This is a genomic window from Pantoea sp. B566, from assembly GCF_024793925.1.
Lineage (GTDB): Bacteria > Pseudomonadota > Gammaproteobacteria > Enterobacterales > Enterobacteriaceae > Pantoea > Pantoea ananatis.
Genome location: NZ_JANUQL010000003.1, coordinates 2,639,670 through 2,755,012 on the forward strand (window position 1 = coordinate 2,639,670; position 115,343 = coordinate 2,755,012).

Annotated in this window: 104 protein-coding genes, 1 tRNA gene and 3 rRNA genes (2 of these 108 cut by a window edge); 58 read left to right on the forward strand and 50 right to left on the reverse strand. The window is 51.8% G+C overall.

Features of this window, described 5'->3' with window-relative positions; translation table 11 throughout:
• From argE to NYE92_RS14090, 3 genes are all read left to right on the forward strand, one after another.
• Nucleotides 1-156, forward strand: partial view of an acetylornithine deacetylase gene (gene argE, locus NYE92_RS14080; RefSeq protein WP_013027681.1) — the 3' end only. The gene continues 993 nt to the left of window position 1, outside the view; the window shows 156 of its 1,149 coding nt (coding positions 994-1,149); its start codon lies off the left edge, out of view; the stop codon is at nt 154-156.
• Between the two features lie 350 nt (nt 157-506).
• Nucleotides 507-3,155: a phosphoenolpyruvate carboxylase gene (ppc, locus tag NYE92_RS14085; RefSeq protein ID WP_013027682.1), complete on the forward strand. Its 2,649-nt coding sequence runs from the start codon at nt 507-509 to the stop codon at nt 3,153-3,155.
• A 362-nt stretch (nt 3,156-3,517) separates the two neighbouring features.
• Complete coding sequence (locus NYE92_RS14090; protein WP_013027683.1) at nt 3,518-5,152, forward strand: methyl-accepting chemotaxis protein; 1,635 nt, start codon at nt 3,518-3,520, stop codon at nt 5,150-5,152.
• 93 nt (nt 5,153-5,245) lie between these two features.
• Here the strand turns inward: NYE92_RS14090 and metF are convergent, their stop codons facing one another.
• The 3 genes from metF to metB form a co-directional block, all read right to left on the reverse strand.
• Nucleotides 5,246-6,142: a methylenetetrahydrofolate reductase gene (gene metF / locus NYE92_RS14095; RefSeq protein WP_041457857.1), complete on the reverse strand. Its 897-nt coding sequence runs from the start codon at nt 6,140-6,142 to the stop codon at nt 5,246-5,248.
• A 207-nt stretch (nt 6,143-6,349) separates the two neighbouring features.
• Nucleotides 6,350-8,785, reverse strand: a complete 2,436-nt coding sequence (locus NYE92_RS14100) for a bifunctional aspartate kinase/homoserine dehydrogenase II (protein ID WP_041457859.1) — start codon at nt 8,783-8,785, stop codon at nt 6,350-6,352.
• Nucleotides 8,786-8,787: 2 nt separating this feature from the next.
• Entirely contained in the window at nt 8,788-9,948 is a 1,161-nt protein-coding gene (gene metB / locus NYE92_RS14105; RefSeq protein WP_013027686.1) for a cystathionine gamma-synthase, read from the reverse strand.
• 271 nt (nt 9,949-10,219) lie between these two features.
• Here metB and metJ point away from each other — a divergent pair, with 271 nt between their 5' ends.
• Nucleotides 10,220-10,537: a met regulon transcriptional regulator MetJ gene (gene metJ, locus NYE92_RS14110; protein ID WP_013027687.1), complete on the forward strand. Its 318-nt coding sequence runs from the start codon at nt 10,220-10,222 to the stop codon at nt 10,535-10,537.
• A 72-nt stretch (nt 10,538-10,609) separates the two neighbouring features.
• Here metJ and rpmE read toward each other — a convergent pair whose 3' ends face one another.
• A complete protein-coding gene (rpmE, locus tag NYE92_RS14115) occupies nt 10,610-10,825 on the reverse strand; it encodes a 50S ribosomal protein L31 (protein WP_006121308.1) in 216 nt (71 codons plus the stop codon).
• A 225-nt stretch (nt 10,826-11,050) separates the two neighbouring features.
• Here rpmE and priA point away from each other — a divergent pair, with 225 nt between their 5' ends.
• From priA to rraA, 6 genes are all read left to right on the forward strand, one after another.
• Entirely contained in the window at nt 11,051-13,246 is a 2,196-nt protein-coding gene (priA, locus tag NYE92_RS14120) for a primosomal protein N' (protein ID WP_041457860.1), read from the forward strand.
• Between the two features lie 164 nt (nt 13,247-13,410).
• Complete coding sequence (gene cytR / locus NYE92_RS14125) at nt 13,411-14,448, forward strand: DNA-binding transcriptional regulator CytR (protein WP_014604768.1); 1,038 nt, start codon at nt 13,411-13,413, stop codon at nt 14,446-14,448.
• A 153-nt stretch (nt 14,449-14,601) separates the two neighbouring features.
• Nucleotides 14,602-15,552 (forward strand): cell division protein FtsN, encoded by a 951-nt coding sequence (ftsN, locus tag NYE92_RS14130; protein ID WP_105077799.1) that lies wholly within the window; start codon nt 14,602-14,604, stop codon nt 15,550-15,552.
• An 88-nt stretch (nt 15,553-15,640) separates the two neighbouring features.
• Nucleotides 15,641-16,171: an ATP-dependent protease subunit HslV gene (gene hslV / locus NYE92_RS14135; RefSeq protein WP_024471414.1), complete on the forward strand. Its 531-nt coding sequence runs from the start codon at nt 15,641-15,643 to the stop codon at nt 16,169-16,171.
• A 10-nt stretch (nt 16,172-16,181) separates the two neighbouring features.
• Nucleotides 16,182-17,519, forward strand: a complete 1,338-nt coding sequence (gene hslU, locus NYE92_RS14140; RefSeq protein WP_013027692.1) for an HslU--HslV peptidase ATPase subunit — start codon at nt 16,182-16,184, stop codon at nt 17,517-17,519.
• Nucleotides 17,520-17,680: 161 nt separating this feature from the next.
• A complete protein-coding gene (rraA, locus tag NYE92_RS14145) occupies nt 17,681-18,166 on the forward strand; it encodes a ribonuclease E activity regulator RraA (RefSeq protein ID WP_013027693.1) in 486 nt (161 codons plus the stop codon).
• Between the two features lie 53 nt (nt 18,167-18,219).
• Here rraA and zapB read toward each other — a convergent pair whose 3' ends face one another.
• Nucleotides 18,220-18,459 carry a cell division protein ZapB gene (zapB, locus tag NYE92_RS14150; protein WP_014594885.1) on the reverse strand — a complete coding sequence of 80 codons (240 nt, stop codon included), beginning with the start codon at nt 18,457-18,459 and terminating at the stop codon, nt 18,220-18,222.
• A gap of 417 nt (nt 18,460-18,876) precedes the next feature.
• Between zapB and NYE92_RS14155 the strand changes: the two genes are divergently transcribed.
• From NYE92_RS14155 to glpX, 3 genes are all read left to right on the forward strand, one after another.
• A complete protein-coding gene (locus tag NYE92_RS14155) occupies nt 18,877-19,725 on the forward strand; it encodes an MIP/aquaporin family protein (protein ID WP_013027695.1) in 849 nt (282 codons plus the stop codon).
• Nucleotides 19,726-19,755: 30 nt separating this feature from the next.
• Nucleotides 19,756-21,267: a glycerol kinase GlpK gene (gene glpK, locus NYE92_RS14160; RefSeq protein ID WP_014594886.1), complete on the forward strand. Its 1,512-nt coding sequence runs from the start codon at nt 19,756-19,758 to the stop codon at nt 21,265-21,267.
• A gap of 94 nt (nt 21,268-21,361) precedes the next feature.
• Nucleotides 21,362-22,372, forward strand: a complete 1,011-nt coding sequence (glpX, locus tag NYE92_RS14165; RefSeq protein WP_022622374.1) for a class II fructose-bisphosphatase — start codon at nt 21,362-21,364, stop codon at nt 22,370-22,372.
• Here the strand turns inward: glpX and emrD are convergent.
• On the reverse strand, nt 22,362-23,555 hold the full coding sequence (emrD, locus tag NYE92_RS14170; protein WP_019105403.1) for a multidrug efflux MFS transporter EmrD: 1,194 nt from the start codon (nt 23,553-23,555) through the stop codon (nt 22,362-22,364). The genes glpX and emrD overlap by 11 nt on opposite strands.
• A 271-nt stretch (nt 23,556-23,826) precedes the next feature.
• Here emrD and fpr point away from each other — a divergent pair, with 271 nt between their 5' ends.
• Complete coding sequence (gene fpr / locus NYE92_RS14175; protein WP_013027699.1) at nt 23,827-24,573, forward strand: ferredoxin--NADP(+) reductase; 747 nt, start codon at nt 23,827-23,829, stop codon at nt 24,571-24,573.
• On the opposite strand, the gene NYE92_RS14180 is transcribed toward fpr, so the two are convergent.
• Nucleotides 24,564-24,998: a DUF805 domain-containing protein gene (locus tag NYE92_RS14180; protein WP_013027700.1), complete on the reverse strand. Its 435-nt coding sequence runs from the start codon at nt 24,996-24,998 to the stop codon at nt 24,564-24,566. The two genes, fpr and NYE92_RS14180, sit on opposite strands and share 10 nt — an antisense overlap.
• Nucleotides 24,999-25,095: 97 nt before the next feature.
• On the opposite strand from NYE92_RS14180, the gene NYE92_RS14185 reads away from it, so the two are divergent.
• Both NYE92_RS14185 and tpiA read left to right on the forward strand, forming a co-directional pair.
• Nucleotides 25,096-25,686, forward strand: a complete 591-nt coding sequence (locus tag NYE92_RS14185) for a DUF1454 family protein (protein ID WP_014604764.1) — start codon at nt 25,096-25,098, stop codon at nt 25,684-25,686.
• Between the two features lie 120 nt (nt 25,687-25,806).
• Entirely contained in the window at nt 25,807-26,574 is a 768-nt protein-coding gene (tpiA, locus tag NYE92_RS14190) for a triose-phosphate isomerase (protein ID WP_029570786.1), read from the forward strand.
• A 31-nt stretch (nt 26,575-26,605) separates the two neighbouring features.
• Here tpiA and NYE92_RS14195 read toward each other — a convergent pair whose 3' ends face one another.
• The 5 genes from NYE92_RS14195 to NYE92_RS14215 form a co-directional block, all read right to left on the reverse strand.
• Nucleotides 26,606-27,379 carry a CDP-diacylglycerol diphosphatase gene (locus tag NYE92_RS14195; protein ID WP_041458036.1) on the reverse strand — a complete coding sequence of 258 codons (774 nt, stop codon included), beginning with the start codon at nt 27,377-27,379 and terminating at the stop codon, nt 26,606-26,608.
• Nucleotides 27,380-27,487: 108 nt separating this feature from the next.
• Entirely contained in the window at nt 27,488-28,477 is a 990-nt protein-coding gene (locus tag NYE92_RS14200) for a sulfate ABC transporter substrate-binding protein (protein ID WP_015699313.1), read from the reverse strand.
• 146 nt (nt 28,478-28,623) lie between these two features.
• Nucleotides 28,624-29,586, reverse strand: coding sequence for a 6-phosphofructokinase (gene pfkA, locus NYE92_RS14205; RefSeq protein ID WP_006121288.1), 963 nt, complete (start codon nt 29,584-29,586; stop codon nt 28,624-28,626).
• A gap of 206 nt (nt 29,587-29,792) precedes the next feature.
• A complete protein-coding gene (gene fieF / locus NYE92_RS14210) occupies nt 29,793-30,695 on the reverse strand; it encodes a CDF family cation-efflux transporter FieF (protein WP_014604761.1) in 903 nt (300 codons plus the stop codon).
• A 234-nt stretch (nt 30,696-30,929) separates the two neighbouring features.
• The gene (locus NYE92_RS14215) at nt 30,930-31,094 is read right to left on the reverse strand and encodes a KGG domain-containing protein (RefSeq protein ID WP_013027707.1); all 165 of its coding nucleotides are present in this window, start codon (nt 31,092-31,094) and stop codon (nt 30,930-30,932) included.
• A 384-nt stretch (nt 31,095-31,478) separates the two neighbouring features.
• On the opposite strand from NYE92_RS14215, the gene NYE92_RS14220 reads away from it, so the two are divergent.
• Nucleotides 31,479-31,736, forward strand: a complete 258-nt coding sequence (locus NYE92_RS14220; RefSeq protein ID WP_028715915.1) for a hypothetical protein — start codon at nt 31,479-31,481, stop codon at nt 31,734-31,736.
• 184 nt (nt 31,737-31,920) lie between these two features.
• Here NYE92_RS14220 and cpxP read toward each other — a convergent pair whose 3' ends face one another.
• Nucleotides 31,921-32,430: a cell-envelope stress modulator CpxP gene (gene cpxP / locus NYE92_RS14225; protein WP_028715916.1), complete on the reverse strand. Its 510-nt coding sequence runs from the start codon at nt 32,428-32,430 to the stop codon at nt 31,921-31,923.
• A gap of 148 nt (nt 32,431-32,578) precedes the next feature.
• Between cpxP and cpxR the strand changes: the two genes are divergently transcribed.
• The 3 genes from cpxR to trmL are packed head-to-tail and all read left to right on the forward strand — an operon-like array spanning nt 32,579 to nt 35,162.
• Complete coding sequence (gene cpxR / locus NYE92_RS14230; RefSeq protein WP_014604760.1) at nt 32,579-33,277, forward strand: envelope stress response regulator transcription factor CpxR; 699 nt, start codon at nt 32,579-32,581, stop codon at nt 33,275-33,277.
• The gene (cpxA, locus tag NYE92_RS14235) at nt 33,274-34,653 is read left to right on the forward strand and encodes an envelope stress sensor histidine kinase CpxA (RefSeq protein WP_013027711.1); all 1,380 of its coding nucleotides are present in this window, start codon (nt 33,274-33,276) and stop codon (nt 34,651-34,653) included. Before cpxR ends, cpxA begins: the two co-directional genes overlap by 4 nt.
• A gap of 35 nt (nt 34,654-34,688) precedes the next feature.
• Nucleotides 34,689-35,162 carry a tRNA (uridine(34)/cytosine(34)/5-carboxymethylaminomethyluridine(34)-2'-O)-methyltransferase TrmL gene (trmL, locus tag NYE92_RS14240; RefSeq protein WP_013027712.1) on the forward strand — a complete coding sequence of 158 codons (474 nt, stop codon included), beginning with the start codon at nt 34,689-34,691 and terminating at the stop codon, nt 35,160-35,162.
• On the opposite strand, the gene cysE is transcribed toward trmL, so the two are convergent.
• The 5 genes from cysE to NYE92_RS14265 all read right to left on the reverse strand — a co-directional run bounded on the left by cysE (nt 35,159) and on the right by NYE92_RS14265 (nt 38,272).
• Nucleotides 35,159-35,980, reverse strand: a complete 822-nt coding sequence (gene cysE / locus NYE92_RS14245) for a serine O-acetyltransferase (RefSeq protein WP_013027713.1) — start codon at nt 35,978-35,980, stop codon at nt 35,159-35,161. The two genes, trmL and cysE, sit on opposite strands and share 4 nt — an antisense overlap.
• A 66-nt stretch (nt 35,981-36,046) precedes the next feature.
• Nucleotides 36,047-37,063 (reverse strand): NAD(P)H-dependent glycerol-3-phosphate dehydrogenase, encoded by a 1,017-nt coding sequence (gene gpsA / locus NYE92_RS14250; protein WP_013027714.1) that lies wholly within the window; start codon nt 37,061-37,063, stop codon nt 36,047-36,049.
• On the reverse strand, nt 37,063-37,533 hold the full coding sequence (gene secB / locus NYE92_RS14255; RefSeq protein ID WP_013027715.1) for a protein-export chaperone SecB: 471 nt from the start codon (nt 37,531-37,533) through the stop codon (nt 37,063-37,065). Before secB ends, gpsA begins: the two co-directional genes overlap by 1 nt.
• Before the next feature lie 36 nt (nt 37,534-37,569).
• Nucleotides 37,570-37,824 carry a glutaredoxin 3 gene (grxC, locus tag NYE92_RS14260; RefSeq protein WP_013027716.1) on the reverse strand — a complete coding sequence of 85 codons (255 nt, stop codon included), beginning with the start codon at nt 37,822-37,824 and terminating at the stop codon, nt 37,570-37,572.
• Nucleotides 37,825-37,840: 16 nt separating this feature from the next.
• Nucleotides 37,841-38,272: a rhodanese-like domain-containing protein gene (locus NYE92_RS14265; protein ID WP_013027717.1), complete on the reverse strand. Its 432-nt coding sequence runs from the start codon at nt 38,270-38,272 to the stop codon at nt 37,841-37,843.
• 252 nt (nt 38,273-38,524) lie between these two features.
• On the opposite strand from NYE92_RS14265, the gene envC reads away from it, so the two are divergent.
• Together envC and NYE92_RS14275 are read left to right on the forward strand one after the other, a co-directional pair.
• Nucleotides 38,525-39,826: a murein hydrolase activator EnvC gene (gene envC / locus NYE92_RS14270; RefSeq protein ID WP_259019092.1), complete on the forward strand. Its 1,302-nt coding sequence runs from the start codon at nt 38,525-38,527 to the stop codon at nt 39,824-39,826.
• On the forward strand, nt 39,827-40,738 hold the full coding sequence (locus tag NYE92_RS14275) for a divergent polysaccharide deacetylase family protein (protein ID WP_238493875.1): 912 nt from the start codon (nt 39,827-39,829) through the stop codon (nt 40,736-40,738).
• Nucleotides 40,739-40,824: 86 nt separating this feature from the next.
• Here NYE92_RS14275 and tdh read toward each other — a convergent pair whose 3' ends face one another.
• The gene (tdh, locus tag NYE92_RS14280) at nt 40,825-41,859 is read right to left on the reverse strand and encodes an L-threonine 3-dehydrogenase (protein ID WP_013027720.1); all 1,035 of its coding nucleotides are present in this window, start codon (nt 41,857-41,859) and stop codon (nt 40,825-40,827) included.
• A 9-nt stretch (nt 41,860-41,868) separates the two neighbouring features.
• Entirely contained in the window at nt 41,869-43,065 is a 1,197-nt protein-coding gene (gene kbl, locus NYE92_RS14285) for a glycine C-acetyltransferase (RefSeq protein WP_014594894.1), read from the reverse strand.
• Nucleotides 43,066-43,293: 228 nt separating this feature from the next.
• Here kbl and rfaD point away from each other — a divergent pair, with 228 nt between their 5' ends.
• The 3 genes from rfaD to rfaC are packed head-to-tail and all read left to right on the forward strand — an operon-like array spanning nt 43,294 to nt 46,258.
• Nucleotides 43,294-44,226, forward strand: a complete 933-nt coding sequence (gene rfaD, locus NYE92_RS14290) for an ADP-glyceromanno-heptose 6-epimerase (protein ID WP_014594895.1) — start codon at nt 43,294-43,296, stop codon at nt 44,224-44,226.
• Nucleotides 44,227-44,243: 17 nt separating this feature from the next.
• Complete coding sequence (rfaF, locus tag NYE92_RS14295) at nt 44,244-45,302, forward strand: ADP-heptose--LPS heptosyltransferase RfaF (RefSeq protein ID WP_014594896.1); 1,059 nt, start codon at nt 44,244-44,246, stop codon at nt 45,300-45,302.
• Nucleotides 45,290-46,258, forward strand: coding sequence for a lipopolysaccharide heptosyltransferase RfaC (gene rfaC / locus NYE92_RS14300; RefSeq protein WP_078829335.1), 969 nt, complete (start codon nt 45,290-45,292; stop codon nt 46,256-46,258). Before rfaF ends, rfaC begins: the two co-directional genes overlap by 13 nt.
• A gap of 34 nt (nt 46,259-46,292) precedes the next feature.
• Here the strand turns inward: rfaC and NYE92_RS14305 are convergent, their stop codons facing one another.
• The 4 genes from NYE92_RS14305 to NYE92_RS14320 are packed head-to-tail and all read right to left on the reverse strand — an operon-like array spanning nt 46,293 to nt 50,775.
• Entirely contained in the window at nt 46,293-47,501 is a 1,209-nt protein-coding gene (locus tag NYE92_RS14305) for an O-antigen ligase (RefSeq protein ID WP_029569276.1), read from the reverse strand.
• The gene (locus tag NYE92_RS14310; RefSeq protein ID WP_029569277.1) at nt 47,498-48,667 is read right to left on the reverse strand and encodes a glycosyltransferase; all 1,170 of its coding nucleotides are present in this window, start codon (nt 48,665-48,667) and stop codon (nt 47,498-47,500) included. The genes NYE92_RS14305 and NYE92_RS14310 overlap by 4 nt, the downstream gene beginning before the upstream one ends.
• Nucleotides 48,668-48,703: 36 nt before the next feature.
• Nucleotides 48,704-49,816, reverse strand: coding sequence for a glycosyltransferase family 9 protein (locus NYE92_RS14315; RefSeq protein ID WP_014604751.1), 1,113 nt, complete (start codon nt 49,814-49,816; stop codon nt 48,704-48,706).
• Entirely contained in the window at nt 49,816-50,775 is a 960-nt protein-coding gene (locus tag NYE92_RS14320; RefSeq protein ID WP_029569278.1) for a polysaccharide deacetylase family protein, read from the reverse strand. Before NYE92_RS14320 ends, NYE92_RS14315 begins: the two co-directional genes overlap by 1 nt.
• A 163-nt stretch (nt 50,776-50,938) precedes the next feature.
• On the opposite strand from NYE92_RS14320, the gene NYE92_RS14325 reads away from it, so the two are divergent.
• Both NYE92_RS14325 and galE read left to right on the forward strand, forming a co-directional pair.
• Nucleotides 50,939-52,060 (forward strand): glycosyltransferase, encoded by a 1,122-nt coding sequence (locus NYE92_RS14325; RefSeq protein ID WP_014604749.1) that lies wholly within the window; start codon nt 50,939-50,941, stop codon nt 52,058-52,060.
• 11 nt (nt 52,061-52,071) lie between these two features.
• Nucleotides 52,072-53,088, forward strand: a complete 1,017-nt coding sequence (galE, locus tag NYE92_RS14330; protein ID WP_014604748.1) for a UDP-glucose 4-epimerase GalE — start codon at nt 52,072-52,074, stop codon at nt 53,086-53,088.
• A gap of 33 nt (nt 53,089-53,121) precedes the next feature.
• Here galE and NYE92_RS14335 read toward each other — a convergent pair whose 3' ends face one another.
• Nucleotides 53,122-54,141, reverse strand: coding sequence for a glycosyltransferase family 9 protein (locus NYE92_RS14335; RefSeq protein WP_029569279.1), 1,020 nt, complete (start codon nt 54,139-54,141; stop codon nt 53,122-53,124).
• A 175-nt stretch (nt 54,142-54,316) separates the two neighbouring features.
• On the opposite strand from NYE92_RS14335, the gene NYE92_RS14340 reads away from it, so the two are divergent.
• The 6 genes from NYE92_RS14340 (at nt 54,317) to coaD (ending at nt 60,205) form a co-directional block, all read left to right on the forward strand.
• Nucleotides 54,317-55,306: a glycosyltransferase gene (locus tag NYE92_RS14340; RefSeq protein WP_110015649.1), complete on the forward strand. Its 990-nt coding sequence runs from the start codon at nt 54,317-54,319 to the stop codon at nt 55,304-55,306.
• Between the two features lie 73 nt (nt 55,307-55,379).
• Nucleotides 55,380-56,456: a putative lipopolysaccharide heptosyltransferase III gene (gene rfaQ, locus NYE92_RS14345; protein WP_259019096.1), complete on the forward strand. Its 1,077-nt coding sequence runs from the start codon at nt 55,380-55,382 to the stop codon at nt 56,454-56,456.
• A complete protein-coding gene (locus tag NYE92_RS14350; RefSeq protein ID WP_029569282.1) occupies nt 56,449-57,585 on the forward strand; it encodes a glycosyltransferase family 4 protein in 1,137 nt (378 codons plus the stop codon). Before rfaQ ends, NYE92_RS14350 begins: the two co-directional genes overlap by 8 nt.
• 90 nt (nt 57,586-57,675) lie before the next feature.
• A complete protein-coding gene (gene waaA / locus NYE92_RS14355) occupies nt 57,676-58,950 on the forward strand; it encodes a lipid IV(A) 3-deoxy-D-manno-octulosonic acid transferase (RefSeq protein ID WP_029569283.1) in 1,275 nt (424 codons plus the stop codon).
• Entirely contained in the window at nt 58,950-59,729 is a 780-nt protein-coding gene (locus tag NYE92_RS14360; protein ID WP_105088035.1) for a glycosyltransferase family 2 protein, read from the forward strand. The genes waaA and NYE92_RS14360 overlap by 1 nt, the downstream gene beginning before the upstream one ends.
• Nucleotides 59,726-60,205, forward strand: coding sequence for a pantetheine-phosphate adenylyltransferase (gene coaD, locus NYE92_RS14365; protein WP_014604743.1), 480 nt, complete (start codon nt 59,726-59,728; stop codon nt 60,203-60,205). The genes NYE92_RS14360 and coaD overlap by 4 nt, the downstream gene beginning before the upstream one ends.
• Here the strand turns inward: coaD and mutM are convergent.
• The 4 genes from mutM to radC all read right to left on the reverse strand — a co-directional run bounded on the left by mutM (nt 60,202) and on the right by radC (nt 62,400).
• Nucleotides 60,202-61,011 (reverse strand): bifunctional DNA-formamidopyrimidine glycosylase/DNA-(apurinic or apyrimidinic site) lyase, encoded by an 810-nt coding sequence (gene mutM, locus NYE92_RS14370; RefSeq protein ID WP_089517728.1) that lies wholly within the window; start codon nt 61,009-61,011, stop codon nt 60,202-60,204. The two genes, coaD and mutM, sit on opposite strands and share 4 nt — an antisense overlap.
• 69 nt (nt 61,012-61,080) lie before the next feature.
• Complete coding sequence (rpmG, locus tag NYE92_RS14375; RefSeq protein WP_001051798.1) at nt 61,081-61,248, reverse strand: 50S ribosomal protein L33; 168 nt, start codon at nt 61,246-61,248, stop codon at nt 61,081-61,083.
• 20 nt (nt 61,249-61,268) lie between these two features.
• The gene (gene rpmB / locus NYE92_RS14380) at nt 61,269-61,505 is read right to left on the reverse strand and encodes a 50S ribosomal protein L28 (protein WP_006121249.1); all 237 of its coding nucleotides are present in this window, start codon (nt 61,503-61,505) and stop codon (nt 61,269-61,271) included.
• Between the two features lie 238 nt (nt 61,506-61,743).
• Entirely contained in the window at nt 61,744-62,400 is a 657-nt protein-coding gene (radC, locus tag NYE92_RS14385; protein ID WP_033774669.1) for a RadC family protein, read from the reverse strand.
• Between the two features lie 180 nt (nt 62,401-62,580).
• Here radC and coaBC point away from each other — a divergent pair, with 180 nt between their 5' ends.
• The 3 genes from coaBC to slmA all read left to right on the forward strand — a co-directional run bounded on the left by coaBC (nt 62,581) and on the right by slmA (nt 64,954).
• Nucleotides 62,581-63,801 (forward strand): bifunctional phosphopantothenoylcysteine decarboxylase/phosphopantothenate--cysteine ligase CoaBC, encoded by a 1,221-nt coding sequence (coaBC, locus tag NYE92_RS14390; RefSeq protein WP_014333009.1) that lies wholly within the window; start codon nt 62,581-62,583, stop codon nt 63,799-63,801.
• Nucleotides 63,779-64,237, forward strand: a complete 459-nt coding sequence (dut, locus tag NYE92_RS14395) for a dUTP diphosphatase (protein ID WP_014333008.1) — start codon at nt 63,779-63,781, stop codon at nt 64,235-64,237. Before coaBC ends, dut begins: the two co-directional genes overlap by 23 nt.
• A gap of 120 nt (nt 64,238-64,357) precedes the next feature.
• Complete coding sequence (slmA, locus tag NYE92_RS14400; protein WP_013027741.1) at nt 64,358-64,954, forward strand: nucleoid occlusion factor SlmA; 597 nt, start codon at nt 64,358-64,360, stop codon at nt 64,952-64,954.
• Between the two features lie 28 nt (nt 64,955-64,982).
• Here the strand turns inward: slmA and pyrE are convergent, their stop codons facing one another.
• Nucleotides 64,983-65,624 carry an orotate phosphoribosyltransferase gene (pyrE, locus tag NYE92_RS14405; RefSeq protein ID WP_013027742.1) on the reverse strand — a complete coding sequence of 214 codons (642 nt, stop codon included), beginning with the start codon at nt 65,622-65,624 and terminating at the stop codon, nt 64,983-64,985.
• Between the two features lie 48 nt (nt 65,625-65,672).
• Complete coding sequence (rph, locus tag NYE92_RS14410) at nt 65,673-66,389, reverse strand: ribonuclease PH (protein WP_013027743.1); 717 nt, start codon at nt 66,387-66,389, stop codon at nt 65,673-65,675.
• A 153-nt stretch (nt 66,390-66,542) separates the two neighbouring features.
• Here rph and NYE92_RS14415 point away from each other — a divergent pair, with 153 nt between their 5' ends.
• The gene (locus NYE92_RS14415; RefSeq protein WP_105088034.1) at nt 66,543-67,727 is read left to right on the forward strand and encodes a NupC/NupG family nucleoside CNT transporter; all 1,185 of its coding nucleotides are present in this window, start codon (nt 66,543-66,545) and stop codon (nt 67,725-67,727) included.
• Between the two features lie 35 nt (nt 67,728-67,762).
• Here NYE92_RS14415 and NYE92_RS14420 read toward each other — a convergent pair whose 3' ends face one another.
• Complete coding sequence (locus NYE92_RS14420; RefSeq protein WP_014333006.1) at nt 67,763-68,197, reverse strand: DUF3574 domain-containing protein; 435 nt, start codon at nt 68,195-68,197, stop codon at nt 67,763-67,765.
• A gap of 157 nt (nt 68,198-68,354) precedes the next feature.
• Between NYE92_RS14420 and NYE92_RS14425 the strand changes: the two genes are divergently transcribed.
• The 7 genes from NYE92_RS14425 (at nt 68,355) to NYE92_RS14455 (ending at nt 75,975) form a co-directional block, all read left to right on the forward strand.
• Nucleotides 68,355-69,218: a YicC/YloC family endoribonuclease gene (locus tag NYE92_RS14425; RefSeq protein ID WP_013027746.1), complete on the forward strand. Its 864-nt coding sequence runs from the start codon at nt 68,355-68,357 to the stop codon at nt 69,216-69,218.
• Between the two features lie 352 nt (nt 69,219-69,570).
• Complete coding sequence (locus NYE92_RS14430) at nt 69,571-70,386, forward strand: DUF3289 family protein (RefSeq protein ID WP_259019098.1); 816 nt, start codon at nt 69,571-69,573, stop codon at nt 70,384-70,386.
• Complete coding sequence (locus NYE92_RS14435; protein ID WP_013027764.1) at nt 70,383-70,862, forward strand: DUF943 family protein; 480 nt, start codon at nt 70,383-70,385, stop codon at nt 70,860-70,862. The genes NYE92_RS14430 and NYE92_RS14435 overlap by 4 nt, the downstream gene beginning before the upstream one ends.
• A gap of 923 nt (nt 70,863-71,785) precedes the next feature.
• Nucleotides 71,786-72,061, forward strand: coding sequence for a hypothetical protein (locus tag NYE92_RS14440; RefSeq protein WP_019105388.1), 276 nt, complete (start codon nt 71,786-71,788; stop codon nt 72,059-72,061).
• 517 nt (nt 72,062-72,578) lie between these two features.
• A complete protein-coding gene (gene lpxP / locus NYE92_RS14445) occupies nt 72,579-73,502 on the forward strand; it encodes a kdo(2)-lipid IV(A) palmitoleoyltransferase (RefSeq protein ID WP_014333004.1) in 924 nt (307 codons plus the stop codon).
• 736 nt (nt 73,503-74,238) lie between these two features.
• Complete coding sequence (locus NYE92_RS14450; RefSeq protein ID WP_112900676.1) at nt 74,239-74,901, forward strand: oligosaccharide flippase family protein; 663 nt, start codon at nt 74,239-74,241, stop codon at nt 74,899-74,901.
• Nucleotides 74,902-75,357: 456 nt separating this feature from the next.
• On the forward strand, nt 75,358-75,975 hold the full coding sequence (locus tag NYE92_RS14455) for a trimeric intracellular cation channel family protein (protein ID WP_013027768.1): 618 nt from the start codon (nt 75,358-75,360) through the stop codon (nt 75,973-75,975).
• Here the strand turns inward: NYE92_RS14455 and ligB are convergent.
• Nucleotides 75,889-77,658 (reverse strand): NAD-dependent DNA ligase LigB, encoded by a 1,770-nt coding sequence (gene ligB / locus NYE92_RS14460; protein WP_259019100.1) that lies wholly within the window; start codon nt 77,656-77,658, stop codon nt 75,889-75,891. The two genes, NYE92_RS14455 and ligB, sit on opposite strands and share 87 nt — an antisense overlap.
• Nucleotides 77,659-77,898: 240 nt before the next feature.
• Between ligB and gmk the strand changes: the two genes are divergently transcribed.
• The 7 genes from gmk to NYE92_RS14495 all read left to right on the forward strand — a co-directional run bounded on the left by gmk (nt 77,899) and on the right by NYE92_RS14495 (nt 87,016).
• On the forward strand, nt 77,899-78,522 hold the full coding sequence (gmk, locus tag NYE92_RS14465) for a guanylate kinase (protein WP_014332998.1): 624 nt from the start codon (nt 77,899-77,901) through the stop codon (nt 78,520-78,522).
• A 54-nt stretch (nt 78,523-78,576) separates the two neighbouring features.
• Nucleotides 78,577-78,852: a DNA-directed RNA polymerase subunit omega gene (gene rpoZ, locus NYE92_RS14470; protein ID WP_003851346.1), complete on the forward strand. Its 276-nt coding sequence runs from the start codon at nt 78,577-78,579 to the stop codon at nt 78,850-78,852.
• 20 nt (nt 78,853-78,872) lie between these two features.
• Nucleotides 78,873-80,981, forward strand: coding sequence for a bifunctional GTP diphosphokinase/guanosine-3',5'-bis pyrophosphate 3'-pyrophosphohydrolase (gene spoT / locus NYE92_RS14475; RefSeq protein WP_013027771.1), 2,109 nt, complete (start codon nt 78,873-78,875; stop codon nt 80,979-80,981).
• 3 nt (nt 80,982-80,984) lie between these two features.
• Nucleotides 80,985-81,686, forward strand: a complete 702-nt coding sequence (gene trmH / locus NYE92_RS14480) for a tRNA (guanosine(18)-2'-O)-methyltransferase TrmH (protein ID WP_014332997.1) — start codon at nt 80,985-80,987, stop codon at nt 81,684-81,686.
• Entirely contained in the window at nt 81,683-83,761 is a 2,079-nt protein-coding gene (gene recG, locus NYE92_RS14485; protein WP_072137337.1) for an ATP-dependent DNA helicase RecG, read from the forward strand. The genes trmH and recG overlap by 4 nt, the downstream gene beginning before the upstream one ends.
• 84 nt (nt 83,762-83,845) lie before the next feature.
• The gene (locus NYE92_RS14490) at nt 83,846-85,225 is read left to right on the forward strand and encodes an NCS2 family protein (RefSeq protein WP_072137338.1); all 1,380 of its coding nucleotides are present in this window, start codon (nt 83,846-83,848) and stop codon (nt 85,223-85,225) included.
• A 111-nt stretch (nt 85,226-85,336) separates the two neighbouring features.
• Nucleotides 85,337-87,016: an AsmA family protein gene (locus tag NYE92_RS14495; RefSeq protein ID WP_259019103.1), complete on the forward strand. Its 1,680-nt coding sequence runs from the start codon at nt 85,337-85,339 to the stop codon at nt 87,014-87,016.
• Between the two features lie 33 nt (nt 87,017-87,049).
• Here NYE92_RS14495 and fabY read toward each other — a convergent pair whose 3' ends face one another.
• From fabY to typA, 5 genes are all read right to left on the reverse strand, one after another.
• Nucleotides 87,050-87,997 carry a fatty acid biosynthesis protein FabY gene (gene fabY, locus NYE92_RS14500; protein WP_026020958.1) on the reverse strand — a complete coding sequence of 316 codons (948 nt, stop codon included), beginning with the start codon at nt 87,995-87,997 and terminating at the stop codon, nt 87,050-87,052.
• Nucleotides 87,998-88,056: 59 nt separating this feature from the next.
• Nucleotides 88,057-88,494, reverse strand: a complete 438-nt coding sequence (dtd, locus tag NYE92_RS14505) for a D-aminoacyl-tRNA deacylase (RefSeq protein ID WP_013027777.1) — start codon at nt 88,492-88,494, stop codon at nt 88,057-88,059.
• Nucleotides 88,491-89,360, reverse strand: coding sequence for a virulence factor BrkB family protein (locus NYE92_RS14510; RefSeq protein ID WP_013027778.1), 870 nt, complete (start codon nt 89,358-89,360; stop codon nt 88,491-88,493). The genes dtd and NYE92_RS14510 overlap by 4 nt, the downstream gene beginning before the upstream one ends.
• Nucleotides 89,361-89,363: 3 nt before the next feature.
• The gene (yihX, locus tag NYE92_RS14515; RefSeq protein ID WP_014332993.1) at nt 89,364-89,960 is read right to left on the reverse strand and encodes a glucose-1-phosphatase; all 597 of its coding nucleotides are present in this window, start codon (nt 89,958-89,960) and stop codon (nt 89,364-89,366) included.
• Between the two features lie 224 nt (nt 89,961-90,184).
• Nucleotides 90,185-92,008: a ribosome-dependent GTPase TypA gene (gene typA, locus NYE92_RS14520; RefSeq protein ID WP_014332992.1), complete on the reverse strand. Its 1,824-nt coding sequence runs from the start codon at nt 92,006-92,008 to the stop codon at nt 90,185-90,187.
• 432 nt (nt 92,009-92,440) lie between these two features.
• Here typA and glnA point away from each other — a divergent pair, with 432 nt between their 5' ends.
• From glnA to glnG, 3 genes are all read left to right on the forward strand, one after another.
• Nucleotides 92,441-93,850, forward strand: a complete 1,410-nt coding sequence (gene glnA, locus NYE92_RS14525; protein WP_014332991.1) for a glutamate--ammonia ligase — start codon at nt 92,441-92,443, stop codon at nt 93,848-93,850.
• A 193-nt stretch (nt 93,851-94,043) separates the two neighbouring features.
• On the forward strand, nt 94,044-95,093 hold the full coding sequence (gene glnL, locus NYE92_RS14530) for a nitrogen regulation protein NR(II) (protein ID WP_014332990.1): 1,050 nt from the start codon (nt 94,044-94,046) through the stop codon (nt 95,091-95,093).
• Nucleotides 95,094-95,100: 7 nt separating this feature from the next.
• The gene (gene glnG, locus NYE92_RS14535) at nt 95,101-96,510 is read left to right on the forward strand and encodes a nitrogen regulation protein NR(I) (protein ID WP_014332989.1); all 1,410 of its coding nucleotides are present in this window, start codon (nt 95,101-95,103) and stop codon (nt 96,508-96,510) included.
• A gap of 40 nt (nt 96,511-96,550) precedes the next feature.
• On the opposite strand, the gene hemN is transcribed toward glnG, so the two are convergent.
• Nucleotides 96,551-97,924 (reverse strand): oxygen-independent coproporphyrinogen III oxidase, encoded by a 1,374-nt coding sequence (gene hemN / locus NYE92_RS14540; protein ID WP_089517724.1) that lies wholly within the window; start codon nt 97,922-97,924, stop codon nt 96,551-96,553.
• A gap of 234 nt (nt 97,925-98,158) precedes the next feature.
• Nucleotides 98,159-98,680: a Der GTPase-activating protein YihI gene (gene yihI / locus NYE92_RS14545; RefSeq protein ID WP_014604730.1), complete on the reverse strand. Its 522-nt coding sequence runs from the start codon at nt 98,678-98,680 to the stop codon at nt 98,159-98,161.
• Nucleotides 98,681-99,229: 549 nt separating this feature from the next.
• Between yihI and yihA the strand changes: the two genes are divergently transcribed.
• Complete coding sequence (gene yihA, locus NYE92_RS14550) at nt 99,230-99,865, forward strand: ribosome biogenesis GTP-binding protein YihA/YsxC (RefSeq protein WP_259019505.1); 636 nt, start codon at nt 99,230-99,232, stop codon at nt 99,863-99,865.
• A 395-nt stretch (nt 99,866-100,260) separates the two neighbouring features.
• On the opposite strand, the gene polA is transcribed toward yihA, so the two are convergent.
• The 4 genes from polA to NYE92_RS14570 all read right to left on the reverse strand — a co-directional run bounded on the left by polA (nt 100,261) and on the right by NYE92_RS14570 (nt 105,390).
• Nucleotides 100,261-103,047 (reverse strand): DNA polymerase I, encoded by a 2,787-nt coding sequence (polA, locus tag NYE92_RS14555; protein WP_029570805.1) that lies wholly within the window; start codon nt 103,045-103,047, stop codon nt 100,261-100,263.
• A 380-nt stretch (nt 103,048-103,427) separates the two neighbouring features.
• Nucleotides 103,428-104,057, reverse strand: coding sequence for a thiol:disulfide interchange protein DsbA (dsbA, locus tag NYE92_RS14560; protein ID WP_259019105.1), 630 nt, complete (start codon nt 104,055-104,057; stop codon nt 103,428-103,430).
• Between the two features lie 25 nt (nt 104,058-104,082).
• Complete coding sequence (locus NYE92_RS14565; protein ID WP_013027790.1) at nt 104,083-105,069, reverse strand: serine/threonine protein kinase; 987 nt, start codon at nt 105,067-105,069, stop codon at nt 104,083-104,085.
• Between the two features lie 45 nt (nt 105,070-105,114).
• Nucleotides 105,115-105,390, reverse strand: a complete 276-nt coding sequence (locus NYE92_RS14570; protein ID WP_013027791.1) for a YihD family protein — start codon at nt 105,388-105,390, stop codon at nt 105,115-105,117.
• 52 nt (nt 105,391-105,442) lie between these two features.
• On the opposite strand from NYE92_RS14570, the gene mobA reads away from it, so the two are divergent.
• Nucleotides 105,443-106,015 carry a molybdenum cofactor guanylyltransferase MobA gene (gene mobA, locus NYE92_RS14575; RefSeq protein WP_022622398.1) on the forward strand — a complete coding sequence of 191 codons (573 nt, stop codon included), beginning with the start codon at nt 105,443-105,445 and terminating at the stop codon, nt 106,013-106,015.
• Nucleotides 106,015-106,530, forward strand: a complete 516-nt coding sequence (gene mobB, locus NYE92_RS14580; protein WP_022622399.1) for a molybdopterin-guanine dinucleotide biosynthesis protein MobB — start codon at nt 106,015-106,017, stop codon at nt 106,528-106,530. The genes mobA and mobB overlap by 1 nt, the downstream gene beginning before the upstream one ends.
• 312 nt (nt 106,531-106,842) lie before the next feature.
• Here mobB and rrf read toward each other — a convergent pair.
• The 4 genes from rrf to NYE92_RS14600 form a co-directional block, all read right to left on the reverse strand.
• Nucleotides 106,843-106,958, reverse strand: a 5S ribosomal RNA gene (gene rrf, locus NYE92_RS14585).
• Between the two features lie 229 nt (nt 106,959-107,187).
• Nucleotides 107,188-110,095 (reverse strand): 23S ribosomal RNA (locus tag NYE92_RS14590).
• A 241-nt stretch (nt 110,096-110,336) separates the two neighbouring features.
• Nucleotides 110,337-110,411 (reverse strand) — tRNA-Glu (locus NYE92_RS14595).
• 90 nt (nt 110,412-110,501) lie between these two features.
• Nucleotides 110,502-112,043, reverse strand: a 16S ribosomal RNA gene (locus NYE92_RS14600).
• Together the 16S, 23S and 5S rRNA genes with 1 tRNA gene alongside form the textbook arrangement of a ribosomal RNA operon.
• Nucleotides 112,044-112,581: 538 nt before the next feature.
• On the opposite strand from NYE92_RS14600, the gene mdtD reads away from it, so the two are divergent.
• Entirely contained in the window at nt 112,582-113,982 is a 1,401-nt protein-coding gene (mdtD, locus tag NYE92_RS14605) for a multidrug transporter subunit MdtD (protein WP_013023912.1), read from the forward strand.
• On the opposite strand, the gene rbsR is transcribed toward mdtD, so the two are convergent.
• Entirely contained in the window at nt 113,979-114,962 is a 984-nt protein-coding gene (gene rbsR, locus NYE92_RS14610; protein ID WP_014604728.1) for a ribose operon transcriptional repressor RbsR, read from the reverse strand. The two genes, mdtD and rbsR, sit on opposite strands and share 4 nt — an antisense overlap.
• Nucleotides 114,963-114,975: 13 nt before the next feature.
• Nucleotides 114,976-115,343, reverse strand: the final stretch of a protein-coding gene (gene rbsK, locus NYE92_RS14615; RefSeq protein ID WP_259019106.1) for a ribokinase. 562 nt of this gene lie beyond the right edge of the window; only the last 368 of its 930 coding nucleotides appear in the window; the start codon falls outside the window, past its right edge — the gene reads right to left on this strand; it ends in the stop codon at nt 114,976-114,978.

A 115,343-nucleotide genomic window follows, 5' to 3' on the forward strand; every position in this document is an offset into this window, starting at 1 on the left:
ACTGAAGCGCCTTTTATTCAGCAACTCTGCCCAACCCTGGTACTGGGCCCAGGATCGATCAATCAGGCGCACCAGCCAGACGAGTTTATCGATACCGCATTTATTAAGCCTACCCGTGCACTGATAAGCCAGGTTGTGCAGCATTTCTGTCACTAATTATCATTAATCGGGGCATTTCACTGAATTAACAGCAAAATGCCCTGCCATTCTGCGGGATTTGATAATAAGAATAACTTATCCCGCTTCTCCCCTATCAAATTCCATGAATTTCCAGCAGTTAGCTGCATGTTTCCTTCACTTTAAGTCAATTGACGAACGGATGATTACGTGGCTAGATAAAAGACGATGTTATACCTACGGGGCAATCATCCCACTTTATTCAGCTTGCGACAGGCAGCAACTGAAGAACCTCGGGCAGTACCGAGAGGACAACGTTGCTGGCTTTTGTGCTGCCTGAAAAGACCGGGTATAGAGGTTTATCAAGACGATAAGGGTGTCAGGGTCACATGAACGAACAATATTCCGCAATGCGAAGTAATGTCAGTATGCTCGGCAAACTGCTCGGGGATACGATTAAGGATGCGCTGGGAGAGAACATCCTGGACCAGGTGGAAACCATCCGTAAGCTGTCTAAATCATCCCGTGCTGGCAATGACACGCATCGTAAGGCGTTGCTGAATACGCTGCAGAACCTGTCAAATGACGAGTTGTTGCCCGTCGCACGTGCTTTCAGTCAGTTCCTGAACCTCACTAACGTGGCTGAACAGTATCAAACCATTTCCCGCAGCGGCGATGGCGCGAATCATCCCGAGTTGTTAAAAAAGACCTTCGAAACGCTCAAACAAAACAATCTTAGTGAAAGTGCTATTCACGCGGCGATTGAATCCCTGTCGCTGGAACTGGTGTTGACCGCCCATCCCACAGAAATTACGCGTCGTACGCTGATTCATAAACTGGGCGAAGTTAACAGCTGTCTTGAACAGCTCGATCACAGCGATATTTCTGACTACGAGCGTAACCAGATTATGCGCCGCCTGCGCCAACTGGTCGCTCAGGCCTGGCATACGGATGAGATCCGTAAATACCGTCCTACGCCCGTGGATGAAGCCAAATGGGGCTTTGCCGTCGTTGAAAACAGCCTGTGGGAAGGCGTACCTGCGTTTCTGCGTGAGCTGAATGAACAGGTAGAAGAGACGTTTGGCATTAAGCTGCCGGTCGATTTCGTTCCGGTGCAGTTTACCTCCTGGATGGGCGGTGACCGTGACGGCAACCCCAATGTCACGGCCTCCATCACCCGCCACGTCATGCAGCTCAGCCGCTGGAAAGCCACCGACCTGTTCCTGCGTGACATTGGCGTACTGATTTCAGAACTGTCGATGTCTGAATGCAGCCAGGAAGTGGCCGATCTCAGTGGCGATCCTGAAGCGCTCGAACCTTATCGCGTGATTTTGAAGCGTCTGCGCAGCCAGCTAATGAGCACGCAGGCTTATCTGGAACGTCGCCTCAAAGGCGAACGTTTACCACGTCCGGCTGACCTACTGGTCTCTAACGCTCAGCTTTGGGACCCGCTGTATGCGATCTATCAATCCCTGCAGCAGTGTGGCATGAGCATCATTGCCAACGGCCAACTGCTGGATACGCTGCGCCGCGTGAAATGCTTCGGCGTGCCGCTGGTCCGCATTGATGTTCGTCAGGAAAGCACCCGTCACACCGAAGCCATTGCAGAGATTACCCGCTACCTTGGGCTGGGCGATTATGAGAGCTGGTCAGAAGCCGACAAGCAAGCGTTCCTGATCCGCGAGCTGAACTCTAAGCGCCCTTTACTGCCGCGCAGTTGGGAACCGAGTGATGAAACCCGCGAAGTCCTGGAAACCTGCAAAGTGGTAGCGGAAGCGCCTCAGGGCTCTATCGCCGCCTATGTTATTTCGATGGCAAAAACGCCGTCGGATGTGCTGGCCGTCCACCTGTTACTGAAAGAAGCCGGTATACCTTTTGCGATGCCGGTTGCACCGCTGTTTGAAACGCTTGATGACCTCAACAATGCCAACGATGTGATGAGCAAGTTGCTCAACATTGACTGGTATCGCGGCTTTATTCAGGGCAAACAGATGGTCATGATTGGCTATTCCGACTCGGCGAAAGATGCCGGCGTCATGGCGGCCAGTTGGGCGCAGTATCAGGCGCAGGATGCGCTGATTAAAACCTGCGAAAAAGCCGGAGTGTCACTGACCTTGTTCCACGGACGTGGCGGTACTATCGGTCGCGGCGGCGCGCCGGCACATGCTGCGCTGCTGTCTCAGCCGCCAGGCAGCCTGAAGGGCGGCCTGCGCGTTACCGAGCAGGGCGAAATGATCCGCTTTAAATACGGTTTACCGGAAGTGACTATCGCCAGCCTGTCGCTCTATACCGGTGCGATACTGGAAGCTAACCTGATGCCACCGCCGGAACCTAAACCGGAATGGCGCAGTATTATGAATCAGCTTTCTGCGGATTCCTGTGCCATGTACCGGGGCTACGTGCGCGAAAACGCCGACTTTGTGCCCTACTTCCGTTCAGCCACCCCAGAGCAGGAACTGGGCAAGCTGCCACTGGGTTCACGCCCGGCCAAACGCCGTCCTACCGGCGGTGTGGAATCCCTGCGCGCCATTCCCTGGATCTTCGCCTGGACCCAAAACCGTCTGATGCTCCCGGCATGGCTGGGTGCAGGTGCGGCGCTGCAGCAGGCGATGCTGGCAGGCCATCAGGATCAGCTCGAAGCGATGTGTCGCGACTGGCCGTTTTTCTCAACCCGCCTCGGTATGCTGGAGATGGTGTTCTCTAAAGCAGACCTGTGGCTGGCGGAATATTACGACCAACGGCTAGTGGATAAATCCTTGTGGCCATTAGGTCAACAGCTGCGTGACCAGCTGGATGCCGATATCAAAGCCGTGCTGACCATCGCCAACGATTCACACCTGATGGCGGATCAGCCGTGGATTGCCGAATCCATTGCCCTGCGCAACGTGTATACCGATCCCCTGAACGTACTGCAGGCTGAACTGCTTCACCGTTCACGTGCTCAAGAAGCTCGCGGTGACGAACCGGATGCGCGCGTCGAACAGGCGCTGATGGTGACGATTGCCGGTGTCGCTGCTGGCATGCGTAACACGGGTTAAGTCCATTCTCGTCAGGACGGTCCGCTCAGCCTGTGCGGCCGTCCTTAACCCACCCTCGCTCGGGTGAGTTTGCCCGTCTCAAATACGCACCCTCTGATGATTGCCTGCTGTTTTATCTAATGTTTTACCCCTTCACCTACAGCGTCCTTGAGACCATTTCATCTGGTCAAGTGCATTACCTTAGAAATTATTACAGTTTGATTACAGTTAGCCTATAAACCTTATGCCTTTGTGGTCGTTACTCTTTATACGGGTCAAAAAACACCCGGATTGTTCGATAAAAAGCCACACACTGATTCACAAACCACACTGACAGAAGGCAGTGAGGCCTTCGTGCTTATCATTAACATCAGGGTAACAGTATGAATAACATCAGAATAGGAATACGGCTCGTGGCGGCTTTTGGCTTCATGGGCATGCTTGTCATTTTCATGGTCCTGATCGGTATTACCAAAACACGTTCTCTGGCCGACGCTAACAGTGAGATCGCCGGGGGCCTTTACGCCAAGGCATCCGAATCGGCCATGCTGTCATTTTATGCGCAAGATATGAGTCGTCTGGCGCGCATTGCCGTACTCCAGCCGGATCCGGCAAAAACAGAAAAAGCGCTTAACAGCTATCAGCAGGTCAGAAGCCAGGCCGACAGCCTGATGCAGGTGCTGGATAAAGAGGTTGCCTCCGTCACTGGCAGACAACTTTTTTCCAACATCCAGTCTCACGCGGCGCTTTTTCTGCCGCTAATGGATAAGGTCGTTGCACTTGCTCAGCAAGGTAAAAAAGAGGAGGCCGACCAGCTGTTACAGGCCTCGGGAGACAACATTCAAACGGGCTATATAGCCTCCCTTCAGGCATTAAAAGATCACCAGGAAGCGCGGATGCAGGTTGCAGAGCAAACTTCCCATAGCGATCGAACCAATGCGTTGCGTTTACTGGCGGGCGCCGGTGCCGTTGCGCTATTTCTGGCGGGATTGTCTGCCTGGCTTATTACGCGCAGCATCACCCGGCCCCTTAATCAGGCCCTGATTGCCGCACAGCGCGTGGCAAAAGGTGACCTCAGCGAGCCTGTGCAGGTCACTCACACCGATGAAACCGGCAAACTGCTGGCGGCAATCCGGGAGATGCAGGAGGCACTGGTTCAAACGGTCAGCCTGGTGAGATCCAATGCGGAAAGCGTCGCCTCTGCCAGTAGTCAGATAGCGCAGGGAAATGCCGACCTGTCACAGAGAACCGAAGAGCAGGCCAGCGCGCTGGAGCAGACGGCAGCCACCATGACGCAGCTTGGCATGACGGTGAAAAATAACGCCAGCAATGCGCAGCAGGCCAGTCAGCTTGCGGTCAACGTGCGTAATGTCGCCAACGAAGGCAATGATGCCACGGCAGCGATTACCAGCACGATGCGCACCATTAAAGACAGCTCAGGGAAAATCGCCGACATCACCGCCGTCATTGACAGTATTGCCTTCCAGACCAATATTCTCGCGCTGAACGCAGCAGTAGAAGCCGCGCGCGCGGGCGAACACGGTAAAGGTTTTGCGGTGGTTGCCAGCGAGGTCAGAACCCTGGCGCAACGTAGCAGCACGGCCGCAGGTGAAATTCGCCAGTTAATTGACGCCAACGCCCGCAGCGTGGGGCAAGGTGACGAACTCGTTGCACATGCCACCGCGACGATGCAGAGCATCGTCACGGCTGTGGGTCACCTGAGTGATACCGTTGAGGAAATTACCTCAGCCAGCGCCGAGCAGGCCAGAGGCGTAGAACAGGTGGGCATCGCGGTAACCGAGATGGACAGCGCCACACAGCAAAACGCCGCATTAGTGGAAGAATCCGCCTCGGCCGCGAACAGCCTCCGGGAACAGGCACGACAGCTGCTGCAGGCGGTCTCAGTCTTTCGCTTTAATAACACGACACAGCAGGTGCATAGCGTACCGACGCTCAAAAACCCCTCGCGAGTGAAACCGGCTCAACCCTTGACCCATGAAGGCTGGACACATTTTTAATGCGTGGCACATCAGGCTGCTGTCAGCCCTGTATATGCAATGGATGAGACATTCAGAACCGACGCGGACACGTCGGTTTTTTTATGGCCATCTTCAGGCGGCAATTCCCGGACGCACACCTAAGGTATGACAAATGGCATAGCTCATTTCTGCCCGGTTCAGAGTATAGAAATGAAAATCTTTTACGCCCTCACGCGACAGGATTTTCACCATGTCCATGGCGATGTTCGCCCCCACCATTTTACGCGTTTCAGGATCCTCATCCAGCCCTGCAAACATGGCATTCATCCAGCCCGGAACGCGTACATTGGTCAGGGCGGCAAAACGCTTCAGCTGTTTGAAATTCGATACCGGCAAAATGCCCGGCACGATCTCAACATCAATGCCGGTGGAAACGCAGCGATCACGAAAACGCAGATAGCTCTCAACATCAAAGAAGAACTGGGTAATGGCACGGTTAGCGCCAGCATCAATTTTACGTTTCAGGTTAATCAGGTCAGCCTGGGCACTTTTTGCTTCGGGGTGGACTTCCGGATAGGCCGCGACGGAGATATCGAAGTCACCGACCTCTTTAAGCAGCGAAACGAGATCGCTGCCGTACATTTCCGGCTTACCGCTATTGGGTGGCAGATCGCCACGCAGCGCCACTATATGGCGAATACCGTTATTCCAGTAATCCTGTGCAATGGCTTGCAGCTCATCCCGGGTAGCGTCAATACAGGTCAGATGCGGCGCAGCTTCGAGCCCCGTACGTTCTTTAATGCCTTTAATGATGCTGTGTGTGCGGTCACGCTCACCCGAGTTCGCCCCGTAGGTTACAGAGACAAAACTGGGCTTCAGGCTGCTCAGACGATGGATGGAGTTCCACAGCGTTTCTTCCATTTCACTGGTGCGCGGCGGGAAAAACTCAAAAGAGACACTAATTCGCCCGTTTAGCTCTGCCAGGCTCTGATTGAGCGCCTCGCGCTGATTGGCATGAAAGAAACTCATCCTGCTACCTCCGCCACATCGGTTATCTGTTAACCTGCAAACATCTATACGTTTAGACGTCCAGACACTCAAAGTGAACCATTTTCCCGCAAGCGTCAACTGATAAATCATCCCAGGAAGTGACAAATATTCAGTCGATGTGAAAGGGCTTTTTATATGAGGATGTTAGGGCAGGACAGGCGCCGAAGCGCCTGGAGAAAAGCAACGTCAGAGGAGTCGGGCAAGGCGATTAATATCAGACTGGATAGCGCCGGCGGTAACGTCCCGGCCTGCACCAGGTCCGCGGATCACCAGCGGATTATCGCGATACCAACGGCTGTCGATGGCAAACACGTTGTCACAAGGCAGTAAGGCGGCCAGAGGATGCTCCGGACGTACCGCTTCGACGCCAACACGTGCTTTGCCGTTAGCATCGAAGCGCGCAACATAGCGCAGCACCAGCCCCATCTCCTGCGCGGCTTCAAGCCGTTGCAGCATCTGCTCATTAAGCTCGTCGCCATTCTCGAAAAAGTGATCTATTGATTCATCTTCGCAGCTCTGCGGCACCAGCGACTCGACGCGCACCTGATCCGGCTCGATGTTATAGCCTGCTTCACGTGCCAGAATCACCAGTTTGCGCATCACGTCCTGACCCGACAGATCGACGCGAGGATCCGGTTCCGTCAATCCCTGCTGCCACGCCTGATCCACCAGGTCGGTAAAGGGCACCGTGCCATCAAATTGCAGAAACAGCCAGGACAGCGTTCCGGAGAAAATACCGCTGATCGACAAAATCGTGTCACCGCTTTCCCGTAAATCGCGCACCGTATGGTTTATCGGCAGACCTGCGCCCACGGTGGCGTTATACAACCAGTGGCGGCCGGTTTTTTCAAAGGCATCCCGAATCTCGCGCCAGGTTTGCGTATCCGATGCTCCCGCCACTTTATTGGCGCTGATGACATGAAACCCATGGCTGGCAAAATCAAGATATTGCTGTGCCAGCGGCTTACTGGCCGTCACATCCAGCACAACCAGATCATCGTAAGGGTGCGCACGCATCCACAGAAACAGCGACTCTTCATCGCGCGCTTCCGCTTCATCGTCAAAGAATGCCAGTGCGCGACTGGCGTCCAGACCTTCATAGCTCAGCAGGCTGCGTTGGCTGTCCACCACGCCCGCTAGCACAAACTCGAAACCGGTGCGCGCCGACAACGTTTCCTGCTCGCGGGCAAACAACTCCAGCCAGCGAGAACCGATGTTGCCCTTGCCAAACAACATCAGGCCAATGCGCTTTTCTGCCCGAAACAGGGAACTGTGCAACCCCTGAATGAGATGCTGAGTAGGGCCAACGCGCAGCACCGCAACCACGCTAATGTGCTCTGGCGACTGGCTGATAAATTCGACCGGCTGATCTTTTAGCTGCTGCCAGAAACGGTGCGTGTGCAACGGGTTGCGCGTGACGCCAGCGCCAACCAGCGCGACCAGCGCTAAACCTTCACGTAACTGCAAATGTCCAGGTAAGCCGGCGTCCTGCAATAAAGTAAAGGCACTGTTCACCACTTCAGAGGTGTAGCACAGTTGCAGCAGCTGACGATCGGGATGAATGCCCATCGCCAGCGGACGCATCTGCGCGCGCGTCAGCAGCTGGTCGATCTCTTTTTGAAACAGCGTAAAATCGTGCTGCTCAGGAAGTTGGATCTCTACCAGGCACACGTCGTCGTGGCTGGTGACGATGCGGGCGCCCGTACCGGACGCGAGGACGCGCTCGATACGGGTAGAGCCCTGTTCCGGCTGATAGCTGCAGCGTAACTGCAAATCAATATCGCTGCCCGAGACCGGCTGTAAGGTGCGGGTATGTAGTACCGGGGCTGCCAGACGCGCCAGCTCACTGGCCTCATCCAGGCGCAGCAAGGGCAGCAGACAGGCATCAGAGACTTTGCGGGGATCGGCACTGTAAACGCCCGCCACATCGCTCCAGATCGTCACACGTCCCACACCTGCCAGCGCACCAATCTGCGTGGCAGAGTAGTCAGAACCGTTACGCCCCAGCAGTACCGTTTCGCCCGCGTCATTGCCGCAGATAAAGCCAGTTACCACGATGCGTTTATGCGGATGCTGGGCCAGCAGCGTTTGTAACAACGGCCAGGATTTGCCTTCATCTACCTGCGGCTGGGCGGCCCGTTCCGCGCGCAGAAAATCGCGTGCATCCAGCCAGCAGGCATGAAGATCCTGCTGGTTCAGCACCGCTGACATTAAACGTGCAGACCAGATCTCACCATGGCCCACCACTTCCGCATAGACCGCTTCTGTGACGTCACCATCCAGTAACGCCGCCAGTTTTTCGAGGTCGCGAATAAAGGCAGTAATTAAGGGTTCGGCTATTTCGGCAGGTAACAGTGCACTGATGAGCTCACTCTGATAGCGACGTAATGTCTGCTGCACCTGATGTGCGGACAGTCGGTCGCTCTGGCTCAGCTTTAGCCAGCTAATCAGCTGATTGGTCGTCGAGCCCGCGGCCGATACGACCATCATGTCACCTGGCTGGCTGTAATCCGCCATAATGCTGGCGACACGCTGGTAGCAGCGTGCATCTGCAAGGCTGCTGCCACCAAACTTGTGGAGCTGTCTGTTGTTTGGCGTTCCTGCGCCAGCTGAACTCGTCATCATCAATCCTCGGCTGCGATCCGGAATGCATTATCCAAATCGGCAATTAAATCTTCGTGGTCTTCAATACCTACTGAAATACGTAGCAATGTTTCAGAGATGCCTGCTGCGGCCCGGGCCTCTGCAGACATACCTGCATGGGTCATGGTCGCCGTGTGTGAAATCAAGCTTTCAACGCCGCCCAACGATTCCGCCAACGTGAACAACTCAAGCGCTTTGAGGAAACGGCGCAACCGGGCTTCATCGCCGTCCAGCTCAAAACTGAGCATGGCACCGAATCCACGCTGCTGGCGTGCAGCGAATTCATGTCCCGCGTTTTCCGGCAGTGAAGGATGATACAACGTTTTCACCAGCGGCTGTTGCTTGAGATAATCAACAATGGCTAACGCATTACGTTGCGCAGCGGCCATACGTGGGCCCAGCGTGCGCATTCCGCGCAGCAGCAGATAGCTGTCAAAAGCAGAGCCGGTGACCCCAATATTATTGGCCCACCAGGCTAAATCGGTCGCCGCCTGCGGATCTTTAGCAATCACGGCACCGGCTACCACGTCAGAGTGGCCATTCAGGTATTTGGTACAGGAGTGAATGACCAGATCCGCACCCAGTGCCAGAGGATTTTGCAGTGCCGGACTCATAAAGGTGTTGTCCACGACGCTGACGGCGCCCGCCGCACGCGCCGCTGCGCAAATGGCGGCGATATCCACCACGCGCAATAGCGGGTTACTGGGGCTTTCAACCAGCACCAGTTTAGGCTTCTCATCCAGTGCCGCCTGCAGCGCAGCTTTATCACCCTGATCGACAAACTTCACCCGGTAAGCGCCCCGCTTACTCAGACTGTCGAACAGCCGATAGCTGCCGCCATAACAGTCGTGCGGCGCAACCAGCAGATCGCCAGGCTTCAGGAACACGGTTGTCACCAGATGAATCGCGGACATGCCGGTATTGGTCAGCACCGCTCCCGCTCCGCCTTCCAGCTCTGCCAGGGCACGCTGCACCACATCACGCGTGGGGTTACCACGACGGGAATAGTCATGCGCACGGGGCTCATTGAAATCATGGAAGTTATAGGTGCTGGAAAGGTGGATGGGCGGGACAACGCAGCCGTATTGCTCGTCGTCATTCAAACCGCTGCGCACTGCGATGGTTGCCTGTTTACGCGTCATAGGGCTAACTGTTCCTGAAGTATGAAATAATTTGCCAACAGGATATCATCTTGCTTTTAGACGTCAATACATCTGGACATCCAAATGTCTTTGCGTATAGATTGAGCATCGTCGCAATAACCGCTAAAATTATGCGCCCATACCTGGCGTTCAACTCCATTAGCACTGTGCGTTGAACGAAGAAACCCGCCAGAGAAGGGGTCAGGTAGAAGAAAATCAGGCATAATCGGCTGATTTCGTAACTTTTAACTTTTATTGATTAAGGTATCCCATGGCTGAATGGAACGGCGAATATATCAGCCCGTACGCTGAGCACGGCAAAAAGAGCGAACAGGTTAAAAAAATCACGGTATCAATTCCGTTAAGCGTGCTGAAAATTCTGACAGACGAACGGACACGTCGTCAGGTTAACAACCTGCGCCACGCGACAAACAGTGAACTCCTGTGCGAAGCCTTCTTGCATGCTTTTACCGGACAACCGTTACCTAATGATGTCGACCTGCGTAAAGAACGTAACGACGAAATACCGGAAGCCGCGAAAAAAATTATGCGTGACATGGGCATCGACCCGGATACCTGGGAATACTGATTTTCAGACATAAAAAAACCCAGCCTGAGCTGGGTTTTTCTTGCCGCCGAACAGATGTTCGAATGCCGTTTCTTATTTTTTGGTGCCTGGCACGCTGAAACGCTTGTTGAAGCGGTCAACGCGGCCACCAGTTGCAACTTCACGCTGCTTACCGGTGTAGAACGGGTGGCACTTACCACAAACGTCCAGGTTCAGTTCGTGAGTCAGCGTAGAGCGAGTGTGAATCACGTTACCGCAAGTACAGTTGATGGTAACTGCTTCGTATTTTGGGTGAATACCTTGTTTCATGGGAAACCTCATATAAGGCCGTGTCGCTCTCCGCGCCAGGACGTGAACCTGCGCAGCACCACACGCGATTGAACATTAATGGTGAACTCCGGCAAGGTCTTTCTTACCGAAGGCGGCATATTATACAGGCTAATGTTTAATGCTGCAAATGTCGCCTGAGATACACGCCGTGTGCGTGTGCGTGTACACTAACCGCCCTGCTAGATGAACCGGAAAGAGACTGTTATGCCCGTTGTTCAGGTTGCCCTGCCCGTTCCCCTTCCTCGCCTGTTTGACTACCTGCCTCCTGTCGGCGTGCAGCCGGTCATTGGCGGTCGGGTGATCGTGCCTTTTGGTAACCGAAAAATGACCGGTATCGTGGTGGCATTACCTGACACCAGCGACCTGCCCGCGACCCAGCTCAAACAGGTGATATCGGTACTGGACAGCGAGTCGCTCTTTCCCCCGTCTCTGTGGCGCATTCTCCACTGGGCGGCGAACTACTATCATTCACCTCTCGGCGAGGTACTGAGCCATGCGCTACCGGTGCTGCTCAGACAAGGTAAACCTGCCCAGGATAATCCCTTATGGCGTTGGGAAATTACCGAGCAGGGCCGGGCTACTGCCCCCGAGAGCCTGAAGCGGGCCCCCAAACAGCAGCAAGGGCTTGCAACGCTGCGACAGCGGCCGCTTTATCGTCATGAAGTCACTGAGCACGATCTCACCGATGCCACCATGCAGGCGCTGCGTGCCAAAGGGTTATGCGAATTACATGAGCATCAGCCACACAGGCATGACTGGCGCAGCAGCTTCGCGGTCAAAGGTGAACGCCTGCGCCTCAATACCGATCAGGCGACGGCAGTCGGGGCGATGCGCAGTGAAGATGAGCATTATGCGGCCTGGCTACTGGCGGGAATTACCGGATCAGGCAAGACTGAAGTTTATCTCAGCGTGCTGGAAAACGTCCTGGCCAGAGGAAAACAGGCCCTGGTGCTGGTGCCCGAAATCGGCCTGACGCCACAAACCATTGCCCGTTTCCGCGAACGTTTTGATGCGCCGGTTGATGTGCTGCACTCAGCGCTGAATGACAGCGAACGCCTTTCTGTCTGGCTACGTGCGCGCAGAGGAGAGAATGCCATCATCATCGGCACTCGCTCGGCCCTGTTTACCCCTATGGCGCGTCCGGGCGTCATTATTATCGACGAAGAGCACGACAGTTCTTATAAGCAGCAGGAAGGCTGGCGCTATCAGGCTCGCGATCTGGCCGTGTTTCGCGCCCATGAAGAGAATATTCCTGTCATCATGGGTTCCGCGACCCCGGCGCTGGAAAGCCTGCACAACGTGCGTAACGGCAAATACCGTCAGCTCGACCTGATGAAACGAGCGGGTAACGCTAAACCCGCTCTGCAGCAGCTAATCGATTTGAAAGGCGTACAGCTGACAGGCGGCCTGGCGCCTGCCCTGATCTTCAAAATGCGCCAGCATCTGAAAGCAGATAACCAGGTGTTGCTGTTCCTGAACCGCCGTGGTTTTTCACCTGCGCTGCTCTGCCACGACTGCGGCTGGATTGCCGAATGCCAGCGCTGCGATCGCTATTACACTCTGCATCAACATCATCGTCAGTTGCGCTGCCACCATTGTGACAGCCAGCGGCCGCTGCCCAACCAGTGTCCACAATGTGGTTCAACTCACCTGTTACCGGTGGGCGTAGGGACGGAACAGCTTGAGCAGCAGCTAGGCACGTTATTTCCCGGTGTGCCGGTCTCGCGCATCGACCGGGATACCACCAGCCGCAAAGGCGCGCTGGAGCAGCATCTGGCGGATGTCCATCGCGGCGGCGCGCGTATTCTTGTGGGAACCCAGATGCTGGCAAAAGGGCATCATTTTCCTGATGTGACGCTGGTGTCACTGCTGGACGTCGACGGTGCCTTGTTTTCCGCTGACTTCCGTGCCGCAGAACGCTTCGCTCAGCTTTATACTCAGGTTGCGGGCCGTGCCGGTCGGGCCGGTAAGCAAGGCGAAGTCTTGCTGCAAACACACCATCCTGAGCATCCGCTTCTGCAAACTCTGCTCCACCAGGGCTACTTCGCTTTTGCCCAGCAAACGCTGTTGGAGCGCCAGTCGGTTTTTCTCCCTCCGTGGACACATCATGCGCTGTTTCGTGCGGAGGACATGGACAACCATCAGGCTGCAGAATTTCTGCAACAGCTGCGTAATATGCTGGAAGCCAGCCCGCTTAACGACACGGCAATGTGGTTCATGGGGCCACTGCCTGCTCTGCAGCCAAAGCGGAGCGGTCGCTGGCGCTGGCAGTTGCTGGTGCAGCATCCGTCACGCAAACGTCTGCAACAGCTGCTGAGTAGTTCGTTACCGCTGACTGGCACTTTACCGGCCTCGCGCAAGGTAAAGTGGACGCTGGACGTGGATCCTACCGAAAGCTAGGCCCTGGCAGGTTGTGAGAGGGATCGAAAAACGTCGCATAAGTCACAATTTTTATGCAAATTAAGTAACGGCCCGGCATCGCAATCGATAACAATGGTGCCTGGCCTGTTTTTACCTCAGACAATACGAACGTTGAATGCGCGATTACGCATCAGGAGCATGTGTTGGATCAGAATCAACCGTCGGCTGCCGCCACGATGAAAGACGTCGCAGAAAAAGCCGGCGTCTCGACCGCTACCGTGTCGCGTGCACTCATGAATCCGGAAAAAGTCTCTTCGGCCACGCGTCAGAAAGTCGAACAGGCCGTGGCTGACGTCGGCTATGCCGCCCAGAGCATGTCCCGCCATGCCAGGCGCAATGACACGCAGACGCTGCTGCTGATCGTCCCCAATATCTGCGATCCCTTCTTCAGTGAAATTATCCGTGGCGTTGAAGTCGCCGCCTCAAAGGCTGGTTATCTGGTGCTTATCGGCGACTGCGCACACCAAAAACCGCAGGAGTGGACGTTTTTAAACCTGATGCTGACCCGGCAGATCGATGGCATCGTGCTGCTGGGCGCCCAGTTACCCTTTGATGTGAGTCCTGAAGAGCAGCGCAATCTTCCGCCGATGGTGATGGCGATTGAGTTCTCGCCAGAAATGTCGTTGCCCACCGTCAATATCGATAACCTGACGGCCTCGTTTGTCGCGGTCAATCACCTGCTGCAGTTGGGTCATAAACGCATTGCCTGCCTGACCGGACCGGAAGACGTTGCACTGTGCCAGTACCGCCTTCAGGGTTATGTGCAGGCCTTACGTCGCAGCGGCATCAGCGTGGATCCCACTTATATCGTTCGGGGTGACTTCACCTTTGAATCCGGCGTTGATGCCATAAATCAGCTATTGGCTTTACCACAGCCGCCACGAGCCCTGTTTTGTCATAGCGATATCATGGCCATCGGCGCTATTAGCCAGGCAAAACGATTGGGCCTGCGCATACCGGAAGACCTGTCGGTTGTGGGGTTCGACGATATCGAACTCTCGCGTTACTGCGAGCCGCCGCTCACCACGGTGAAACAGCCCTGTTTTGAGATAGGTTGCGAAGCCGTGCGGCTGTTACTGAATGAATTACAGGGTAATAGCATTCATAACGGTTCAACGCTGCTGGATGCCGAACTGGTGGTGCGTGGTAGCACAACTTTGGCAAAAAAGGATGAGAGATAAGCGAAAAGTTCCGCTATTTTCAGGGGATTCTTAGGGCTATCATTGCTGGTCAAAGTTCCGGCCCTTAAGTAACATGGCGGGCTCCTTGCCGGGCGTGTGGTAACAACGGATTCGCCTACGTGGCATCATATTTTCAAGGGTATCAGGACGAGAGTGGCACAAAAAGATTATGTAGGCCGCGGGCGTTCAACAGGGACGCGTCGCAAGAAAAGCCCAAGCCGTGGCAAAAAAACAAAAAGCGGTTCAGGCACCTCTAAATTAATGATTGTACTGGCGGTTGCTGTATTGGTGACCTTTGCCGGTGGTTTATGGTTCCTGGCGCACCACAAGAAAGAAGACGTGCCGGTTATTACGGATCATAAAGCCAACGGGAATGGCTTACCGCCAAAGCCTGAAGAACGCTGGAAATACATCAAAGAGCTGGAAAACCGTCAGGTCACTGTGCCGACCCCAAGCGAGCCTACCTCCGGTGGCGAAGTGCAGTCACATACGCAACTGACCGATGAGCAACGCCAGCTGCTTGAGCAAATGCAGGCGGATATGCGTCAGCAACCCACCCAATTAAATGAAGTGCCGTGGAACGAGCAGACGCCAGCTCAACGCCAGCAAACGCTGCAGCATCAGCAGCAGGTACAGCAACTTCAGCGACAGCAACAGCTCCAGCAACAGCAACAGCAATTGCAGTCGCAGCAACGTCAGCAGCAGGCACAACAGCAGCAGCAACGTCAGCAACAAATACAGCAGCAGCGTCAGGAGCAGCATACTCAGCAACAGCAGAGTGTGCAGCAGACACAACCCGCGCCTGTTACGCGTGAACCTACTGCTCAGCCTAAAACACAGGACACCGCCAAAGCGAAACCGGCTGAAAAAGCAGCCTCGCAACGCTGGATGGTTCAGTGTGGTTCGTTTAAGGGAACAGAGCAGGCTGAATCAGTGCGCGCCGCGCTGGCGTTTGAAGGGTTTGAAAGCCGTCTGACCTCCGGCGGCGGATGGAATCGTGTCGTGGTAGGGCCCTTCAAAGACCGCGCCAGCGCAGACAGCACGCTGAAACGTCTGCGCGCTTCAGGACATTCCGGCTGCATCCCGCTCGCCGTTGGGGGTTGAAACCCGTCAAATCTGCCCCATATCTGTCTGCATGATCCTCCGCGCCCTGGGCGCGGAGCTTTTTTCCGACAGTAAAAGGGGTCTGCCCGTGACAACAATAGTAAGTGTTCGACGCAACGGCCAGGTAGTGATTGGCGGCGATGGCCAGGCTACGCTCGGTAATACCGTAATGAAAGGCAACGTCAAAAAAGTGCGTCGTCTTTACAACGATAAAGTGATTGCTGGCTTTGCTGGCGGCACTGCAGATGCCTTTACCCTGTTTGAACTCTTCGAACGCAAACTTGAAATGCATCAGGGCCATTTGGTGAAAGCGGCCGTTGAGCTGGCGAAAGACTGGCGCACCGACAGAATGTTACGCCGCCTGGAAGCGCTACTGGCGGTGGCGGACGAATCGGCATCGCTGATCATCAGCGGTAATGGTGACGTCATCCAGCCTGAAAACGACCTTATTGCTATCGGTTCTGGCGGTCCCTATGCCCAGGCCGCTGCCCGTGCCCTGTTAGAAAATTCTGAATTAGGTGCGCGCGACATCGTTGAGAAATCGCTGAATATCGCTGGCGATATTTGCATCTACACCAACCACAACGTTAATTTCGAAGAATTAACGTCCAAGTCGTAAGGATCTAAACATGTCTGAGATGACTCCACGCGAAATCGTCAGCGAGCTGAACCGCTTTATTATTGGCCAGGACAGCGCTAAGCGCGCCGTGGCTATTGCCCTGCGTAACCGCTGGCGCCGTATGCAGCTTGACGAAGAGCTGCGTCACGAAGTGACCCCTAAAAATATTCTCATGATCGGCCCAACCGGTGTGGGTAAAACAGAAATTGCTCGCCGTCTGGCAAAACTGGCCAACGCGCCGTTCATCAAAGTTGAAGCCACCAAGTTTACCGAAGTGGGCTATGTCGGCAAAGAAGTCGACTCCATTATTCGTGACCTGACGGACTCCGCGATCAAAATGGTGCGCAGCCAGGCCATTGAGAAGAACAAATATCGCGCAGAAGAAATGGCGGAAGAGCGCATTCTTGATGTGCTTATCCCACCGGCGAAAAATAACTGGGGACAGGCTGAACAAACCAGCGAGCCTTCATCTGCACGTCAGTCTTTCCGCAAGAAGCTGCGTGAAGGCCAGCTCGACGATAAAGAAATTGAGATCGATTTAGCCGCAACAGGCCCTGGCGTTGAAATCATGGCACCGCCGGGCATGGAAGAGATGACCAGCCAGCTGCAGTCCATGTTCCAGAACCTGGGCGGGCAGAAACAGAAACCGCGCAAGCTGAAAATCAAAGAAGCCTTTAAGCTGTTGATTGAAGAAGAAGCCGCTAAGCTGGTGAATCCGGAAGAGCTGAAGCAGGATGCCATTGATGCGGTAGAACAGCACGGCATCGTGTTCATCGATGAGATAGACAAAATCTGTAAGCGCGGCGGACAAAACGCGGGCGGCCCGGACGTCTCACGCGAAGGCGTTCAGCGCGACCTGCTGCCACTGGTAGAAGGCTGCACCGTGTCGACCAAGCACGGCATGGTCAAGACTGACCATATTCTGTTTATCGCCTCAGGTGCGTTCCAGGTTGCCAGCCCGTCCGATTTGATTCCTGAGCTACAGGGTCGTTTACCGATCCGTGTTGAACTCCAGGCCCTGACGGTGAATGATTTCGAGCGCATCCTGACCGAACCTAATGCTTCAGTCACAGTGCAGTACAAAGCGCTGATGAATACCGAAGGCGTGAACATTCACTTTACTGACGATGGTATTCGTCGCATCGCGGAAGCCGCATGGCAGGTCAACGAAACCACAGAAAACATCGGTGCGCGTCGCTTGCATACCGTGCTGGAACGTCTGATGGAAGATATTTCCTATGATGCCAGCGATCGGAGCGGTGAATCCGTCACCATTGATGCCGAATATGTGGGTAAACATCTGGATGAGCTGGTTGCAGACGAAGACCTGAGCCGCTTCATCCTGTAACGTTCACCTGTCTATGTGCTGTATCAAAGCCCGGCCAGTTTGGCTGGGCTTTTTTCTGCATGCGCTTGATGCGGTACCGGTTTTTTACCGCTGATGATTTTGCCAACAATTGGCATAAAGCGATATACTTAGCGCTCCTGTGGCAAACAGACGAAACCCTTATGAAATACGATACTTCTGAACTCTGCGACATCTACCACGAAGAAGTGAACGTTGTTGAACCGCTTTTCTCAAATTTCGGTGGGCGGACCTCATTCGGCGGTCAGATAACCACAGTGAAATGTTTTGAAGACAACGGGCTGCTTTACGATCTGCTGGAAGAGAACGGTCGTGGCCGCGTGTTGCTGATTGATGGCGGTGGCTCAGTACGCCGCGCTTTAGTTGATGCGCAGCTTGCCCGACTGGCAGCGCAGAATGAGTGGGAAGGCATCGTGGTTTACGGTTCGGTACGTCAGGTAGACGAACTGGAAGAACTGGAAATCGGCATTCAGGCTATCGCCGCTATTCCGGCAGGCGCGGCCGGTGAAGGCATTGGCGAAAGCGATGTGCGCGTGAATTTCGGCGGCGTCACCTTCTTCTCTGGCGACCATCTCTATGCGGATAACACCGGGATGATTTTATCGGAAGATCCGCTCGACATTGAATAATGTCAGCGAACGAAAACGGGTGCCAGGCACCCGTTTTTCGCATTAGTTGAGGCTTATACCTCTTCCATTTTTCCCAACAGCGCACGCAGGCGTTCTTGCCAGACATGCTGCTCCTCTTTCAGATGCTGATTTTCGCGCATCAGTGCTTCATGGTTGCCAGCAGCATTCTGCGCGTCGTGACGCAGGTTGTTGTTCTGCTCTTTCAGCTCTTCAATTTCCATTTGCAGCAGGGTGATAGTATCAATCGCCTGCTGTACTTTTGCTTCCAGTTTCTCAAACACTTCAAATGACATCTTTCTGACCTCTCCTAAAATCTTGCAAGGCGTTGATGATGCCAGCTTTCGCACACAAGGCGTTTACCAGCAACGTTGTCCCGATTGTATGTAGCCTCATCACGCAAGTCCAGCAACGCGGGCCTGCAGACCGCCGTCAGTAACATTTTTCAGCCTATCCCTAAAATGTTCCTTTCCCACCTTTTTGCCTGGCGAAGCCGGTATCACGCGGAGGAAAACGGCCCGAATGGCGCTTAAGGAAAATCAAAACACGCGAAAACGCGCATTTTTTTGACACACTACACAAAAATCGATTTCGCTATTTCTCGTTTATGCTCGTTAACGATAAATTAACAACAGCCCTACATCAAAGATGGGTGACTCACGGAATGAGAACAAAAACTGATAAAATTTAACCTCGCTTCAGGAACAACTATCATGAGTCAGACTACAACCACACTCAAAGGTCAGTGTATTGCCGAATTTCTGGGTACCGGTTTGATCCTGTTTTTTGGCGCGGGTTGCGTTGCCGCGCTTAAGCTGGCTGGTGCCACTTTTGGCCAATGGGAAATCTGTATCGTCTGGGGGCTGGCCGTTTCTATGGCGGTCTACCTCAGCGCAGGTGTGTCAGGTGCCCATCTCAACCCGGCAGTGACTGTCGCACTCTGCCTGTTCGCCAATTTCGAAGGCCGTAAAGTCCTTCCTTATATTCTGTCTCAGGTGGCCGGTGCTTTCTGTGGCGCGGCGCTGGTCTACGGACTTTACTACAGCTTGTTTATCAATTTCGAACAAAGTCATAACATGGTACGGGGTTCAGTTGAAAGCCTGAGCCTGGCGGGCATTTTTTCTACCTACCCGAATCCGCAAATTAGCGTAGGTCAGGCCTTCCTGGTTGAAATGGTGATCACTGCAGTTCTGATGTCCGTAATTATGGCACTGACCGACGATGGCAATGGCGTCCCGCGTGGCCCGATGGCACCGCTGCTGATTGGCCTGCTGGTTGCCGTTATTGGTGGCTCTATGGGCCCATTGACCGGCTTTGCCCTGAACCCGGCACGTGACTTCGGACCGAAAGTCTTCGAGTGGCTGGCTGGCTGGGGCACCGTTGCCTTCACTGGCGGTCATCAGATTCCGTATTTCCTTGTGCCAATTTTTGGCCCACTGGTCGGTGCTTGCCTGGGAGCCTTTGGTTATCGCGCCCTGATTGGCCGCCATTTACCCGGTGCGGTGATTTCCCCACCGACCAGTGACAAACCGATTGCGTCCGCGCATGAACGTAAAGCGTAAGTTCCACTTTTTATCATCAGGAATGAATTTATGACTACCACCGATAAAAAATACATCGTCGCTCTCGATCAGGGCACAACCAGTTCACGTGCTGTGGTGCTGGATCACGACGCTAACATTGTGGCGGTATCGCAACGCGAATTTACCCAAATCTATCCGAAAGCGGGCTGGGTAGAGCATGACCCAATGGATATCTGGGCATCACAGAGTTCTACGCTGGTTGAAGTGCTGGCACATGCCGATATTCGCTCCGATGAAATCGCGGCGATTGGGATTACTAACCAGCGTGAAACCGCGATCGTCTGGGATAAAGAAACCGGTAAGCCAGTCTATAACGCCATCGTCTGGCAGGATCCCCGTACTGCTGACTACTGTAATAAGCTGAAGAAAGAGGGACTGGAAGAGTATATCCAGCACACCACTGGTCTGGTGATTAACCCTTACTTTTCTGGTACCAAAGTTAAGTGGATCCTGGATAACGTAGAAGGCGCGCGCGAGCGTGCAAAACGTGGCGAACTGCTGTTTGGTACAGTCGACACCTGGCTGGTGTGGAAAATGACCCAGGGGCGCGTGCACATCACCGATTACACCAACGCCTCACGTACCATGCTGTTCAACATCCACAAGCTTGAGTGGGATGAGCGCATGCTGGAAATCCTGGATATCCCGCGTGCGATGCTGCCAGAAGTGAAATCTTCGTCTGAAGTGTATGGTCAGACAAACATTGGTGGTAAAGGCGGTACGCGTATTCCTATCGCGGGTATCGCAGGCGACCAGCAGGCTGCGCTGTATGGTCAGCTGTGCGTTCAGCCGGGTATGGCGAAAAACACCTATGGCACCGGCTGCTTTATGCTGATGAACACCGGTACCGAAGCCGTTACCTCAACGCACGGCCTGCTGACCACTATCGCCTGCGGGCCACGTGGTGAAGTCAACTATGCACTGGAAGGGGCGGTCTTTATCGGCGGCGCGGCCATTCAGTGGTTACGCGATGAGATGAAGCTGATCAGCGATTCGGCTGACTCAGAATACTTCGCGATGAAAGTGAAAGATTCAAACGGTGTATATATGGTTCCTGCCTTTACTGGCCTGGGTGCACCTTACTGGGATCCCTATGCACGTGGCGCGCTGTTCGGCCTGACACGTGGTGCGAATGCGAACCACATCATCCGTGCAACGCTGGAGTCCATCGCTTATCAAACACGTGATGTCCTGGAAGCCATGCAGAATGATGCCAACACGCGCCTGCAGGCTCTGCGTGTGGACGGAGGAGCAGTGGCTAACAACTTCCTGATGCAGTTCCAGTCAGACATTCTTGGTACACGCGTTGAGCGACCTGAAGTACGTGAAGTCACTGCGCTGGGTGCCGCGTACCTGGCAGGTCTGGCGGTAGGTTTCTGGCAGGATCTGGAAGAAGTCCGTGCCAAAGCCGTGATTGAGCGCGAATTCCGTCCAACACTTGAAACCACCGAGCGTAACGTCCGTTATGCCGGCTGGAAGAAAGCTGTCGCGCGCGCGCAAGCGTGGGAAGAACAAGAGTAATCCGCACTGCGCCCGTGACGGAGGACGTCACGGGCCTTTTCCCCGCCTTCTCCCTCCGCTACACTGCCAGCCTGTTTTTTGTCAGGTACATGCAATGAAACGAGAACTTGCCATTGAATTTTCCCGCGTAACTGAGGCTGCCGCACTGGCTGGTTATAAGTGGTTAGGGCGCGGCGATAAAAACGCGGCGGACGGTGCCGCCGTTCATGCCATGCGTCATGTCTTAAATACCATTCAGATCGATGGACAGATAGTGATCGGCGAAGGGGAAATTGACGAAGCCCCTATGCTCTACATCGGCGAAAAAGTGGGCACGGGTCAGGGCGACGCGGTGGATATTGCCGTCGATCCTATTGAAGGTACCCGCATGACGGCCATGGGACAGGCCAATGCGCTTGCCGTGATGGCCGTCGGTGACAAAGGCAGTTTTCTTCATGCGCCTGACATGTATATGGAGAAGCTTATCGTCGGTCCGGCGGCGCGGGGCCATATCAATCTGGATCTCCCGCTTGAGATTAACCTGCGTAATATCGCCATCGCCATGAATAAGCCGTTGTCACAAATCACCGTGTCCATTCTGTCAAAGCCGCGCCATGACGCCGTTATCGAGCAGCTTAAACAGCTGGGCGTAAGACTATTCGCGTTCCCTGATGGCGATGTGGCGGCCTCCATTCTGACCTGTATGCCCGACAGCGAAGTTGACGTGATGTACGGTATCGGCGGCGCGCCTGAAGGCGTGGTATCGGCCGCTGTGATTCGTGCGCTGGACGGTGATATGCAGGGCAGATTACTGGCACGACATCACGTAAAAGGTGACAGCGAAGAGAACCGCAGGATTGGGGAATATGAGCTGAAACGCTGCGCTGGCATGGGGATTGAGGCAGGAAAAGTCCTGCCCCTGCAGGCGATGGCGCGAAACGATAACGTGATCTTTGCCGCCACCGGTATCACCAGTGGTGATCTGCTGAAAGGCATCACCCGTCAGGGCAATATGGCCACCAGTGAAACCCTGTTAATTCGCGGCAAATCACGCACGATTCGCCGCATCCAGTCTGTGCATTACCTGGACCGCAAAGATCCGGTTTTGCATCCCTTTATCCTGTAACAGCCTGATTCTCGCCTGCTGGCTGTCGTGAAAGCGGCAGCCAGCACAGCAACATCACCAGAGCCGTGATAACCATCAGCAGGCCAAGGCTGAACTGATCGCGCTGAGGCATTAACGCCGACAGGGACGCCACCAGCCCGGAACCCAAATTCTGTAACCCCCCAATCAGTGCGCCCGCACTTCCTGCGAGCCAGGCATAGGGCTCCATCGCACCGGATGTGGCCAGGGGAAACAGCATTCCCGCGCCAAAGAAAAACAGCGACGCCGGTATCAATAACGTCCAGATTGTCATGATGCCAAACCAGGCAGGTATCCACATCAACACCGCCGCCAGCAGGCAACTGTTGACGCCAAACCACATCAGGCTATGCCAGGAGCGCTGTTCACGTCCGGCGAACCAGGCACCAAAGAAGGCCGCAGGAATAGGTAAGATAAACAAAATACTGACGGTGAAACTGTTCAGGCCCAGAACGCCACCGAGCAGCACGCCACAGCTGGCCTCAAAGACGGCAATGCCGGCCAGTGCGCCAATCAGCAGCACCAGATAACGGACGAAATTCGCATCACGTAACAGCCGGATATAGCGTTTTAAGAAGGGCGTGACTTCGGCACCGTTTGGGCGCGTCTCCGGTAGCCAGCGCGCCATGGCGACCGTCACCATCAGACACAGCAACAGCAGAAAAGCAAAGCAGGCATGCCAGCCAAACAGCTGCGTTAACAGTGCGCCAATCACCGGTGCCACTAAAGGGCTGGCGAGCACGCCCATATTAAGCCAGCTGTTGGCCTGGCGTAGGGCATGACCGTGATAAAGATCGCGCGGCATGGTTCGCGCCATGACACCGGCCACGCCGGTGCCCGCGCCCTGAATCGCACTGCCCGTGACCAGCATATCCAGCGACGAGGCCATCATGGCGGCAATCGCGCCGATCATAAAGATCGCCATCCCCGCCAGGATCACCGGACGGCGCCCCACGCTGTCAGAGAGCGGACCGTAGATCAGCTGCGATCCGCCGTAGGTGATTAAATAGGCCGCCATGACATGCTGCATCATGCCATTTCGCACCTGAAGTGCATCCGCCATTGCCGCCATGGCGGGCACATAGATGGTCTGAGCCATCTGCCCGACTGCGACCAGTGCAATGAGCATGATCAGCAACGGACGATTTTCTATTTTCTTCATCATCTTTTAACGAAAGGTCTGTATGAACAGGGACGATTAAACAGCACAAATAACGGCTGAAACCCGTTGTGGCAGGAAAATATCAGGATTTCATGACAAAGCGAGTGATTCATAAAAAGTGGCGGGGCAATTCACGTCAATAATTGCAACCAGGATGTAAACTAAATATTACAGTTTGTCGATTAGAGCCTTTGCAGCCTGACGGACTGGTAATCTGCCAGTGCAGTAGAGAAGATGTTTATTCGCCAGACGATTCAACGCTGAAGGAGTAACCATGGCCGAGTGGATCAATGCTCAAGTAAAGGAAGTAAAAAACTGGACTGACGCGCTGTTTAGCTTGCGGGTTAAGGCCCCTATCGCCCCGTTTAGTGCCGGGCAGTACGCCAAGCTGGCACTGGAGATCGAAGGTGAACGAGTGCAACGTGCTTACTCTTACGTCAATGCGCCCAATGACGACCTGCTTGAGTTTTACTTAGTCACCGTACCCGACGGCAAATTGAGTCCACACTTACAGGCGCTGCGCCCCGGTGAGCAGGTCATGATTACCAAAGATGCTGCAGGCTTTTTTATTCTGGATGAAGTCCCGGAATGTCAGACCTTATGGATGCTGGCAACCGGTACGGCAGTGGGGCCTTATTTGTCCATTTTGCAGCAGGGTGAAGGCCTGGATCGCTTTAAACATATCGTACTGGTGCATGCCGCACGTTACGCAGCCGACCTCAGCTTTTTACCGCTAATGCAGCAGCTCCAGCAGATCTATAACGGCAAGCTGCAGGTGATCACGGTCGTCAGTCGTGAAGAAAGTATGGGCTCATTAACCGGACGTGTTCCGGCATTAATCGAAAGTGGTGAGCTGGAGCGGGCGGCCGGATTGACTATTGATGCAGAAACCAGCCATGTGATGGTCTGCGGCAATCCACAGATGGTACGAGATACGCAGCAGCTGTTGAAAGAGACACGCGGCATGCGCAAGCACCTGAAGCGCAAGCCCGGTCATATCACCAGCGAGAATTACTGGTAAGTCGCCCGCTTCAGACGTAAAGGCACCGGTGCGGCACCAAAGCGGTTATCGCCAGCGGTGCCACGAAACAGGCCTAAGTCCAGGATCAGTCCTGCCAGAATGATAAATGGCAGCGCGCGGCCAATAACCCACTGCAGGACAGCGCCGGTCATGCTCCAGTTACCTGCCATCAGCAACCAGGCAGCGATGAGTAACAGCGCCCAGTAACCGCGGCGATCACGATCGTGCAGGCGCTTAACCACGATGGCGCTGGCCGGCCACAATAAACACACGATGCCAAACGCAGCCATTTGCGTATCCACCAGATCGTTACCGGCTAAAAAGAACAGGACGCTGGTTAACAGCAACCAGATTGCCTGCCAGAGCCAGAAATCACGGCGCCCGACGCGACCACGAAACGAAAAAAACCATTGCTGTAATATCATGCATGCTCCCCAGACAAAATTTTACCTGCACGCTTTTGACCTTAGAGGTAAAAACCGTTCTAATTTGATTCCGAGTTTATTGGTCAGGGCCGACAAAATGAAGAATTTGCCAGGCGCACTGTTGCTGAGTCTTGCGCTGACGGTTCCGGTATTTGCTGCCGATCCGCCGCCACTCGACAAGGCCGAACATATGCCTACCGCGCCCTATCTGTTAACAGGCGCTCCCACGCTGGATATGACTATCGGCCAGTTTCGTGAAAAATATAATCTCGCGAACCCTCAACTGCCGCTGCTGGAGTATCGCGCCATTGACTCCCGCGATGAGAAAACCGATCTGACGCGGGCAGCCACCAAGATCAACGAAACGCTTTACTCCTCAACCGCGCTTGAGCCTGGCACAGGTAAAATTAAAACGCTGCAGGTCACCTGGCTTCCGGTTCCGGGCCCGGATCAAAGTGCGTCCCAGGCCAGAGCCATGGATTATATGACCGCAATATTACGTTTTTTTGTGCCGGGACTCACGCCAGAAGAAGGGCGTAAAAAGCTGGAAACATTACTTAAAGCGGGCAAAGGCTCACGATACTACGAGCACGTTGAAGGCGCACTGCGTTTTGTGGTGTCTGATAACGGGGATAAAGGATTAACCTTTGCCATTGAGCCGGTAAAACTTGCGCTGGCTGCGCCCTGATGGACGGGGCAAAAATGACGAAAAGCAAAGCCACGACGTTATTTGATCTCTATACTGTCTGGCAGACAACGTTGCCCCGGGGCAGCGCCATTTCATGTATCGCGTTATGCGGAGGATAGAATGCGACATCCACTGGTTATGGGTAACTGGAAGTTGAATGGCAGCAAGCATATGACAGCCGAACTGATCGACGGTCTGCGCAAAGAACTGTCGGGCGTTGAGGGTTGTGGCATCGCTATTGCACCGCCCGCGCTCTATCTTGATCAGGCTAAACACGCCATCTCCGGTAGCCACATCGCTCTGGGTGCTCAAAACGTTGATGTAAACCTCTCTGGCGCATTTACCGGCGAAGTGTCCGCTGAAATGCTGAAAGATATCGGCGCGAAATACATCATCATTGGTCACTCAGAACGTCGCACTTATCACAAAGAGAGTGACGAGTTCATTGCGAAAAAATATGCCGTGTTGAAAACTGCTGGCCTGGTGCCGGTTCTGTGCATCGGTGAAACTGAAGCGGAAAACGAAGCGGGCAAAACCGAAGAAGTGTGTGCACGCCAGCTTGATGCGGTGCTGACCACTCAGGGTGCAGAAGCGTTCAAAGATGCGATCATCGCTTACGAGCCGGTATGGGCGATCGGTACCGGGAAGTCAGCCACACCTGCTCAGGCGCAGGCAGTTCACAAATTTATTCGTGACCACATTGCCAAAAAAGATGCGGCTATCGCTGAGCAAGTGATTATTCAGTACGGCGGCTCAGTTAACGATAAAAACGCTGCCGAGCTGTTTACTCAGCCGGACATCGACGGTGCCCTGGTTGGCGGCGCGTCGCTGAAAGCCGATGCGTTTGCCGTGATCGTTAAAGCTGCTGCGGCGGCTAAACAACGCTAACCGGCGATTGAGCACAGCATAAGCGGCCTCATCAGGCCGCTTTTTTTATGGGTTGCAGCAGGGCGCAGTCGTGATCCTGCACCTCCTCTGCCGATCCCTTATTCAGCAAAAGCCAGTTGCGCGCTACCGCCATCAGCACCAGACGGCCATCGGGTAAGCTTGCCAGTGCCATACCGTATTTCCCCATCGCATTCTTAGCATCAGGGACTTCAGACGCTAACCGGATAAAGACACTCTGTTGATCCAGTTCCGCCTGACTGAGCACCCGCACAATATAGTGATGGTTCAGAAAGGTAACATCCTTCCACTGCGCATTGAGAGTCGGTGCCAGTCCATCCAGTTGCTGGCGGACATCGGGCCGTAAGCAGGAAATATGAATATGGAGCTGATTCTGAGTTCGGCCGTACTCGGAGTTGATCGCCAGCGACAGCACGGTGTCTTTAATGGGCGAGCCGAATTTCTGCGCCACTACGCCTCTGTCATGCCAGGCAAAGCTGAAAAAATTGGGTGTGGCTGTGCTGAGCAACCGCGGGCTTTCGATGCCGGTTATCTTATCAACGGGAATTAACAGGTATTGCAAGGGACCGTTACGGTCTTTGAGCAGTGTATAACGCTGCTGCAGATCAACTCGCAGGCAAGGCGCAGGTTGCCCGTTATTCTGCTGATTGGGTACGCACTTTTCGCTGACGATCTGCCAAAGCGCATCGGCATTGCCTTTAACATGAAGGGAAGCTATCCCCATTCCTGCCACGACAAGCACCAGCAGAAACGCAATGATGATGAAGGCCCGACGATTTGCCTGCATAGTTACCCTCTCCATACTGAACCAGTCAGCATCCTCGCCTGACAGCGCCGGAATGTCACGCATAAAAAAACCAGCGTTTCCGCTGGTTTAGATTGTGTCAGGCGATCGTTACGGCTTCATGACCTGGTCATAGGTGCCGCCATCCGCGAAGTGGGTTTTTTGTGCCTTAGCCCAACCGCCGAATTTCTCGTCCACAGTAAACAATTTTACAGGGGCAAAGGTGCTGGCAAACTTCTTCGCAACCTCAGCATTGCGCGGACGATAGTAATTCTCGGCTGCAATCGTCTGTCCCTCGGTCGAATAGAGATACTTCAGATAGGCCTCAGCCACTGGGCGCGTTCCCTTCTCATCAACCACTTTATCCACCACGGAAACCGTCGGCTCTGCCAGAATAGACTCGCTTGGAGTAACGATCTCAAACTTGTCTTTGCCCAGCTTATTCACGGCCAGGTACGCCTCATTTTCCCAGGCGATCAGAACATCACCAATGCCGCGCTCAACGAAGGTGTTGGTAGCACCGCGCGCACCGGAATCCTGCACTTCAACATTTTTAAACAGGGCTTTGACATAGCTTAGCGCTTTTGCCTGATCGCCGTTGTTGTGATCCAACGCCCAGCCCCAGGCTGCCAGGTAATTCCAGCGTGCACCACCTGAGGTTTTTGGATTAGGCGTGATGACGGAAACGCCAGGTTTGATCAGATCGTTCCAGTCATGGATCCCTTTTGGATTACCCTTGCGGACCAGGAACACAATCGTGGAAGTGTAAGGTGCCGAGTTATCCGGCAGACGCTTAATCCAGTTCTTATCGATGCGGCCACGTTCAGCAATCGCATCAATATCAGACTGCAGCGCCAGCGTCACGACGTCAGCACGAATGCCGTTTATCACTGATGTGGCCTGCTTGCCTGAGCCGCCATGCGACTGACGGATCACCACATTATCGCCCGTTTCCTGTTTATAGTGCGCACTGAAGGCCTTGTTGTACTGCTCATACAGCTCACGGGTGGGATCGTAAGAAACGTTTAACAGCTGAATATCCTTCGCCAGAACACTGCCTGATGCCAGTAACAAGCTAATACCGATGGCCCATTTATTCATTGCGCACTCTCCCAGTTCATTATGGGACAAGCGTGACATAAACTTTTTCAGAGCTAAAAGAATTAAAAATAAGCGGTTATAACTTTGGGGAATATACGGAAGGTATAAGGGCATGCCTGAAGAGCATGCCCGTTAATGCGGTGAAATCAGTAAAGCTGCTTCGCGGTATCCATCCAGTCACGCTTGAATGGACGCTTCATGTTCTCGATCGCATCAATGATGTCATGGTGCACCATTTTGTCGTTCTGAATACCCACACAGCGGCCACCGTAGCCCTGCATGAGCAGTTCAATGGAATACGCGCCCATGCGGGATGCAAGAATACGATCATATGCGCACGGCGCACCGCCACGCTGAATGTGGCCAAGTACCGTCGCGCGCGTTTCGCGCTTCGTTTCGGTCTCGATAAACCGCGCCAGATCGTCGATATCACAGATATGTTCAGTGATAGCAACAATCGCATGCTTTTTACCTTTCGCGATGCCGGCCTTAATTTCTGCCACCAGCTCTTCACGGGTATAGGGAATTTCTGGCAACACGATAAACTCGCATCCACCAGCGATAGCGGCAGCCAGGGTCAAATCGCCACAGTAACGGCCCATCACTTCAACGATGGAGATGCGCTGGTGTGATGAAGAGGTATCACGCAGGCGGTCAATCGCCTCCACCACCGTTTCCAGTGCAGTAAAGTAGCCAATGGTGTAATCGGTGCCGGCAACATCGTTATCGATCGTGCCTGGCAGGCCGATACAGGGGAACCCCATCTCGGTCAGTCGCTTGGCGCCCATATAGGAACCGTCCCCGCCAATCACGACTAACGCATCAATACCGCGCTTTTTCAGGTTTTCAATGGCCACCTGACGGACATCATCGTTACGAAACTCAGGAAAACGCGCTGAACCCAAAAAAGTGCCACCGCGATTGATCATGTCAGATACGCTGTAACGATCGAGATTGATCATGCGGTCTTCGTACAAACCCTGATAGCCGTCATAGATACCAAAAACTTCCAGCCCTTCACTTAACGCGGAGCGAACCACGCCGCGAATGGCTGCGTTCATGCCTGGGGCGTCACCGCCGCTGGTCAGTACACCAATTTTTTTGATCATGACAACCTCTGGATTGTTCGAAGCTAAGGGTTAATCCGGCCTGTTCAACGCTGATAAACACGATTGTGATGAGCGCAACATATAATGGCAGATAGTATATCAAAGGCCTGCGGCTGAATTGATTCAGGTCAGACAACTTTTCACTAATTTTTTGCAGCAATGTTAAAAACGTGCCGTTTCCATTTTATTAACTTAATTCATCTAAGTTAAAAGTTAAAAGAATCCTGCTTTTCAAACGGTACCACAGAACAGGGATCCTGATGAATAATGACGTCAGAACCGGGAAACGCTTTTCGCAGCGCTTTCTCTACCTGATCGGCAATACGATGAGCCTGGACGAGTGGTAACTGATCTTCGAGCTCAACGTGAAGCTGGATAAACTTTGTCGGGCCGGACTGACGCGTACGCACATCGTGTACGCCCTGTACACCCGGCCAGTTGAGGGAAATCGCAATTATTTGTTGCCGCTCTTCATCGGGTAATGCTCTGTCCAGTAAAGACTGAACGGCTTCATGGCCCATCCGCAGCGCACTAAAAAGAATATAGACGCCAATCCCTAACGCAAACAGTGCATCAGCGCGCGTGAAACCGTAGCTGCTTAATATCAGCGCCACCAGGATAGCTCCGTTCATAAACACATCTGACTGATAGTGCAGCATATCTGCACGAATGGCCTGACTCCGGGTTTTACGCACGACCCAGCGCTGGAAGGTGACCAGTACTAATGTCGAAACCAGCGCTACGACGGTGACAACAATTCCGATGCCCGGCGAGCGCAGTTCGTTAGGGGAAGCGAGATGTTGAATACCCGTAAGAAAGAGGAAAAGGGCTGAACCCGAAATGAACATGCTTTGGGCCAGCGCGGCCAGCGACTCCGCTTTACCATGCCCAAATGTATGATCGTCATCGGCGGGCTGTAAGGAATAACGCACCACCAGCAGGTTGGTCAGCGAGGCGGCAATATCCACCAGGGAATCGACCAGCGCGGCCAGCAGGCTAACCGATCCGGTGTACCACCAGGCAAAAATCTTCACAACCAACAAGACGGAAGCCAGCAGCGTCGCCGCGACTGCCGCAGACTGGATTAACTTTCCGTACGAAGCCTGCATGCCAAACTCCATAGACATATTACTGAAACGTAACGCAGTATGAGAGAAAGGCTAAGTTTAACACTACAGAAGGCGTCGCGCCTGATTGTCTGAACGGCGAAGAAGCGGGATGAAATGGCATTTCTGAAGGGAAAAAAAGTACTTCGCCCCGTCCTCATAGAGAGACGGGGCGAATTGCCTACCTTGGGTAAGCGCCAAATCAACGTGCAGATTTGGTTCAGTGCTTAGCAGCCGTTACTTTTTGCCGCCTTTCTTGCCCGCTTCGGAGGCTTTTTCGGGGTTATTTTTAAAATTACCGCCGCCGCCAGTGCCGCTGCTCTTACCGCCTTTTTTACCGGCTTCAGACGCTTTTTGCGGGTTGTCTGCGAAATTACCTGAACCACCACGATGCTCTGCCATAATTTACTCCGTTAATAGGTTAATTCGGACTACATGATGTGGTTGCTGCTCTCCGTTAATTTCGTAAGTACATCGGCTTCCATGCTGAGACAACTTAAGTGTAGAACTGCGCAATTAGCGTGCAAGCGGAGCGGGATATTTGCAGCTTATTGAAATATAAATAAAAACAAAGCAGGAAGTTAAATAAGTTTTACTTATCATGCATTTAAAAGATGAAAGAAAAGTGAAATATCTTCGATGGAAAAACGCGCAAGAAAAACAGCCCCCTGAAAAACAGGAATAAAACCAACGGTGTTTTATATTTTTTTTAAATACCCGATAAATTGTAAATTCATCGTAAATGATAAATCGCAGAAAAAAACATCATGAGATGAAAAGGGATCTTTGGTTCAAAGTGAGCCCGGAACAATTCTGCAAATTAATGAAACTGGCGAAGCCAGATATACCCAGGCATCAAGCTATGCATATCTTGCGGCATACGTTCAGTCGTTGGTCATGATAGACGGCAGAAATCTCATATCGGTACAGGCGATTTTAGGCCATGCGAGGATTGAGCAAACGGCAGCTTATGCCCATCTTGCACCTAACGATTTGATGGATGCGATTACGCGTAATCCGCTTGAAGGTGGCCTCAATGTGTAGCTAATGTTGTCTACATATTGTCTACACCAGCGGCGCTTATACCTGTCTGCAAATGCTTAGCGTGTTTTTAGGCACGCACTGATTTTAAAGGATTTTTGGATAAGTACCTGATAAAAAAAACCCCCTCATCATGAGGGGGAAGACAGGGATGTGTCTATGGCAAGGAAAACAGGGATACTATTTACTAGTGGTTACTACTGGTACGACTCACGGGTTGCAGCGATGATGCTGGCTGCAGATTCGAAAGCTTGCGTAATGAATTTATACGCCGCTCATAATTCTTTTGTAACGCGGCCTGCTGCTCCGGCGTTAACAGGTGGTACATCTGATTACGAACGCGCGCCATCTCAACCTGCTGCTCTACCTGAACTCTGGCAATGGCTTCTGCCTTACTGCGGATGGCCGCTTCGTTAAAATTATCTGCAGTCACTAAATCATGCATGGCTGCGATATCATCAATATTCGTTGCCGGACGATCGTGTCGGGCTTGCTGCATAAGGTCACGCATCTGCTGCCTTTGATGTTCCGTCAACTCAATGCCGTCGAACATGTGACTTTGCGAATTTTGCGTCATACTGCCTGTCGTAAATTCGCCGTGATGCACATCATCAGGCGCCATCGGCTCTGCTGCTCTTGCGCTGGCGTTACAGAGAACCATCGCTGAGGCAATAACGACGGCGGTTAATTTGCGCATCGTTTACTCCAGTTCGTTCTGTTTTGCGATTCAACGATAGCCAGTGTACGGCGATAGCTGCAAACATCCGTCAGGGGGTGTAAAAGTACGTAAATCGATGGATTGGTATCATGGGAACACGCTATTTTGCCTGCGGAGGGCTACAAAAATGAATAAAATCCTGTTGGTAGATGATGACCGCGAATTAACTTCGCTTTTGAAAGAGCTGTTGGAAATGGAAGGGTTTGAAGTCGTGGTCGCCAGCGATGGTGAACAAGCGTTGAACCTGCTTGATAACTCAATTGATCTGCTTTTACTGGATGTCATGATGCCGAAGAAAAACGGTATCGACACCCTGAAAGAATTACGCCAGCAATATCAGACGCCCGTCATTATGCTTACCGCACGCGGAAGCGAACTGGATCGCGTGCTGGGCCTTGAACTGGGTGCCGATGACTATCTGCCTAAACCCTTTAACGATCGTGAGCTGGTCGCGCGTATTCGCGCTATCCTGCGCCGTTCAAACTGGAGTGAACAGCAGCAACAGCACGATAACAGTTCACCCACGCTGGAAGTTGACTGCCTGCGCCTGAATCCGGGCCGTCAGGAAGCCAGTTTCGACAGCGAGACGCTGGATCTCACCGGAACGGAATTCACCCTGCTTTATCTTCTGGCACAGCATCTTGGGCAGGTTGTCTCTCGCGAGCACCTTAGCCAGGAAGTGCTGGGCAAACGCCTTACGCCTTTTGACCGCGCCATTGACATGCACATCTCTAACCTGCGCCGTAAGCTCCCTGACCGCCGTGACGGACATCCGTGGTTTAAGACATTACGTGGCCGCGGCTATCTGATGGTTTCTGCATCATGATAGGAAGTTTGACTACCCGCATCTTTGCTATTTTCTGGCTGACGCTGGCACTGGTATTGATGCTGGTGCTCATGGTACCCAAGCTTGATTCACGTCAGATGACGTCGCTGATGGAGAGTGAGCAGCGTCAGGGGACGATGATAGAGCAGCACGTTGAAGCGGAGTTAATGCGCGATCCCCCTAACGATTTGATGTGGTGGCGGCGCTTATTTCGCGCGATTGAGAAATGGGCACCGCCCGGTCAGCGCTTGCTGTTAGTCACCAGCGAAGGCCGGGTTATTGGCGCGCAACATAATGAAATGCAGGTTATCCGTAACTTCATCGGTCAGTCAGACAATGCCGATCATCCACAGAAGAAAAAGTATGGTCGCGTCGAAATGGTGGGCCCTTTCGCCGTTCGGGATGGGGAGGATAACTATCAGCTTTACCTGATTCGGCCTGCCAGCAGTTCTCAACTGGACTTTATCAACCTGCTGTTTGACCGGCCTTTGCTACTGCTTATCGTTACCATGCTGATTAGCTCACCGCTTCTGCTCTGGCTGGCGTGGAGCCTGGCGCGTCCTGCACGTAAACTCAAATACGCTGCGGATGAAGTGGCCAGCGGCAACCTGCGTCAACATCCTGAACTGGAATCGGGCCCGCAGGAGTTTCTGGCCGCCGGTTCCAGCTTCAATCAAATGGTGAGTGCGCTGGAGCGCATGATGAACGGTCAGCAACGTCTGCTTTCCGATATCAGCCACGAATTGCGTACGCCGCTGACGAGACTTCAGCTGGCTACCGCCCTGCTGCGTCGCCGTCAGGGTGAAGGCAAAGAGCTGGAGCGCATTGAGATGGAAGCTCAGCGGCTTGACGGCATGATTAATGACCTGTTGGTGCTGTCGAGAACCCAGCATAAGAACGCGCTGGTTAGCGAAGCCATGAAGGCAAACCAGCTCTGGAATGACGTGCTGGAAGACGCCAGGTTTGAAGCGGAACAAATGGGCAAGACGCTGGAGATTCCTTATCCTCCAGGCCCCTGGCCGCTATACGGCAACCCACATGCGCTGGAAAGCGCGCTGGAGAACATCGTCCGTAATGCGTTGCGCTACTCGCACACGCATATCAGCGTCAGTTTCTCCGTGGATATCTCGGGTATTACCGTGCACGTTGATGATGACGGTCCTGGCGTCAGCCCGGAGGATCGCGAGCAGATATTTCGTCCTTTCTACCGCACTGATGAAGCGCGGGACAGGGAATCCGGCGGTACCGGCCTGGGGCTGGCGATTGTGGAAACGGCAATACAGCAACATCGCGGGTGGGTCAAAGCGGATGACAGCCCGCTGGGTGGACTGCGCCTCACTATCTGGCTACCACTTTACTCCTCTGCAAGGCAATAATTTGCTATGCTTCGGCCCTCGTTATCGGGGGCCTTATGCTTAACATCGTATTATTTGAACCAGAAATCCCACCTAACACCGGCAATATTATTCGCCTGTGCGCCAATACCGGTTTTCAGCTCCACCTGATTGAGCCACTGGGCTTTGCCTGGGACGATAAGCGCCTGCGTCGCGCCGGGTTGGACTATCACGAATTTACCGCGATCAAATTTCATGCTGACTATCAGGCTTTCATCGCTACCGAGCAGCCTGAGCGCCTGTTTGCGCTGACCACCAAAGGCACGCCCGCACACAGTGCGGTCAACTATCAGTCTGGGGATTATTTGCTGTTTGGACCGGAAAGCCGCGGGTTACCCGCAGAGATATTACAGGCTCTGCCCGCAGCGCAAAAAATCCGCATTCCGATGATGGCGGAAAGCCGTAGCATGAACCTGTCCAACGCGGTATCGGTAGTGGTTTACGAAGCGTGGCGCCAACTCGACTATGCTGGCGCACTGATTAAATCTTAAATACCATCGCCAAACTGGAAGCCTGCACCGTTACCGTTAAAGTGTTGATCCATATCCATTGACGGCTTTTCACTGCCGGGCTTGCCGACGATGCGCGCAGGAACCCCGGCGGCGGTGGTATGTGGCGGGATAGATTGCAACACCACGGAGCCGGCACCAATCTTGGCACCACGGCCTACCTCGATATTACCGAGGATTTTCGCACCCGCGCCAATCATCACCCCTTCACGAATTTTCGGATGGCGGTCGCCGCTGGTTTTTCCGGTGCCGCCAAGTGTTACTGACTGCAGGATTGATACATCATTTTCCACAACGGCGGTTTCACCGATCACAATCCCGGTGGCATGATCCAGCATGATCCCATGACCAATTTTGGCAGCCGGGTGAATATCAACCGCAAAGGAGACTGAGACTTCGTTTTGCAGATAAACGGCCAGAGCGCGTCGGCCTTCATTCCACAGCCAGTGCCCGATACGATGCGCCTGAAGCGCATGAAAGCCTTTCAGATAAAGCAGCGGCGTGGAGTATTTATCAACCGCAGGATCGCGCAGGCGAACCGCCTGAATATCACAAGCAGCAGACGCAATCATTGAGGGATCTTCACGGTATGCTTCTTCTACCACTTCACGAATAGCGATAGCAGGCATGATCGGATTCGCCAGCTTATTGGCCAGCATATAGCTAAGAGCACTGCCAAGATTCTCATGCTTAAGCAATGTCGCATGGTAAAAGCTGGCCAGCATCGGCTCGCAGTCTGCCAGCGCGCGTGCTTCCGCCTTGATATTGTCCCAGACCAGTTCTAACTCATCAGACGACATGCTGTTTTCTCCCGATAAAAAAGCGCCTTGATCGGCGCTGCAGGTGATGATGCCTGGCTTCCTGCTTTAGTTTGTACTGTTTTCGTCCTTCCTCGAACGCCCCAGCAGGCTTAATGCTGCATCTCGTGCCGGTTTTCCGCAATAGAGCACCTGATAAATCTGCTCCGTAATGGGCATTTCAACCCCGACACGTGCAGCCAGCGCTTTGACTTCTTTCGTATTTCTGTAACCTTCTACAACTTGTCCGATAATGCGTTGTGCGCCATCGACCTCTTCACCCTGCCCCAACATCATGCCAAAGCGGCGGTTACGCGACTGATTATCGGTACAGGTCAGCACCAGATCGCCCAGGCCTGCCATCCCCATAAACGTCGTGGGATCGGCACCCAACGCTGCGCCAAGACGGCTCATCTCTGCCAGTCCACGGGTGATTAATGCCGTTCGTGCATTCGCGCCAAATCCGATACCGTCCGATATCCCAGCACCAATCGCGATCACATTTTTAACCGCGCCACCCAGCTGAACCCCGATAAAATCGGGATTGTTATACACGCGGAAACTTTTGCCGCAGTGCAACCGCGTTTGCAAATCATCCGCAAACTGCGTATCGGTTGCCGCCAGCGCAATCGCCGTAGGTAAACCCGCGGCCAGTTCTTTCGCGAAGGTTGGGCCAGATATCACCGCCAGCGGAATGGCCTCACCCAGGATTTCCCGGGCGACGTCCTGCAGCAAACGACCGGTTTCTTTTTCCAGCCCTTTCGTCGCCCAGACGATACGCGAGTCCTCACGTAAGCCAGGTTTGATCTGCGTCAGCACTTCGCCAAAGACGTGGCTGGGTACGACCACCAGTAGATCGCGGCTGGCCGCAATGGCCCTGGCGAGATCGGGTTCAATCGTCAGATTATCGGGAAAGGGAACATCAGGCAGGAAAGCGAGATTGCAGCGGTCTGACTGCAGCTGTGCCATGTGGGCGGGATTATGGCCCCACAACAACACGGGATGGCCATTACGGGCCAGCGTAATCGCCAAAGCGGTGCCGTACGAACCGGCACCGATGACGCTAATCGAAGCGTGAGTAGTCATCAGGCATCCTGATGTTGCGCGGCACCTTCTTCGCCTTGCTGCTGCTGCAGATAGTTCATAAACAGCGCATCAAAGTTCACCGGCGCGAGGTTAAGCTGCGGGAACGTACCACGAGAAACCAGACTGGTGATGCATTCACGGGCATAAGGGAACAGAATATTCGGGCAGTAAGCGCCCAGGCAATGCGCCATCTGAGTGCCGTCGATACCGCCGATGGTGAAAATGCCCGCCTGCTGCACTTCACACAGGAAAGCGGTATCTTCGCCAACGGTCGCGGTTACAGTCACACGCAGCACCACTTCATACACTTCATCAGCCAGCTGCGAAGAAGCCGTGTCCAGATCCAGCTTAACGTCTGGTTCCCACTCTTTCTGAAACACTTGTGGCGCGTTCGGCGCTTCAAAAGAAATGTCTTTCGTGTAAACGCGCTGAATCTGAAATTGCATTTCGTTGGTGTTATGTTCTGACATGTGACTAAGTCCTGTAAGTTAATATGTCTGGCGTAATTACGCCTGAAGTAACGGATCTAAACCTGCACGATCGTTGAGCGCCATCAGATCGTCGCAGCCGCCAATATGCTGACCGTCGATAAAGATCTGCGGCACGGTAGTCCGGCCACTGCGCTTAATCATCTCTTCGCGTTTTGCCATGTCCCCATCAATGGGAATCTCCTGAAACGCCACGCCTTTTTGACTCAGCAGCGCTTTTGCCCGGTGGCAATAAGGACAGGTTGCTTTGATGTAAATTTCAACATTTGCCATAGGGACCTCAGGATGATTATTTACCGCGAACCAACGGCAGATTTTCGCCGCTCCAACCACTGATACCGTCTTTCAGAACGGCAACCTGGGTAAATCCAGCCGCGCTCAGATGGGCAGCAGGATCTGCCGCGCTTTGTCCGGTTGCGCATACAACAATTATGGGCTGTGCTTTATGCTTTTCCAACTCGCCTAAACTGCCTTTCTTGATATCTGCTGCAGCCACATTTATCGCGCCCGAAATGTGCCCCTTGCGGTAATCATCACGCGAACGCACGTCTACCACTACCGCGTCCTCTTTGTTAATGAGTCGGGTTGCTTCGCCTCGACTGATAGTTTTTACTTTAGAGAACATTCCTTTAACGGTAGTCACAATCACCAGTACGAGTAAGACGACCCATGCCAGACTCAGGATGGGGTGATTGCTTGCAAACTGCATAATTTCTTGCATGAGGGGTAACGACTCCAGACCGGGCTAATAAGCTAAAACAAGGCTTCTGAGTATACCTGCGCCACTTCGCATGTACAGACGCTAAGCGGACAGAGTGACGATTTGTGCGTCATTTTCCAAAAAAATTGGCTGAATGGCAAAAATGTCGTGGCGCTTGTCCCTTGTCCTGATGAAAATGGATCGCACTGAGAAAGCAAAAGCCGGTCGGCAATGCTGGTAAGCAACTGTTCATCGTGGAATAATCATCGGCCTATGAAGGGAAAGACAACCGTTCTACCAACATGGACTCGTTACAACGGTCGTCCCCTGCCGTTGTTTACACGCTTGTCCGCCCTGTCTTTTAGCCTGCTTTATGCGGGCATATTGTTGTTTCCTCTACCCGGCTTATCGGCGGATGACAACAAAGCCCAGCTGAAATCTATCCAGCAAGAAATTGCCGAAAAAGAAAAAAGCGTAAAAGCCCAAAAGGTTCAGCGCAGCCAGTTACTGAATCAGCTACAAAGTCAGGAAAAGATCATTGCTCAGGCAAGTCGACAGCTACGGGAAACCCGTAACAGCCTGTCGGCCCTGAAGGGTGAGATTACCCAGGTCACCGCCTCGGTTTCCCGTCTTGAAAAGCAGCAGGCCCAGCAGGAAAAGCTGCTTGCTGAACAGCTGGACGCCGCCTTTCGCCAGGGGCAGCACAAAGGTTTGCAACTTCTGTTAGGCGGTGAAGAGAGTCAGCGTAGCGAACGTATCCTCGCTTACTTTGGCTATCTGAACACCGCACGTCAGGAAAATATCACCGCCCTGCAAACCACCCGTCAGGAATTAGCCCAACAGCGCGCCTCGCTGGAACAAAAGCAACAACAGCAGAAAACGCTGTTCACCCAGCAGCAAGAACAACAAGACAAACTCCAGCAAGCCAGCGCCGCGCGTAAAAAAACGCTCACGTCTCTGGAAAGCGCCCTGCAGAAGGATCAGGCTGACCTGGTTGAGATGCGCCAGAACGAAAGCCGCCTGCAAGATAAAATCGCTCGTGCCGAGCGAGAAGCCCGTGAACGCGCCGCCCGTGAGGCACGTGAGGCAGAAAAAGTGCGTCAGCGTCAGGTGCAGGCGAAAGCGAAAGGCTCCAGTTATCAGCCAACACAAAGCGAGCGCGAGCTGATGGCGCGAACGGGCGGACTGGGACGGCCCAACGGTCAGGATATCTGGCCGGTACGCGGACGCGTCGAACATCGGTTCGGTGAGGAACTGCAAGGCGAATTACGCTGGAAAGGCCTGGTCATTGCGGCTCCGGAAGGCACTGAGGTCAAAGCCATTGCCGATGGTCGTGTGTTGATGGCCGACTGGTTGCAGGGCTATGGTCTGGTCGTAGTTATCGAGCATGGTAAAGGGGATATGAGCCTGTATGGCTATAACCAAAGCGCCCTCGTCAGCGTAGGTGCCCAGGTGAAGGCCGGTCAGCCCATTGCGCTGGTGGGCACCAGCGGTGGTCGCGGCACGCCTTCGCTCTATTTTGAAATCCGACGTCAGGGTAAAGCGGTCAATCCAGTTCCGTGGTTGGGAAAATAAGTGTTAGTTCATCGTTACCAGATTACCGCCTTGCTGTGCGGACTGTTGCTCAGTTTCGCGTCCCAGGCCGCTAAGCTCGCCATCGTCATTGATGATTTCGGCTATCGACCCACGGAAGAAAATAAAGTGCTGCAAATGCCGAAGGCGATCTCTGTCGCGGTGCTTCCTGATGCGCCCTATGCACGTCAGATGGCCATCAAAGCGCATCAGGGCGGCCGTGAAGTTCTGATTCACCTGCCTATGGCGCCGTTAAGTAAGCAACCGCTTGAGAAAAACACCTTAACGCCTGAAATGAGCCGCGCGGAAGTCGATCGCATCATCCGTAGTGCGATCAACAATGTCCCCTATGCAGTGGGGCTGAATAACCATATGGGCAGCAAAATGACATCGAGCCTGCCGGGTATGCAAAAAGTCATGCAGGCGCTGAATCAGTACAATCTGTACTTTCTCGACAGCATGACGATTGGTAACAGTCAGTCACTGCAGGCCGCACAGGGAACGCACGTCAGGGTGCTTAAGCGTCGCGTATTTTTAGATGACAGTCAGGATATCAATGCGATTCGACAGCAGTTCAGCCGGGCAGTCAAGCTGGCCCAGCGTGATGGTTACGCGATTGCGATCGGTCATCCGCATCCCAATACCGTGCGGGTGCTGCAACAAATGTTGCCCTCGCTGCCCGCAGATATCACCCTGGTGACGCCGGGTCAGTTATTGAATGAACCGCTACGCAACGGCAACGCATCGCCAGCCAAGATCACACCACACAGCAAGCCACTTCAGGGCTTCCAGCCGCCTGGTGAATGTAAAGTGAAGCAGCCGCTGGCACCAGTTCCGGCTAGCCGTGCGCTGAGCGTTATTGGTGAAAGCATTACAGAAAGTCCGCTTTATCATCGTATTGATGAACTGTTCTAAAACACTCAGCACCAGGCATTAAACCTGGTACTGAGCAATCACATTACGCAGACAAACGTTATCTTTCTTACTCGCTACTCGGGCGATCAAGGCGACGTCCAGTCCAGAATCACCTTTCCAGACTGCCCCGAGCGCATTTCATCAAAACCCTGCTGGAAGTCATCAATCGGGTAACGGTGAGTGATAATCGGGGTGAGATCCAAACCTGACTGAATCAGCGCGGCCATCTTATACCAGGTTTCGAACATCTCACGCCCATATATGCCCTTGATAAACAGTCCTTTAAAGATCACCAGATTCCAGTCAATAGCCATTTCTCCCGGAGGAATGCCCAGTAAGGCCAACCGCCCACCGTGATTCATCACCTCAAGCAAGGTTCGGAAAGCGGGCGGTGCACCTGACATTTCTAATCCCACGTCAAAGCCTTCTTTCATGTCCAGCGCATGCATGACTTCACGCAGATCTTCTCTGGCGACATTGACCGCGCAGGTCACGCCCATCTTGCGGGCCAGTTCAAGCCGGTAGTCATTAATGTCCGTGATCACGACATTCCGCGCACCGACATGGCGGCACACCGCAGCCGCCATAATACCAATAGGGCCGGCACCGGAAATGAGTACGTCTTCACCGACCAGGTCGAAGGATAAGGCGGTATGTACCGCGTTGCCGAAGGGATCAAAAATCGCTGCCAGCTCGTCGGAAATATTGTCGGGAATTTTGAATGCATTAAAGGCGGGAATAACCAGATACTCTGCAAAGCATCCCTGGCGGTTAACGCCAACGCCTTGGGTATTTCGACAGAGATGGGTACGGCCTGCGCGGCAGTTTCGGCAGTGCCCACAGGTGATATGCCCCTCGCCCGAAACCCGATCGCCTATGTTAAACCCTTTAACCTCCTGACCAATAGCCACCACTTCACCGACATATTCGTGGCCGACAATCATGGGGACCGGGATGGTTTTACGCGACCAGTCGTCCCAGTTGTAAATATGTACGTCTGTCCCACAGATGGCGGTTTTACGAATTTTTATCAGCAGATCGTTGTGACCCGGCTCGGGAACTGGCGCATCAGTCACCATCCAGATGCCCTGCTCTTTTTTCAACTTAGCCAGTGCTTTCATGGTTAATCCTCAGGCAATGACGCCAAGTTGTTTACCAATGCGCGTGAAAGCTGCCACCGCCGTTTCGAGTTGCTGCTGGCTGTGCGCTGCTGAAATTTGGGTTCGGATGCGTGCCTGACCTTTTGGCACAACAGGATAGAAAAACCCGGTGACATAGATGCCTTCCTGTTGTAACAACTGAGCAAATTCCTGCGCGACGCTGGCTTCTCCCAGCATGACCGGAATGATGGCATGATCGGCGCCGGCCAGCGTAAAACCTGCCGATGTCATTTTTTCGCGGAAGAAACGTGCGTTGTCCCACAAACGCTGACGCAAACCGTCGCCTTCGCTTAATAAATCCAGTACGCGAAGAGAAGCCGCGACAATTGCCGGTGCCAGCGAGTTAGAGAACAGATAAGGCCGTGAGCGCTGACGCAGCCATTCCACCACCTCTGCTTTGGCAGCAGTGTAACCACCTGATGCGCCGCCCAGCGCCTTGCCCAAAGTGCCGGTGATAATGTCGACCCGGCCCATGACGTCGCAGTACTCATGCGTTCCGCGACCGGTACTTCCGACAAAGCCAACCGCATGGGAATCATCGACCATGACAAGTGCGGAATAGTCGTCTGCAAGATCGCAAATGGCGTTCAGATTGGCGATCACGCCGTCCATTGAGAACACGCCGTCCGTGGCAATCATAATGGTCTTCGCCCCGTTATCCCTGGCTTCCTTCAGGCGGTCGCGCAGTTGCGCCATATCATTGTTAGCGTAACGATAGCGCTGTGCTTTACACAGGCGTACACCATCAATAATCGATGCATGATTGAGTGCATCAGAGATGATGGCATCTTCCGCGCCCAGTAAGGTTTCAAACAGCCCGCCGTTGGCGTCAAAACAGGAGGAGTAAAGAATGGCGTCCTCCATTCCCAGAAAATCGGCGAGCTTTTTTTCCAGCTGTTTGTGTATATCCTGAGTACCGCAGATAAAACGCACGGATGCCATGCCAAAACCGTGCGAATCCATGCCCTCTTTGGCTGCCTGAATTAAGGCTGGGTGGTTGGCCAAACCCAGGTAGTTATTCGCGCAAAAGTTAATTACGGGACGATCAGGCCCGACCTCAATTTCTGCCTGCTGTGCGGAGGTAATAATACGTTCTTTTTTGAATAAACCTTCACGCTGGGCGGCGTCGAGTTGCTGCCGGATATGTTGGTAAAAATGCGCTGGCATTATCCTGCTCCTGATAAGGTGGAAATCTGGCAAATATTACTGAACATATCGCCTTTCTACGCTTAATCGACCAAAAGAATGTTAATTTTGCAGCATAGTTCACGCCATTCTGTTGGATGTGCAGGACCTTACAGAGTCATCTGGCTGTCTGGAGCGGGATGAAATGTTATGATGTAGGCATTACGTGTGAAATGTCCCGTTTCAACTCAAAACTTTAAAGGTAACAGTATGATTATCGTAACCGGCGGCGCAGGAATGATCGGCAGCAATATTGTCAAAACGCTGAACGATCGCGGTCACAACGACATTCTGGTCGTGGATAACCTTAAAGATGGCACCAAGTTCGTGAATCTGGCCGATCTGGATATCGCTGATTACATGGATAAAGAAGAATTCCTGACCTATATCATGTCAGGTGAAGATCTTGGTCCGATTGAAGCCGTTTTTCACGAAGGTGCCTGCTCAGCCACCACCGAGTGGGACGGTAAGTACATGATGGATAATAACTATCAGTACTCTAAAGATCTGCTGCACTTCTGTCTTGAGCGTGAAATTCCGTTCCTTTACGCTTCTTCTGCCGCCACCTATGGTGGACGCAATGAGAATTTCATTGAAGAGCGCCAGTACGAACAGCCACTGAATGTCTACGGCTATTCAAAAATGCTGTTCGACCACTACGTGCGTCAGATCCTGCCTGAAGCCTCCTCGCCGGTATGCGGCTTTCGCTACTTTAACGTTTACGGCCCGCGTGAAAGCCATAAAGGCAGCATGGCAAGCGTGGCGTTTCATTTAAACACGCAGATTAGCAATGATGAAAATCCAAAGCTGTTTGAAGGCAGCGACGGCTTTAAACGTGATTTTATTCATGTCGATGATGTGGTGTCGGTGAATCTGTGGTGCTGGGAGAATGGGATTTCCGGCATCTATAACTGCGGAACAGGCCGCGCCGAATCCTTCCAGGAAGTGGCAGATGCGGTGCTTAATTTTCACCAGAAAGGCCAGATTGAGTACATTCCTTTCCCTGACAAGCTGAAAGGCCGCTACCAGGCTTACACGCAGGCCGACCTGTCTAAATTACGCGCAGCGGGTTACGACAAACCGTTTAAGACCGTGGCACAGGGCGTTTCTGAATATATGGTTTGGTTAAATCGCAACGTCTAAAGGAATAGATACCGGTAATGAAAATTCTGGTGATCGGCCCGTCGTGGGTCGGCGATATGATGATGTCGCAAAGTCTCTATCGTACCCTCAAGGCCGAACATCCTGACGCAGTGATTGATGTGATGGCACCTGCGTGGTGCCGTCCTTTACTTTCACGGATGCCTGAAGTGAATCAGGCGCTGGCGATGCCGCTGGGTCATGGCGCGTTAGCGCTTGGCGAGCGCCGTCGGCTGGGCAAATCGCTCCAGGCCAGCCATTACGATCGCGCTTATGTTTTACCCAATTCTTTTAAATCAGCGCTGGTTCCCTTTTTTGCCGGGATCAAGCGCCGTATTGGCTGGCGCGGAGAAATGCGTTACGGCCTGTTAAACGATTGTCGGGTACTGGATAAAGCCGCGTTTCCGCTGATGGTTGAGCGCTATGTGGCTCTGGCTTATGACTTGCCAGTCCGCTCAGCGCGGGAACTGCCACAACCCCTGCTAACGCCTCAGCTACAGGTCAGTGAACAGGAAAAAAGTGAGACGTCCGCGCAGTTTCAGCTGACTCCCGAGCGGCCGACGATTGGTTTTTGTCCCGGTGCAGAGTTTGGGCCGGCAAAACGCTGGCCGCATTTTCACTATGCGACGCTTGCCCAGCAGTTAATCAGTGAGGGTTATCAAATTCTGCTGTTTGGCTCGGCTAAAGATCATTCCACCGGTGAAGAAATCCTGTCTTCGCTACCGGAAGCGAGCCGTGCACATTGCCGCAATCTGGCTGGCGAAACGCAGCTGGAACAGGCTGTTATTCTGCTGGCTCAGTGCCACGCAGTGGTCAGTAATGATTCGGGCCTGATGCATATTGCCGCAGCGTTAAACCGACCGCTTGTCGCCTTATATGGTCCCAGCAGCCCTGACTTTACGCCGCCTCTGTCTGACCGGGCACGTATTCTCCGTTTAATTAGCGGCTATCATCGTGTACGCAAAGGCGATGCCGGGCAGGGCTATCACCAAAGTCTTATCGATATTCAGCCCGCACAGGTTCATGAAACATTGAGCACGTTGTTGCGCGAAGTCCAGGAGGGGACATGCACGTCCTGATCGTCAAAACCTCCTCCATGGGAGACGTCCTGCATACGCTGCCAGCACTCACCGATGCCATGCATGCCCTGCCCGGAATACGCTTTGACTGGGTGGTGGAAGAAAATTTTGCACAAATCCCGACCTGGCATCCGGCAGTGGATAAGGTTCTGCCTGTCGCCATTCGACGCTGGCGCAAACACTGGTTTGGCAGCCTGCAGCGTGAAGAGCGCGTGCGTTTCAAGCGTGAGCTTCAGTCTCGTGACTACGACATCGTGATCGACGCTCAGGGGCTGATTAAGAGCGCCGCGCTTGTGACTCGTCTGGCTAAAGGCGTTAAGCACGGCCTGGACAATCGTAGTGCGAGAGAACCTTTCGCCAGTTGGTGGTATGACAAAAAGCACGAGATCAGCAAGCAACAACATGCAGTCGAGAGGACGCGTGAGCTGTTTGCTAAAAGTCTGGGTTACGATAAACCCCCGTCTCAGGGGGATTATGCAATTGCCGGCCATTTTCTGAAGCCCTTATCACAGCATGAGAGCCCTTATCTGGTATTTCTTCATGCCACTACCCGTGATAACAAGCACTGGCCAGAAGCTCACTGGCGAGAGTTGATTGAACGTGTCCGGCCAGCGGGCTTGCGTGTAAAGCTGCCGTGGGGCGCTGAACATGAACATCAGCGTGCGCTGCGTCTGGCTGAAGGTTTTGAGCACGTAGAAGTCTTGCCTAAGCTTTCTCTTGAAGCCGTAGCACAGCAGTTGGCAGGCGCAGATGCCGTAGTGTCGGTAGATACAGGGCTGAGCCATCTGACCGCCGCACTAGACAGGCCCAATATCACGTTATATGGCCCCACCGATCCGGGTTTGATTGGGGGTTATGGGCAAAATCAGTTCGTACTCAAATCCACTGATAACAATCTTAACAGTATTACTCCAGAGAAGGTGTCAAACGCGCTCGGTCCGTTACTCGACAAATAAAAAACGAGCAGAGTCAATCTGCTCGTTTTGTCTTCTATGCCTGTCTTTTAATTAACAGATAGACAGGTACCCCCAGCATAAGCACTATTGCACAGCGTAAATCAATAAATAAAGTGTCAGTCAGGCCATAAATAAAATTAGGCGTTAAGAGCAAAATGACGCCGGCAATACTTTCATTATTTTTTATGAAAATATAGGCCAGTGAAAAAAAGAATGATGCCAGTAGCAAAGCGCCCCAAATACCCCTTAAGCTAAGGCTATCAATGAATTCATTATGCATATGAAAATCTATTGCACGTAATGCTTCAGGATTTTTATGTTCATATTGATCAATATAATTTTTAATCTCAATATAACGCTGATCTGCACTTTGACCCATTGGGTGTTTTGCAAAAGCATACAGTCCTGCTTTCCATAAACTAAATCTCGCACCAAGAGAAGTATTTCCATTATTGGCATTATAATCTTTAATCTCACTTGATGTAGAGACAATTCTTTCGAAAGCATTGTAAAACGGCTTATGATTAATAAAAAAAGTGATCGCAATGATTGCAACCATCAGTAAGATAATGTTCCTGTTAATAAGTTTTGACTGAGCCAAAAAAACAAAAACCAATATTGGGTAGGTTAGTATAACAGACCGCGTCTCAGTAAGTAACAGCACATAAAACCCAAGAAGAATGACTAAGACATTCAATAAAAATGAAAACTTTGTTTTTAAAGTCGAAGTAACATATATAGCCGCAAAAGCCTGAATAGCATAGACATAGGCTACAGTAGTCGCAACAGTTTTGATTTCCAGTCGGACACCCGGGTTTTGGTAATGAATGAGAATCCCTTGCACGGAAACATATAAAAAACCTACAAGAATCAAAATCTTGGAAAACAAAAAACCATTCTTTGAGATATATTCTTTCTGTTGCGCAAGGTAGTAAATGATAACGCTCGCCATCAATATGCGAATCGCTACGTAATAATAGTTTTCATCAACTGAAAACATTACAATTGAATGGAAAAACTTAGCATGCAAGATAAGTCCTAAAGCGAGGAAGGCACTCGTCAGCGAAAAATAAAAGACGCTATCTGTCTTTAAATTCCGTCTGTTCAAAAAAATATCAAAAAATGATATTATGAATGCTATAAAAAGTGCATTGCGACAGACTGTTGACGCATTCAATGCAGTTGAAAAAGATACACAACTTAGTGCGAGTACTATTGCTGGCACTTTAAATTTTATCGTCATTTCATTTTTACCTGGGTAAGAAAATCTTCGATGTTCTTAATCATATCGTTTCTGTCAGACAGGATCATATTCCTTTGCTCAATCCCCTCCAGAAAACGCAAATAGTTTCCTTTTTGTAATATTCCTTCAATTGCATCTGCACCATCAAGATAAGAAACGATCATGGGTTTGTTAATTTTGTTATTTACAGGATCATATACAAACTTTCTTTCAACATCAGCAGGGTAGCCTGTCTGGCTAATATAGTCTTGTATGCTCAGCGTCGGTTTGATACCTATTCCGGTTACCTCATGTATATTCACTTCTGGTTGTCCGTCAACGACAGAATAAATACAGGGGACTTTATGCAACTGTGCATCAAGACAGGACAAACCAAAACTTTCTGCAACAGACAGACTCATATAGAGGTGAATAGAATCATAAAAATCACCTAAATCCTCCTGATAACCAAGGAAGCTGACATGTTTTTCTAGTCCTCTTTCTTTGACCAAAGCTCTCAAGTGCGTTTCTTCTGGCCCTTTTCCGGCAATCAAAAGACGGGCATTGATATCGCGTTTGAGTAGCTCAGCCACCATAAGCACAGAGACAGCAATCCCTTTTACACCAGCCAGTCGCGAAGCAGTCCCCAGAATTAACTCATGCTTTGACGGAGGTGTTTTGAGCCTCATATTGGCTTTAGGGACAGGTAATGTATTGGGAATAATTTTTACAGGCACACTTATCGATAATCGCATCTGCATCATCGCTTTCGATGCTTTGCTGGGAGCAATAGCGGCATCAATGTAATTTATAAATTCACGCGTGCGTTGATTATTATCGAATACCCATGACGAACCATGGTCATAATAAACGGTTTTAACGTCACGCGGCTTACCTGATAAGCGAGGTATAAGATCCCATACCACCAACACATCCGCTCCTTCTCTTTCAATTCGTTTTTTAAGGACAACTGGTCTTAAAAAAGGAGGGAATTTTATTTTAGCAAAAGGGAAAATCTTATTTACAAATTGAATGTCATGACCGACCAAAGATTGCTTGATGCTCGGGTCTACATTGTTACTTATGCAAAATATTTTATTTTGTAAATTGCTCTCGCTAATAAATTGCAAAAAGATTTTTTCAGCCCCACCCATTTTATCCAGGTTGATAATATGAATCACCTTCATAACATTATTCCCTACTATTTATTGCGTTCGATGTTGTCATAAAGGCTTTAAGACATCGAAATAATCTTCAAATGTATCTATAACCTGATCTACAGAAATGGATTTCATCGCACCATCACCTAATGTTTCGGCCTTCAGGGCAGACTGGACGCCCAGGATGGCATGGTGGATATTCAGATCTTGATAAGGCCCACTAAACACAGGCTGAGCCGTCGCAAACAGACTGAGCGTTGGTACTTTCAGTGCGATCGCGACGTGAAAAGGTCCAGTATCGCCTGTCAGTAAAGCATCAAACTGATTTATTGTTTCAACAAGTTGTGGCAGTGAAGTTTTACCAATCGTATTGACCACACGATGATGCAATTGAGGGCTCAGTTGTGCCATAAACTGCTGTCCTAAAACCACTTCTCCCGGACCACCGATTAAAACAATATCAAGATCTTCATTATGGGAGAGTGCGCGTTTAGCCACAGCGGCGAAAGAGTCGATGGGCCAGCAACGTTCAGGGGAAGATGCACCTAACTGAAAGCCTAATTTTTTTCTCTCTCGTGTCGTGAAACATTTTGGCGGCAAATGAGGCAACCGCATTTCAACGGCTGAAGTATCACACCCCAGTGGCGCAATAAGCTCCAGTTTGCGCTGTATAAGATGCCCTTTATAACCCACGGTATAGTTAGTCAACCAGCGATCAATTAGAGATTCATCATCATGATAGTTATCGCGGAAGATATAACTGGCACCAGCTAAAACAGCACTCGTATAGTCATAGGGCGCATGTGAATGAAGAATCACGGCCAATTCTGGACGGCCCTTTTTCTGAAGCGCTTTTACAAGGGCAGGCACCTGTTTAACTTTGCTATTCCAGTAGACGACGTCATCCCAGTCGTTTCCACCCGTTAAAAAATCACGAAATTTAGGATGTGCTACAAGTGTGATCCAGGCATCGGGAAAACGTTGCCGCAGGGCTCCTATCGCTGGTGTATTCATCATGAAATCTCCCAGCGCTGTCGTAGAATAAATGACAATATTTTTGAAGTCGTTTGGTTGATTATCTGATAAAAATTCAGCTCTGGAGCCTACCATGCCGTTACGTCGGGTAACTGTGCGTAAATAAAGATTTATTAATTCAAATTTCCAGCGCTTACGCATTATTCACCCTTAAACGTTGCATAATAATCCGCCAAGGTCATACCTGTCGTTTGATGCTGTAGCCAGCTAAATAATTGCTCTAAATCAGCATAAAGTTGTTCAATATCTTTTTCATTTTTGAACGTGGGGCTCCCCCCTGGCATGAACTCTGAAGAATGGAGCATAAACTCAACATAGTCTGCGCCTTCGGCGATAGACTGATTGACGACTTTTTTCATCTGTTCGAGATTGCCACCTACTGGCCTTAACCAGTTCACGGATGAAACAGGATGCTTGCCACGCAGCTTTTTCACGCCCATTTTGATGCTGTTGATAACAGGCGAATATTTATATTGAATGCTCATAGGAACCTCGAGCAATGTCGATTGGCCACTTTTAGCAATGTCATCAGGATCAATAAGATAAGCACGACGTGGAAAGTTAACGTAGTCACTTCCCCCCTTCCCGGCTGGGTTGCCCACCGAGCTGCTCCAGTTAACACGAGGTGTTACTGAGCAATCAACCTGATAACCGAATTCCGTCAACAAACTGGCATAATATTCGTTAAATGCCCAGCGCCCGGCGCGATGGCTGAGCATTTTAGTTTGAAAGGTATCCTCAAGAAGCTGAGTCATGTACTTAACTTTCTCCCTGATGACTGCATGAGGATATTCGATTAAGTATGGCTTATGCCGCCAGTCGTCGCCGGTGAGGTCATGCAGAGGTGGACTATTCCACGCATGGAGATGCATCCCAACTTCACCCTGGCCACGCGCAATAACATCCTTTGCAAATTCAACGTAGACAGGATCGACGGCCATTTCATAGTTAGTCAACCAGGTAGGTTTAAAGCCATATTTCTCGCATAAAGACTGAAATCGCGGCAGGAAAATCGCATTTCGTGTAGTGATGCTGTCATGATTCTCCCAAAGATTATCGCCTTCAGTATCGATAGTAATGAGAAATGCAAGTCTTGACATAATGGCTTTAATCCCAAAAAAATGAATAGCTATGTTACGCACCAGACCTCATCTGCGCAAATTCATTTAGTTACCATGAATTATAAAAACTTTAATCATAGCAATGACATAGATACTAGATTAAGATTTTGATAACAATTTTAGGACTCGGGCAGGCATTATCATGACAAGACATATTCTTTTTATCATTGATGGCTTACCGGGTGGTGGCGCTGAAAACGTGACGTTAACCCTGGCTGAGGGCATCGCGCATCGCGGTTATCCGGTCACACTGATATCGCTTAGTAAGAAACTAGACTACACCATTCCCGGCAATATTGACTACCGAGTGTGTCACGATAATGGTACAGGTCCGCTTCGCAAGTTAACTGAACTCTCACGCCGGGCACGCCAGCTTGATGACAGGCTTGAACTACTTTTTGCTGAAAAAGGGCCACCCGCGCTTGTCATTTCAAGCTTGCATAAAACCGATCGTATTGTTGTCAGGTCTCGCCTGTTACAGGAATGTAATGTCTGGCACTGTATCCATGGTATTTTTTCCCGTTCGTACCTTGGTAATAAAAATGCGTTTTCTCGTTATTTAAAAAAATACAAAATTCAACGCACCTATCACCAACGCAATATTGTGACGGTTTCTGAAGCCGTAGGGGAGGACATGATCAATAATGTGGGCGTCAGGCCTGCCAAGAGGTTGACCATTTATAACCCTTTTGATTTTGATAAAATCAAACAACGTTCGATGGGACACAATCCCTTTGCAGGTGAAAACTACATTCTGCATATTGGCCGTCTTCATCAGGTTAAGCGACAGGACCGTCTTCTTGAAGCATTTGCTATGGCTGACATTCCCACCAAACTCATTATCCTCGGTCAGGGAGAGAAGTCGGTTACGGAACAACTTAACGCGCTTATTGTCAGACTTAACCTGCAGGATAAGGTGGTGTTGGGCGGGTTTATGTCCAATCCTATACCCGTACTAAAAGATGCGCGTTTATTTGTGTTGAGTTCGGACAGTGAGGGCTTGCCTACAGTATTGATCGAATCACTGGTTTGTGAGACACCTGTTGTCAGCACCGCTTGCCCTGGAGGGGTGAAAGAAATCATGGTGGGTGAACTGGCCAGCTATCAGTCTGCACTTGATGCCTCTTCATTAGCCACTAAAATCCGCCATGGCTGGCAGTCTCCGCCTGACATTACGCCTGCAATGTATGCTAAATTTGACATCAATCTTATCATCGAACGTTATCTCAGCCTGATGGCCGATAAAAATAGCGACTCGAAATAACAAGGAACGATATGGCTATCCTGGTTACCGGCGGCGCCGGTTATATCGGTTCACATACTGTGCTGACCCTTCTGGAGGCAGGTCACGAAGTTGTCGTCATAGACAATCTTTGCAATGCATCTTCAGAGTCAATTAATCGTGTGGAAGCCCTTAGTGGTAAATCGCTGGCTTTTTATCAAGCCGATGTACGCGATGTAGATCAGGTCAGAGCCATTTTTTCTCGTCATGCTATCTCATCGGTTATTCACTTTGCCGCGCTAAAGTCCGTTGGTGAGTCGGTGTGTAAACCGCTGGAATACTACGACAATAATTTAAAAAGCACGATGGTTCTTGTGGCGGAAATGCGCCGGGCGGGCGTCAATAATTTAATATTCAGCTCATCTGCCACCGTTTACGGCCAACCAGAATGTATACCTTTGCGAGAGGATGCACGCATCGGTGGCACGACTAATCCGTATGGCACAACTAAATTAATGATTGAACAGATATTGCAGGATTACTCGCGAGCCTGTCCCGATTTCTCTGTGATTATTTTGCGTTATTTTAATCCGGTGGGGGCACATCCATCCGGTATGATCGGCGAAAATCCCAATGGTGTTCCGGCAAATCTCGTACCTTATCTTACGCAGGTCGCCGTCGGTAAGCTGGAAAAATTATTGATCTACGGCAATGATTACCCCACCAAAGACGGAACCGGAGTCCGGGACTATATTCACGTAATGGATGTTGCTGAAGGCCACCTCAAAGCACTCGATGCGGTTAACTGCCGACAAGGTGTAAGCATATACAATCTCGGCACCGGTATCGGCTATTCTGTTCAGGATATCCTGCGTGCGTTTGAAAAGGTTATCGGGCGACCAGTACCACATGAGATTGTTTCCAGACGAGACGGCGATATTGGTGAGTGTTGGTCAGATCCTTCCCTGGCAAAACAACAGCTTGGCTGGCAGGCAAGGCGCAATCTGGACGATATGGTAAAAGATGCCTGGCGCTGGCAATTAAGTCACCCTGAGGGGTTTAAATCCTGAGCTGGACAAAACATGTTATCCAGCCGTTTTTCGTTAGATGGACTCAAGTCGTTGCCAGGCCAGCCAGGCCTGGTCGACACTGATATCCGTGCTCTCCCCAGAGTCAGTCTGAAGAATTTCATGTTTTCCTGACCATGGGTGCCAAAGTGCAGCATCCGTATCGCCGAAAAACACCACCTGCTTTTTATGCAGTGCTGCTGCGATGTGCATTTGTCCACCATCACTGCACAGTATTTGTTTACAACAGTTAAAGCCTGCCATAAGTTCACGAATCGTTGCTGTTGGATATGCAGCAACGCGTTCTGAATTTACTTTAGTTAACAATGCCTCTACGCGAGCCTGATCGCCAGGATCGTTGGGATCCAGCGTTCCCTGAGGTGACCAAAAAATTAAAATGTGTGCATCCGATTCATCTAACAATTTTTCGATCAATTGCGCATAGCTTTCCAACGACCAGCGACGCTTGGCCGAACGACTACTAATGTGAATGCCATAAAAACTTTGTCCCCGAGGAAAAAAAACCTTGATACGTTGTTCTGCTTCTTTTTTTTCTGTATTCGTTAAATAAATTCGCACATCAGGAACGACAAGACGTAACGACGTCAATGCGGTGAGATAACTAAACGTTTGTTCAACCTGATGCTGGCCTGAAAAATCGCCCTTGTCGAAACATTTTGTCAGACCATCGCCTTTTTCACCTGCGCCAATGATATGTTGTGCGCCCGCCATACGCGCGAGGCGAAGGCTGTATTTACAGGGAACCGGATTAGCCAGTACAGCTGCATCGAAATGCGTCTTGCGTAAAGCCCAGAAGATTTTTAAACGGTGCCAGTAAACGCCCACTGCGCTTTCATTCTTACTGCGATGTTTGGCTTTTTTATAGACATGCAGCGCGTCAATATGCGGGTTATGCAGCACCACATCCTGCGCCACTTTATTTACCAACAGCGTCAGTTTAGCTTCAGGAAAGGCTGTCTTTATGCCTTCCAGTAACGGTGTGGTACAAACCATATCACCAATGTTGTCGCGCCTTATGACGAGGATATTTTTCATATTGTACCTGGTTATACGTACCTGACCGGACTGGAGCGTACACACGCCATAAAGTTGCGAAAAAATAAATTTCTGCTACCTATCAAGGTTTGACCCTAAATGCACAAAAAGTTCTATCGGCATTCGTAATAATGTCGGCGGAAATCCGTCTCTTTTCACTTGAAGTTATGCTGCTGTGTCACAAAATTCGCCTTTACTATCGATAATCACACCAATGTTTAACGCTGGTGCCATGTTTGAGACATTTATTCAGTCTTTACTGGCTCAGACGCTGACATCTCTGGAAATCATCCTTGTCGATGATGGATCGACTGACGGCTCGGGTGAGAGAGCGGATGACTACGCACAACGTCATCCTCATATCCGGGTCATTCACCAACCTAATGGTGGTGTATCACGTGCACGCAATGCCGGGCTGGCTGTTGCATCCGGTAAGTACGTAACCTTTCCAGACGCTGATGACACCATGAAGCCAGAGATGTATAAGACACTGGTCGATATGGCAGAGGCAGACGATCTCGATGTGGCGCAATGCAATGCCGAATGGTTTTTCCAGGCTAGCAATGAAACCCAGCCGTTGATACCGCCTGAACGACTCTCAAGCACATCCGTCCTTAGCGGCCCTGAGTGGCTTAACAAGGCGCTGAAGACTCATCGCTATAAACATGTTGTCTGGCTCGGTATTTACCGACGCGAACTGATTGAAAAACTGAAGCTAAATTTTGAACCCGGCCTGCACCATCAGGATATTCCGTGGACCACAGAGTTCATGCTGAATGTAAAACGCGCGCGCTATACCGATAAACAGCTGTATCGCTACTATCTGCACGATGCTTCAATCAGCAACCGCAAGCGGACCGGCCTGCGTAACGTTGAATATCAGCGTCACTATCTGAAAATTGCGCAAATGCTGGAGTCAATTAACAGCCGCTATCGCCATAAGGTAAAAATTTATCCGGCCTTTCACTATCAGATTACTTACGAAGCCCTGAGCGTCTGTCACAGTATCCGACGCGAACCGGACGAATCAGCGCGACAGGCGATGATTGCCGATATCTTCGCGACCCAGACACACACGCGTATGCTGCGTAATGCGCGCGGTGTAAAACAGTGGTATCACCTGCTGCTATGGCTGGGTCGAATTTATTACTGGCGCAGGAAATAAGCGGCGTCACTTGCTTTAACCTCAAAAGGGTTTGCCCTACAATCGGCTCACTGAATTCTGAGAGCATTTGAGTATGACAAGCCCGATTCCAGTCCAGTTTGCACCCAAAAAAATTCTGTTAATCAAACTACGTCATCACGGCGACATGCTGCTGACTACGCCTGTCATCAATGCTTTGCATCAGCATTATCCGCAGGCCAGCATTGATGTCCTGCTCTACAAAGAAACCCGGCCCATGCTGGAAGCACATCCTTCTGTCCGTCATCTGCACATCATCGATCGAAACTGGAAAAAGGAAGGTGGCTGGCAGACGTTTCGCCATGAAGTCGCACTGGTCTCAGCAGTGCGAGCCTGTCATTACGATTTGGTGATTAACCTTGCCGATCAGTGGCGCAGTGCCATTCTCACCGGACTGTCTGGCGCGCCGGTACGCATTGGATTCGCGTTTAAAAAGCGTGATAACGCCTTCTGGCGCGGATGCCACAATCATTTGGTTACCACTGAAAATCATGAGCACTTACATACGGTTGAACAGAACCTTTCCGCTCTGTCACCGCTGCAGATTTCAGCCGACGGTGCCAGAGCCTCGATGCACTTCAGCCCGGACGATGCGTTAAAAGTGCAGAATATGCTGCTTCAGCAGCAGGTGAAGCCCCCTTATATCGTGCTGCAGCCTACCTCCCGCTGGCAGTTCAAATGCTGGGAGGAAGACAAGGTTGCAGCCACTATCGACCAGCTGGCTCAAGCCGACCGAAAAGTCATCCTGACAGCAGGACCGGATGATAGTGAGCTGGCGATGGTTGAGCGGATTCTGGCGCAGTGCCAGTCTCCGCATGTTATCTCGCTGGCAGGCACACTCTCTCTGCCACAACTGGCTGCACTTATTGCTCGCGCTCAGCTCTTTATCGGCGTTGACTCAGCCCCGATGCACATGGCCGCCGCGCTCGACACGCCCTGCATTGCGCTTTTCGGCCCGACAAAACTGCAGCACTGGCGCCCCTGGGGTGACAACAATCGGGTCATCTGGGCTGGTGACTATGGCCCCCTTCCTTCTCCGGATTCCATTGATACTCGTACCGAACAACGTTACTTGTCCGTTATCCCGGTTGAGGACGTCGTTACCGCAGCAAGGAGCTATCTAAATGAGTAAGTTACGCCTGGCGATTGTCCGGCAGAAATACCGCCCTGATGGCGGGGCCGAACGCTTTATTTCACGCGCGCTGGAAGCCCTGGGTAGCGAAAAACTGGATCTCAATATCATCACCCGAAGCTGGGAAGGAAAGCCCAACCCGGACTGGCACCTGCATATCTGCAATCCAGGGAAACTGGGACGGGTTTCACGTGAACGCGGTTTTGCCCACGCGGCGCGGGCCTGCTGGGAACGTGAAAAGTTCGATATTGTTCAAAGCCATGAGCGTATCGCTGGTTGTGACATCTTTCGGGCAGGCGATGGCGTTCATCGTGTCTGGCTTGAACAACGGGCACGTATTGTTTCGCCCCTTCAGCGTCTTAGCGCCAGCCTCAGCCCATATCATCGCTATGTTCTGCAGGCAGAAGCCGATATGTTTAACTCCCCCGCACTGAAAGCGGTGATATGTAATTCTGAGATGGTAAAAAAAGACATCCTGCGCTGCTTCGCACTGCAGGCTGACAAAATACATGTCATTCACAACGCCATTGATTCAACGCGCTTTCAACCTGCGACAGAGGCCGCCCGCCATGCGGTTCGGACACAGCTGAATCTGCCCGCTAACGCGACTGTTCTGATCTATGTGGGTTCGGGATTTGAACGTAAGGGCCTCAAAACCGCCATTGAAGCGCTGGCCAAAAGTAACCGCTATCTGATCGTGGTCGGCCAGGACAAACAGGCAAAACGTTATCAGCAGTTAGCCAGTCAGCTTCACTGCAGTGAGCGGCTTCGTTTTGTCGGCGTACAGCAGGATGTGCAGCCCTATTACCATGCTGCTGATGGATTGCTTCTGCCCACCCTTTACGATCCTTTTCCCAACGTGGTGCTGGAAGCCATGGCCTGCGGGTTGCCGGTGATCACCAGCACCGGGTGTGGCGGCGCTGAATTTATTCGCGAAGGTCAGGAAGGGTTTGTTCGTGATGCGCTGGATGTAAAAGGACTCAATCAGGCCATTAATGCCCTTTCTGCTTTAACCGTTGACGGCAGAATGGGCGAAGCAGCAAGACGCAGGATTGAACCTTACACGCCGCAAAACCTGGCACATTCACTGAACAGGCTCTATCAGCAGGTCCTGAGTCGCCACGCATGATGTGGGATGAGTGATTATGCTGTTTCTGATAAGATGCTGTATTCTGACTTTAATCTGCTTTTTTGACGCCAACGTGTCATAACGGTAACTATGACGACCATTTACACCGCATTGCTTTATCTCATTCAGCCACTTATTTGGCTGCGCCTGTGGCTGCGCGGTCGTAAAGCTCCTGCCTACCGTAAACGTTGGGCAGAGCGTTATGGCTATTGCGCCGGAAAAGTGAAGCCTGAAGGCATCGTTTTACACTCGGTTTCCGTGGGCGAAACCCTGGCGGCAGTGCCGTTGGTGCGCGCGCTGCGTCATCGCTATCCAACGCTACCTATCACCGTCACAACCATGACGCCAACCGGTTCTGAGCGTGCGCTATCTGCTTTTGGCAAAGATGTGCATCATGTTTATTTGCCTTACGATCTCCCCAACGCCATCAATCGCTTTCTTGATACGGTCAATCCACGCTTAGTGATCATTATGGAAACCGAGCTGTGGCCTAACATCATTCGTATCCTGCACCAGCGCCATATTCCCTTGGTGATTGCTAATGCCCGACTTTCGGAACGATCGGCTAAAGGCTATCGCAAGCTTGGCAAGTTCATGCGTAATCTCTTACAAAGTATCACGCTGATCGCCGCACAAAACGCCGAGGACGGTGAGCGGTTTATGCAACTCGGTCTGAAGCGCTCGCATCTGTCGGTTACCGGCAGCCTGAAGTTTGATATTTCTGTTACGCCCGAGCTGGCCGCAAGAGCAGTAACGCTACGCCGGCAATGGGCGCCCCGTCGCCCTGTCTGGATTGCCACCAGCACTCATGAGGGTGAAGAAGCTATCCTGCTGGATACGCACCGTCGCTTATTACAAACCTTTCCGGATTTGCTGCTGATTCTGGTGCCGCGTCACCCGGAGCGTTTTAACGATGCCCGAGAGCTGACGCAGAAGCGCAACTTCAGTTTTACCCTGCGCAGCAGCGGTGAAATCCCATCCGGCTCAACGCAGGTTGTGATTGGCGACTCGATGGGTGAACTGATGTTGCTGTATGGCATTGCCGATCTGGCCTTTGTTGGCGGCAGCCTGGTTGAGCGCGGTGGTCATAACCCGCTCGAACCCGCCGCTCATGCTATTCCTGTGCTTATGGGCCCCCATACCTGGAACTTCAAAGATATTTGTAGCAAGCTGCAACAGGCACAGGGGCTGATTACCGTTACTGATGTCGCATCGCTGGAAAAAGAGGTGACGAACCTGCTGCAGGACGATGATTATCGTCGCTACTACGGACGCCATGCCGTAGAAGTGCTGCATCAAAACCAGGGTGCCCTTCAGCGTTTGCTGCAGTTACTTGAACCACACCTGCCGCCACGAGCCCATTAATGACATCCACTCGCCAACGCCTTTCAGTCGTGATGATTGCCAAAAATGAAGCAGAGCTGCTGCCCGACTGTCTTGCATCAGTGAGCTGGGCCGATGAGATTATCGTGCTGGATTCTGGCAGCACAGACGACACGATGGCGCTGGCCCGGGCAGCAGGCGCGCAGGTTTTTCAGGCGACGGAATGGCAGGGCTACGGCAAACAGCGCCAGCGGGCGCAGAGTTTTGCCAGTTGCGACATGATTTTGATGATCGACGCCGATGAGCGAGTCACGCCAGAGTTACGTCAGGCCATTGAACGGGTGCTCGAGGCCCCGCCAGGCGACACCGTTTACAGCTTCAGCCGCAGTAATCTTTTTTTGGGGCGATTCATGCGCCACAGCGGCTGGTACCCTGATCGAGTGATGCGTCTTTACCCACGTACGTTAAGCTATAACGATAACAGCGTGCATGAGTCACTCAACACCGAAGGCGCCTCCGTGCAGGCCCTCAAAGGCGATTTACAACACCTGACCTGTCGTAACCTGATGGCTTTCCAGCGTAAGCAGCTGGCCTATGCGGAGGCCTGGGCACAGGAACGATTTCAGCGCGGAAAAACCTGCAGCCTGTTTTCGGTCTTCAGTCATGCGCTCAGCGCCTTCGCGAAAACGCTGCTGCTGCGTGCCGGCTTTCTTGATGGTAAACAGGGTTGGCTGCTGGCGGTCGTCAATGCCCAGTACACCTTCAACAAATATGCAGCGCTATGGGCGCTGACTCATGCTTCGGCGAAAGGGCGCACATGACCACGAAAGCTATTTATCCAGGCACCTTCGATCCCATCACATTAGGCCACATCGATATTGTGACGCGTGCTGCGCAGATGTTTGACCGGCTGGTCGTAGCCATTGCCGCCAGCCCGAGCAAAAAGCCCTTATTCACGCTTGATGAAAGAGTTGCGCTGGCGCGTCAGGCGACCGCGCATCTGGCGAACGTTGAGGTGACAGGTTTCAGCGATCTGATGGCGAACTTTGCCCGCACTCAGCAGGCAAACATTCTGGTGCGCGGATTGCGTGCCGTGTCGGATTTTGAATATGAGACACAGCTGGCGCGTATGAACCGGCATTTGCTGCCGACGCTGGAAAGTGTGTTTTTGATGCCATCGGAAAACTTTTCTTTTATCTCTTCTACCCTGGTAAAAGAAGTGGCGCGGCACGGCGGCGACGTCTCGGCCTTCCTGCCCGCGCCTGTCCACCAGGCTCTGCTGGCAAAACTGCCTTAGTGTTGACAGTTGGGGCACCAGTAAGTACTGCGTTGCCCATGCTTGCCACTGACAATCGGTGTGCCACATGCTCTGCAGGGCTCTCCCGCGCGACCATAAACCTGTAGCTCTTGTGCAAAATAGCCCGGTTTGCCATCACTTTGTAAAAAGTCGCGTAATGTTGTTCCGCCCTGCTCGATTGAGCGCAACAGTACCGCTTTGATGGTATTCGCTAATATCGCCGCATCTTCATGGGAAAGGCTCATTGCGGGTCGATCAGGAATGATCCCTGCCGTAAACAGTGACTCACTCGCATAGATGTTACCCACGCCAACGACAATTTTATTGTCCATTAGCCACTGCTTAATCACCGTTCGCTTTCCGCGGGATTTTTCAAACAGATAGTCACCACTGAAGGCTTCACTCAGCGGCTCTGGGCCGAGGTGTGCCAGTACGCTACTGCCGGCCAGGTCACTGCTCCACAGCCAGGCGCCAAAACGCCGGGGATCGGTATAGCGCAGGACTTTACCGTTGCTCATGACCAGGTCGACATGATCGTGTTTGGCTACGGGCAACTCTTCTGAAAGGACACGTAAACTGCCTGACATACCCAGGTGGATAATAATCCAGCCGTGCGGCAATTCGAGTAAAAGGTATTTGGCACGACGTTGAACGCTCAGCACAGGCTGATCGCTTAACGCCAGGATTTCTTGTGACACTGGCCAACGCAAACGCGCATTGCGCACGACTGCGTGAAGAATTGTCTGACCAACCAGATGTGGCTCAATGCCGCGTCGGCTGGTTTCTACCTCTGGCAACTCAGGCATAACCTCTCCCCTGCGCATTACACAAACAAAAAACCCGGCCTGAGCCGGGTTTTTTGCAGAAAACCAAAATTACTTAATTTTGGCTTCTTTGTAGATCACATGCTGACGTACAACCGGATCGAACTTTTTCAGTTCAAGTTTCTCTGGTTTAGTACGTTTGTTCTTCGTGGTGGTATAGAAGTGACCTGTACCAGCAGAGGAAACCAGCTTGATCTTCTCACGAATACCTTTAGCCATGATTCAGTTCCTTAGTACTCTTAGTACTTCTCACCACGGGCACGCATGTCGGCTAACACCGTATCAATGCCCTTTTTATCAATAATACGCATACCTTTTACAGATACACGCAGAGTAACGAAGCGCTTCTCGCTCTCAACCCAAAAACGGTGTGAGTGCAGGTTCGGAAGGAAACGGCGTTTCGTCGCGTTCATTGCGTGGGAACGGTTGTTACCGGTCACCGGACGCTTTCCAGTTACCTGGCAGACTCGTGACATGTCTATTCTCCAAAAATCAAATCAGCTCGAGCTTTAAAAATTAGGTTTTGGCCGCCTCGTCAGGCTTACAGCCCGCCAGGCGAGTTCCATGGAACCCGCTAAGCTGGCCTAACCGCCAAACCCGAGATTCTCAAAGGTGGCGTAGTATACGCCGCTCGGCCCAAGTGCTCAAGTCCCGAACAGATAAAGATCCCGAATGATCGTGTAAAAATCCGCCACCTGGACCAGATTTTCAGGCTCAGAGCCATCCCCGCTCGGTAAATGAGACCGATTCACCCCGTCCAATCACTAAATGATCGAGCACGCGAATATTGACCAGCCGACAAGCTTCGCAGATTTTAACGGTAATGTCGCGGTCAGCCTGACTCGGCTCGGCTCTTCCTGACGGATGATTGTGTGCGATGATTAACGCTGCGGCGTTAATTTTAAGCGCCTCGCGCACAATTTCGCGCGGATGCACTTCCACACTGTTAATCGAGCCTGAGAACATTTGCCGGGCGGTTATCACCCTGTGTTGATTATCCAGAAACATCACGACGAAAATCTCACGTTCCTGCTCTGCTAACAGCGTTTGCAGATACTGGCGTGTCGCAAGCGGGCTGTCGAGGGTATTTTCACGGGCCAACTGGCTGGCGAAAAACCGTTTAGCCAGCTCAGCAACGGCACGTAGCTGAATTAGCTTAATTTCCCCCGCCCCTTTGATTCCTTTGAAATCCTCCGCACTGGCGTTCACGATGTTGTAAAGCGACCCCAGCTCTTGCAACATCTGCTGCGCCAGCTTCATCACCGGTACGCCTCTTGAACCCGTACGTAAAAAGATGGCCAGCAGTTCTGCATCGCTTAATGCATCTGCGCCCAGTCGCTTAAGTTTTTCCCGTGGTAGAAAATGATTCATTGCTGCTCTCCCTGTCGCCCCCTGTATCATCCTCTGTCAGTTAACACGCGACCAGTGAGCAAATGTGATTCTTCGGCACTTCTCGCAAACGCAGCCTTAGAACAGGTGACGGCAAGGTTTTGTGATAAAATTCGCCCATTCCGCCGTGGCTGTACGGCAACTGAAAACGAGGTCAACTGCATGATGGGATTAGCCGGTAAAAAAGTGCTTTTAGGTGTAAGCGGTGGCATCGCAGCCTATAAAACCCCCGAGCTGGTGCGCCGTCTGCGCGATCGCGGTGCCGATGTGCGCGTGATGATGACCCATGCAGCAAAAGCGTTTATTACGCCCCTCAGCCTCCAGGCCGTATCGGGCTACCCGGTAATGGACGATCTGCTCGACCCGGCAGCCGAGGCCGCCATGGGCCATATTGAGCTGGCCAAATGGGCCGATCTGATTCTGCTGGCGCCCGCATCCGCGGATTTAATCGCGCGCGTGACAGCCGGTATGGCGAACGATTTAGTGACAACCGCAGTGTTGGCTACCGCGTCGCCTGTCGCGATTGTGCCGGCGATGAATCAACAGATGTACCGCGCAGCCATTACGCAAACGAACCTGACGACGCTCCAGGCGCGCGGCGTATTCATCTGGGGGCCTGACAGCGGCAGCCAGGCATGCGGCGATGTCGGGCCGGGCCGCATGCTCGACCCACTGGCTATCGTTGACCATGCGGTTCAGTGGGCCAGCCCCGTCAACGATCTGCAACATCTCAACATTATGATTACCGCCGGCCCGACTCGTGAAGCCCTCGATCCCGTGCGCTATATCAGCAACCACAGCTCAGGAAAAATGGGTTTTGCCATTGCGGCCGCGGCCTCCAGACGCGGTGCCAGCGTCACACTGATTAGTGGCCCGGTTAGCTTAGCAACGCCCGTGGGCGTTAAGCGGGTGGATGTAACGTCGGCACGGGAGATGCAGTCTGCGGTGATGGATGAGATAAATAAACAACATATTTTCATTGCAAGCGCAGCCGTGGCAGACTACCGGGCAGCCGACATTGCGGATGAGAAAATCAAGAAACAGGATGACGATGATAATGTCACCCTGCAGCTCATTAAAAATCCCGATATCGTCGCGGGCGTTGCCGCATTAACGCAGGGCCGGCCTTTTGTGGTTGGATTTGCGGCTGAAACCCAGAATGTGGAAGAATACGCCCGAAAAAAACGCGCGCGTAAAAAGCTGGACCTGATCTGTGCTAACGACGTGTCGAAAGCTGGACAAGGGTTCAATAGCGACACCAATGCTCTTCACCTTTTTTGGCAGGAAGGAGAAAAGACCTTACCGCTCAGCGATAAGTCACTCCTTGGTCAACTTTTAATAGACGAGATTGTCAGCCGTTATGATGAAAAAAATAGACGTTAAAATTCTGGATGCGCGCGTCGGCAAAGATTTTCCATTGCCGACCTATGCGACACCGGGTTCCGCTGGGTTAGATCTTCGTGCCTGTATTGATGACGTGATGGAAATCGCCCCCGGGACTACAACATTAATCCCTACCGGCCTGGCTATCCATATTGCCGATCCGAGCCTTGCTGCTGTCATCCTCCCACGCTCAGGACTGGGCCATAAACATGGCATCGTACTGGGTAACCTGGTGGGGCTTATTGATGCCGATTATCAGGGTCAACTGATGGTATCGGTATGGAATCGGGGTCAGGAAAGCTTTACGCTACAGCCGGGCGACCGCATGGCCCAGCTGGTTTTTGTTCCTGTCGTTCAGGCCGAATTCAATCTGGTAGAAGAGTTTGATGCCAGCTTGCGCGGTGAAGGCGGCTTCGGTCACTCAGGTCGTCAGTAACCAGCACTACCTATTTTCACTTACGCTCATCATTTTATTTCTCATCGCCATAGGTGTTTATCTTGTGGCTGATGCGTAGGTGTTGCCTGTTTATGGTGAAATTCAGGGGTTTTTAAGGGCATGGCAGAAAAAAAAGTCGTAAAGCGGAATCGTCGCGAAGAGATTTTGCAGGCGCTGGCGCAGATGCTTGAGTCCAGCGATGGCAGCCAACGAATCACTACCGCGAAGCTCGCGGCCAACGTCGGTGTTTCGGAAGCGGCGCTGTATCGTCATTTTCCCAGCAAAACACGGATGTTTGACAGCCTGATCGAATTTATTGAAGACAGTCTGATTACCCGCATCAATCTCATTCTTAAAGATGAAAAAGAAACAATGGCGCGCCTGCGTCTTATTGTGCAGCTGATTCTGGGGTTTGGTGAGCGTAATCCGGGGTTGACACGTATTTTAACGGGTCACGCGCTGATGTTTGAACAGGATCGTTTACAAGGGCGCATTAACCAGCTGTTTGAGCGCATTGAAGTCCAGCTACGTCAGGTGATGCGTGAGCGGAAAATGCGAGAGGGTGAAGGCTTTCAAACCGATGAAGCATTATTAGCCAGTCAGCTACTGGCTCTGTGTGAAGGATTACTGTCGCGTTACGTTCGCTCGGAGTTCCGCTTTAGTCCCACCGCTGACTTTGACACCCGCTGGCCGCTGATTGCGGCACAGCTGGTGTAACAGGCAGGCGGGCAGCGCCCGCCTGTAATCAGACGCCGTACGCTTTTTGATACGCACGCACCTGCGCTAAATGATCGGCCATATGCGTTTTTTCAGCCAGATAGTCGATCAGGTCGTTGAGCGTGATAATGGCGGTAACCTTGCAGGAATAGTCACGTTCCACTTCCTGAATAGCGGAAAGCTCTCCCCGGCCACGCTCCTGACGATCCAGTGAAATCATGACGCCAGCCAGACTCGCATCATGAGCATTAATGATATCCATCGACTCGCGGATTGCCGTGCCTGCCGTGATAACGTCATCGACCAACATAACTTTACCCTGTAGCGGGCTTCCCACCAGCAGACCGCCCTCACCGTGATCTTTCGCCTCTTTACGGTTAAAGCAGTAAGGCACATCCCGGTCATGATGATCGGCTAAGGCAACCGCTGTCGTGGTCGCAATAGGAATCCCTTTATAAGCGGGCCCGAACAGCAAATCGAAATCCACGCCGCTGTCCACTAACGCCTGCGCATAGAAACGCCCCAGCAGCGCTAAGTCTCGCCCGCTGTTAAACAGACCGGCATTAAAGAAATAGGGACTTTTACGACCAGATTTTAACGTAAACTCACCAAATTTAAGCACCTGCTTATTCAGTGCGAATTCAATAAACTGCCGCTGCCAGGCTTTCATGTCTTACTCCTCAGATAAAAAAAGGCGACTCTGCGGTCGCCTGTTACTTTATTTTTCCAACGCCGCTTTTTGCGCCTGAATTAACTCTTCGATGCCGCCGCGGGCCAGCGCCAGCAGTGCCAGCAACTCTTCATGGCTGAAAGGTTCGCCTTCCGCCGTGCCCTGCACCTCGATCATACGGCCGTCTTCCATCATCACGACGTTCATATCGGTTTCAGCTGCGGAGTCTTCAACATATTCAAGGTCACACAGGGCTTCACCGTTAACAATGCCCACAGATACCGCCGCGACCATCCCTTTCATCGGGTTCGCTTTGAGCTTACCGCTGGCAACCAGTTTGTTTAGTGCATCCGCCAGTGCCACGCAGGCGCCGGTGATAGATGCGGTACGGGTGCCACCATCAGCCTGGATGACATCGCAATCAAGCGTAATGGTATATTCACCCAGCACTTTAAGATCGACGGCTGCGCGGAGTGAACGGGCGATCAGACGCTGAATTTCCAGCGTGCGGCCGCCCTGTTTGCCCTTCGCGGCTTCACGTGCCATGCGGCTATGCGTTGAACGCGGCAACATGCCATATTCGGCAGTGACCCAGCCCTGTCCCTGTCCTTTGAGGAAGCGCGGAACACCTTCATCCACCGTGGCAGTGCAGAGCACTTTGGTTTCACCGAATTCCACCAGAACGGAACCTTCTGCGTGTTTAGTGTAATTGCGGGTCAATGTGACTGGACGCACCTGATGTGCGCTACGGCCTGCTGGACGCATGGTTATCTCCGGCTTGCAAATGATTGGCTGCGTATTATACGGACTTCCTGGCCCGCTGTCTCTTGCAGTGGGCTGTAAGGCTCAGGATGAAATTCATGTGGGAGTATGGCTAAATGCCCTACCTTTTGCCGCATTTTACGAACAGATTAAACTATGGCCGCTATTTTACATTTCCTGCTGGCGCTGGTGGTGATTTTCGCCCTTGCGCTGTTGGTCAGTCATGACCGTAAACACATTCGTCCGCGCTATATCATTCAGCTCATTATCGTTGAAGCCGCGCTGGGCTGGTTTTTCCTTCATTCTGCCAGTGGACTGGCGCTCGTGGGAGCGGTGGGCAGCTTCTTTGAAACATTACTGGGTTTTGCTGCACAAGGCACAGAGTTTGTTTTTGGCGGCATGAGTCAGCAGGGCCTGGCCTTTATCTTTCTTGGCGTACTTTGCCCGATTGTTTTTATTTCCGCCCTGATTGGTATTTTGCAGCACTGGCGCATTCTGCCGTTGCTAATCCGCCTGGTGGGAACTATCCTGTCTAAAATCAACGGCATGGGAAAGCTGGAATCTTTTAATGCGGTCAGTACGCTGGTACTGGGTCAGTCTGAAAACTTCATCGCGTATAAAGGTATTCTGGCGGATATCCCGCCGAAGCGCCTTTACACCATGGCGGCAACCGCTATGTCTACCGTCTCGCTTTCCATTGTCGGTGCATACATGTCGATGATTGAGGCTCGCTATGTCGTGGCGGCGCTACTGCTCAATATGTTCAGCACCTTTATCATTCTGTCGATTATTAATCCCGGTAAGGAAAGCGAGGAACAGCCTGTAGCCCTGGATAAGTTGCATGAGGAGCAGAGTTTCTTCGAAATGCTGGGAGAGTACATCCTGGCGGGCTTTAAAGTGGCGATGATCATTCTGGCAATGCTGATCGGTTTTATTGCGCTGATCGCGGCCGTCAATGCGCTGTTCGCAGCGCTATTTGGCTATAGTTTCCAGCAGCTCCTGGGCTATGTTTTTTACCCTTTTGCCTGGTTAATCGGCATCCCCGCCGTCGACGCCCTTCAGGCTGGGAGCATTATGGCCACTAAACTGGTGGCCAATGAATTCGTCGCCATGATCGAACTGAAGAAAGTGGCGGCAGGCATGACGCCGCGTGGATTAGGCATCCTGTCGGTATTCCTGGTCTCGTTTGCTAACTTTGCGTCGATTGGTATTGTGGCAGGCGCGATTAAGGGGCTGAACGAACAACAGGGGAACGTCGTCTCCCGATTTGGCTGGAAACTGGTATATGGTTCGACCCTGGTAAGCCTGCTTTCGGCTGCGTTCGCCGGACTGTTTATCTGATCATCTTACGGCGGCCTGGGCCGCCGTTAATGGCATCAGAAACTCACGCAGGAAGGCGAATCGACACGCATGACCGATTCCTGACCAAACTGTTTTTTATACTGCTCGCGTAGTGCTTCGACACGGCTGTTGTTATCGCTGTCAAAGTTATAGATGAGCACCAGCGCTTTGCTTTTCTCACGCGCCAGCTGACCGTTTTCACCCAACCACTGCCCTTGCGCATCATAAACCGAGAGCCCGGCTTTAAAGCGAGGCGTCACTTGTTTATCGATAAAATTCATCCAGTCCAGCGAACTCACGCTACCGCCTTGTGGCTTACTGAGACCAAACCACAATGTGGTTTGCATCATCACCTCACCGCCAGCACATATGGGAACAGGTCGGGTTGATGGCACAGGTGGCGGTGATGGCGAATGACAGCCAGCCAGCAGTAAGGTCAGCATTACAGGAAAGCGTAATACGTGAGACATAAACGGGGTCCTCAACGAGTAAGCCAGTAAACAGCATAAGTGCCTGTTGCTGAAAGCGGAAATAATTTGTTCTCTCATCCTGCTGCTGCTTACACCTGTTATGGTTAGCTTTGCCTCGTTATACTGACTTTAATCTTTCTGAAAATGAGTAACGCTTATGATCCGCAGTATGACCGCCTACGCCCGCCGTGAAGTTAAAGGCGAATGGGGCAGCGCCGCCTGGGAGCTGCGTTCCGTTAACCAACGTTATCTTGAAACCTATATTCGTCTGCCAGAGCAGTTCCGCGGACTGGAGCCGATGATTCGGGAACGCATTCGCCAGCGTCTGACGCGCGGTAAAATCGAATGTAATCTGCGCTTTGATGCCGATCCCGGCGCACAAGGCGAGCTGATGCTGAACGAGTCGCTGGCTAAACAGCTGGTTCAGGCCGCTAACTGGGTGAAGATGCAGAGCGACGAAGGCCAGATCAATCCACTGGATATTTTGCGCTGGCCTGGCGTGATGTCTGCGCCAGAACAGGATCTGGACGCGATTAATACACAGCTGATTCAGGCACTAGATGGCGCACTGGATGATTTCATTGCTGCACGTGAGAGCGAAGGTAGCGCATTGAAATCCCTGATCGAGCAGCGTCTGGAAGCGGTAACGCATGAAGTCAGTAAAGTGCGAGCTCAACTGCCTGATGTCATTAAGTGGCAGCGTGAAAGGCTGATCGCCAAACTGGAGGACGCCGAAGTGCAGTTGGAAAACAACCGCCTGGAGCAGGAACTGGTGATGATGGCGCAACGTGTGGATGTAGCAGAAGAGCTGGATCGCCTGGATGCGCACGTTAAAGAGACGTACAACATTTTGAAGAAAAAAGAAGCCGTCGGACGTCGGCTCGACTTCATGATGCAGGAGTTCAACCGCGAGTCGAACACTCTGGCCTCGAAATCGATTAATGCAGAGATCACCAATTCAGCCATTGAGCTGAAAGTGCTGATTGAACAGATGCGCGAGCAGATCCAGAATATTGAATAATTTTCTCTTGTTTTCCAAAGCTTTTCAATATTTATCAACGCCCTGATTTATCAGGGCTTTTTATTTCCAGCCTGTTTTGTACGTTTCAATTTGTTTCATCCAAGCGGTGAGCACGTCAAAGTATTGAGACCAGGCTATGACAGTAATTTGAGAAAAAGATGAGATTCTCAGCACTTCCCTTTCCCGTATATGAAGTTTATTATTACACTAATCAGCTATAGGTTAAGAGTCAGAAATGAATATCTTGTAATGACAAGGAACTGAGTTTACAGACATGACGATATTTAAAGATTTGGATCTACCTTCACAAGTAAGAGTTTGGTCTGAAAATTAATATCATAAGGAAGTTATTATGTCAGCTATGGTGTTCCCAGTCACACTTTATCAGACTAAGCATCAGTTCAATGACCACAGCTCTGATGATATGCAATGTGGCGATCTTACTGAAAAACAGCTTAGAAGCGACTTAGGTCTTGATGATGTTTCTGATGTCGTTGATCCATGGACTGGAGAGGAAGTCTCAATATTTAGTTCCTTCCGTAAATCCCAACCAAAATCAAAAACGGTAATTGCTCAAATCCTTTTCGATGAGTTTCTTCGAGTGTCATTGCCTACATATTACTTAGGGCAACATAATTTATTTAATAATCTTGTAAAGCATTTTTATCATGGCAATGGAAAAAGCTATTCCAGCCCTTTTCTTGATAGTGCATATAAAAATTTGATATTAAACGAACAATCCTCTCCGTTATCTTCGCTAAAAATAATCCAGTCTATGCTCGATAAGGTTGCCATTGATGTAAAAAATGGCTTATCTGATGCCGACAAAGATTCAATAACTAAAGCAATAGGAAATTCAATACTTCCTAAGTTTAACAGATGGGCAGATAGCTTTAATGGATTAGGAATGTCTATACATGACATATATGCCACAAAGATACAACTCACTAAAATTGATATCACTGAGAGTGGTTATGTAGCGAAAGTAACTTTTACGGGACAAGATCATTTTGGTCTCGACAAAACTGACATTATGAATATGAAGTTTCACTATATTAGGGCATTCCGCATCTGGTTTGTGCTCCAACGATGGGAAAAATTTGCATTTAAACCTTTTTTTACAAATATGAAAGCCGAGTTTGAAATTAGTAGCCGGAGGAATGGATGAAAGCCAGAAAAATTATAATATTTATATTAGCAGCTATTATTCTTGTATTCTTCTATTTGAATTTTTTTAATTCCACTAAGGTCCTTGCCGTTCACGGCACTGGCTCTAATAAAGAATTTTTAGTTAAAAACATGCCTTTCAGTGATAGTAGTAAAATTGAGTGGTGGGATAATAATGGAGCTAAAACCCTCTCATCCGCTGAAACTTACTTTGTTTCAATCTGGAAGTTTGACGGAAGATATCAAAAGCTTGCCCCTAAAAATTCAGGTATTTTTCCAGATCATGATACAGATTATTTACTATGCTTCGATGACATGAATACAGAAGAAAATTGTATTGATAAGTCTAATTGGATCATGGACATAACTAAGACAAAGGATGGCTATACCTATTACCGGATAGGAACCGAATCTTACTATCGGAAACCTTCTGGTGAACTCATGAAAGGTGAAAGATCAAAGACAACCATTCAATGACAGATGCAATCTGTAACCTGGCGAGCTGAACAGCTTGCCACTGTTATAAATGGGGAGTTGACTGGGGAGTAAAATGGTAACCCCGTCACAGATCAACTCATTAAGATGATGATAAATAGCATTTATTTTATTTTAATCAACATTCAAATCCAAAATATCGAGTAATAGATAATTTCGCTTTATAGCGTTTACTACGTCACTTCATCATTATCAAGTCCTTGTAATAGCGGACTTTTCACATTGCTGCTCAGCAAATTTAGGCGCGTAAAAAGGCTTAACAACCTGCTGTAAGCGCACTGGACGCCCGTTTTACTCATGCTTTCTGAGCAGACAGATTAAATCTGTAACCCTTTAGTGTTAACTTATCATTTTCGGTGCTCCCTTTTTTAACGGAACATGGAATTGATTTTTATCGTCAGTATTATGCAGCCCTCTCGGCAAGGCCCCCTTATTTCTTAAGTAAACCGTTCTCACCGAAGAACCTTCGCTAACCGGATAGTGAGATGTGATAAGCAGGACGGAAACTAAAACGCGAAGAAGCCCAGACGCACAACAATTCCAGTACGGATAATGAACATGTTTCATCTGGGTGATACATGACCTGGATGCCGCATTTCAGCCTACCTGCACCCCAATTTTCATACGCCTTATTGAAACGGTTATTTTGTGATTTACCGCCCAGTATTCAGGCGAATTTGTTAAAAAAGAGAAAATCTTACTAAGAAAACAAATGCCCATAAGGTGGTGAACTATAATCCACTAAGCTTCTTCCAGAAATCGGCATTAATAAGAGTCTGTAAGTGCTAAATCACTCACACTATCGTATAAAATAATTTTTAAAAAAATAAAAAAGCACGATCGACTAAAGTTTTATTATTTGGTGCCGTTCTTTGTTTATGAAAATCAACACAGAGTGTGAAGCCATGAAAAAACTAACTTATGTATTTGTCTTAATGGCACTATCATCCTCGTCATTTGCAACTGGCGGCCAAATCACTTTTCGTGGTGCTATTGTGGAGACCGGATGTGATACTTTGATTGTGCATTCTCAGATTAAGCAAAGCTGCACAAGAGGGGGTAAAACCGAAGCTGCCACCCTAGGGTTGAATGACAGCCAGCAATCTTTGCCATTCAAGCTGGGCACGATGCAGTTAAAAAAAGTCGGTAATTACCGCATGATGACTGTGAATTACTACTAGCGCTCCTTTTTTGTACAGCATGTTCTTTCAGGCTATGATGTGACGTACAGGGACAGACGTGTATAGCCTGTGAAGACGCATGTCCTCACTCTCTCCTCTTATGATCTGCCGAAATCACTTATCGCACGGATCATGTCGCTTTTCATCACATCCCGGCGCATACTCGTCCTTAGCCAATTTTTAGAATTTTGCCACTCTGAATGTAAGTTTTTCGAAAAGATTTTAGCTTGTGAGTACAGAACTGTCTTAATTTCCCTACGCTTTCCTTAACGTTCTGGCTTTACAAGAGTATACTTAAGGCGTTGTTTTTAAATCATTAAAAAATAAAACACCACCCTGTTTTGTTCGTTCAGTAAGCCATTCCATCGATCGTCTTACTCCACAGGATGACGAAAGCTCACTGTGACAGAGGGCACTTTTTGATAAAGTGCTGGTCGTAGTTAGTACAGCCGTACCGCTTGGGAACTTAAGGAATGGGTCTTTTTGCGTTACATCCATCAATCCTTTAAGGTCAATGATGAAAAACACCAGGCAGTTCAGCAGCACACTTTTACACCCGCGTTATTGGTTTACATGGTTCGGTCTAGGCATTCTCTGGCTTCTGGTTCAACTCCCTTATCCTGTTCTGATGAGATTGGGTGCAGGTGCCGGTAAACTTTCCCGTCATTTCCTTCAGCGTCGAGAGCGCATAACCCGTCGTAATATTGAACTCTGCTTTCCTTTTATCAGTGACGAAGAAAAAGAAAGCATGATCGCGGGTAATTTTGCCTCTCTCGGTATGGCACTGGTTGAAACGGGTATTGCCTGGTTCTGGCCTGACCATGCGGTTAAACGTTTATTTAACGTCTCTGGCCTTGCAAACCTCTATTCAGCTCAAAATGAAGGCCGTGGCGTGATGTTAATTGGCATCCATTTTATGTCCTTAGAGCTGGGTGGCCGCATCAGCGGGTTGTGTCAGCCGATGATGGCTATGTACCGTCCGCATAACAACCGCGCGATGGAATACGTACAAACCAAAGGCCGGATGCGTTCCAACAAGGCGATGATTGACCGTCGCGATCTGCGCGGCATGGTGCAGGCACTTAAGCAGGGTGAATCCGTCTGGTTTGCACCGGACCAGGATTACGGCCCTAAAGGCAGTACATTTGCGCCACTGTTTGCCGTTGAGAAAGCAGCGACAACGAACGGTACCTATGTTTTATCCCGCCTGGCCAAGCCGGCTATGGTGCCAATCATGCTGATTCGTAATCCCGGCAACGATGGCTATAAACTTATTATTGAACCGATTCTGGAAAACTATCCTCACAAAGATGAATCAGCCGCTGCTGCTTACATGAATAAAGTGATCGAAAGCCAGATTATGCGCGCGCCGGAGCAGTACCTCTGGCTACATCGCCGGTTTAAAACGCGCCCACCGGGTGAAGCGTCTCTTTATGTATAAAGACAAAGCAGGCTCTGGCCTGCTTTACTTTTTCAGGCGGGATTTGTTTTACCGTTACGGCAAACAAGGCAGGTTCAGCCTCGCCTTTCCCTGCGTTCTTTAATCACTGCCTAAGGCGAATTTGCCAGTACAGCGGTTGAGTCATTCTTACGCTCCGGTTTTTTATGTTCAGAATGTTTAAGTATTTACCCCTCACGCGCGTAACAAACGTGTTTATGCTTTGCTGCTGCTTAAGCATTTTAAAGCGGAAAAATCCTGGCTCACGCTTTCACAGCGTGCCTATGTACAGTGTTTAAAAGCCTTTTTTATTCCAGACTCTTTTATGCTGGATAGTCACACCGAATTCTGGCACAAATAAATATGTAGATTTTATCTGTCAGTCAAAAAACATCATGCAGTTACTCAATATTAACGCCTATCTCAAATCGCATATCAGATTTTCCTTATGATGTTATTTCTAATAAAAAGCGCTATAAATCACCTACACACAGCAATACTTATATAACGAAATAACAAAGGCGTTCAGTAATGTTCATTATGGCATCATGAATGTTATAATTATGAATGACGTCTGGATAATTAAAACAACAACAGGGATTCAGCATCACCAGGGGAAATATGCGCGCTATAGATCCGTTCGCGACAGCATCAGCTTGACCGTTAATATAACCTGTATAAACAGACCAAATGCTAAGCCAGGATTTCACCTCCGCTTACCACTATAATTATTTACACGATGGAAAAAACCATGGCTATACGTAAAATAAATATTATTGACGCTAAATGGCCCTTTCTTTCATCAATAAAAATCTTAAGCATTGGCGTGTTGCAACTTTCCCTGCTGGGTAAATTCCTGCAGGCAGAAGCATTCAATTTTCTGGCTGTCGTGATTGCCGGCCTTTTGGTCATAGATACACTGGCGGATCGCGGTTTTTCAAACAAAGTGATTCGCTATTCTCCCCTCTCCGACAATACGTTGTCTGTCATATATTGGGGGAATGTGTTAATGGGCCTCCTCATTTTTTCTGCGCTTTTTATTTCCGGCATTGTTGCCGATCATCTTTTTAACCAGCCAGAGATTACCATGATGCTGGAGATGGCAGCGGTCATCTTTATTATCATCCCTCAGGGTCAACATTACCGCGCGATCTTGCAGCGCGAAAAGCAGTATTCCGATATCGCTTTTTGTGAAATATCATCCGTATTAGTTGGACTGATCATTACGCTGCTGACTGTGTGGAGCACGCCTTCAGTGTTATGCGCGTTATGGGGCTATCTGGCAATGATTTCAGTAAGGATGCTGGCTTACTGCTGTTATGGCCGGGTCTGGTTTCAACCCGAGTATCAATTTAATCTGAAAACCTTTTTCCAGGTTTGTATCAGGAACGTACCGCGATAAGAAGGTATTTGGACTTCAGGCATCTGAAAAAAGGGCTTCACGTGCTGCCAGTCAGCACGTTTTTTTGAGAACACACAGCCCTTTCCGTTATTGGTTATTCCTGCGGATTCTGTCCTGCTTTTCACCGGCTTCTGCATGCGGGCTGCCATTCACCCAACAGGGTTTCACCCTGCATGGCTTTCTTGCGTTGTTTCCTTTCCCTGTTTAGACCAACATAATGTCATGGCAGAGAGCAAGATCAGGGCAATGCGTCAGCGCCCCCTGGCGTGTCTGGATTAAAACCAATAAAAAATTTCATCTCTACTGGTGTCTTCCCCCATGCACCTTATTGATTATTAATGTCTTATCCAGAACGGGATAATTTTTACTAATACTTTTAACGTCACTAACAGAAAATCTCAGTCGCGCCGTGCTCTTCAGTGGCGTAGCCTTGCCGCCGTCTTCCTGGAGCCTGCTATGTTACTTACTGTTCTCTATATCATTGGTATCACCGCTGAAGCGATGACGGGTGCACTTGCCGCCGGCCGTCGTAAAATGGACCTGTTTGGCGTGATCATTATTGCTTCTGTGACCGCGATAGGCGGGGGTTCAGTACGCGATATTCTGCTTGGCCATTATCCACTGGGTTGGGTAAAGCATCCTGAGTACATCATGATCGTCGCCGCGGCTGCCGTGGTGACCACCTTTGCCGCGCCGTTGATGACACATCTGCGCAAGGTATTTCTGGTTCTGGATGCGCTGGGTCTGGTGGTGTTCTCCATCATTGGCGCTCAGGTTGCGCTGGATTCAGGTCATGCCATGATCATTGCCGCGATAAGTGCCGTCATCACCGGCGTATTTGGTGGGGTTTTGCGTGATATGTTTTGTAATCGTATCCCGCTGGTTTTTCAAAAAGAGCTTTACGCCGGTATCGCTTTCGCTTCTGGCTGGATGTACATCCTGCTACTGAAAACGCCTCTGGCACATGAGCTGGTGATCATCATCACCTTACTTTTCGGTTTCTTTGCCCGCCTGCTGGCACTGCGGTTTCGACTCGGCTTGCCCATCTTCAATTATCCCCACCCTGAACACTGATGATGCCGGGATGCCCTGCTGCTGCAAAAAGGTAATCAACTTCCGCAGCCCGGCATCCTGAAATTGTGCGGCAATGCGTTCAGCACGCCTTGCGCCCACGCCGGGCAGCGCTTGCCAGGTTTGCACATCACGAGCCAGCAAGGGTTCCCACTCTTTATCGGCCAGGGCGCGAAGTGCCTTTTGGGGCAACGCGATGCCCAATGCGTTAACCCAGCGACGCAAAGGTTGCTGGCGGGTCAATTCGAACCTATGCCAGATTTGCTGTGCTCTTTCAGAGGAGATGCCTGCTGCAGCGGCAATCTGTTCTGGCGTAATCGTCAGCCAGGAAAACAGGTGCGTAATACAACCGGTATCCAGTAGTCGCTGCCAGGTGCTGCGCTGAACGCCGGGAATATTCAGCACGAACTTTTGACTCAGCCAGCTCAGGCGAGCCAGTAACTGGCGATGGCAATCCGGCGTTAACGTATAACAACTCAGATGAGTGAAGTGCTCAGAACCCGGTGGCTCAGGGTAATCACGCTGCGCCACGCGCCAGATAACGCGCTCCAGCCGGGGAATTCCCTGTCCTGCCAGGCTAACCGTCACCTGATCTCCCGCGATGACATCCTTCTCTCGCCAGCGTTTTAACGACCCTATGTTGACACGCCTGACGGTTTTGTCATCAAGCTGAACGGGCTGAATATTCAGTACGACCGCCACCTTTCCCGTTCGTCCTATTGAGAAATCTACGGATCGTACCTCACTGCTCACCTCCGGTGGCTGGTATTTCCAGGCGATGGCCCACTCACCCTCACCGGGCTGCCAGTACTTTCCTGCCGGGCGGGCAGCCTGGTGCACAACAATACCGTCGGTAACAAAAGGCAAGGGCGCGTGAAACCAGCGCTCGCGCCAGCTTGCCGCATCCTCTTCATCCTGAACGGGTTGAGTCCAGTGGCTGGCGAGGTCAAAGCCCCATGAGCTCAACCGGGCCAGACGTTCAGGCATACTCGCCGGCCCGTCAGGCCAACTCCAGATAAAAATACCCAGTTGTGCCAGCAGCGGCGAGTCAGCCTGGCTCATCATTGCCCCTGCCACACGGGCTCTGGCATTCCTGCCGCCGTCCACAGCCTGCTGATGACCGGTCATCTTCAAAAAAAGCTCGCCCTGCAGTACGATGCTGCCTTGCTGACTGTCGATAACCGATGGAATGGCAGGAATATTACGGGCTTTCGCCAGCCACTGCTCGCCGTGTAACCCATCGCCGCGGCTGATTAGCGAGACCAGTTTTCCCTGTCGATAGATCAGGGAGACGGCAACGCCATCGATTTTTGGTTGTACCCAAAGATCGTTTCGTGCCTGCATCCAGTAACCCAGCGCACGTTTATCCCGTACTTTTTTAACGCCGGTGTGCGCAACGGGATGCCACTGCGTACCGTCCTCAGGCAAGGCAGGCACATATTCATCCGCAGCCTGAGTAAAACAGCGCTGCCAGTGGTTAAGCCGCTGCTGCAAGCTATCGTAGTCTGCGTCACTAACCAGCGAGCGCCCTTGCTGGAAATACGCCTTATCCCACTGCCGAAGTTGCTGTTGCAAATGCGCGATCTCACTGACGGCACGCGCTGACGTCCAGGCGGGGCACAAAGCCGCAAGGGAAGAAAACGTGCTAAATATCAGTAGCAGCCCAACAATAAACATCCCTCTCATCCGTCACCTCCTGATTTTGAACCATTCAATCTCTGAACATCAGGCTGAGCCAGCCCTGTTCCGGTGTTCTGGAACGGGTTAGGCGAACAAAGAGTTGTGTTTTCAGCTGCTGCAGGCTGGACTACGTAGCATGTCGCATAAACTTTTCGCTTTGAGGATGGCGCAAACGCTGCGTGGGGCGGGGAAGCTGTGTATACTGTGCAGGAAACCGACTCCGCACTTAATCAATTCAAGAAAATCATGGCCCAAGGTACGCTCTATATTGTTTCTGCGCCCAGTGGTGCAGGAAAATCCAGTCTGATTCAGGCACTGTTAAAAACGCAGCCGCTGTATGATACGCAAGTGTCTGTTTCCCATACCACCCGTGGTATGCGTCCGGGCGAAGCGCATGGTGAACATTACTTCTTTGTTCAACAGCATGAGTTCGAAAAAATGATCGCGGAAGATGCTTTTCTGGAGCACGCGAAAGTTTTCGACAACTATTACGGCACCTCGCGTAAGGCAATTGAACAGGTCCTGGCGACCGGCGTGGACGTTTTTCTTGATATTGACTGGCAGGGCGCGCAGCAAATTCGCGCTAAGATGCCAGAAGCGCGCAGCATATTTGTCTTGCCGCCTTCGAAAGAAGAACTGGATCGTCGTCTGCGTGGTCGCGGTCAGGACAGCGAAGAGGTCATTGCGCGTCGGATGGCACAGGCCGTGGCAGAAATGAGCCACTACGCCGAATACGACTATTTAATTGTGAATGATGATTTTGATCTGGCGTTATCGGATCTGAAAACCATTATTCGCGCAGAACGTCTGCGCATGGCCCGTCAGAAAGCGCGCCATGATGCTTTAATCAGCAAACTGTTGGCAGTCTGAACCCAGTTTCAGTATGATGCCGAGTCATTTCTTCATCTGTGGAGTAGCACACCTATGGCACGCGTAACCGTTCAGGACGCAGTAGAAAAAGTTGGTAATCGTTTTGACCTGGTGTTGGTCGCTGCACGTCGTGCACGTCAGATGCAGGTAGGCGGAAAAGATCCGCTGGTTCCGGAAGAGAACGATAAACCTACCGTTATCGCACTGCGCGAAATCGAAGAAGGTTTGGTCACCAATCAGATTTTAGATGTGCGTGATCGTCAGGAGCAGCAAGAGCAGGAAGCCGCTGAGTTACAGGCCGTTACCGCTATCGCTGAAGGTCGTCGTTAACAGCTAGCTGCAGGTCAACCTTGTATCTGTTTGAAAGTCTCAATCAACTGATTGAACAATACTTGCCTGAGGACCAGATTAAGCGCCTCAAGCAAGCTTATCTTGTGTCACGTGATGCCCACGAGGGACAGACACGCTCCAGCGGCGAGCCTTACATCACCCATCCTGTTGCAGTAGCCTGTATTCTGGCAGAAATGAAGCTCGACCATGAAACGCTCATGGCCGCGCTTTTGCACGATGTTATTGAAGACACGCCAGCCACCTATCAGGATATGGAACAGCTGTTTGGCAAGAGCGTTGCCGAACTGGTTGAAGGCGTTTCAAAGCTGGATAAGCTGAAATTCCGTGACAAGAAAGAGGCGCAGGCAGAGAACTTCCGCAAGATGATTATGGCAATGGTGCAGGATATCCGTGTCATTCTCATCAAGCTGGCTGACCGTACCCACAACATGCGAACGCTCGGGTCGTTACGTCCCGATAAACGTCGTCGCATCGCGCTCGAAACGCTGGAAATATACAGTCCACTGGCGCACCGCCTGGGTATTCATCACCTAAAAACAGAACTGGAAGAGCTCGGTTTTGAAGCGCTCTATCCCAATCGTTTTCGGGTGATTAAAGAGGTCGTGAAAGCGGCCCGCGGCAACCGTAAAGAGATGATTCAAAAAATCCTCTCTGAAATCGATGGCCGCCTGCAGGAAGCCGGTATCCCCTGCCGGGTAAGTGGGCGCGAAAAGCACCTTTACTCTATCTACCGCAAAATGACGCTCAAAGAGCAGCGTTTTCACTCGATCATGGATATCTATGCCTTTCGCGTTATCGTCAAAGATTTAGATACCTGTTATCGCGTGCTGGGTCAGATGCACAGCTTGTACAAGCCGCGTCCGGGCCGGGTAAAAGACTATATTGCAATCCCCAAAGCTAACGGCTATCAATCTTTGCATACCTCGATGATCGGGCCACATGGCGTACCGGTTGAGGTGCAAATCCGTACCGAAGATATGGATCAGATGGCTGAAATGGGGGTTGCCGCGCACTGGGCCTATAAGCAGGCAGGCGAAAGCGGTACCACGGCGCAAATCCGCGCTCAGCGTTGGCTGCAAAGCCTGCTTGAACTGCAACAGAGCGCCGGCAGTTCATTTGAATTCATCGAAAGCGTGAAATCCGATCTCTTCCCGGATGAGATCTACGTCTTTACGCCAGAAGGCCGTATCGTCGAACTGCCGACAGGCTCCACGCCGGTCGATTTCGCCTACGCGGTACATACCGATATTGGTCATGCTTGTGTAGGCGCGCGCGTTGATCGTCAGCCTTATCCGCTGTCTCAGACGCTCACCAGCGGCCAAACTATCGAGATCATCACCGCGCCCGGCGCGCGTCCTAACGCTGCCTGGCTCAACTTCGTGGTCAGCTCCAAAGCTCGCGCTAAGATCCGTCAGCTACTGAAAAACCTCAAGCGCGAAGACTCGGTAAACCTGGGACGTCGCCTGCTCAGCCATGCAATGGGCGGCAGTCGTAAACTGGCGGAAGTACCGGCTGAAAACATCAAGCATGAGCTTGATCGCATGAAACTGACGTCACTGGACGATCTGTTAGCGGAAATCGGTCTGGGTAATGCAATGAGCGTGGTCGTGGCCAAGAACCTGCTCCAGACCGACACCAGCACGCTCAGCAATAACAAAAAACAAGGCAAGCTGCCCATCAAAGGTGCAGACGGCGTGCTGATTACCTTTGCGAAATGTTGTCGCCCTATTCCTGGCGATCCCATTGTCGCTCACGTCAGCCCCGGTAAAGGCCTGGTTGTTCACCATGAATCCTGTCGAAATATTCGCGGCTACCAAAAAGAGCCAGAAAAATTCATGCCGGTAGAGTGGGATAAAGTCACCGAACAGGAGTTTGTGGCTGAGATCAAGGTGGATATGTTTAACCACCAGGGTGCACTGGCTAATCTCACGGCAGCCATTAATACTGCCGGATCCAATATCCAGAGTCTGAATACTGAAGAGCGCGATGGCCGCGTTTACAGTGCCTTTATCCGTCTGACCGCACGCGATCGCGTCCACCTGGCGAATATCATGCGTAAGATTCGTGTGATGCCGGATGTGATCAAAGTTCACCGCAACCGTAACTAGTGCATGAATCCTCAACGCTTTGCTCGTATCCAGGAAATGCTGGCCCTGCGCCAGCACGACCTTACCGTCTGCATGGAGCAGGTGCATAAGCCTCATAACGTTTCCGCTGTCATTCGTACCGCCGACGCGGTGGGGATTCATGAGGTACATGCCGTATGGCCCAGCCAGCGCATGCGCACCCAAGCGTCGGCATCGGCCGGCAGTAACAGTTGGGTGAACGTGGTAACGCATCGCTCAATCAACGACGCCATTAGCCATCTTAAAACGCAAAACATGCAGATACTGGCGACCAACCTCTCTGCTGACGCCGTGGATTTTCGTGAGATTGATTACACCAAACCCACCTGCATTTTGATGGGGCAGGAAAAAACCGGTATTACTGATGAAGCTCTGGCGTTGGCCGATCGTCATATCATTATTCCGATGGTCGGTATGGTTCAGTCACTCAACGTTTCCGTTGCATCTGCCCTGATTCTTTATGAAGCGCAGCGCCAGCGTCAAAATGCCGGTATGTATCAACGTCAGGCCAGCCTTTTAGCCCCGGAAGAGCAACAGCGCCTGCTGTTTGAGGGCGGCTATCCCGTTCTGGCCCGCGTGGCAAAGCACAAGCGCATGCCGTATCCTTATATCAATGCTCAGGGCGAGATAGAAGCCGATGAAACCTGGTGGGCAACGATGCAATCTACAGGCAGAAGTAAGAAATGAAAGGCCGTCTGCTGGATGCCATCCCGCTCAGTACCCTGACCGGCGTCGGCGCCAGTCAGGCGGCAAAGCTGGCTAAAATTGGCCTGCATACCATTCAGGATTTACTGCTTCACCTTCCCCTGCGTTATGAAGATCGTACCCAACTTTATGCCATTAATGACCTGTTACCGGGCATTTGGGCAACTGTTGAAGGCGATGTCCTGCATACCGAGATTACTTTTGGCCGCCGGCGCATGATGGTGTGCCAAATCAGTGACGGCAGCGGCGTGCTGAGCATGCGCTTCTTCAACTTTAATGCCGGGATGAAAAACAGCCTCGCGCCGGGCAGACGTGTCACCGCCTATGGTGAAATAAAACGTGGCCAGCGCGGCGCAGAAATCATTCATCCGGAATACCGTGTACAGGGCGAGCACAGCACTGTGACGCTGGAAGAAACCCTGACGCCCGTTTATCCCACAACTGATGGCATTCGTCAGGCGACGCTGCGCAACCTTACCGACCAGGCGTTAACTTTGCTGGAAAACTGCCCGATTACGGAACTGTTGCCGCAGGCGTTAAGCGGCGGACTGATCAGCCTGCCCGAGGCCTTACATACGCTGCATCGGCCACCGCCAGATGTGAAACTCAGCGAACTTGAAAGCGGGCACCATCCTGCGCAGCGCAGGCTGATTCTGGAAGAACTGCTGGCGCATAACCTGAGTATGTTGGCCGTCAGAGCTGGCGCACAGCGCCATTATGCTCTGCCCATGCCTGCCCGACATACATTGAGTGACCAGTTACTGGCCGCTCTGCCTTTTTCGCCCACTTCTGCCCAAAAACGCGTGGTCGCCGAGATTGAAAAAGACCTGGCCAATGACTTCCCCATGTTGCGGTTGGTCCAGGGAGACGTCGGCTCAGGAAAAACGTTAGTTGCCGCCCTCGCCGCCCTGAACGTTATTGCTCACGGCAAACAGGTGGCGATGATGGCACCGACAGAGTTGCTGGCCGAACAGCATGCAATCAATTTTCGTCAATGGCTCGCGCCACTGGGTCTGGAAGTTGGCTGGCTGGCAGGTAAACAAAAAGGCAAAGCGCGTCAGGCGCAGCAGGACGCCATCGCGAGCGGTAATGTCGCCATGGTCGTTGGCACACATGCACTGTTTCAGGAGCAGGTGAAGTTCAACGGGCTGGCGCTGGTGATTATTGATGAGCAACACCGGTTTGGTGTTCATCAACGGCTCGCGCTATGGGAAAAGGGGGAGGAGCAGGGTTTTCATCCCCATCAGCTGATCATGACCGCCACTCCCATTCCGCGCACGCTGGCCATGACCGCCTATGCCGATCTGGATACATCAACCATTGACGAATTGCCGCCAGGCAGGACGCCGGTCACGACCGTTGCCATTCCGGACAGCCGTCGCAGTGAGATTATTGAGCGCGTACAAAAGGCCTGTCACGAGGGCCGTCAGGCTTACTGGGTCTGTACGTTGATTGAAGAATCGGACCTGCTGGAAGCCCAGGCGGCAGAAGCCACATGGGAAGAACTCAACGTGGCGCTGCCTGATTTGCGGGTGGGACTGGTGCATGGTCGTATGAAACCGGCGGAAAAGCTGGCAGTCATGCAGGCTTTCAAAGCGAACGAGATCCAGCTGTTAATCGCTACTACCGTAATTGAAGTCGGCGTGGACGTGCCAAACGCCAGCCTGATGATTATTGAAAACCCGGAACGGCTTGGGCTGGCTCAGCTGCACCAGCTACGCGGACGCGTGGGACGGGGTGCGGTTGCCTCTCACTGTGTGCTGCTGTACAAAGCGCCGCTGAGCAAAACGGCGCAGAAGCGTTTGCAGGTGCTACGCGACAGCAACGACGGCTTTGTGATTGCCCAACACGATCTGGAGATTCGGGGGCCGGGTGAACTGTTGGGAACGCGCCAGACCGGTAATGCTGAGTTTAAGGTTGCCGATCTCCTGCGCGATCAGGCCATGATTCCTGAAGTTCAACGCGTCGCACGGCATATCCACCAGCACTATCCTGAACAGGCACAGGCCCTAATCGAGCGCTGGCTGCCGGAAACCGGCCGCTACAGCAACGCCTGACACTTTTTTTGCCACCGTTAGCAAACGTTTGCTTTTGAGCCGTTGCAGATTACAATCGCCTCACTTTTTTTGGGAACCGTTACAATGTCGACCAATCAGCAGCCAGCCTCCTCATCCGTCAGTAAAAGTGAACTGATCTACCGCCTGGAAGATCGCCCGCCGCTTGCGCAAACCCTGTTTGCAGCCGGTCAGCATTTGCTGGCCATGTTCGTTGCGGTGATTACGCCCGCGCTGCTCATCTGCCAGGCATTGGGTTTACCGGCGCAGGACACACAGCACATCATCAGCATGTCCCTGTTTGCCTCAGGCGTAGCCTCAGTGCTGCAAATTAAAACGTGGGGGCCGGTTGGCTCAGGTTTGCTGTCTATTCAGGGCACCAGCTTTAACTTTGTCACACCGCTGATTATGGGTGGGATGGCGCTGAAGAACGGCGGCGCAGATGTGCCCACGATGATGGCGGCGCTGTTTGGAACGCTGATGGTCGCATCCTGCACGGAAATGGTACTCTCACGGGTGCTGCACCTGGCTCGCCGTATCATCACGCCCCTGGTGTCCGGTATTGTCGTAATGATCATTGGGTTATCGCTTATTCAGGTTGGCCTCACCTCCGTCGGCGGCGGCTTTGCCGCCATGAACGATCACAGTTTCGGCGCACCGAAAAACCTGCTGCTGGCCGGCGTCGTTCTGGTTGTGATTATCCTTCTGAACCGTCAAAAAAATCCTTATCTCCGCGTTGCCTCCCTGGTGATTGCAATGGCGGTGGGCTACCTGCTGGCCTGGGCGATGAATATGCTGCCATCCATCAGCACACCGGCCAATCAGCCGATCGTGGCGTTGCCGACTCCGCTTTATTACGGTCTGGGTTTTGACTGGAATCTGCTCATCCCGCTCATGCTGGTGTTTATGGTGACCTCACTGGAAACGATTGGTGATATCACCGCAACCTCTGATGTATCGGAACAACCGGTGAGCGGCCCCATCTATATGAAGCGCCTGAAAGGCGGCGTGCTCGCTAACGGCCTGAACTCCTTTGTCTCTGGCCTGTTTAATACCTTTCCTAACTCCTGTTTTGGGCAGAATAACGGCGTTATCCAGCTGACCGGCGTTGCCAGCCGCTATGTTGGTTTTGTTGTGGCGCTGATGCTTATCCTGCTGGGTCTGTTTCCGGCGGTGAGTGGACTGGTGCAGCATATTCCTGAGCCGGTTCTGGGCGGCGCAACTATCGTGATGTTTGGTACCATCGCCGCATCCGGCGTGCGTATTGTCTCCAGAGAGCCGCTTAACCGGCGTGCAATCATGATTATCGCCCTCTCACTGGCCGCAGGACTTGGCGTGTCACAGCAACCGCTGATTTTGCAGTTTGCACCGGACTGGTTGAAAACCTTACTGTCTTCCGGTATTGCCGCAGGGGGCATCACAGCGATTGTGCTTAATCTCATCTTTCCACCGGAAAAGTCGTTTTAAGGCAGGCTGCGGCCTGCCTGCTATTTATGCTGATTTACATCCAGGCGGTTGAGCTATAACGATAATTCAGGCATAACAACCTTTCAGCGGACTGAACCCGGGAAGGATACGATGAAATTTATAGGAAAGTTTTTCCTTACCTTATTGTTACTACTACTGTTTGCGTTAGTGGTGCTGTATGTACTGCTGCAAACACAGTGGGGCGCGGGCTGGTTTAGCCGTTGGGTGAGCGACAAAACGGAATGGCATCTGTCGCTGAGCAAAATCGAACATAACTTTTCATCACCTACACACATTATTCTGGATGACTTCAGTTTTGGCCATGACGGACAACCGGCCGTGCTGGTCGCCAAACGCGTCGATCTTGGCATCGCCCTGATGCAGTTCAGCGATCCCTTCCATTTTGCCAGCATAGAGCTCCGTGACGGTGAGGTTAACCTGACCAATCTGGACAGGAATAGCGCCTTACCCGTGCAGGCCGATCGCCTGCAACTGAACAACATGCGCATCGACAGTCCCGCTTCCGTTTTACCGCTTTCCGCACTGCAGGTGAATGGCGGCATTCTGCCGTGGAAGCCCTTGCCCGACGATGTGCTTGGTAAAGATGCACAGTTCCAGATGAGTGCAGGCAAGATGACGCTCAACAGCGTGGCAGGTGAAAACGTGCTGATTCAGGGCAACGTGTCCCAGGGCCGTATGACGTTTAGCAACATCGGCGCGGATTTAGCCCGGGGCTCGATGACCGGTAACGGAGAGCGCGATGCGCAGGGAAACTGGAAGATCAATCAGCTCCGCCTGAACGATATCCGTTTGCAAACCGCCAGCTCGCTTGTCGATTTCCTGAAGCCGTTTGAAGAGGTGCCCTCGGTTACGCTGAACCGCGTCGATATTACCGATGCCCGGCTGCAGGGCCCTGACTGGGCGGTAACCGATCTCGATCTGACATTGAAAAATATCAGTTGGAAAGGCCGGGACTGGCAGAGTCAGGATGGCTCACTGGCGATGAACGCAGGCAACTTTATCAATGGCAAATTCGAGCTCAACGATCCCATTATCAATATGGACTTCTCGCCACAGGGGATTGCCCTGACCCAGTTCAGCTCACGCTGGGCCAACGGCGTGATCCGGGCTGACGGTAACTGGTCACGTAACGACAGACGCTTAACACTGAATAACCTGGCCGTCGCGGGCCTGGAATATACGCTGCCACAGAACTGGCGGGCGTTATGGCAGGATCCCCTTCCTGACTGGCTGGATGGGATTACCGTGACCCGTTTCACCTCAAACCGCAATTTGATTATCGACATCAATCCTGCGTTTCCTTTCCAGCTCACCTCACTGGATGGCAATGGTGAGAATCTGCAGTTGGCCCGCCAGCATCAATGGGGGATCTGGTCAGGGAAACTGAGCCTGAATGCAGCGGAATCGACTTTTAACCGTACGGATTTACGCCATCCGTCCATTGCGCTGGAGGCTGACGATCGGCAGATCAGGGTGACGGAACTCAGCGCGTTTAGCGCTAAGGGTTTACTGGAAGGCACGGCAACCGTGGGTCAGCAAACCGACCGCCCGGTTAGCCTTAACCTGACTGGTCGCGGCGTGCCCGTCAATGTCTTGCAAAACTGGGGCTGGCCCGCCCTTCCTCTGGAAGGCGACAGCAATTTCCAGCTGCGCCTGAATGCCTCCCTGAAGGCCGATCAGCCGCTGGCACCGTCAGTTAACGCCACGCTGTCGGTGAATACAGACAGCCAGCAACTGCAGCAGACCATGCAGGCAGGTCAGGTGAGGTAAAAACACACAGGGCCGCAATCGCGGCCCTGTCGTTTAATTGATGCGCGCCCCTGAGCCGCCCTCTTCGAGCGGTCCGTCCGGATCCACAGGCAACACGATGTACACGGCTTCAAATACCGCACCACACTCATCATCACCGAATAGCTGCACGTCCAGTTGAACACGGGCTTTGCGACCCCGTGCCAGGCGATCGAGATCGCCACTCAGTGAGCCAAGGTCGGCAATAGCACCCGGCCTGCCGGTGATCGGCCGGCTATAGCGAATATGCGCATCGGCCAGAATAATGGTGCCACCGAGATGGCGCTCACGCAGCAGCAGCCAGATCAGCCCCCAGCCGGTAAGCGTGGCCAGCGAAAACAGGCTTCCGGCAAACAAGGTATGATGCGGGTTTTGATTACCTGTTTCCGGCATGGTGGTAATAAATTTTTGCCCGGTATATTGCAGAATCCGCACGCCCATTTTTTCACTCAGGGGGATGTGCTCGTACCAGGCCTGCTGTAGCTGCCCGCACCAGTCCGCGCGGTGTAAGATATCATCCAGCGTAACAACCGGCTTAATCATTAGAAAGTGGCGCACCGGCGTGGTCTGTGGAGCAGTAATTTCGCCCTGATTGACATATCCGAGCTTGGCAAAGAACGCCACCGCATCCTCACGCGCACTGCACGTCACACGTTTGACGCCTTCCTGACGCGCAACCGACTCCAGCGTCATCGCCACCAGCGTGCCCAGGCCTTTCCCCTGAACGGTTGGGTGTACGGCTAAAAAACGGATCGCCGCCTCATTATCCGCATTGATGTAAAGTCGCCCCACCGCAACGGGTTTACCCTGCTCATCCACTACCATTTGATGATGCGCTAACGCATCCCAGGCATCCCGTTCAGAACCCTGGGGTTGATGCAGCGGCTTTCGTAACATTTCCCAGCGGAACTGATAATAGACATCCAGCTCTTCCGCCGTTTGTGGCACACGAAGATGATACATAAAATGTTTCTCTCGGTCTGATGCGGGATGGCGGAGGTTTAGCCGCGCGGTATGCGGCGTCATACCTGTAACCAGAATGTCACTGGCCCGTCGTTGACCAGCGCGACCTGCATATCCGCGGCGAAACGGCCATTCGCGGTCATCACGTCATGGCGACGGCAACACGCGCTGAAATAGTCATACAGCCGTTCTGCTTCTTGTGGCTCAGCCCCGCCGGAAAATGAGGGGCGCATGCCCTTTTGCGTATCGGCAGCCAGCGTAAACTGAGACACCACCAGCACACTGCCGCCCGCCTGTTTGACGTTCAGGTTCATCTTGCCCTGGTCGTCACTAAAAATACGATAGCCCAGCACGCGCTCCGCCAGCCGCTCGGCGCGCTTGTCATCATCACCTTTTTCAACGCCCAACAGTATTAACAATCCCTGTCCGATTTCACCCACAACAGCGTTATCAATACTGACGCTGGCACGCTGAACGCGTTGAATTAAAGCAATCATCCGTCCTCTCGTTCTTTTTCTCTTTCCTGCCGTTTGAACTGGCGGTAGTCATCTAAGGTCACGGTAATTTCCGCACCGAGAAGTACGATACACCAGGTCCAGTAAACCCACAGGAATAAAATGGGGATCACCGCCAGCACACCATAAATCAGCTGGTAAGACGGGAACATCGTAACATAGAGCGCAAAGCCCTTTTTCCCCAGCTCAAACAACAGTCCGGCGACCAGCGCCCCCGTCAACGCATCGCGCGAAGGAACCCGCTGTGTCGGGACAATACTGTATAACAGCCAAAACGACAGCCACGATAAGAGCAGCGGAAAGAAACGCAGCATCTGATCGACCAGGCTGGTTACGCCCGTCACGTTGATCCATTTCAGCGACAGCAGATAAGAGCTGATGGCTAAACTGGCACCCGCCAGCAAGGGCCCGAGCGTTAATATCATCCAGTAAACCGCAAAGGAATAGACCAGCGGCCGCTTTTTGTCGCTGCGCCAGATCGCATTCAGCGCCGAATCCACGGAATGCATGAGCAACAGCGCCGTTACGATCAACCCCACCGCGCCCACGGCCGTCATCCGGTGCACGTTTGCCACAAACTGCTCAAGGTAACGTTGCAGCGTGTTACCCGCAGCGGGCATGAAGTTGGTAAAAATGAAATTCTTAAGCTGTACGCTAATATCAGAGAACACAGGAAACGCAGCAAACAGCGCAAAGACCACGGCAATCAACGGCACCAGCGCCAGTAACGAGACAAAGGCCAGGTTGCCTGCCTGCGTCGTCATGGCATCATTATCAATGCGCTTCCACAGCAGCTTAAGCCACAACCAGAACGCATGAAGCCCGGGGCGAAAATGACGTAACTTCATGGCTTAATGCTGACCTGCAAACCAGTCCGGCACGGTTGTGCTGTCGGTTACCAGCACGCTGTTAATTCCCAGCGCCCGCGCGCCCTCAATATTCGCGGCATTGTCATCGAAGAACACGGCCTGATCGGCGCTCACCCCTTCAGCATCTAACACATGCTGATAGATTCTCGCTTCAGGTTTACGCATGCCCAGCTCCTGTGACAGGTAGATCTTGTCAGCCGCCTGCTGTACGTCAGGATATTGCGTTGGCCAGAAGGTACAGTGCAGGGCGTTGGTGTTGGAGAGAATCACCACCCGATGTCCCGCCTGTCTTAGCTGGTGCATTACGGCCAGCGTCTCCGGCCGGACACCCACAAAAACCGCCTGCCAGCCTGCCGCGAACTGTTCATAGCTCAGCGCGATATCCAGCTTCTCACACAGGGCTTCTGCAAAGGCCTCATCACTGATTTCGCCGCGCTCATGCTGTTCAAATGCGTCATCCATATGGAAGTGGCTTTGAAGCGAAGCCAGCGGCACGCGGCTGAGGTCACTCCAGACGCCCAGTACGCGGTTAAAGTCGATATCGATAATCACATTGCCCAAATCAAAGATATACAGCATGGTGCCTCCTCGGGTTCCCTGGATCATTCACTCTAGCGGTAAAAGCGCAGCCTGAACAGGCAGCCTGGATGAGAAAAACAGAAACAGTAAATTAAGGCACGACGACACAACGTTGAAAGGGCGGAGAGAAGAAGTTACGGGCTGGTTTAGGGTAGATTTAACTCTGGGTAGCAATCGCGCAGGAAAAAAAAAGCCCCGTTTAAACGGGGCTTCCTACAGCGCAGTTATGCGTCTTTACCGCCGCGTGAAGCACGCTTACGGTCGTTTTCAGTCAGGTGACGTTTACGGATACGCACTGACTGAGGGGTCACTTCGACCAGTTCGTCATCATCAATGAACTCGATAGCCTGCTCAAGTGTCATTTTGATAGGTGGAACCAGCGTCGTCGCTTCGTCAGTACCGGAAGCACGCATGTTAGTCAGCTTCTTACCGGTCAGGCAGTTTACAGTCAGGTCGTTAGAACGACTGTGAATACCGATGATCTGGCCTTCATAAACTTCTGCACCGTGACCCAGGAACAGCTTGCCGCGATCCTGCAGACCGAACAGGGCGAACGCAACCGCTTTACCCTGACCGTTAGAGATCAGCACGCCGTTCTGACGCTGGCCCACTTCGCCCGCACGAATATCATCGTAGTGACTGAAGGTGGAGTACAGCAGACCGGTACCTGAGGTCATGGTCATAAATTCGTTACGGAAACCGATCAGGCCACGGCTTGGGATCACGTAGTCAAGACGTACGCGGCCCTTGCCATCTGGATCCATGTTTTTCAGGTCGCCTTTACGCTCGCCCATGGCTTGCATGACTGAACCCTGATGCGTTTCTTCGATATCCAGCGTCACGTTCTCGAAAGGCTCTTGCTTACGGCCTTCGAATTCGCGGAAGATAACTTTCGGACGGGATACCGCCAGTTCGAAACCTTCACGACGCATGTTCTCGATCAGAACAGACAGGTGCAGCTCACCACGGCCCGATACGCGGAACGCGTCAGCATCTTCGGTTTCTTCAACACGCAGTGCTACGTTGTGAACCAGTTCTTTGTTCAGACGCTCAAGGATCTGACGAGACGTCACGTACTTACCTTCTTTACCGCAGAACGGAGAGGTGTTGACGTTAAAGAACATGGTAACCGTTGGCTCATCCACGCTCAGTGCTGGCAGCGCCTGCACGTTCTGCGGATCACAAATGGTGTCAGAAATGTTCAGCTCGCCCAGACCGGTAATCGCAATGATATCGCCTGCTTCTGCCAGGTCGCTGTCAATACGCTCCAGGCCCAGGTGAGTCAGCACTTTACCGACTTTACCGTTACGGGTTTTACCTTCGCTATCAATGATAGTGACTTGCTGGTTAGGCTTCACTTTACCGCGCTTGATGCGGCCGATACCGATAACGCCCAGGTAGTTGTTGTAGTCCAGCTGAGAGATTTGCATCTGCAGCGGGGCATCCGCTTCAACCTGTGGAGGCGATACATGGTCGACAATAGCCTGATACAGCGGGGTCATATCGTCAGCCATGTCTGTGTGCTCAAGACCGGCAATACCATTCAGCGCCGAGGCGAAAATGATAGGGAAGTCGAGCTGCTCGTCAGTCGCATCCAGGTTAACGAACAGGTCAAATACCTGATCAACAACCCAATCAGGACGCGCGCCAGGACGGTCAACTTTGTTGATAACCACAATCGGCTTCAAACCATGCGCGAACGCTTTTTTGGTTACGAAGCGGGTTTGCGGCATAGGGCCATCCATCGCATCTACAACCAACAGTACCGAATCCACCATAGACATTACGCGTTCAACTTCACCACCGAAGTCGGCGTGTCCTGGGGTATCAACGATGTTGATACGGTAGTCGTTCCATTTAATGGCGGTATTTTTTGCGAGGATGGTAATCCCACGCTCTTTCTCCAAATCATTGGAGTCCATCACGCGCTCGGTGGCTTCAGTACGGGCATCGAAAGTACCGGACTGTTGCAGCAGTTTATCAACCAGGGTGGTCTTTCCATGGTCAACGTGCGCGATGATGGCGATGTTACGCAAATTTTCGATCACAGCTTTTTTGCCTCAGGCATTAGAAATAACGCGGTATTGTACACGGATTAAGCGGGAGACTGAACACGATCACACTTTTCACTGAAAGTTTATTGCATTGTCGCAAAATCGCACTAATAGGCGTGCAAAATTTGCACTGTGTCGATGTTTTGCACCAAAAAAGTGCTCACTTTCAACCCAACCGCACACAAACAGTGCAATGCAACTATCATGGTGCATGACCTTTATGACAAAAAGGTGCATGACAGCGCGATTTTGTGCAAAGAAATAAAGTTGGCACAGAATTCGCTTTGTATTATCCAGATGAAAACGATGTAAGACAACGGTTACAGAGCTGGTCAGGATCAGATTCAGGAAAGACAGTTAACAGTCGTCTATTCCGTAACCCGGTTCTCGCCATGTAGACAATGACCATTTCCAGGAGAGTTGAGTATGTCCGCTGAACACGTTCTCTCGATGATGAACGAGCATGAAGTTAAGTTTGTTGACCTGCGTTTTACCGATACCAAAGGTAAAGAACAGCACGTTACTATTCCGGCTCACCAGGTTAACGCTGACTTCTTCGAAGAAGGCAAGATGTTCGATGGCTCTTCCATCGGCGGCTGGAAAGGCATTAACGAATCAGACATGGTGCTGATGCCGGATGCAACCACGGCGGTAATGGATCCTTTCTTTGAAGATTCGACCCTGATCATTCGTTGCGACATTCTTGAGCCAGGCACCATGCAGGGCTATGACCGCGATCCACGTTCTATCGCCAAGCGCGCGGAAGATTACCTGCGTTCTTCAGGCATTGCGGATACCGTTCTGTTTGGCCCAGAGCCAGAGTTCTTCCTGTTTGACGATATTCGTTTTGGTTCTTCAACTTCGGGTTCTCATGTTGCTATCGACGATATCGAAGCAGCCTGGAACACCGGCAAAGAATACGAAGGCGGCAACAAAGGCCACCGTCCAGGCCTGAAAGGCGGTTACTTCCCGGTTCCACCGGTTGACTCATCACAGGACATCCGTTCTGCCATGTGTCTGACCATGGAGCAAATGGGTCTGGTTGTTGAAGCCCATCACCATGAAGTTGCAACAGCAGGTCAGAACGAAGTGGCTACCCGCTTCAATACCATGACCAAAAAAGCTGACGAAATTCAGATCTACAAATATGTCGTTCACAACGTGGCTCATGCCTACGGCAAAACGGCGACCTTTATGCCAAAACCGATGTTTGGTGATAATGGTTCCGGTATGCACTGCCATATGTCGCTGTCTAAAGGCGGTCAGAACCTGTTCTCTGGCGATAAGTACGGCGGCCTGTCTGAAATGGCGCTGTTCTACATTGGCGGCATCATCAAGCATGCTAAAGCTATTAACGCCCTGGCGAACCCAACCACCAACTCCTACAAGCGTCTGGTGCCGGGTTATGAAGCGCCGGTGATGCTGGCCTATTCAGCGCGTAACCGTTCAGCCTCAATCCGTATCCCGGTTGTTGCCAGCCCGAAAGCACGTCGTATTGAAGCGCGCTTCCCGGATCCAGCGGCTAACCCATACCTGGCGTTTACCGCACTGCTGATGGCGGGTCTTGATGGCATCATCAACAAGATCCATCCTGGCGATGCGATGGACAAAAACCTGTATGACCTGCCACCGGAAGAAGAAGCTGAAATTCCAAAAGTTGCAGGTTCACTGGAAGAAGCGCTGATTGCCCTGAACGAAGACCGCGAGTTCCTGACCCGTGGCGGCGTGTTCACTGATGACGCGATCGATGCCTATATCGAACTGCGTAAATCCGAAAACGATCGTGTGCGCATGACGCCGCACCCGGTTGAGTTCGAACTGTACTACAGCGTTTAATTTCAGAATAAGCAAATGGGTGCCGCAGACAGATCTTGCAAAGGCGGCACCGATAGTCTGAAACGTTTTTTTGTTGCCGTGGAAACTTTAGCCCATCTTCGGATGGGCTTTTTTCTCCGCGAATTCATCGTTCATTCGCTTTAATTCCGGCTTAAAGATTACAATGCACTAAATCAGTGCAGAGGAACGCTGTATGGCAACTGCCTCACTGCCCGATGCCGGGCAGATTCTCAATACCTTAATCAACAGTATTTTGTTGGTGGATAACGATTTGGTTATTCACTACGCCAACCCCGCGGCACAGCAATTACTGGCGCAAAGCTCGCGTAAATTATTCGGCACGCCGTTACCTGAACTGACCGGCTACTTTTCGCTGAATGTCGAGGTAATGCGCGAGAGTCTTGAGGCGGGCCAGGGCTTTACGGACAGTGAAGTTACCCTGGTGGTCGATGGTCGGGCACATATTATGTCGCTGACAGCGCAGCGCTTGCCTGATGGCCTGATTTTGCTGGAAATGGCGCCCATGGATAATCAACGTCGCCTGAGCCAGGAACAACTCCAGCATGCTCAGCAGGTTGCGGCACGCGATCTGGTGCGTGGGCTGGCTCATGAGATTAAAAATCCGTTAGGCGGACTGCGCGGTGCGGCCCAGCTGCTGTCTCGCGCCCTGCCCGATCCCGCGCTGAATGAATATACCAAAGTCATTATTGAACAGGCCGATCGCCTGCGGAATCTGGTGGATCGCTTATTAGGGCCGCAACAGCCCGGGATGCACATCACCCAGAGTATTCATCAGGTCGCCGAACGGGTGGTCAACCTGGTCTCGATGGAGCTGCCAGAAAATGTGTCTCTGGTCCGCGATTACGATCCCAGCCTGCCGGAGTTGCCCCACGATCCCGACCAGATCGAACAGGTACTGCTGAATGTGGTGCGTAATGCGCTGCAGGCGCTGGGCGAGGACGGTGGCACGATAGTCATTCGCACCCGTACCGCCTTTCAGCTGACGCTGCACGGTACGCGGTATCGCCTGGTCGCCCGTATTGATATCGAAGATGACGGTCCCGGCATTCCGGCTCAGCTTCAGGATACGCTGTTTTATCCGATGGTAAGCGGACGTGAAGGCGGAACCGGTTTAGGTCTTTCTATTGCCCGTAGCCTGATTGATCAGCATTCAGGAAAAATTGAGTTTAACAGTTGGCCAGGTCATACCGAATTTTCGGTTTACCTGCCTATTCGCCAGTGAGGTTTCTATGCAACGAGGGATAGTCTGGATCGTCGATGACGATAGCTCCATCCGCTGGGTGCTTGAACGCGCGCTCACTGGAGCCGGTTTGAGCTGTGCGACCTTTGACAGTGCGAACGACGTCCTGAACGCATTAGCGACAAAAACGCCGGACGTTTTATTGTCAGACATTCGTATGCCCGGAATGGACGGGCTGACGCTGCTAAAACAGATTAAACAGCGCCATCCCATGCTCCCGGTCATCATCATGACGGCGCACTCCGATCTGGATGCCGCGGTCAGTGCCTATCAGCAAGGGGCGTTTGATTATCTGCCCAAGCCGTTTGATATTGATGAGGCTGTTGCGCTGGTCGAGCGCGCCATCAGCCACTATCAGGAACAGCAGCAGCCACGTAATCAGCCTGTCAGCGGCCCGACCACCGATATTATCGGCGAAGCGCCCGCCATGCAGGATGTGTTTCGTATTATTGGCCGTCTCTCTCGCTCGTCGATCAGCGTTCTGATCAACGGGGAATCCGGTACGGGTAAAGAACTGGTTGCGCATGCGCTGCATCGCCACAGCCCTCGCAGCAAAGCGCCGTTTATTGCCCTGAATATGGCCGCGATTCCCAAGGATTTGATCGAGTCAGAACTGTTTGGTCATGAAAAAGGGGCGTTTACCGGTGCCAATCAGATCCGTCAGGGCCGTTTTGAACAGGCCGATGGCGGCACGCTGTTTTTAGACGAAATCGGCGATATGCCGCTGGATGTTCAGACACGACTGCTGCGTGTTCTGGCTGACGGGCAATTTTACCGCGTCGGCGGCTATGCGCCGGTAAAAGTTGACGTCCGTATTATTGCCGCAACGCATCAGAACCTTGAACTGCGGGTGCAGGAAGGCAAGTTCCGTGAGGATTTATTCCATCGTCTGAACGTCATCCGCGTGCATCTGCCGCCGTTGCGTGAGCGCCGTGAGGATATCCCGCGTCTGGCCCGTTATTTCCTCCAGGTTGCGGCACGGGAACTGGGGGTTGAGGCCAAGATTCTGCACGCGGAAACCGAAACCGCGCTGACACGTCTGCACTGGTCGGGTAACGTGCGCCAGTTGGAGAATACCTGTCGGTGGTTAACCGTTATGGCTGCGGGACAGGAAGTGCTGATCCAGGATCTTCCGCCAGAGCTGTTTGAATCCAGTACCCCGGAAAGCCCTACTCAGTCGTTGCCGGATAACTGGGCAACCCTGCTGGCGCAGTGGGCTGACCGCGCCTTGCGTTCCGGTCATCAAAATCTACTGTCTGAAGCCCAGCCGGAGATGGAGCGTACGTTGCTGACCACGGCGCTCCGTCATACTCAGGGCCACAAACAGGAAGCGGCACGTTTGCTGGGTTGGGGGAGAAATACCCTGACGCGTAAGCTCAAAGAACTGGGGATGGAATAAGAAATCCACTGCCGGAACAGCGCAGGCTGCTCCGGCTTTTTTATATGACGCGTGAAAACTGCTGCTGCCGCGCCTTGTGACGTAGATACGCATCAAAGCACATACAGATATTTCGAATCAGCAAGCGTCCGGCTCCCGTCACTCTCAGGTCCGTTGCATGCTGCTCCACCAGCCCATCACTAATCAGCGGTTTTAACAGCGCCATGTCTTCCGCAAAATAGCGTTCAAACTGAATATTCCACTGCGCTTCGACCGTGCTGAAATCAAGTGAGAAATTGCAGATCAGCCTTTTAATCACGTCGCGACGTAAGCAGTCGTCTTCACTGAGCAGTAATCCGCGCCACAGGCCATGGCCCTGTTTTTCAACCTGACTGTACCAGTCGTTAAGCCCTTTCTGGTTTTGCGCATAGCTGTCGCCGATCATGCTAATCGCAGATACGCCAAGCCCCAGCAAGTCACTGTCGCCCTGTGTCGTATAACCCTGAAAGTTGCGGTGCAGTTTTCCTTCACGTTGCGCGACTGCCAGCTCGTCCTGCGGTTTAGCAAAGTGATCCATACCAATAAACTGATAGCCCTGTTGGGTCAGCGTGGTAATGGTCTGCTGGAGGATATCCAGCTTCTGCTGTGCTGAGGGCAGCTCATCTTCTTTAATTTTACGCTGTGCGGCGAACAGCCCGGGGAGATGGGCATAGTTAAAGACGCTGAGGCGATCAGGATCCAATGCGATAACGCGCTGCAAGGTATAAGCGAAGCTTTCAGGCGTTTGCAGCGGCAACCCGTAAATCAAATCGATGCTGGTTGAACGAAATCCCTGCTCGCGCGCCCGCGCCATCAAGGCAAAAATAACCGCTTCATCCTGTACCCGATTCACCCGCTCCTGCACGGCTTTATTGAAATCCTGCACGCCCATGCTCAGGCGATTGAAACCACACGCGCGCAGGTGATCGATCATATCCAGTTCAATTTCACGTGGATCGACCTCGATCGACATCTCTGCGTCGTCGATAAAGGTAAAGTGCTGCTTCAACAGCGCCACCAGCCGGCTGATTTGCTGTTTATTAAGGAACGTGGGCGTTCCGCCGCCCCAGTGCAGCTGGCTAACCTGACGACCCTTAAACAGCGGTGCGCGGGCAGTGATCTCCTGCTCAAGCGCATTCAGATAACGGTCGGCTTTATGCAGCTGACGCGTGACAATCTTATTGCAGCCACAGAAGTAGCACAGGCGATGACAGAACGGGATGTGGATATACAGCGATAAGGCACGTTGCGGATAACGTTCAATGGCGTGTCTGAAGTCGTTATCGGTAAACTTATCGTTGAACGCTAAGGCGGTGGGATAAGACGTGTAACGCGGACCGGCAGAGTTATATTTTTCAATTAACGCCTGGTCCCACTTGATCTGCATTGCTGACATGCTCACTCCTTCCGCTTACGTTGCCGTCGTAAAGGTCGCGATCCAGAAGGAAAGAGAGGTGAGCGGGCGGAAACCCGACGTAAACGCTGCTTCAGACGCGACAGTCGCCGTAGTTTAAACAATAACCACAGCAGATAACATGTCATCAACAACACGAAAATTGATCCAGGCCAAAACATTGTCGTTTACCTGTTAAGCATGGCATGCGCATGCGCGCATGCCGATCAATACAGCTTAGTTACCTTTTAGCAGGCGATACATATCCTCTTCCGCCTCCTGGTCTTCCTCTTCGTCCATTTCAATACCAAGCTGTTCCATCAGTTCATCAATGCGATCCAGCGTCACGTCAAGCCAGCCCTGATCTTCTGATGACAACGTCTCACCCTTTTCAAGACGATCGAGCAGCGCATCCAGGCGCTCACTGTTCTCCAGCTGCGCCAGCTCCTCTTCAGGAGTGAGAGACACTTTTTTCTCCCTCGCCGGTTTGGCCGCAACGTTTTTCGCTTTTGCCGGTGCGGCCTTTTCGTCAGCGATCAATGCCACTGGCTTCTTGCTGCCAATACGCGGATCTTTCGCGGCGGCGCTTTGCTTGCCGTTGTTGCTCTGCGTTTGCGGATTAGCACGGCTGCCTGACGCATGGCCACGATGCTTTTTATCGCGTTTACGATCGCGCGCTTCATTATTGATATCTTCACGCGATTTACGTTTAGCTTTGGCGACAGGCTTACCTTTCGCAGCGCTTGCAGGTTGCTTCATGATGTTCGGTCCCGGTGTTTTTTATTCAGTATAGAATTGCGGCGAAATCTAGCAGAAACCAGACAAAGAAAAAAGGCGACAGCTCAAGCTGTCGCCTTATTTCATACCTTCAGCAGAAGGAATCATGTTTCAAATCCGTTTCGGCTCACAACGTCCCGGTTAATCCTGCGCCTGCTCAACTCCTGAGCGTATCCCTTTCCTTTTCCGGCTCCCATCCATAGCCATTTCCATTCCAGCCGCTCTTCGTTATCCCAACATTCCTGAGCGCATCATCCTGATGAGTGCATCCTGCACTGCTGAATAATGTAGACCATATGGTAAAAGGCTCAAGTAACACATGTCAGTCTTTAGGCGAAAAAACCTGTACTTAAGTATAATTCACTGAATTTTAATGGTTTATTTTTTTAATTATTTAACTAAAAAGAGACATAACGGGCAAAATTTATGGCAAATATCTTACAAAGGCGCCTCACCAATGGTATTGAGCACTTTCGCGCCATAACGCGTATAATCAGCGCCATTGCCCTAATGCGTTTCTGGAGTATTCCCTTGTCTGAACTGAATTACCATGTCACCCGCTTCATTCTTAGCGCACCGGACATCCGCCATTTGCCCTCTGATACCGGCATTGAAGTTGCGTTTTCTGGTCGTTCAAACGCGGGTAAATCCAGCGCCTTAAATACGCTCACCAATCAAAAAGGCCTGGCGCGAACCAGTAAAACACCCGGTCGTACGCAGCTGATTAACCTGTTTGAAGTTGCAGAAGGCAAGCGCCTCGTAGACTTACCGGGTTACGGCTATGCTGAAGTGCCAGAAGAGATGAAACTCAAATGGCAACGGGCATTGGGCGAATATCTGCAAAAAAGGCAGGCGCTTAAAGGCCTGGTGATACTGATGGATATCCGCCACCCGCTTAAAGATCTGGATCAGCAAATGATTCAGTGGGCGGTTGAGAGCGAGATCCCTGTACTCCTGCTGCTGACTAAAGCTGACAAGCTCGCTTCCGGCGCACGTAAAGCCCAGCTCAATATGGTGAAAGAAGCCTCAATGGCGTTTATGGGTGATGTGCAGGTTGAGGTTTTCTCATCGCTGAAAAAAATCGGCGTCGACAAAGTGCGCCATAAGCTGAATAGCTGGTTTAGTGAACTCGAACCTGCTGTTGAAGATCAGGGCACTGAAGCCTGACAAACCTCACAGGCTGCCGTTTTTTAGCGTCAGCCCAATAAAAAACGCCCCAGTCACAGAATGACTGGGGCGGCTAAATTCAGCCAAATCCGATTACGTGAAGTAAAAGGTCTGAAAGATAGAACATCTTACCTCTGTACCCTACGCCTCGAACTTTACCTGATTTTTTGTGAGCAACAAAGGGTTTTTTGTTGCTCTCTTTCATTTTTAGTCACTTTTTTTACCATGCTCGTCACAAAAATGAGGGTGGCATGTAGTTAAATTACAAAAAAAGTGCTTAGGCCATAATAAGTTACTGCATCGTTTTGCAGCGCCGGTACCACGGTGTGCCGGCTTCATGCCTGATCACGTGATAATGCGCCAGCGGTGGCGCATAAACGCCACCAGCCAGAGTCTTAATGCGCCTGATCCCAGTTGTCGCCTACGCCGACTTCGACCAGTAAGGGGACATCCAGCGCCATGCTGCCCTCCATCAGCGCGCGAATCTGCTTGCTGGCTTCATCGACGGCTTCAGCTTTGATTTCAAACACCAGTTCATCGTGCACTTGCATGATCATCCTGACCGCATCATCGGTTTGCTTTTGTAACCAGTCATCGACCGCAATCATAGCGCGTTTGATGATATCCGCGGCCGTTCCCTGCATGGGGGCATTAATCGCCGCACGTTCAGCAGCTTTACGACGAATGGCATTACTGGACTTGATGTCGGGCAACCACAAACGGCGTCCATCCAGCGTTTCAACATACCCGTTACTGGCTGCAAGCTGGCGCGTGTTTTCCATATAGCGCAGCACGCCAGGATAGCGCTCGAAGTACAAATCCATATACTTTTTCGCTTCGCCTGCGCCAATGTTCAGCTGGCGAGATAATCCAAACGCGCTCATGCCGTAGATAAGACCAAAGTTGATGGCCTTGGCGCTACGACGTTGTTCGCCCGTGACCTTAGACAGCGGCACGCCAAAGACCTCTGACGCAGTAGCACGGTGAATATCTTCTCCCTGGGAAAAGGCATCGAGCAGGCCTTTATCCTGTGACAGATGCGCCATGATACGCAGTTCAATCTGTGAATAGTCCGCCGCCACGATACGGTTCCCCTTGCCCGCAACAAAGGCCTGACGAATGCGGCGTCCTTCATCGTTACGGACCGGGATGTTTTGCAGGTTAGGATCGGTTGAAGACAGGCGACCGGTAGCCGTTACCGCCTGATGATAGGACGTGTGCACGCGACCGCTGACAGGATTGATCATCAGCGGCAGTTTATCAGTGTAAGTTGACTTCAGTTTCGACAACCCACGGTGCTCCAGAATGACCTTTGGCAGCGGATAGTCCAGTGCCAGCTCAGCCAGAACTTCTTCACTGGTAGAAGGCGCGCCTCCGGGTGTTTTCTTCGTCGGCTTAATGCCCTGCTTTTCAAACAGGATGACCTGCAGCTGCTTGGTCGATGAGAGATTAAAGGGCTCGCCCGCCAGCTCATGCGCTTTAAGCTCAAGCTCAGCCAGGCGCGATGTCAGCTCTTTAGAGTGCTGCGCCAGAATGGCTTGATCGATCAATACGCCGTTACGCTCGACACGTGAAATCACCTTAAGCAGGGGCATTTCAATTTGTTCAAAAACCTTTTTAGGGCCGGCTTCTTTTTCAAGCTCAGGCCACATTTTCAAATGCAGTTGCAGAGTGACATCGGCATCTTCTGCTGCGTAATGTGCAGCCTGCTCTAAAGCGATTTGATTAAATGTGAGCTGATTTTTCCCTTTACCGGCGATCTCTTCAAAGGTAATGGTTTTATGATTCAGCCACCGCGCAGACAGGCTGTCCATATCATGCTTGCCCACTACGCTGTTCAGGATATATGACTCCAGCATGGTGTCATATTTGATACCGGCGAGTTCAATATCGTAGTTTTTCAGCACGCCACGATCGTATTTGAGATTTTGCCCCACTTTACTGGCGTCAGGATCTTCGAGCAGCGGCTTGAGTTGCGCAAGAACGGCATCGCGGTCGAGCTGCTCCGGCGCATCGAGGTAATCATGGGCCACAGGCAGATAAGCCGCCTCACCTGGCGCTACCGCAAAACTGAGGCCGACGATATTAGCCGTTAACGTATCCAGCCCATCGGTTTCGAGATCGAACGCAAAGACCTCGCTGTTTTTCAGCTTCTCCACCCAGGCATCTAAGGTTTGCTGATCCAGAATGGTGATATAGCCGTCAGCCGATAACAGGCTGGTGGCCTCAACGCTCGCCACCGGCTCATCGGTAAGAACCTGCTGGGCTTGCCGGTTGCTTTTAGTACCCTGCAGCCATTTTCCCTCTTGCAGGTCGGTCAACCAGCGCTTGAATTCGAAACGGCTAAATAGCGCTTGCAGCGCGTTAACATCAGGTTCGCTGACCGTAAGCGCTTCACAGGGTTGATCGAGCTCGACGTCTGTTTTAATGGTGGCAAGTTGATAAGAAAGAAAAGCAACATCGCGATTCTGCTCCAGTTTCGCGGCCATGGTTTTTGCACCGCGAAAAGAGAGATCGGCGACTTTATCAAGATTGTCGTAAATGGACTGCATCCCGCCCAGCCCCTGCAGCAGCGCCTGGGCTGTTTTTTCACCCACGCCGGGTACGCCGGGAATATTATCTGAGCTGTCCCCCATCATCGCCAGAAAATCGATGATCAACGACGGTGGCACACCATACTTCTGCTCAACCTCTTCTGGGCCAAGAATGGTATTCGTCATGGTATTGATTAGCGTAATGCCCGGTGTGACAAGCTGCGCCATATCTTTATCGCCGGTGCTGATCAGAACAGCGTGGCCTTTTTTCTCTGCCTCTAACGCCAGCGTACCAATCACATCGTCCGCTTCAACGCCGCTGACAGCCAACAGCGGCAAGCCCATCGCACGCACCATTTCGTGCAGCGGCGCTATTTGTGACCGCAAATCATCAGGCATCGGTGGGCGGTGGGATTTGTAATGTTCAAACAGTTCATCCCTGAAGGTTTTGCCTTTAGCATCAAACACCACAGCAACATGTGTAGGGCTGTACTGTACCAACAGGCTTTTCAGCATGTTGAGCACGCCATACATAGCACCAGTAGGCTCACCTGCGCTGTTGGTTAGCGGCGGGAAAGCGTGGTACGCGCGATAAAGATAGGATGAGCCATCAACCAAAATCAGGGGGTTTTCTGCTATTTGCGCCATATGTCTGTGTATTCTTCGTTGCCATGGATTGGCCTATAAGGATGCCACACCTTGGCGAAAAGGGTTAATCAAGACAAACAGGGAGTGACGTTTTTCGTGCTTCTGTAATGAGGATCGCAACGATCTTTCTGTGGATAACTTTGTGCGTAAAAATTATATCAATAGTTTATTTATGTCATAAAAAAGATTAAGCCAAAATTAAAAATAACAAAATCATATAGTTAATATAAATCCGTGATGCGATCGTGATTTTTAATGGCATGTTTGCTTGTGTGGATAGAAAAACTGTGCTTCTTCAACAGGTCAGCGATGGGCGCACAAATTACAAATGAAAACGCCAGCGTATGCTGGCGTTTTGCAAAAAACTCAGCGTAAAACGCTTATTTTTTCTCAACCAGGAACTTCACTACGTTGGCATAATCCGCCACGAAGTTCGCCATTGAGCTGGTATCCAGACCGCCGTTATTAACCATATATTTGCCGTTAATAAACATCGCTGGCACGCCGCGCAGATCAACGTCAGACGCCGCTTTTTGCTGCTGGGCAACAAGGGCTTTTACTGCAAAGCTGTTCCAGGCCGCATCGTACTGCTCAGAAGAAATGCCCGCTGCTTTGATGAATACGTCTTTCAGGCTGGCTGCATCCGTAATCGTCTGGCTTTTCTGAATGCCATCAAAAATAGGTGAAGTCACTTTATCTTCTACGCCCAGCGCCATCGCGACGGCCCACGCATAGGTGACAACGGGACCTAAGTCGCCGCCAAGGAAGTCAACGTGGTACTTCACCATCTTCGTATCGGCTGGCAGATTCTTTTTAACTGCATCACCGACATGGTAAATTTGCTCAAACTGGTAGCAGTGAGGGCAGAAAAAAGAGAAAAACTCCATGACCTGGGGTTCACCTGCAACAGGTTTAGGCAGGCTAACGTATTGTTTACCTTCAGTGAATTGTGCAGCAGATGCGCTGAACGCCAGCACCAAACCCATCAGTGCAAAAAATATTTTCTTCATTGGGGAAAACTCTCCTGACTTTTCATTAAAATTGCGGGGCCAGCTGCAACGGAGGTTCCCGTAACACCTTTTCCTGCTCGATAAACTGCAAAATTTGCCGGCGCCAGAAATCCTCATCCGTCATCCAGGGGAAAGCGCGCGGAAAAGCGGGATCCTGCCAGCGGCGCACGACCCAGGCCAGATAATAAATCATGCGCATAGCACGTAAAGGCTCAATCAGTGACAATTCGTTAATATCGAAGTCGCTGAATTCACTGTATGCGTCCAACAGAATATCCCACTGAATACGCTGTTCCTGTCTATCGCCACTTATTAACATCCACAGATCCTGAATAGCGGGACCATTGCGGGCGTCATCAAGATCGACAAACAGCGGGCCATCGCGCCACAGAATATTGCCCGGGTGGCAATCACCATGTAAGCGTAGCGGCTGCCAGTCGCTATGCCAGCACTGCCGCAGCGTGATGCCAAGTTTATCGACAGCTTCCAGCAATGCTGGGCGGAGTGACGCAGGCACGAGCTCAGCCTTTGCCAGGACTTCTCGCGGCTGCTCCAGATATTCTTCAAGCCCTATAGATGGGCGTTGCTGAAACAGGCTTTTGCGGCCAGTTTGATGAATACGTCCCAGGAAACGGCCTACCCATTCCATCTGATCTTCGTTGTCGGTTTCATACTGCCGTCCACCCAGGCTGGGAAAGACCGCATAGTAAAAGCCAGCATGACGTTGCAGCGTATCGCCCTGCAAAACTAACGGCGCGGCAATCGGCACCTCATCATCCAGTAAATCCTGGGAAAACCGATGCTCTTCGGTGATCTGTTCTGCACTCCAGCGCTGAGGGCGATAAAACTTGGCCACATAGCGACGTTTTTCATCGTCGCTAAACTGATAAACCCGATTTTCATAGCTGTTCAGGGCGGTTAAACCAGAATCAACCCGAATACCCGTTTCCCAAAGCGCATCCAACAGGACATCAGGATTGAGTGTCTGGAAGTTAAAGGCGGCATCACTCATGGTTATCCCTGTGCTTATCTTTTCTGTTAATGGCCAAGGATAACACTACTCGTCATTTTTGATGACACCACGTGCACGTAGCAGGGCGGTTTTAAAATCGACTTCATAATCTTTTTTCAGGCCTGGAATCTGATCGTCGCTGGCTGAATCACGCATTTTTAGATGATAAATCAATACGTCATCGCTTAATTCACTTAATGGGCCAATGAAACCAGACTCGTGGGCCAGTTTTTGTAAAAATGCCAACAGGTTAAGATCGGGCTCTTTCTCCCATGCCGGTTGCAGGAGTTCAAGCAGTTCAGTCAGCCGATGGGTTTTCATAATGATTCCTCAATGCAGGTGATTCACGTCCAGAATGACACAAGGAGACAAGATGGCAGCATTTACCGGTGTAATCCTTGCTGGTGGACAAGGTAGCCGTATGGGCGGGCAGGATAAAGGATTACTCATGATGCAGAGTAAACCCCTTTACCAACACGTTCTACAGCGGTTGAGGCCGCAGGTAGACATTGTGTTAATAAGCGCTAACCGCAACATTGATCGTTATCAGCTAAGTGGTTATCAGGTCGTAACCGATTCAATCAAGGACTACCCAGGACCGCTTGCAGGTATGTTGAGCGGTTTACGGCACAGCCCCACTGATTGGGTGGCATTTTGTGCCTGTGATACACCTCAGATCCCCGATGATTTTGTTGCGCGCCTCTGGCAGGAGCGTAACAACGCACCTGCTGTATGGGTGAAATCCTCCCAGCGGGATCATCCAACCCTGGCCTTGATGAATAAGGCGATTGCCGACGATCTTGAGACATGGTTGTTACGGGGGGAGCGCAGGCTTATGCAGTTTATGCGTGAGCATGGTGGGCACCCGGTTTTATTTAGCGATCCAGAGTCAGCGTTCAGCAACATCAATACACCTGACGATCTGATCATGCAGGAGAAGTCATAATGCATATTCCGTTATTGGCCATTGTCGCCTGGAGCGGAACCGGTAAAACCACACTACTCGAGCAAGTTATACCCTTGTTAAAAGCGCAGGAAATACGTGCAGGATTAATTAAGCATACCCACCATGACATGGACGTAGACAGGCCGGGTAAAGACAGCTATCGGCTGCGTAAAGCCGGAGCCGATCAGGTTATTGTCGCCAGCGACCGTCGTTGGGCGCTGATGTGTGAAACGCCTGAGCAGCCTGTCAGCTTAATGACGTTAGTGGGACGAATGGACGGCGAACAGTTGGATGTAGTGTTAGTCGAAGGATTTAAAGATGAGCCAGTCGCCAAAATTGTGCTTTGGCGATCGGGTATTAAAGGTGAGCTAGCAGCACTGCTGGATGAGAAGGTGGTGGCTGTCGCCTGTGACGACACGACTTTAAACCTGAATGTGCCCGTTTTGAACATCAACCAGCCACAAGAAGTGGCCGCATTTATCCTGACATGGCTGGGTAAAAAGGCGCATAGCTGACAACACAATGGGTAGCGAGTGAATGATGCAGATCAGCAGCGTTCAGTAGAGGGTTTTCCCGTCTTCGAACGGCAAAGAAGGTGTAATTACCATCATCGTTAGAGCCTGTCTGCCGCGTACCAGATGACGTGCCTGTGTTTTACGTCGCTCCGCCACTGCACCCGTGCCTTGCTGCAGGTTCACCCTTGCCCGTTAAACGCCGGTAAAGGGATGCGTCCGGTCCGGAACGGCGCAGAGATGAGGGGTTATCTGGCAGAACGCAGACGTAAAAAAGCCCTGAACGTCAGTTCAGGGCTTCTTCACTTGTTTGATGCCTGGCAGTTCCCTACTCTCGCATGGGGAGACCCCACACTACCATCGGCGCTACGGCGTTTCACTTCTGAGTTCGGCATGGGGTCAGGTGGGACCACCGCGCTACAGCCGCCAGGCAAATTCTTTGTGCTCCGTCCTGCGTCTTTCACGCTGCTGCCGCGCTGGCTTCCCTCGCGCCGCTCAGTCACATACCTCAGTATGCTCCTTCACCCCGTCTCGGTTGCCGCCTTGCACTCAGCGCAAAATCCTTCGGACTCGCGTCCGCAGAACAGAACTAAATTCTTTATCCGGTAAACAATGCTGAAAATTCAAGTCGTCTCTCTACCAAAACGCCTCTGGCGTTGTAAGGTTAAGCCTCACGGGTCATTAGTACCGGTAAGCTCAACGCATCGCTGCGCTTACACACCCGGCCTATCAACGTCGTCGTCTTCAACGTCCCTTCAGGAGCCTTAAAGGCTCAGGGAGAACTCATCTCGGGGCAAGTTTCGTGCTTAGATGCTTTCAGCACTTATCTTTTCCGCACTTAGCTACCGGGCAGTGCCACTGGCGTGACAACCCGGACACCAGCGGTGCGTTCACTCCGGTCCTCTCGTACTAGGAGCAACCCCCCTCAATTCTCCAGCGCCCACGGCAGATAGGGACCGAACTGTCTCACGACGTTCTAAACCCAGCTCGCGTACCACTTTAAACGGCGAACAGCCGTACCCTTGGGACCTACTTCAGCCCCAGGATGTGATGAGCCGACATCGAGGTGCCAAACACCGCCGTCGATATGAACTCTTGGGCGGTATCAGCCTGTTATCCCCGGAGTACCTTTTATCCGTTGAGCGATGGCCCTTCCATTCAGAACCACCGGATCACTATGACCTGCTTTCGCACCTGCTCGAGCCGTCACTCTCGCAGTCAAGCTGGCTTATGCCATTGCACTAACCTCCTGATGTCCGACCAGGATTAGCCAACCTTCGTGCTCCTCCGTTACGCTTTGGGAGGAGACCGCCCCAGTCAAACTACCCACCAGACACTGTCCGCAGCCCGGATTACGGGCCTACGTTAGAACACCAAACATTAAAGGGTGGTATTTCAAGGTCGGCTCCACGCAGACTGGCGTCCACGCTTCAAAGCCTCCCACCTATCCTACACATCAAGGCTCAGTGTTCAGTGTCAAGCTGTAGTAAAGGTTCACGGGGTCTTTCCGTCTTGCCGCGGGTACACTGCATCTTCACAGCGATTTCAATTTCACTGAGTCTCGGGTGGAGACAGCCTGGCCATCATTACGCCATTCGTGCAGGTCGGAACTTACCCGACAAGGAATTTCGCTACCTTAGGACCGTTATAGTTACGGCCGCCGTTTACCGGGGCTTCGATCAAGAGCTTCTCCTTGCGGATAACCCCATCAATTAACCTTCCGGCACCGGGCAGGCGTCACACCGTATACGTCCACTTTCGTGTTTGCACAGTGCTGTGTTTTTAATAAACAGTTGCAGCCAGCTGGTATCTTCGACTGGCTTCAGCTCCGGGAGCAAGTCCCTTCACCTACGCGCCAGCGTGCCTTCTCCCGAAGTTACGGCACCATTTTGCCTAGTTCCTTCACCCGAGTTCTCTCAAGCGCCTTGGTATTCTCTACCTGACCACCTGTGTCGGTTTGGGGTACGATTTTGTGTTACCTGATGCTTAGAGGCTTTTCCTGGAAGCAGGGCATTTATCACTTCAGCACCGTAGTGCCTCGTCGTCACGCCTCAGTGTAAAGTGAACCGGATTTGCCTGGAACACACACCTACACGCTTAAACCGGGACAACCGTCGCCCGGCCGATATAGCCTTCTCCGTCCCCCCTTCGCAGTAACACCAAGTACAGGAATATTAACCTGTTTCCCATCGACTACGCCTTTCGGCCTCGCCTTAGGGGTCGACTCACCCTGCTCCGATTAACGTTGAACAGGAACCCTTGGTCTTCCGGCGACAAGGTTTTTCACCTTGTTTATCGTTACTTATGTCAGCATTCGCACTTCTGATACCTCCAGCATGCCTCACAGCACACCTTCGACGGCTTACAGAACGCTCCCCTACCCAACAACGCATAAGCGTCGCTGCCGCAGCTTCGGTGCATGGTTTAGCCCCGTTACATCTTCCGCGCAGGCCGACTCGACCAGTGAGCTATTACGCTTTCTTTAAATGATGGCTGCTTCTAAGCCAACATCCTGGCTGTCTGGGCCTTCCCACATCGTTTCCCACTTAACCATGACTTTGGGACCTTAGCTGGCGGTCTGGGTTGTTTCCCTCTTCACGACGGACGTTAGCACCCGCCGTGTGTCTCCCGTGATAACATTCTCCGGTATTCGCAGTTTGCATCGGGTTGGTAAGCCGGGATGGCCCCCTAGCCGAAACAGTGCTCTACCCCCGGAGATGAATTCACGAGGCGCTACCTAAATAGCTTTCGGGGAGAACCAGCTATCTCCCGGTTTGATTGGCCTTTCACCCCCAGCCACAGGTCATCCGCTAATTTTTCAACATTAGTCGGTTCGGTCCTCCAGTTAGTGTTACCCAACCTTCAACCTGCCCATGGCTAGATCACCGGGTTTCGGGTCTATACCCTGCAACTTAACGCCCAGTTAAGACTCGGTTTCCCTGCGGCTCCCCTATACGGTTAACCTTGCTACAGAATATAAGTCGCTGACCCATTATACAAAAGGTACGCAGTCACCCCCATAAAGAAGGCTCCCACTGCTTGTACGTACACGGTTTCAGGTTCTGTTTCACTCCCCTCGCCGGGGTTCTTTTCGCCTTTCCCTCACGGTACTGGTTCACTATCGGTCAGTCAGGAGTATTTAGCCTTGGAGGATGGTCCCCCCATATTCAGACAGGATACCACGTGTCCCGCCTTACTCATCGAACTCACAGCCTGTGCACCTTTGTGTACGGGAGTATCACCCTGTACCCTGCGACTTTCCAGACGCTTCCACTGATGCACAAGCTGATGATGGTTCTGGGCTCCTCCCCGTTCGCTCGCCGCTACTGGGGGAATCTCGGTTGATTTCTTTTCCTCGGGGTACTTAGATGTTTCAGTTCCCCCGGTTCGCCTCATACAGCTATGTATTCACTGCATGATAGTGTGACGAGTCACACTGGGTTTCCCCATTCGGGTATCGCCGGTTGTAGCGGTTCATATCACCTTACCGGCGCTTATCGCAGATTAGCACGCCCTTCATCGCCTCTGACTGCCAGGGCATCCACCGTGTACGCTTAGTCGCTTAACCTCACAACCCACAGGCGTTTATCTGTTTCACCGTAACGGCTTCACAGTTAGCTTGTAAGCTGTAAGCTTTTGAGAGACTCGAACGCGTTGTACTGTGTTCCTTATTACGGAGGAACACGACAATGCGTCGTTTCAAATTTTCAGCTTGTTCCGGATTGTTAAAGAGCAAATATCTCAAACGTGACCCTGAGGCCAGTTTTGAGATACTTCGTGGAGACACCTTTCACCTGTCACCAAGCAAGTGGCGTCCCCTAGGGGATTCGAACCCCTGTTGCCGCCGTGAAAGGGCGGAGTCCTAACCGCTAGACGAAGGGGACACTGACGTGTCTCGACTTCGCAGCCGTCTTGCTTCTTTATCTTTCTATCAGACAATCTGTGTGAGCACTTCGCGGGAAGGTATCTTCAGGTAAGGAGGTGATCCAACCGCAGGTTCCCCTACGGTTACCTTGTTACGACTTCACCCCAGTCATGAATCACAAAGTGGTAAGCGCCCTCCCGAAGGTTAAGCTACCTACTTCTTTTGCAACCCACTCCCATGGTGTGACGGGCGGTGTGTACAAGGCCCGGGAACGTATTCACCGTGGCATTCTGATCCACGATTACTAGCGATTCCGACTTCACGGAGTCGAGTTGCAGACTCCGATCCGGACTACGACGCACTTTATGAGGTCCGCTTGCTCTCGCGAGGTCGCTTCTCTTTGTATGCGCCATTGTAGCACGTGTGTAGCCCTACTCGTAAGGGCCATGATGACTTGACGTCATCCCCACCTTCCTCCGGTTTATCACCGGCAGTCTCCTTTGAGTTCCCGACCGAATCGCTGGCAACAAAGGATAAGGGTTGCGCTCGTTGCGGGACTTAACCCAACATTTCACAACACGAGCTGACGACAGCCATGCAGCACCTGTCTCAGAGTTCCCGAAGGCACCAAAGCATCTCTGCTAAGTTCTCTGGATGTCAAGAGTAGGTAAGGTTCTTCGCGTTGCATCGAATTAAACCACATGCTCCACCGCTTGTGCGGGCCCCCGTCAATTCATTTGAGTTTTAACCTTGCGGCCGTACTCCCCAGGCGGTCGACTTAACGCGTTAGCTCCGGAAGCCACTCCTCAAGGGAACAACCTCCAAGTCGACATCGTTTACGGCGTGGACTACCAGGGTATCTAATCCTGTTTGCTCCCCACGCTTTCGCACCTGAGCGTCAGTCTTCGTCCAGGGGGCCGCCTTCGCCACCGGTATTCCTCCAGATCTCTACGCATTTCACCGCTACACCTGGAATTCTACCCCCCTCTACGAGACTCAAGCCTGCCAGTTTCAAATGCAGTTCCCAGGTTAAGCCCGGGGATTTCACATCTGACTTAACAGACCGCCTGCGTGCGCTTTACGCCCAGTAATTCCGATTAACGCTTGCACCCTCCGTATTACCGCGGCTGCTGGCACGGAGTTAGCCGGTGCTTCTTCTGCGGGTAACGTCAATCGACGCGGTTATTAACCACATCGCCTTCCTCCCCGCTGAAAGTACTTTACAACCCGAAGGCCTTCTTCATACACGCGGCATGGCTGCATCAGGCTTGCGCCCATTGTGCAATATTCCCCACTGCTGCCTCCCGTAGGAGTCTGGACCGTGTCTCAGTTCCAGTGTGGCTGGTCATCCTCTCAGACCAGCTAGGGATCGTCGCCTAGGTGGGCCGTTACCCCGCCTACTAGCTAATCCCATCTGGGTTCATCCGATAGTGAGAGGCCCGAAGGTCCCCCTCTTTGGTCTTGCGACGTTATGCGGTATTAGCCACCGTTTCCAGTGGTTATCCCCCTCTATCGGGCAGATCCCCAGACATTACTCACCCGTCCGCCACTCGTCACCCGAGGAGCAAGCTCCTCTGTGCTACCGTCCGACTTGCATGTGTTAGGCCTGCCGCCAGCGTTCAATCTGAGCCATGATCAAACTCTTCAATTTAAGTTTGATTTGCTGAAACAAGTCCAGCGGTGCTCATCTGTAAAACGTCATAATGAATTTCATTATGTGTTCACTCGTGAGGCTTTGATATTTTTTACGTCCGGAGACGCTGATATCAATCCTGCGAGTGCCCACACAGATTGTCTGATAAATTGTTAAAGAGCAGTGCGAACAGCGGGTTAACCGTCTGTCGCGAGGTGGCGTATATTACGCTTTCCTCCTTCAGAGTCAACCTCTTTTTCAGAAGTTTTTCTCCGGCGGAAACTCCTGGGAGCCTCCTGCTGAACACCGCGTTACGTAAGCCGTTGTGCCGTGTCAGTGGAGGCGCATTATAGGGAGTTCTTTCTGAGTGACAAGCATTAATTATAAAAAAATGTCTGAGCGGTTTATTTTTAAACGAACGAGGTAAAAAGCACCACTTCCTGCCTAAACAACGCACGGAAATCACCACGTAGTCTTTGAAAGAGGCGTATTGTGCATTTCTGCCAATGCTATTCTTCTTCATTATCTTTGCTGAAAACATTACGAAGGACGCTCAATGATTAAATCCGCGCGCAGTATGGCCGGTCTGCCATGGATTGCCGCTATGGCATTCTTTATGCAGTCACTGGATGCCACGATATTGAACACAGCCCTGCCCGCGATCGCCACCAGTCTTGACCGTTCCCCGCTTGCCATGCAGTCCGCCGTCATCAGCTACACCTTAACCGTTGCCATGCTTATCCCCGTCAGCGGCTGGCTTGCAGATCGTTACGGCACACGCAAAATCTTCATGATTGCCGTTTCGCTCTTTACCCTTGGCTCGTTAGCCTGCGCCTTGTCGCCTTCTTTATCTGTTCTGGTTACCTCCCGTGTCATTCAGGGCGTTGGTGGTGCCATGATGATGCCGGTAGCGCGCCTGGCACTCTTGCGCGCCTATCCGCGCAGTGAACTCTTACCCATCCTTAACTTTGTGACGATGCCGGGGTTAGTGGGGCCGATCCTGGGGCCGCTGTTGGGCGGTGTAATGGTGACGTATGCCACCTGGCACTGGATATTCCTGATTAACATCCCTATTGGCATACTGGGCATATTCTATGCGCGTAAATATATGCCTGACTTTACTACGCCTAAACGCCGCTTCGACTTTCTGGGCTTTTTACTCTTCGGCATCGGGTTGGTGATGATCTCCACCGGGATAGAGCTGTTTGGTGAGCGTATCGTCTCGCCCTGGATTGCGGCCGGGGTATTGTGTGGCGGTGTTGTGTTATTGCTTCTTTATATTGCGCACGCCCGACGTCACCCCTCTCCCCTTATTAATCTGCCGATGTTTAAGACCCGCACCTTCTCGGTAGGTATCATTGGCAATATCGCCTCGCGGCTTGGTACAGGCTGTGTGCCGTTTTTGATGCCGCTGATGCTTCAGGTGGGTTTCGGTTACTCGGCTATTCTGGCGGGATGCATGATGGCGCCCACGGCCGTAGGATCTATTCTGGCAAAACAAAGCGTGACGCAGCTGCTGCGCTGGTTTGGTTACCGCCGCTTGCTGGTCAGCATTACGGTGATTATCGGGTTCATGATTGCCAGCTTTTCACTGCAGTCACCTTCTGAAAGCATCGCATTGTTATTGATACCGCTCTTTCTGCTGGGTATGGCGATGTCCACCCAGTTTACGGCGATGAATACCATTACGTTGGCTGATTTAGATGACGACAACGCCAGTGGCGGCAATAGCGTGCTAGCCGTGACACAACAACTGGCGATCAGTTTCGGTGTAGCGGTCAGCGCTGCTGTACTGCGTTTTTATCAGGAGTTTGATAGCACGACGGTAGAACAGTTCCATTCCACCTTCCTGACGATGGGCATCGTAACCGTGCTGTCGGCGCTAACATTTATGATGTTGCGCAATGGTGATGGACGTAACCTGATCAGCAATCGCGATAAAAAGAAAAAGGCTTAAACCGAGCCTCGCGGCACCAGCTCCGGCGTCAGTACCAGTGTTTGCTGGCTGACGTCGGGATTGCTCAGACGGTGAATCAGCGTATCTATCGCCAGTTCGCCCAGTTCATCTTTAGGTTGATGAATAGTACTCAGCGGCGGTGACATATAGCGTGCCAGTTCAATATCGTCATATCCCATCACCGCCATATCCTGTGGAATCTGCAGTCCGGCCTGATGCAATGCGTGATAAACGCCAACCGCCATCGCGTCGTTGCTGGTAAAAACAGCATGCGGCGGCGTTTCCAGCGCCAGCAATTCAAACATCGCGTTGTAGCCGCCTGAAAACTCAAAGTCGCCACTGACAACATATTCTGGCGGAACATGCAGACCGCTTTTCTGCATCGCCTGGTAATAACCTTCCAGTCGCATGCGTGCAGGTGTTTTATCAAGCGGCCCAGAAATACAGGCAATACGCGAGTAGCCACTGTCAATTAGGTGCTGCGTGGCCAGCTCTCCCCCTAACAACGCGTTATCCTGAATAATATCGCCATGGCCTTCAAAAGGTGCCCAGTCCATCATCACCGTTGGGATAGAAGGATAACGATTAAGGATTTCGGCCGAAGGCAGATGACTCTCGGTACACATGATAAGCAAGCCATCAACGCGCTTTTGCAGCAGCGTTTCCAGGCTACGATTCATGCGCGCTTCGTCGCCAGCGGTATTACAAAGAATCAGACTGTATCCCCGCTCATAGCAACTGTCTTCCACCCCACGCACGACTTCTGCATAAAAAGGGTTGCTACTGGCAGTCAGCAGCATGCCGATGGTATTGGTTTGGTTAAGCTTGAGGCTACGCGCTAATGCCGACGGCGCGTAGTTGAGTTCGCGGATCGCCTGTTCAATTTTTTCACGCACGCCGTCACTGACAAAACGGTTCTTGTTGATGACGTGTGAAACCGTTGAAGTTGAGACACCCGCCAGTCGGGCGACATCTTTCATCGTAGCCAAGCGCTTAACCCTGCTGCTGTAAAAAGTCGTCGATTTCCGCACGCCACGGTACAGAAGGCTGCGCACCTGAACGGGTTACCGCAATTGCCGCGGCGGCATGGGCAAAACGAACGGCATCATGCATGGCCTTACCTTCAAGGCGCGCAGTGATAAACGCACCGTTAAAGGTATCGCCAGCAGCAATGGTGTCGACCGCGTTGACCTCAAAGCCGGCAATACGTTGTCCCTTCCCATTTTCACTGAGCCAGACGCCACGGCGTCCCAGGGTGATCAAAACGGTAGCAATACCTTTTTCATGCAATGCGGCGGCGGCACGTGCTGCATCATCATCATTATTTACCGCAATACCGGTCAGAATTTCAGCTTCAGTTT

Coding starts and splice junctions, on each gene's coding strand:
- pfkA (WP_006121288.1), bottom strand. CDS start 29,586: ATGATCAAAAAAATTGGTGTACTGACCAGCGGCGGTGACGCCCCAGGC.
- rbsR (WP_014604728.1), bottom strand. CDS start 114,962: ATGAAAGATGTCGCCCGACTGGCGGGTGTCTCAACTTCAACGGTTTCA.
- NYE92_RS14450 (WP_112900676.1), top strand. CDS start 74,239: ATGGAAAAAACCATGGCTATACGTAAAATAAATATTATTGACGCTAAA.
- NYE92_RS14495 (WP_259019103.1), top strand. CDS start 85,337: ATGAAATTTATAGGAAAGTTTTTCCTTACCTTATTGTTACTACTACTG.
- lpxP (WP_014333004.1), top strand. CDS start 72,579: ATGAAAAACACCAGGCAGTTCAGCAGCACACTTTTACACCCGCGTTAT.
- fieF (WP_014604761.1), bottom strand. CDS start 30,695: ATGCAGGCTTCGTACGGAAAGTTAATCCAGTCTGCGGCAGTCGCGGCG.
- cysE (WP_013027713.1), bottom strand. CDS start 35,980: ATGTCGTCTGATGAGTTAGAACTGGTCTGGGACAATATCAAGGCGGAA.
- gmk (WP_014332998.1), top strand. CDS start 77,899: ATGGCCCAAGGTACGCTCTATATTGTTTCTGCGCCCAGTGGTGCAGGA.
- rpmB (WP_006121249.1), bottom strand. CDS start 61,505: ATGTCACGAGTCTGCCAGGTAACTGGAAAGCGTCCGGTGACCGGTAAC.
- cpxP (WP_028715916.1), bottom strand. CDS start 32,430: ATGCGCAAATTAACCGCCGTCGTTATTGCCTCAGCGATGGTTCTCTGT.
- NYE92_RS14425 (WP_013027746.1), top strand. CDS start 68,355: ATGATCCGCAGTATGACCGCCTACGCCCGCCGTGAAGTTAAAGGCGAA.
- ppc (WP_013027682.1), top strand. CDS start 507: ATGAACGAACAATATTCCGCAATGCGAAGTAATGTCAGTATGCTCGGC.
- rpmE (WP_006121308.1), bottom strand. CDS start 10,825: ATGAAACAAGGTATTCACCCAAAATACGAAGCAGTTACCATCAACTGT.
- metB (WP_013027686.1), bottom strand. CDS start 9,948: ATGACGCGTAAACAGGCAACCATCGCAGTGCGCAGCGGTTTGAATGAC.
- NYE92_RS14320 (WP_029569278.1), bottom strand. CDS start 50,775: ATGTCAAGACTTGCATTTCTCATTACTATCGATACTGAAGGCGATAAT.
- NYE92_RS14265 (WP_013027717.1), bottom strand. CDS start 38,272: ATGCAAGAAATTATGCAGTTTGCAAGCAATCACCCCATCCTGAGTCTG.
- NYE92_RS14195 (WP_041458036.1), bottom strand. CDS start 27,379: ATGCAGGCAAATCGTCGGGCCTTCATCATCATTGCGTTTCTGCTGGTG.
- coaD (WP_014604743.1), top strand. CDS start 59,726: ATGACCACGAAAGCTATTTATCCAGGCACCTTCGATCCCATCACATTA.
- rfaD (WP_014594895.1), top strand. CDS start 43,294: ATGATTATCGTAACCGGCGGCGCAGGAATGATCGGCAGCAATATTGTC.
- envC (WP_259019092.1), top strand. CDS start 38,525: ATGAAGGGAAAGACAACCGTTCTACCAACATGGACTCGTTACAACGGT.
- cpxA (WP_013027711.1), top strand. CDS start 33,274: ATGATAGGAAGTTTGACTACCCGCATCTTTGCTATTTTCTGGCTGACG.
- priA (WP_041457860.1), top strand. CDS start 11,051: ATGCCCGTTGTTCAGGTTGCCCTGCCCGTTCCCCTTCCTCGCCTGTTT.
- rraA (WP_013027693.1), top strand. CDS start 17,681: ATGAAATACGATACTTCTGAACTCTGCGACATCTACCACGAAGAAGTG.
- metF (WP_041457857.1), bottom strand. CDS start 6,142: ATGAGTTTCTTTCATGCCAATCAGCGCGAGGCGCTCAATCAGAGCCTG.
- NYE92_RS14565 (WP_013027790.1), bottom strand. CDS start 105,069: ATGAGTGATGCCGCCTTTAACTTCCAGACACTCAATCCTGATGTCCTG.
- waaA (WP_029569283.1), top strand. CDS start 57,676: ATGACGACCATTTACACCGCATTGCTTTATCTCATTCAGCCACTTATT.
- dut (WP_014333008.1), top strand. CDS start 63,779: ATGATGAAAAAAATAGACGTTAAAATTCTGGATGCGCGCGTCGGCAAA.
- gpsA (WP_013027714.1), bottom strand. CDS start 37,063: ATGACTACTCACGCTTCGATTAGCGTCATCGGTGCCGGTTCGTACGGC.
- yihI (WP_014604730.1), bottom strand. CDS start 98,680: ATGAAGCAACCTGCAAGCGCTGCGAAAGGTAAGCCTGTCGCCAAAGCT.
- metJ (WP_013027687.1), top strand. CDS start 10,220: ATGGCTGAATGGAACGGCGAATATATCAGCCCGTACGCTGAGCACGGC.
- galE (WP_014604748.1), top strand. CDS start 52,072: ATGGCTATCCTGGTTACCGGCGGCGCCGGTTATATCGGTTCACATACT.
- pyrE (WP_013027742.1), bottom strand. CDS start 65,624: ATGAAAGCCTGGCAGCGGCAGTTTATTGAATTCGCACTGAATAAGCAG.
- glpX (WP_022622374.1), top strand. CDS start 21,362: ATGAAACGAGAACTTGCCATTGAATTTTCCCGCGTAACTGAGGCTGCC.
- zapB (WP_014594885.1), bottom strand. CDS start 18,459: ATGTCATTTGAAGTGTTTGAGAAACTGGAAGCAAAAGTACAGCAGGCG.
- NYE92_RS14360 (WP_105088035.1), top strand. CDS start 58,950: ATGACATCCACTCGCCAACGCCTTTCAGTCGTGATGATTGCCAAAAAT.
- recG (WP_072137337.1), top strand. CDS start 81,683: ATGAAAGGCCGTCTGCTGGATGCCATCCCGCTCAGTACCCTGACCGGC.
- slmA (WP_013027741.1), top strand. CDS start 64,358: ATGGCAGAAAAAAAAGTCGTAAAGCGGAATCGTCGCGAAGAGATTTTG.
- glpK (WP_014594886.1), top strand. CDS start 19,756: ATGACTACCACCGATAAAAAATACATCGTCGCTCTCGATCAGGGCACA.
- NYE92_RS14200 (WP_015699313.1), bottom strand. CDS start 28,477: ATGAATAAATGGGCCATCGGTATTAGCTTGTTACTGGCATCAGGCAGT.
- NYE92_RS14155 (WP_013027695.1), top strand. CDS start 18,877: ATGAGTCAGACTACAACCACACTCAAAGGTCAGTGTATTGCCGAATTT.
- rpmG (WP_001051798.1), bottom strand. CDS start 61,248: ATGGCTAAAGGTATTCGTGAGAAGATCAAGCTGGTTTCCTCTGCTGGT.
- coaBC (WP_014333009.1), top strand. CDS start 62,581: ATGATGGGATTAGCCGGTAAAAAAGTGCTTTTAGGTGTAAGCGGTGGC.
- cpxR (WP_014604760.1), top strand. CDS start 32,579: ATGAATAAAATCCTGTTGGTAGATGATGACCGCGAATTAACTTCGCTT.
- trmH (WP_014332997.1), top strand. CDS start 80,985: ATGAATCCTCAACGCTTTGCTCGTATCCAGGAAATGCTGGCCCTGCGC.
- glnA (WP_014332991.1), top strand. CDS start 92,441: ATGTCCGCTGAACACGTTCTCTCGATGATGAACGAGCATGAAGTTAAG.
- mobB (WP_022622399.1), top strand. CDS start 106,015: ATGCATATTCCGTTATTGGCCATTGTCGCCTGGAGCGGAACCGGTAAA.
- NYE92_RS14490 (WP_072137338.1), top strand. CDS start 83,846: ATGTCGACCAATCAGCAGCCAGCCTCCTCATCCGTCAGTAAAAGTGAA.
- NYE92_RS14415 (WP_105088034.1), top strand. CDS start 66,543: ATGGCCGCTATTTTACATTTCCTGCTGGCGCTGGTGGTGATTTTCGCC.
- dsbA (WP_259019105.1), bottom strand. CDS start 104,057: ATGAAGAAAATATTTTTTGCACTGATGGGTTTGGTGCTGGCGTTCAGC.
- NYE92_RS14325 (WP_014604749.1), top strand. CDS start 50,939: ATGACAAGACATATTCTTTTTATCATTGATGGCTTACCGGGTGGTGGC.
- NYE92_RS14215 (WP_013027707.1), bottom strand. CDS start 31,094: ATGGCAGAGCATCGTGGTGGTTCAGGTAATTTCGCAGACAACCCGCAA.
- tdh (WP_013027720.1), bottom strand. CDS start 41,859: ATGAAAGCACTGGCTAAGTTGAAAAAAGAGCAGGGCATCTGGATGGTG.
- kbl (WP_014594894.1), bottom strand. CDS start 43,065: ATGCCAGCGCATTTTTACCAACATATCCGGCAGCAACTCGACGCCGCC.
- NYE92_RS14090 (WP_013027683.1), top strand. CDS start 3,518: ATGAATAACATCAGAATAGGAATACGGCTCGTGGCGGCTTTTGGCTTC.
- NYE92_RS14570 (WP_013027791.1), bottom strand. CDS start 105,390: ATGAAAACCCATCGGCTGACTGAACTGCTTGAACTCCTGCAACCGGCA.
- fpr (WP_013027699.1), top strand. CDS start 23,827: ATGGCCGAGTGGATCAATGCTCAAGTAAAGGAAGTAAAAAACTGGACT.
- ligB (WP_259019100.1), bottom strand. CDS start 77,658: ATGAGAGGGATGTTTATTGTTGGGCTGCTACTGATATTTAGCACGTTT.
- NYE92_RS14180 (WP_013027700.1), bottom strand. CDS start 24,998: ATGATATTACAGCAATGGTTTTTTTCGTTTCGTGGTCGCGTCGGGCGC.
- hemN (WP_089517724.1), bottom strand. CDS start 97,924: ATGTCAGCAATGCAGATCAAGTGGGACCAGGCGTTAATTGAAAAATAT.
- NYE92_RS14510 (WP_013027778.1), bottom strand. CDS start 89,360: ATGAAGTTACGTCATTTTCGCCCCGGGCTTCATGCGTTCTGGTTGTGG.
- NYE92_RS14305 (WP_029569276.1), bottom strand. CDS start 47,501: ATGACGATAAAATTTAAAGTGCCAGCAATAGTACTCGCACTAAGTTGT.
- tpiA (WP_029570786.1), top strand. CDS start 25,807: ATGCGACATCCACTGGTTATGGGTAACTGGAAGTTGAATGGCAGCAAG.
- NYE92_RS14315 (WP_014604751.1), bottom strand. CDS start 49,816: ATGCGTAAGCGCTGGAAATTTGAATTAATAAATCTTTATTTACGCACA.
- rfaF (WP_014594896.1), top strand. CDS start 44,244: ATGAAAATTCTGGTGATCGGCCCGTCGTGGGTCGGCGATATGATGATG.
- fabY (WP_026020958.1), bottom strand. CDS start 87,997: ATGTATCATCTTCGTGTGCCACAAACGGCGGAAGAGCTGGATGTCTAT.
- polA (WP_029570805.1), bottom strand. CDS start 103,047: ATGGCGCAAATAGCAGAAAACCCCCTGATTTTGGTTGATGGCTCATCC.
- rpoZ (WP_003851346.1), top strand. CDS start 78,577: ATGGCACGCGTAACCGTTCAGGACGCAGTAGAAAAAGTTGGTAATCGT.
- NYE92_RS14350 (WP_029569282.1), top strand. CDS start 56,449: ATGAGTAAGTTACGCCTGGCGATTGTCCGGCAGAAATACCGCCCTGAT.
- mobA (WP_022622398.1), top strand. CDS start 105,443: ATGGCAGCATTTACCGGTGTAATCCTTGCTGGTGGACAAGGTAGCCGT.
- glnL (WP_014332990.1), top strand. CDS start 94,044: ATGGCAACTGCCTCACTGCCCGATGCCGGGCAGATTCTCAATACCTTA.
- NYE92_RS14435 (WP_013027764.1), top strand. CDS start 70,383: ATGAAAGCCAGAAAAATTATAATATTTATATTAGCAGCTATTATTCTT.
- rfaQ (WP_259019096.1), top strand. CDS start 55,380: ATGACAAGCCCGATTCCAGTCCAGTTTGCACCCAAAAAAATTCTGTTA.
- yihX (WP_014332993.1), bottom strand. CDS start 89,960: ATGCTGTATATCTTTGATTTGGGCAATGTGATTATCGATATCGACTTT.
- hslU (WP_013027692.1), top strand. CDS start 16,182: ATGTCTGAGATGACTCCACGCGAAATCGTCAGCGAGCTGAACCGCTTT.
- radC (WP_033774669.1), bottom strand. CDS start 62,400: ATGAATCATTTTCTACCACGGGAAAAACTTAAGCGACTGGGCGCAGAT.
- NYE92_RS14185 (WP_014604764.1), top strand. CDS start 25,096: ATGAAGAATTTGCCAGGCGCACTGTTGCTGAGTCTTGCGCTGACGGTT.
- mdtD (WP_013023912.1), top strand. CDS start 112,582: ATGATTAAATCCGCGCGCAGTATGGCCGGTCTGCCATGGATTGCCGCT.
- mutM (WP_089517728.1), bottom strand. CDS start 61,011: ATGCCTGAGTTGCCAGAGGTAGAAACCAGCCGACGCGGCATTGAGCCA.
- trmL (WP_013027712.1), top strand. CDS start 34,689: ATGCTTAACATCGTATTATTTGAACCAGAAATCCCACCTAACACCGGC.
- secB (WP_013027715.1), bottom strand. CDS start 37,533: ATGTCAGAACATAACACCAACGAAATGCAATTTCAGATTCAGCGCGTT.
- NYE92_RS14310 (WP_029569277.1), bottom strand. CDS start 48,667: ATGAAGGTGATTCATATTATCAACCTGGATAAAATGGGTGGGGCTGAA.
- dtd (WP_013027777.1), bottom strand. CDS start 88,494: ATGATTGCTTTAATTCAACGCGTTCAGCGTGCCAGCGTCAGTATTGAT.
- NYE92_RS14455 (WP_013027768.1), top strand. CDS start 75,358: ATGTTACTTACTGTTCTCTATATCATTGGTATCACCGCTGAAGCGATG.
- emrD (WP_019105403.1), bottom strand. CDS start 23,555: ATGATGAAGAAAATAGAAAATCGTCCGTTGCTGATCATGCTCATTGCA.
- NYE92_RS14335 (WP_029569279.1), bottom strand. CDS start 54,141: ATGAAAAATATCCTCGTCATAAGGCGCGACAACATTGGTGATATGGTT.
- NYE92_RS14420 (WP_014333006.1), bottom strand. CDS start 68,197: ATGTCTCACGTATTACGCTTTCCTGTAATGCTGACCTTACTGCTGGCT.
- grxC (WP_013027716.1), bottom strand. CDS start 37,824: ATGGCAAATGTTGAAATTTACATCAAAGCAACCTGTCCTTATTGCCAC.
- NYE92_RS14440 (WP_019105388.1), top strand. CDS start 71,786: ATGAAAAAACTAACTTATGTATTTGTCTTAATGGCACTATCATCCTCG.
- glnG (WP_014332989.1), top strand. CDS start 95,101: ATGCAACGAGGGATAGTCTGGATCGTCGATGACGATAGCTCCATCCGC.
- rph (WP_013027743.1), bottom strand. CDS start 66,389: ATGCGTCCAGCAGGCCGTAGCGCACATCAGGTGCGTCCAGTCACATTG.
- NYE92_RS14430 (WP_259019098.1), top strand. CDS start 69,571: ATGTCAGCTATGGTGTTCCCAGTCACACTTTATCAGACTAAGCATCAG.
- NYE92_RS14100 (WP_041457859.1), bottom strand. CDS start 8,785: ATGACGAGTTCAGCTGGCGCAGGAACGCCAAACAACAGACAGCTCCAC.
- rfaC (WP_078829335.1), top strand. CDS start 45,290: ATGCACGTCCTGATCGTCAAAACCTCCTCCATGGGAGACGTCCTGCAT.